Raw genomic sequence first — 115343 nt, forward strand, 5'->3', positions numbered from 1 at the left:
GCAGCAGCTGATTGAAGCAGTAAAAGACGAAAAGCCAGACATCATTGGCCTGTCAGGTCTTTTAGTAAAATCAGCTCAGCAAATGGTTTTAACTGCACAAGATTTAACGCAATCAAGCATTGATGTTCCAATTATGGTAGGAGGCGCTGCCCTTTCCCGTAAATTTACTGACTTTAAAATTGCCCCGGAATATGAAGGTGCCGTCCTCTACGCCAAAGATGCGATGGACGGATTAGCGTTAGCAAATAAGCTGCAGAACAAAGAAGAAGTTATTCAGCTTTTAGCAGATTTAAAAACGCGTCAAGAAAAGAAAGTAACGGTTCGAGAACGCCAGCCTCAAACCGCTCAAGCAGCTACGGCTGTTTTAGAAAGATCCGCCATTTCAACGGATGTTCCTGTTTTTGTACCGGCTGATTTAAAGCGCCACGTTGTCAAACACTACGATTTGGCACAGGTTCTTCCGTATATTAACTGGCAGATGCTTTTAGGCCATCACTTAGGACTAAAAGGAAAAGTGAATAAGCTGCTTGCTGAAAAAGACGAGCGTGCTGTTCAATTAAAAGAAACCGTTGATGACCTTCTCGAACTGGCACTAAAAGAAAACTTAATTAAACCAGCGGTTATTTATCAGTTCTTCCCTGCTCAAGCAGACGGAAATGATTTAATTATTTATGATCCTGCTGATGAAAAAACAGAAATTGAACGCTTTACCTTCCCTCGACAAGCAAAAGGACAGTTCCTGTGCTTATCTGATTTTGCAAAGCCTAAAGAAAAAGAGATGGACTATGTATGTTTCTTCTCTGTAACAGCAGGAACAGGCATTCGCGAACGCGCGGCGAAATTCAAAGAAAACGGCGAGTTTTTAAAGAGTCACGTGTTCCAAGCTCTTGCGCTTGAACTAGCTGAAGGATTAGCAGAACGTGTTCATCAGCAAATTCGTGACCGCTGGGGATTCCCCGATTCGCCTGACTTTACAATGGCGGAGCGTTTTTCAGCCAAATACCAAGGTCAGCGTTTTTCATTCGGATATCCCGCATGTCCAGACCTTGAAGACCAAGCAAAACTGTTTAAATTAATTAAACCTGAAGACATCGGCATTCAGTTAACAGACGGTTTCATGATGGAACCAGAAGCTTCTGTTACAGCCCTTGTTTTTGCACATCCTGAAGCGAAATATTTTAACGTATTGTAAAACATAGCTGCGGTCTTTTAGACCGCGGCTGTTTTTTTACAGTGAACAAACCTAAAAAAAGGCTGCGACAAATGTATTTTTAGCTGAAGAAAGATCCGAACGGTGAATCCAGATTCTTGACTGAGAATCAACTCCATTCGGATTTTTTCATTGTGATCGTGAACTGGATTTCATGTAGCTGTTTCTAGCTGTTTGAAGGGCAAAGCGAACACTCCTGCGGAAAAAATTGATGCAGTTATGTCTTGATCCCTTTGAATTCATCGCCGGTTTGAGCTTTTTTTATGAGTTTCTTGGGAAACACTGATAGAATAAGGAATGTAATAAATTTGTAACGCTCTTATCACAGCAAATTTTTTAGGGAAAGGAATTTTCAAGAGATGATTAAATTATTTGTAAGCGACTTAGATGGCACTCTTTTACACGAAGAAAAATACGTAGAACAGCATAATGCAGACGCACTTAGTGAACTTCAGCGCCAAGGAGTAGAGGTTTGTCTTGCTTCTGGACGAATGGATACGGAAATTTTAAAGATTTCTACTGATATTAATAATACATTTCATCGCATTAGCCAAAACGGAGGATTTGTGTGGACCAAAGAAAATCAAGAACTTCATGGAAAAGTGTTTGAAGATGATTTAGCGGTTCAACTTTATAAAAAAACGATAGATCCTAACCGTATTACGCTTGTCTGTTCAAACGACACGAATTATGTAGAGCAGCGAAATGAAATCATTGAAGCGATTGAAACTCACATGTTTTTCCCTATCGAAGAACAAATTGAAATGACGGATTCATTTGGTCACGCTCTTTCTCCATCTAAAATCACGGTTCTTGGAGATCATGATGAAATGGTAGCTCTGCAAAAAGAAGTGAACGAAGAGTTTGGTGATTATATTGATACATATATTTCTGCCAAGCAGTGTTTGGATATTATGCCTAAACATATCAGCAAAGGAAATGCCATTGAAATTTTATTAAATCATCTTCAGCTAAAACCAGAGGAAATTGCATGTGTGGGGGATTCATTTAACGATGTTCCTATGTTTCAATTAACGCCGAACAGTTTCGCTATGGCTACAGCTCCTGAAGCTGTTCAGCGCCACGCCTCTGCTGTTGTGTCATCTGTTAGTGAAGCAGCGCGTATTGTTTTAGAAAAAAATAAGCAAACCATCTAAAAAAAGCGGTCAACGTTTAAATTGACCGCTTTTATCTATTTAATAAGAAAACGGTAGTTATTTTTTCCGTAAAGAACGAAAAAATTCACCTAAGCTTTTTTGCTTCCCATCTGCATGCTCTCCGTGATTAACCAAGCTGCTGATTCTTTCTCGTCGAACAACAACCATGATAAGAGTGGCAAAAAAGATAATGGAAACGGCAATGACAACCAGTGCAAGAACGGATGCTACAATAGCTTCAGAAGTCGTTAGTGACGATAGCATCTGCCTCGTACACCTCCATTTCGTTTGTGGCGAAAAGGAGCCTAGCAATTAGAAATGCAAATAATCTTTTTTCTCAGCTTGATGCATGTTATTATACACCATTTTCATTTTAGAAGCTGTAGCTTTTAAAGACGTAGACGAATCCACATCTTCGGCTAACATAATGTTTACTAAGTCAACCACAGAACGAGACAACAACTCTACATTATTTTGCAACTCTAATTCGTCATAAGTCGTACGGTCTTGAAGACGAAGTCGAATAATTTCATTTGCTAGCTCCCTAACACGCACTAATTGTTGATGTTCTCCCATAGTATCTCCGCCGCAAGAAACTTATAATCAGCCCTTTTATTGGCTTTTATAAGAGCTAGAAATCCCTGCAGCTTACCCCTCCTTATAAAGATGCCTAGCACACCTTTATGTAAATCGCACTTTCACCTTGTTTACATGTATATTCGCTATAGCTGGTTCTTTTTCCTTTTGAAATTAGCAGCCATCGTCAACGACCTTCTTGGTTTATCGTTCAGATTTCAAATTTTTAAGGATGTGATATACGAAAATTAAAACGCCAATAGCCGTAAGTGTTGCTCCTGCTGCCACTACGGGTGTAAAAGCTTGGTTTTCTAGTACGATCATGAGAAATAAACCAATCATCATGACCGGTAATCCTATATTATGCAACCATACGTGCAGTTTAGCTAATTTACTTTCGCTAAACGCAGGAAACAAATAATAAATAAGTCCCGCTAACGTAAGCGACGTCCATCCTAATAAATTAATGTGCACGTGAACAGGCGTCAAAGCGTAGCTGTGAACAATTGACATATAATACCCCAATATGATGCCAATTCCAAAATAAACGGCTGATATTTTAATTAATTTAATTCCCATCGTTTTCTCCCCCTTATATCCCCTCCGACTTCTGTACTACTTTACGCAGGAAACGCCATTTTAGAAGCGGCTGATTAACCAAAGGACACGAAATACGGAGTATGATATCTAAAAAGAGGATTCTTTACCGCAAACACAAAAAACAGCTGAGCAAAAGTACTCAGCTGTCTATTTTAAGCAATATAATGCAGCACAAAATTCAAGAAAAACAATAGCGCGCTTACATACATAAACATCGATACTTCACGCATTTTACCAAGGAATAATTTAAGCAGTGGATACGCAATGAACCCAAATGCAATTCCATCAGCAATGCTGTACGTAAGAGGAATAAGCGCAATAATTAAAAATGCAGGGAAACCTTCTGTTAAGTCCTGTAAATTGATGTTTTTGATATTTTGAATCATCAATGCTCCAATCACAATGAGAATAGGTGCAATAGCACTATCTGGAACCAGCTTGATAAATGGAATAAACAGAAGTGAACTTAAAAATAAAACTCCTGTAATCAGCGATGTTAAACCCGTTCGCCCTCCAGCTGCAATACCAGATGCTCCTTCTACAGAAGACACCGTTGGACTTGTTCCAAACACCCCGCTTAGCAAAGCTGAGGCGGCTGTTGCTTGAAAGGCCCGCGGAAATTTGCTATCTTGATTCATCATACCTAGCTGACCATGAAGCAAACCAATATTTTCAAAAATCAATACCATTGTTAATGAAAAGACAGCTGCCCAAAACGCAACGTCTCCAATGGCTCCAAAAGACAATGTGCCAAAGCTGCTAAAGAAGTCGTTCACGCTCGCAGCGGACTGTCCATTTTCTGCACTGCTTCTTACACCAAGTAAGAAGGCAAGGACGGATCCAGCAATCATGCTTAACAAAAAGTTACCTTTCACATTTCGGATAAACAGTACGATTGTGATAATTAACGTCAACAGCGTACTGATAACAAACGGATCTGACAAGTCTCCAAGTGCTACAAAAGTGTTTTCGCTTGGAACTACAAGCTTCCCTTTTTGCAAACCGATAAATGTTAAAAATAAGCCAACACCGACTGTTATCGCTTCTTTTAACGAATGCGGAATCGAAGAAACAATTTTGGCAGACAGTCGTGAAAAAGCTAATGCTATAAAAAGAAAGCCGGATATCACTACTGCTAATAACCCTTCTTGCCAAGATAATCCCATTGATTGAACCATCGTATACGTAAACAATGCGTTAATCCCCATACCTGGCACCAGAATGAGCGGCGCATTTGCCCAAAAAGCCATAATAACACAGCCTACAAAAGCCGAAGCCACTGTTGCGAATATTCCTGCTTCAAGCGGAATACCGGCATCAGACAAAATGGTTGAATTAACAGCAATAATATACACGATGGAAAGAAATGAAATGACCCCAGCTAAGCTTTCTTTTCCGACAGTTGTTTGGTGGTCGCTTAAACGAAACAACTTTTCAAATAATGCGTTCAATCTAATTTCCTTCTTTTCATCTATCCCTCGCCCACCCAGTGACCAAAAATGCCACCGAAGTTATTATAGCAAAATCAACAATTGTTGCAAGGAAAACTTGTCTCCTTTAGCTTAAGCATTCATTCCTTATTTAAAACTGTTATCATTTTCTAAACGTAACGTCTTGCATGCATTCTATATATACCTTGTATTGGACATAATAAAAGAGCGCTTTATCAGCGCTCACTATTTTAATAATAATAATATGGTGGGTACGGCGGATAATATGGTGCTGGATAGCCGTAATAACCTGGACCTCCTAATGCACTTCCAAGAACTAATCCTCCAAGAAATGGAGCTCCAAAGCCCCAACCCCAAGGGCGACCAAAGCCATAACCGAACCCCGGACGGCCGAAGCCAAAACCAGGACGACCGAAACCAAAACCTGGGCGACCGAAACCGAATCCTGGACGGCCAAAGCCTCCAAAACCACCAAATGGTCTTCTTATGTCATTAATATCAAATTCTTGCATGATACATGCCTCCTCAAATTATATTTCATTCTCTTTATTACATATGTTATTCACCTACTTCTTGCATAGGCAATCGCCTCTTTTTTTGTGATTTCTTAAAAAATATTCTTTTTCTATCATCTCATTAGGATCAAACAAGCGTACAGACATATTTTTTAAGGCTTTGAAACATACTACATGTAAAATAAGAGAGATGAAACGAGGAATGTCCTTTTAGCATTTTCAGCAGCTGCTGCAATGAGAAATAAACATAATATGAACGCATAAAAAGAACGCTCAACAAAGATGTTGACCGTTCTTCTTATGAAAATACATAGCGATTTTTTATTAATTTATCTGACCCTTTGCTTGACCGTATATGCCCTAAAGCTATATAATCCCCTTTTTATACAATGCGCTTTGAACATAAAATCATAGGAGCGTCTCCCCAAACGCTGCTATGTATGTATATCTGTAATCGCTTACAAACCTTTAATAAAAAACCGATATGATTTTCTATCTATTTACATTAAACAATATTTTAGGCTAAATTTCAACACATTTTTTGTTTTTCTTTGTACTCAGCAAAAAAACAGGTGATATAGCACAATGATTTTCCTTTTTTCCTGTCCCTTTTACTTATATCCATAATCGTTTATAGTTTATAACGAAAGGAAGTGACATAATGTCTGATCAACTAGAAGAATACTTAGAACGAGGAATGTACGGAGCAAAGGAAACAAAAAGAGACGAAAGAAGATATTTCTTAACTGCTCTACGTGAGAATATTGAAATTGCGCTAAAAAAAGGGCAAGTCATGAAAAAGGATGCAGCAAAAATAAAGCCTCTTTTAAAAAAAGTGAAAGACGGTCATTTGTTTTTAAATGGCTCTTTGTCTTATTCATACCTCTCCCCTTATATTCAAGCGGCTAACCAACATAAAGTGCCTTTTACCATCGTTCAGAACTTAGAAGCTGATACCGATATTGGTCTAGTTTTAACGGGTTCTGAAGGCAGTTTGGAACGAGATATCTTTTTAGACTAAAAAAAGAGGTTGACACATAACGAAATGAATCCAATCAACCGCTAGAAGGAACGAGGCAGATAAAACTATATTCACCATCAAAAAAAAACGAACCATTGATCAACATGTGATCAATGGTTCGTTTTTCACTTCGTCTAAAATACTTTTGTTGCAGCCTCTTTTTTATTTAGCAAACACGTGATGATCAATTGTTTTAATTACAGCACGTGAACGAATCCAGTTATCGGTAGCTGTTTTTGGATTATAAAAGTAAATGGAATCGTCTAAACGATCTTTTCTAGTCAATGCTTGCTCTACTGCTTTTTTCGAATCTTCTGAAGCAGGTTTGTTAATTGATCCGTTTTGAACCGGTGAAAAAGCGTATGCTTTTCCGACAACTTGTTTAATAACTCCTGTTACCGTATCTGGAAACTTCGGAGAATCTACACGGTTTAACACCACTGTTGCTACCCCTACTTTTCCTTCATACGATTCGCCTTTTGCTTCGGCTTCTACTAAGCGAGCTAATAAATCTTTTTCGCTTGACGAAATCGAAACTGCAGGTGTTTCCTGGTCTGCAGGTTTGGCTTCTGGTTTTGGTTCTGGCTTAGCCGTATTAGCAGGTGCTGCCGTTGAAGGTTCCGTTGTTTCAGCAGCCAGCACTTTTGTCTTACTCGGAATAGCTAATGTTTCACCAATATAAATCATATCTCCTTGACGATTGTTTAATTTTTTAATATCGTCAATTGTTACACTATATCTTTTACCTAACTTCCAAAGACTATCGCCTTTGACTACTTTATAATTAGTTGCAGCCGTAGCTGTTGCATTAAAACCTATAAATGAAAGAGTAGCTAAACAAGCTACTACCATTGATTTCATATAACTATGTTTCATAGGTAATACCTCCTGAAATTTCGTATGGTATTACTCTATCATAGCTATATGGGGGTTTCACCGAACGATTCAATTACATTTCTTTAAGTTTGATGAACAAAATTACGTTCGGAACACAAATATGACATTGTACCTTATTTTTTGTCATAATCACGGTAATTTTTCTAAAATACAGGTATATTTTCCCGCATTATTTCAGTTTAATCAGAAATTTCTTCATTCGTTTTTCCCTTATAATTCTTATGATAAACATTTAAATTCATCTACTTTTACACAAAAGAGCTGAATGTTGTAATCAACATTCAGCTCTTTTTAATCTTCGATCTCAATTTCTACAACATCATAGAAATCAATCACTAGCTTAGCACCCGTATCATCCATAAACGTAAAAACGTCTTGATCATCTGATAAATGTATCACGTATCCGGTCAACTGCTGTTCACTGTTGTCGTAAACAGTAGTAATTAGAATTTTTTTATGATCTACATATGCTTCTTCTAATAACGAATGGAGGTCATAGTCCCCGTCATCTTCGGGCCGGTTCGTTAACAGCATCCCATAAGTCGTCATTCCATTTTTATCTTTCCATATATGATCTGCAAAATAAAAAGGTGCTGTACTTTTTCGAAACTCATCCATAATATCCCTCCTATAACTAAACACGTTTATTCGCTCTTACTATACGTTACTAAATAAACGCACAAGCACTTGTAACAGTATATTCTCTACTGTACAGGCTCATACATCCATTATATAAGGCATAATCAAATAATGCCATCATTTCGTTTAACTCCTAGGAATTTCTAGATACGTATAGGTAAAATCGCCTCCGCGTCCGGCGATTCCACGAAAATGTTTGAAATCAGGGCGATTTACTAAAAAAGGGCGAAAAGCAAGAAAGTCTTCTTTTTTAACTTTAATTTCGGTTACTTTTCCTTCACTTAACTCATTTAACATATTGATTACTGTTTGTTCATCCATTCAGTTCCACCTCGTTTTTAGCTGTTGAGCCAATTTTGCAGAGACGCAAATTGAGCTTCAGCTTCTTTATATCCTTGGTTATAAAGAGCGTCGAGACGCTCACGATTCTTCTCAATTCGCCCTACTACAAGAGGGGATTGCGGACGAATCACAAAGATATTCCCCTGTCTTTCCTGCTCTTCAATATATGACAATGTTTCATTATACAATTTATAGCGGTTCTCAAGCGCACGAGTCAGCCCATCATAATGACGATATTTGCGCTTCAATAACCAAAGCATATTTGATTTCTTTTTTCGATATCCTTCGTTTCGCGTTAGCACAACAATATTTTTTCTATATCCATCCTGCACTGCTTTTTTGATTGGAATCGGATCACTGATTCCTCCATCTAACAGCTCTTTTCCTTTATATGTAACGACAGGTGCTAAAAATGGAAGGGAACTAGAAGCGCGAACCGCTGTCAAAATATCCCGATCATACTCATCAAAATAAACGGGTTCTCCCGTCACGCAGTCCGTTGCTCCTACTACAAGCTTCTCTGTACGCTCAGCAAATGCCTCAAAGTCAAATGGAAGAAGCTGATTAGGAATTTCATCAAAAACGAAATCCATTCCAAATATCTCTTTTGTTTTAAAATAATTTTTCCACGACAAGTAGCGAGGATCCTCTAAAAAATCTAAATTAGCTTTGCGACTTCTTCCTATTTGTCTAGATAAATAAGAAGTGGCATGACAAGCGCCGGCTGAAACGCCAATTACATACGGAAGGTACAGATTTCTTTCCATAAAGTAATCTAAAACTCCGGTTGTATAAAGGCCTCTCATACCGCCTCCTTCGAGCACGAGTCCAGTATCTTTCAATTTCTACACCTTCTAATTCTTATAATTTATGACAAGATTATACCTCGTTTATTATAACGAAAGATGAACAAAGATGGAACTGTGTTGCTTCTCTCTTTCGTTAAAGCTACCAATTCCTTCTATTCCTCAGCACATTTTACTTGTTTTTTCAATTTTATTTTATATTTTTTCAAAAAACCCTTTACTAATTCCCAGTTTTAAGGCAAAATTGTAAAAAAAGAAAACGCTAACTAGTTTTACTATTTTCAAAATTAAAATTATTGAAAAAATTAATAATGAACTAATTTAAAACAAAGGAGCGATGAATGATGAAAATAGCAGAGGTAGGAAACTTGATAGAATTTAAAAATGGCTTACAGGGCATTGTCGAAAAAGTAAATGAAAACTCCGTGATTGTTGATTTAACTTACATGGCAAACTACCGGGATTTAGACTTAGAACAGCGAACTGTTGTCAACCACAAAAACTACACGATTATTAATCCTGCTATGTAAAGGGAAAAAGCAACCGGAACGCAAAAACGGTTGCTTTTTTAGTGGTTTTGAAAGAACTGATTCTTTTGTTCTTCTGTAATAATTCCCAGCTTATACATGAGATAAATATACTGTTGAACCTTAACATCCTTCGAACTTTTTTTCACTGTACTCCCTCTTTTCTAAAATGTTTCTTCATACAATAATATATGGCTAAGATAAAAAAAGTTTCCTTAAAGAAACAAAACCAGGCCCCATTTTTTCTTGAAAGGGTCTTATTTTCGTGTGACAATAAGAACAAGCTACTACTACCTACTTACTGAAAGGAATTACTAGCATGTTTGATACTGTATTGTTTATCGTTGCACTTATTGTCATTCTTTTTTTCATCGTGCAGTTCGTTTTTAAACGCAAGCAAACTTCAAATAAAAAAACATCCGTTGAACCCATGAATTATGCCGAAGAAGATTCTAACTCCTACACAAGCTGGAGTGAATCTGCTTCTAATCACGATCACGATGGTGATGGTGATGGGAACGCGGATGCTGACGGAAGATAGAAAAAAGCCTCTTCTTATGAAGAGGCTTTTTTTATTTTGATAACACGCGCTTGCCGTTGGTAAACGAATAATAGCATTCACCTGTATAGATGTCTTGGCTTTCATGTACATGAACACCACATTTATCTTCAAGTGCAGCTTTCATCATGGATTTGGCTACGTTATACGCTTTAATTGGACGATATTTTCTCCACTTTCCTACAAGGCAAAATGAACACGACTTTAACGTGTATCCCCCAAGCTTTTCAAATAGGCGAAACTCTTGGCGCTTGCCTAATAATAACGATGGGCGGAAAAAGTGAGTAGAACGGATATACAAGCTTGCGATATCTTCTTCTACTTGCCCCTTTACTTTACTGTAAAAGAATGGCGAACGAAGATCAGCACCAATTGCTGTAATCGTTAAAAAGTTTTTGCAGCGATATTTTTCTGCACATTTAGCCGCTTTTAAAGGAAATTCGTAGTCAACTTTAATGAATTTCGCTTTTGTTTTTGCTTTTTTCATTGTCGTGCCTAAACAGCAATATACATCATCAACTGCAAAGCATTCTTCGTGCTTATCAAGCTCTGAAAAATCAATTTCAAGCTGACGTAGCTTTGTGTGTTCGATTGGTAGCTTTTTTCGAACAAACACTGTCACATGGTTATATAAGCTATTGCTTAATAACATTTTTAAAAGTTCTTGACCAACAAGTCCGCTTGCACCTAATACTAATGCTGATCTCTGTGACATTCTTTCACCTTCTCATCTGTTGTTTTTGCAATGGAAAACAGGTTGCATACACAACCTGTTTGTTCGAATTAACGATTATCAATTGTTTCTGGGTATAAATCATGATTCATCAGGCGATAATTAGCCATTTCTTCATACTTCGTACCAGGACGGCCATAGTTTGTATATGGATCAATTGAAATCCCGCCGCGTGGTGTGAATTTCCCCCATACTTCAATATATCTTGGATTCATCAGTTTAATTAAGTCATTCATAATAATATTCATACAGTCTTCATGGAAATCTCCATGGTTACGGAAGCTGAACAAATAAAGCTTTAACGACTTGCTTTCCACCATTTTTTCATCTGGAATGTAACTAATATAAATGGTTGCGAAATCCGGCTGACCCGTTTTTGGACATAAGCTCGTAAATTCCGGACAGTTAAATTTCACAAAATAATCACGATTTGGATGTTTGTTATCAAATGCTTCTAGAATCTCTGGTGAATATTCAAACAAATAGTTTGTTCCTTGATTTCCAAGGAGTGATACACCTTCTAATTCTTCATCTTTTCGACCGCTCATTTGCATTTCCTCTCTTTCTACGATTGTCATTCTAACAGCGTTTTTTTATTTTGTATATATCTGTTTTTATTTTTCTTTGTAAATTTTTTGCTATGCGCTTACACGCCTCGTTTATTTCCCCAAACAAGGGCGTGAACCTGCGGCAGAACTCTTACATCGTTCATGTTTTTAGCTGCCACTGCCTTGTCGATTAACCACTCATACTTTTTAAGCAATTCTTGTGTTAACGACGCATTATCGATTGTCGTTAAGTCCTCGTTGCCTACTTGAACAAAAAATGGAACCTCAGGATAACGTTCATGAACAGACGCTGCATACTCAAAGTCCTCATCATTAAATACAACGACTTTTATGCTTATGTGCGCCATGCGTTTTTCCTTTATTAATGTCTCTATAATATCGTCTAATACGGAGAAATTTGTTGTCATTAATGAACTTGGAGGCTTAGGAGAAATCGTTAAATCATCGATCTTTAGGAACCAATCCTGATAACGGCTTCCCTGTGTTTCAAGAGCTGCTTTTACCCCATGACTGTGCAAAAGCTCTACAAGTGAACCAATCGCCTTGATAAGCGCAGGGTTTCCTCCAGAAATGGTGACGTGATCAAAGCACTCTCCTCCAATTTCTTTAAGCTCCGTCCAAATTTGTTCTGCTGTTAGCTGACGAATATCGTTTTTAGCTGATCCATCCCATGTAAAAGCTGAATCACACCAGCTGCAGGAATAATCACAGCCTGCGGTACGAACAAACATCGTCTTACGTCCTACAACCATTCCTTCCCCTTGAATCGTTGGGCCGAATATTTCAAGTACTGGAATTGTATTAGCCACGTTTTTTCACCTTCTTTGGGCGGTAAATTACGTAACTTGTCGGCGTTTCCCGCACGAATACTTGTACACAAGAAGGCTTATTTGGTAGTGTGTCTAGATATTCTTGAACCAACTCATAAATTTTACGAGCAACAACTTCAGTTGTAGGAAAATCATTTGGATTTTCTTCGTTAAAAATAGAATGATCGTTCAATAATGTATGATCAAATTGACCAGAAACAATTTTTTTCAATAGCGCAAAGTTTACTAAAAAGCCCGCTTCGTCTAATGTATCTCCGGCAACAGTTAAATTTACAAAATACGTATGTCCATGGACTTGACGGCATTTTCCTGCTTCTGTATGAGGAACAAAATGTGCCGCAGCAAACTGCATATCTTTGTTCAATTCATATTCATAGTCATGAAAGACTTGAGGATACATTTGTTGCAGCATTATTTTTCTCCTCCTTCTTTTGTTTGCAAGTATTGATCTAACCCGCGTTTTCGCAATTGACATGCGGGACATTCGCCGCACCCATCAGCAACAATACCGTTGTAGCACGTTAATGTTTTTTCACGCACATATTCAAGCGCTCCTAGCTCATCCGCTAACGCCCACGTTTCTGCTTTATCAATCCACATAAGCGGCGTATGAATCACAAACTCGAAGTCCATTGATAAATTAAGCGTGACGTTTAACGATTTCACAAATACGTCTCGACAGTCTGGATATCCCGAAAAATCAGTTTCACAAACGCCTGTTACGATATGACGGCCTCCGCTGTTTTTAGCCAGTACGGCAGCAAATGATAAAAATAACAGATTGCGGCCATCCACAAACGTTGTAGGCAACTCTCCTTCTTTTTGCTCAATTTCAATATCATCTCGTGTTAAGGCATTTGGTGCTAATTGATTTAAAAGTGACATATCTAGGACGGTATGCTTCACACCTAAATCAGCTGCGATAGCTTTTGCTACCTCTATCTCTTGACTATGACGCTGACCGTATTGAAAAGTAACCGTTTCTACTTCTTTAAAGTTTTTCAAAGCCCAAAATAGACATGTTGTACTATCTTGACCTCCGCTAAATACAACAATAGCTTTTTCATTTTTCATCATTATTGTTCGTCTCCTTTTTGATTGAAATCAAAAGAAGAAGAAACTTTATTGAACCGTTCGTTCCCTTTGTGACTAATTTTATAACACAAAAAAGAGACTGCTCTTTTCCAGCAATCTCCCTAAAAAGCAACTAAGATACACGTCCTCGCCAGCATACACGTCAAAAAGACGTGTTGATAGAAAAGCACGTGAAAGAAGACACGCTAAAACCGTGTCTTTTGTCATCAACGATGATCTTAGTTTTTTATAGAGGGAGTTTTCGAACCTCTCCCGTACATATACAAACGTGTACGGCGTTTCTTCTTGAATTGTCATCGTATACTATACCACATACGTATAAATAATGCTATGTTTGTTGGCTTCTATCACCTTTAGCTGTCTTATTTCTCTTTCTATAAGAAAGCGCAATAAATAACAACGGAAAACAGACGCTTAGTACAAATAAATAAAACGGCCAGTAATATTTTTCAAAATAATTGAAGTATGCTGTATTTGGAATAATGTAATACGCCACGCCTGTAATGATTAGACCTAAAGGAAAGCTCAAAAAATTGCGCACCCGTAAATTACATAATTGAGCGATACTTAACTGAATAGCATAGAACACAATGACAACTTTAAAAAAGATAGATAACATCCAAATAATAGCTACTAATACTTCAACATGCTGTATCGTTGCACCTAACGAAATCATTTTTCCTAATAAATAAACTGGGTAGCTGTGCATTGATGCAATATTCGCGCCAAGAGCTAATATACAAGCCGCAACTGCAATCGTAATCGTCAAGCCCGATGCCACAGTGCCGATAACAATCATTCTTTTTACCTTTTTGCCACCTTTTATATGAGGCGTAATCATTAGCACAAAAATCAATTCCATAAACGGATTTCCTAAGAAATACGTGGTTCCTAACACTAAATCATCCATGCGGAATTCAAACAAAGGGTAAAGACGATCCAGTTTCATCTGAGGAATATTTAACGAAATTAACAATAAAAAAGGGACGACGATCCACGGTAAAAAGATTTCCGCTGTTCTCGCTATCACTTCAATGCCTAGATACCCTCCGTATATAACCGCTAAAATCACAAGAGCATGGATCCACGTAGGCAGCGTTTCAGGGACAATTTGCGTCGTCATAAATGTACTGATATCTCGAAGGGAAAACGTAGATTGAATGAACATAAAAAAAATGTAAATAAGAGACATACACGCTCCGGCGTAAGGACCTAGCGCTTTTTTAGCTATTTCAATGAACGTTTGCTGAGGGTAACGGTGCATCAGCCATAACAGCACCGCAACAATTAAAAGGGCAAAGCCAATAGCAAGCACACTACATACCCAGGCATTTTGTCTATTCGTTTCTAATAACGTAGCCGGAACTGCCAAAATAGCGCTTCCGATACAAAAAAAATAAATGAGAAAAAGAAGTTGTTTCGGAGTAATAAATTCTTTTATTTGCATCATACACCCCTTCTCTCCTACATGCTTACGTAAATAACAGATGATGAACGGTTTTAGTAAGAGGCTTAATGAGTTCCTCTAAAAAGTACAGAGGCGTAGGTACTTCTTTACGGAGTGTAATGGCTCCCCAAAAGAATAACCCCATACCTATAAGACAAAGATAGACAACGATTTCACGGTAATACTTTTCCTTTCGGAAGTTAATCATAATTTTTTTAGTCAAATAAGCAAGAAGTACGAGTAAGGCGATAAATCCCTCCATTTTCTTTCTCCTTAATGCTTCATTTGCTTCATATATGAGTTATTTAACGTGCCTAAGCGACGGATTTGAACTTTGGCATCTAAATCGACGGTTAAATCTTCTGCGTAAATTCTGTTCCAGTCTCTTTTCATTTTGTACCATCTCTTTACATCTTGTCTGTAAAACGTTTCTCCAAAACCGAAGATATCACTTTTATAATCTTTTTGAGCTTTTTCCACTGCGTCATTCATTTTTTCTTTTACGTCCGCTGCTGTTTTTCGTTCGAGCATATTGATTACAGCTGGGTCCTGTAAGTTTACTTGACACTCTACATCTGCCACGTTTGCTTCACCTTTTAAATCCACGTGAATATGAGGCTTATGGTTTTTCATAGAAGCCGTTACCTTCACGTTCGTTCGAAGCATTTCTACTCCGATGATATCGTGCTGTTTTTCTTTTCCTTCGCATGGAATAACAATTAACGTACTTTTTACATTTCCTGTAATATAGTTATATCCTTTACTTTCGTCTTCATTGAACCAGCCAATCAGCTTATCATTTTGAAAGACACCTAATCCTTTAAAATTGAGCAGGGTGGACAGATTGGTCCGGGAAATGCTCGACATATCTCCTGCCTTTTTCACGTCGCCTTTGACCAATACTCCCGATAACACCGCCTGCTTTCCTTCGCTCGTTAAGTTACTGATCAGTTCATTTAACTTTACGCCTCTAGTGGGTGCCCAAATACGCTGAGAGACGTCTAATGAAGCAAACATATGGTTAGCTGGTATTTTTTCAATTGTTGTTAATACGTTCAGAACGCTCGATGCTTTCGTGTTTTTAGCAACAACAACAAAATAATCGGTACGCACTTCATGATCCCGAGCAAAGAAATCAAGCACTTCAGCAATACCCTCTTCCGCCATGCTTTCGCTAATGACTAGCATTCGTAAATGAGAAAGATAAATTTTCCGCGGGGATTTTGTCGTTATTTTTCTTAACCCTTCCATTACAGACGAAGCCTTAATAGAGAATGTGGTAACAGAAGGCCCGTTTGTAGGGGTTTTGGCCTGAATATCACCAGGGTTAATCAGCTGAACTGTAACAATAATGCCATCTTCTGCTTTATCAATTCCGACAGCAACCGTAATGGCTAGCTCATTCAACTCTCGACTGCTCCAGCAGCCGCTTACCAGCAATGAACAGATACATAACATCAGAAATGCTTTCATAGTAACCGGCCACCTTTGCACAGTTTAGTTTTTTTGCGTCTTTTGACGTGAGATATTCTTCTCGTTAATAAGCTTTGGCCTTGTTTTCATTTTTTTGATAGAACGTCTAATTAGAACATCCTTTTGATCACGCTTCACAAAGGGAGCCATAGGTGTCATATAAGGGACTCCAAATGACCTTAAGCTGCATAAATGTAAAATCATTAAAATTAGCCCGAGGATAATACCGAACAAGCCAAAAGTAGCTGCTAAAACCATTAAAATAAAGCGCAGCATCCTTACTGCAATGGCCATATCATACACCGGTGAAACAAAGTTACTAATAGCGGTGATGGATACAACGATAACCATTGCAGGCGATACTAATCCAGCTTGTACGGCGGCTTCTCCTAAAACGAGTGCTCCCACGATTGAAATAGCTGAACCTACTGCTCGAGGCAATCGGACTCCCGCTTCTCGCAAAATTTCAAACGTGATTTCCATAATAAACGCTTCAATAATAGCTGGAAAAGGCACACCTTCCCTTTGAGCTGCAATACTAATTAACAAAGCAAAAGGAAGCATCTCTTGATGAAAAGTAGTTAAAGCAATATAAGCAGAAGGTGTTAAAAGGGCTAAGAAAAATGCCATGTAGCGCATTAAGCGAATCAATGTACTAATATCTGCGCGCTGGTAATAATCTTCGGCCGCCTGAAAAAATTGAATAAATAGGGCAGGAACCATCAATACAAAAGGTGTACCGTCTACTAAAATGGCTATCCGCCCCTCTAAAAGACCTGCTGCCACGGAGTCTGGACGCTCCGTGTTATGCATAGTAGGAAAAGGTGTATAATCTTCATCTTGAATCAACTCTTCGATATATCCGCTCTCCAAAATACCGTCTATATCAATTTTAGAAAGACGCTCTTTTACCTCTTGAATGACCTGTTCATCCGCAATGCCGTCTATATAAACGAGCGCAATATCCGTTTTTGTAAACTCTCCTATTTGCTGAGATTCAATCCAAAGTTTTGGAGATTTTATTCGGCGCCGAATCAATGCGGTATTCGTTCGCAGTGTTTCTGTAAAACTGTCTCGAGGTCCTCTTACAACGGTCTGAGATTGTGGTTCAGAAACAGCCCTGTCTCTCCACCCTCTTGTACTTGCCACAATACACGTTTGATACCCTTCTAAAAACAGCACGGTATCTCCTGATAAAACATGAAGAAGAGCATCATCCAATGTTTTGGCTTCCATAATTTCACCGGCCGCCAAACTATAGCTTTTAATCAACTCGTACATATTAACGGCACCGTCATCATGAGTTAAATGCTCATCGTGATAATGCATAATGGAGTCCAGCGCATAGTGTTCAACTTCATCTTTATTTACCAATCCGTCGATGTAAGCAACACCTAAAGTGAATTTTTCTTCAATTGAAATTCGAAACTCTCTTGTCACTAAGTCCGTGCTCTGTCCCAATGCTTTTTTCATGTGGAATATATTATCTCCCACTCTCTCCGACAATTTCTGCTCTTCCTCAGTGGAAGAAGCACTAGTTGCCTTAGAGTCCTTCGATTCACCAGCTTTTTCTTTCCGCTGTTTGGATTTATTCGTTAACTCCGACAGTTTTTTAATACGCATTGTTCATCCTCCACTACATTGAACGAAAAGAAACGGAATTTCTTCTTTTTAGTCTCTATAGTTTTTGTATGAAAAGGAAATTTATACTTGAAGCCATTTTAATAATCTTTATTTTTGACATCATTTGTGCATTTCTATAGGATAGTAATGGATAATTCTTCGTTATTATGAAGAATGTTTATACGGAACATTGAAAGGAGTCTATACATGGCACAATCACTTAAAGGCAAAGTAGCTCTTATTACAGGAGCAGGAAAAGGCATTGGTCGTTCAACTGCAATTGAATTAGCAAAAGAAGGCGTAAATATCGGTTTAATTGCTCGTACAGAGGCAGATTTAAAGGCTGTTGCTTCTGAACTGGAAGCATTTGATGTACAAGTTGCTTATGCAACAGCAGACGTTTCTTCTATGGAAGAAGTAAACGCAGCAGTTGAGCATCTACATACAAAATTAGGGGCAACGGATATCTTAATCAACAATGCGGGAATCGGTAAATTCGGAGGCTTTTTAGAGCTAGACCCAGCTGAGTGGAAACAAATCATTGATGTGAATTTAATGGGCGTTTACTACGTAACGCGCGCCGTTCTACCTCAATTAATCGAAAAAAATGGTGGAGACATCATCAATATTTCATCCACTGCTGGTCAAAAAGGCGCTCCCGTTACAAGTGCTTACAGCGCTTCAAAATTTGGCGTGCTTGGCTTAACTGAATCTTTAGCGCTAGAAGTGCGCAAACACAATATTCGTGTAACAGCTCTAACACCAAGTACAGTAGCAACGGAATTAGCATATAAAGAAAACTTAACGGATGGCAATCCTGATAAAGTGATGCAGCCTGAAGACCTAGCAGAAATTATGGTAGCACAATTAAAGCTGCATCCGCGTATTTTTATCAAATCTGCGGGCATGTGGTCTACAAATCCATAAACAAACATAGAAAAAGGAGAGCTTCAGCTCTCCTTTTTTGTGTCTTCTTTTATATGATGGTTAGCTTATTTACGTTTAGGCGTGATTTCTTCTGATAGTTCTTCAAAAGACTTTACTTTTCCATGCGATGGGTTTTGTGATTGCTTTCGTACGTTCCACTGACGCTCTTTTTGACTTTTAGACTGAGTCATTTTGCTTCATCCCCTTTTTATATGCTTACATGTAGTAGGATAAAACAAGCTGCTCTTTTCCATTCATCAAAACTGCTTCCAATTTCTTTACTGCTTAGCTAAATGTATTTTAAACCATTTATCAATTTCCGCGTTGTATTGATCATAATAAGCAGTTAGCGGATGGTCTCCATTTTTGTACAGTACATATTTGTATTCTTTTCCCTGCTCATCTAGCTGTTTCACAAGTTTTTCAGCCTGAGTGTGGTGAACTTTACGATCATGATCGCCCTGTAAAATCAAAAGAGGTGAATTTACTTTATCGCTCCAGTAGACAACAGAACGACTTTTATACCTCTCTGGATACTGCGCCGGATCTCCTACAATTGTCCGCAGCACTTGTTTCATTTCAGGCCCTCTTTGGTCGTAGAATTGAAACATGTCTGTAATACCTGATTGTACGACAACAGCATCAAATTTAACGCCGTTTTTCATCGTTAAATACGTCATCATACCGCCGCGTGAATATCCTAGCGCTACCTTTTGCTGGTGATTTACATAAGGAAGCTGTTCTCCCCATTTAATAAGATTTAATACGTCGTCAATATCTTTACCGCCGTACGTCTCTGTTCCTTCACTTCCGCCATTTCCCCTGTATTGAGTCGCAACAACGACGTAGCCTTTACTTGCCCAGTATGACAAATACTGAAGTGTTTTTGCGCGAATCATGCCATGTTCGCGATTTCCTCCGCGATTATATACTAAAAGCGGATAATGTTTGTCTGCAATGTCTTTAGGCTGTACTAAAAACCCTTTTATCTTTAAATTATCACTAGGATACGTAATGCTATATACATCTACTTTATTTGAATAAGGCGATAATAAATTCAATTTTTCTTTATTTACATCATCACTTTCAGCTCGGTTAAAAACCGCTGTCACACCGAGCACAGCTACAGTGATTAATGCAATGATGCCCCATTTTTTCAACAGAAACCCTCTCCTCAATAAATATCTTTTCTCTTTTATAATGAGTGTTTTCATTTGCCTTTACCCTTCTTAAATGTTTGCTAAAAAGGGCATTCATCCCATCGCCAATACAGCTTATCTATCATACCGCAAAACCCAAATTTCTTCATTAATAAAGAAATAAGAATTCATACAAATACATGAACAGGAAAGACGTATAGTAAATTGTATTATTAAATTATAGATTTGAAAAGTGGAATGATACTTTTTTTGTCGTTTTTTACCTGTCCTTTTTTAAAAAGAAAAAAGCCCAGTTAAGACTGAGCTTTTTTCTTGGCAATACCAATGCCTGTATATGCTAAAATAATTGAAAAAATCGGACATAAAATGCTAAAGAATGTAAATGGAATATAGTCAGCCGCTGGAATATTTAATGCAGTTGAAATAAAAGCTCCGCTGACACCCCACGGAATAATAGCATTAATAACCGTTCCACCGTCTTCAAGCGTTCGTGATAAGTTTTTCGGATCTAAGTTCCACTTTTCATACAGCGGCTTAAACGTTTGCCCAGGCAGAAGAATTGATAAATACTGTTCTCCTGTAATAACGTTCACTCCAATTGAAGATAGAAGCGTAGCAAAAATAACGTCTCCGCTGCGGCGGATTTGTTTTGCTAATCCTTTTAATAAAGCATCAATAATTCCAACCGCTCTCATCAAGCCACCTAGCGACAAGGCAATCATGATAAGAGAAATAGAAAACATCATGGACTGTAATCCGCCTTTGTTTACAATCGCATCGACTACTTTATTTCCTGACTCGATTGCCGGCCCGCTTTGAAGAACCCCTAGCAATTGACTCAGCGTAAATTCATGCTGTGTAATCATTCCTGTAATAATGGCCGTTACAATCCCTAAAACTAACGTTGGCAATACATCGACTCTTCTCATCGAAAAAATAAGAACTAAGAGTGGAGAAAGCAACGTTAACACGTGTAAATTAAACGTATGTTTTAATGCTTCTTGAATTCCTTGAATTTCTCCGTAATTGACGCTTTCATGATTTCCGTTCATTCCGATTACCAATGCAATGATTGCTGTAATAACAATACTTGGAACCGTCGTCCACGTAATATGCTGAATATGTTTAGGGAGCGGCACTTCAACGATACCAGAAGCAAAATTTGTTGTATCAGACAATGGAGACATCTTATCTCCAAACACAGCTCCTGAAACAATCATCCCTGCTGCTAGCCCTGGATGTACACCAATAGCAGTTCCCACGCCAAATAAAGCGACTCCTACCGTACTGACGGTTGTTAATGAACTTCCCGTGAATGTTGAAACTAACACGGTGATAACCAAAGCACTAATTAAAAAGTACTGCGGTGAAATCCAGTGGAAGCCGTAGGATAAAATCGTCGGTATCGTTCCTCCTACCATCCAAATCGCAATGAGCATCCCGATCAGCATTAGAATAAGGATAGGCTTAATGCCAAGTCTAACACCGTCTAAAATGCCTTTCTCCATTTCTGTCCACTTATATTTCAACAAAAAGCCAATCACACTAATAAATGCTACACCAAATATTAGCGGAATATGAGGCGGGAGCTTTAACATAAATAATGAAACAAAAATAATAGCTAATAGCACCAAAACCACCGCTATTGATTGTATAAATGAAATTTCTTTTTTCATGAGGTATTCCCTTTCTATCTTTCTTTTTCACTTAAACGCTTTTATGCTTTTACGCAGTTAAGTGCAAACCTTCTTGAGTATAATTTTTATCCTTCTTGCTGTCAATAACTTATTTTATCCAAGGGCAGGCTCTGCACTCATTTTTCCACTTTTCTTCTTATTAATATTTATTCTCTATCTAAGCAAATCATTGTACAAAATGCTTCTAATGTTTTTATATATATAAAACGGGTACACACAAAACACACGTTTTTTAATGTACTACCTTTTGCACATAAGCGAGGAACTTCCCTCAAAAAATTTTTAAGCAAAAGACTTGAAAGTCAAAAAAGGTCAAAGTATAATGAGATTACGAAAGGTCAAGAAAGGTCAAACACCTGCTGATCTTCGATTAAAATCATTTAGGGAGGCTAATTAAATGATTTGTCAAAACTGTAATAAACGTGAAGCATCTATTCAATTAAATGTACAAACAAATAATCAAAAATCTCAATATCGTTTATGTCATACATGTTATCAAGCACTAATGAAAGAACATAAAATCCCATCAGGCTTTGGAGGTGGCGGCTTTATGAACATCGATGATTTATTCAAGCAAATGGCGCACGAACAAGCTGCACCGGAGCAGCCACAGCAAGGAAACGGCGGCGGAGGCTTTTTAGATCAATTTGGTCGAAACTTAACTCAAATTGCGAAAACGGGATTAATTGACCCTGTTATTGGCCGCGAAGAAGAAGTAGAGCGCGTCATTGAAATTTTAAATAGAAGAAACAAAAACAACCCGGTACTAATTGGAGAACCCGGTGTTGGTAAAACAGCTGTAGTCGAAGGGTTAGCTTTAAAAATTGCGGAAGGAAAAGTTCCTGCAAAGCTGCTAAATAAAGATGTATATCTGTTAGATGTAGCATCACTCGTAGCTAATACGGGCGTGCGAGGTCAATTTGAAGAGCGTATGAAACAGTTAATTTCTGAGCTTCAACAGCGAAAAAACGTGATTTTATTTATCGATGAAATCCACCTTCTTGTAGGAGCAGGTTCAGCGGAAGGTTCAATGGACGCAAGCAATATTTTAAAACCTGCTCTTGCACGAGGTGAACTTCAAGTAGTCGGAGCTACAACTTTAAAAGAGTACCGTTCCATTGAAAAAGATGCGGCTCTTGAACGACGTTTCCAGCCGGTTATGGTTCATGAACCGTCTGTAGAAGAAGCCGTTGAAATTCTAAAAGGAATTCAAAGTAAATATGAAGATTATCACGGCGTTAGCTATACAGATGAAGCGATCCGCGCTTGTGTAAATTTATCACACCGCTACATTCAAGATCGTTTCTTGCCTGATAAAGCAATTGACTTGCTAGATGAAGCAGGTTCAAAAATGAACTTACAGGCAGGCATTACAAATAAAGACGACGCAGCCGCTCGCTTAAAAGAAATTACAAAAGAAAAAGAGCAGGCGCTAAAGGATGAAAAATATGAAGTAGCGGCAAAACTGCGCGATGAAGAAGCTGCTCTTGAAAAACAACTAAACGAAGAACAGCAAAAAATGAATGTGGATATTGCTGACATTCAAGCCATTATTGAAAAGAAAACGGGTATCCCTGTTGGTAAACTTCAAGAAAATGAATCAGCAAAAATGAAGCATTTAGCAGAGCACTTAGCTCAAAAAGTAATCGGACAGCAGGAAGCTGTCGAAAAAGTAGCAAAAGCGATTCGACGTTCTCGCGCTGGATTAAAAGCGAAGCATCGCCCAATTGGTTCATTCTTATTTGTTGGTCCAACAGGTGTCGGTAAAACAGAGTTAACCAAAACATTAGCTGAAGAACTATTCGGCTCAAAAGATGCTATGGTTCGTCTAGATATGAGTGAATACATGGAAAAACACGCGGTGTCTAAATTAATCGGTTCACCTCCTGGCTACGTAGGTCACGAAGAGGCAGGACAATTAACAGAGAAAGTACGCCGTAATCCTTATTCCATCATCTTACTAGATGAAATTGAAAAGGCTCATCCAGACGTTCAGCATATGTTTTTGCAAATTTTAGAAGATGGACGTCTAACGGATAGTCAAGGTCGCACAGTGAGCTTCAAAGACACGGTTATCATTATGACAAGTAACGCTGGTGTAGGTGAAAAGAAAATTACGGTTGGGTTTGACGCAGAAAATGATGCGCTTAAGCAGGCATCCGTTTTAGATTCACTTTCATCTTATTTCAAACCAGAGTTTTTAAATCGATTTGATACAATCATTGAATTTAATCACCTTGAAAAAGATAACTTGATTAAAATCGTTGACCTTATGCTTGCTGAATTAAAAGAAACATTACAAGAACAAAACATCACGCTGAGCGTAGCAGATGAGGTAAAAGAAAAACTGGCTGAACTTGGCTATCACCCTGCATTCGGTGCTAGACCACTCCGCCGAGCAATTCAAGAACAGCTTGAAGATCGAATTACAGATTTACTGTTAGATGATGCGGACGTATCAACAGTGAACGTAACGTTAAATGAAGCGAGCGAAATCACCGTACAAAACTAATAGAAAAAGCGACTCTACTTGAGTCGCTTTTTTTATAGAAATACTTTCGTTTATTTACTTTCATCTGTTTTTTCATCTGTTTTTTCGTCCGCACTATCCGTTGATTCTTCTTGATCATCAGCTGCTTCATCCCCAGATGAGTCATCTGCTTCGTCTTGCTTCATTGTTTCCTGTGAATCATCTGTCGTTGTATCCTCCGATTGAGTATCATCCGACTGTTCGGTTTGCTGTTCTGTTGCATCTTTTTCATCCGTTTGTGAGTTGCATGCTGTGATTAACATAATTGCTAGAAGTGATCCAAATAACTTGACTAATAAACTTTTGTTCATTTTACCGTCTCCTTTCGAATCATCTGAGCCTCTATGTAGTCACCATTCATATGGCTCTACTGGCAGTATAGCCTATCCAATTGGAAAAAAGTTCACTTTTACAAGGTTATCACAAAAGCTTTACATCTCCTTCATTTCGTTCATATTCCCCTCATATTTCCTTAATAGTTTATGACCAGCCACATTCTAGATCTATCTTCCTTGGTCTAAGTGCTCAATTCGGCTATTCACATAGTTGTAACTATGCTAATATGAGTGATATATTACTGTATCGTGCGACTAGCTGACTATGAAGTTATTCTCCTATAAAATTATTCACCATTTAAGAAAGGGATTTTTTATGGAATCACACAACCTCATAAAAAAACGTAATTTTATTCTTTTACTTATTTTTTGGCTGCTGTATTTTGTCCACATTGTGTTATATCACTTTATTGCAGCTGATCCTAATATGATTGTTTTTATAAGCGGAGGAATTTTATTATTGGTAGTGACGGCTATGTACTACTTTCATTTTCATCCTGCTATCATTATGTATTCTTTTTTTATATGCTATTATGCCTATATTGCGTACATAACATCTATTGAACCTGCTGTTATTAATTATTTGTTTTTGTTTCTTGGAATAATTGTTAGCTTTATTTACTATAGCTATATCGCTATTGTAACTTCTACATTAATGTCCATAATAATTGTTTTGTACTTTTATGTAAGCAACACTCTTTTTACATCTGTGACTTTCGTGAAATTAGATATCGTTTATTTCATTTTGTTTACGCTGATCACAATGATTATTTTGTTGTATTGTGCTCATTTCTCTAAAAAATTAATTGCTATTACGACGGTCAAAATGAACAAAACCGAAGATGAACTTTACTCAGCTCAAGAGTATTTACAATCTTTTTTCACATACAATCGCGACGCCATTTCCGTGTTCAGTCTAGACGGCAAAGTGATTAAAGTAAACGATGCTTTTGAGCAAATATACGGATGGAAAGCGGAAGAAATTGTCGGAAAAGCCATCCCATTTATTCCTGCTGGCTTAAAAGGCGACGCTGAAAACCGATTAGAAAGGGTTAAAAAAGGAGAAAAGCTGGTAGCCTTTGAAACCCAAGATAAGCGAAAAGACGGAAAAATAATTGACGTAGAAATTACTGTTTCACCTATTTTTAATCGTGATCAGCAAGTCGTTGCGCTTTTTGGTATTTCACGCGATCTTACAGAAGAAAAGGAAACAGAAAAATTTCTTCGCCAAACCGATAAATTATCTTTAGCCGGCGAAATGGCAGCGGGCATCGCTCATGAAATTCGAAATCCGCTTACTTCCCTGAATGGATTTATTCAGCTTATTCATGAAGACAGCAGCCGCTACCATTCTTATACAACCATCATGCTGAGTGAACTGAATCGTATTAACTCAATCGTTGGAGAATTTTTATTGCTCGCTAAACCTCATGATACGGTTATGAAAAAACATGCATTCTCTACTATTTTAAATGACGTTATTCTTCTGTATGAATCAGAATGTGTATTAAAAAACGTCGTAGTTAAAACGCAGGTGGAAGCTCCGCATACATACATCTGCTGTGATGCCAATCAAATTAAGCAAGTACTCATTAATTTATTAAAAAATGCGCTCGAAGCTATGCCTAGCGGAGGAGAAATCCATTTAAACGTTACTCAGCATACTAAAGGCCTTACTATTTTCATTAAAGATACAGGAGTGGGTATTCCCTCAAATTTGCTTGCGCACATTCAAAAGCCCTTTTTTACCACGAAGCCATCAGGCACCGGTCTTGGACTTGTTGTGATTAAAAACATTCTGTATCAGCATAAAGGAACATTTGAGATTAAAAGCACTGTGGGCGAAGGAACCAGCGTTACCCTTACGATTCCTTTATGGGAACAAGGAATGAACCATTAAAAAAAGAGGCTGGAACAAAAGTATGTTAGTTGAAGGAAGATCCGAACGAGTTTGTTTTTTGAATAAGAATCAAACTCATTCGGATTTTTTTATTATGAGGGTGAGCGTAGGTTTAATCTAGGTGCTTCTAGCTGTTGATTGGAGGGCAAGGCGAAGACTCCTGCGGGAAAAGCGGAATAGGTGAGACCCCGCAGGAGCATAAGCGCCGAGGAGGCTCACCGGCCGCCCGCGGAAAGCGAAGCCTTGCACGGAAATCAACGGCGGTGTAACAAGCGATTCATATTAGATTGTTTATTCGATTTGTTCGTCTTTAGATTCGATTGATTTTGTTATGTCTCAATCTCTTTTTTTATAGCTTTTTATCATCAATACTATTTAAATAGTTTTCAATTTCATCTACTACAGACTGCACGCAGCCCTCTTCGAATGGAGAGATCAAATTCGCTTCCTCTACTAATTCTAAAAATGGCTTACTTCCGCCAAGCTTACACAAATGAACGTAATCTTGCCATGCTTGTTCATGATTTTCCCGATCTTTTTTCCAAAATTGAAATGCACAAATTTGAGCGAGCGTGTAATCAATATAATAAAACGGAGACGTGTAAATATGAAGCTGACGCTGCCAGAAGCCCCCGCTTTCTAGATAGTGATGGCCGTCATAGTTTTTAGAAGGCATATATTTCTTTTCAATTTCTCGCCACGTTTGTTTTCGTTCCGAAGGCGTCATCTCAGGGCGTTCGTATACAGCATGCTGAAATTCATCAACTGCTACCCCGTAAGGCAAGAAAGTTAAGCCTGAGCTTAAATGAGAAAACTGGTATTTATCTTTGTCCTCTTTAAAGAACAACTCCATCCAAGGCCATGTAAAATACTCCATGCTCATCGAATGAATTTCAGCTCCTTCATGCGTAGGCCAGTGATACTCATTGGTTTCCATATCTCGGCTGGAATACACTTGAAAAGCATGCCCTGCTTCATGCGTTAACACATCAATATCGCCTGATGTTCCATTAAAGTTTGAAAAAATAAACGGCGCTTTGTATTCTTCAATAAACGTACAGTAGCCTCCGCCTGCTTTGCCCTTTTTAGCGACTAAATCCATTAAATTATTTTCAAGCATAAAGGAAAAAAATTCGTCCGTTTCTTTAGAAAGCTCCTTATACATAACCCGTCCATTTTCAATAATCCACTTTTCATCACCTTTTGGCACTGCGTTTCCTGTTTCAAACTGAAACGGTTCATCATAATAAGTTAAGCTCTCTACTTGAATTCTTTCCTGCTGACGCTTTTTTAGTTTTTCAGTAAGGGGAACAATATACTCTTTCACTTGTTGGCGAAAAGCGGCAACCATTTCAGCATCGTACCCTATTCTAGACATACGAGCATAGCCCACTTCTACGAAATTTTTATAGCCTAATTTTTCAGCAAGCTTGGTCCGCACTTTTACAAGCTTGTCGTAAATATCATCAAATTCCTCTTCATGATCAGTAAAGAATTGAAACTTCGCTTCTGCTGCTTTTTTTCTCATTTCTCGATCAGGTGACTCCATAAACGGATCGAGCTGAGCTAACGTTCTTTCTTCTCCTTCAAATTCAATTTTAGCTGACGCCACTAGCTTCGTATATTGAGATGATAGCTTATTTTCTTCCTGCAGCTCTTTTACTATTTCAGGAGAGAACGTTTTTAACTGCATTTCAGCAAGAGAAAACAGCTGCTTTCCCCACTTTTCTTCTAGTTCCGGTTTAAAAGGTGAAGAGATTAAGGCTTTGTAAAATTTCTCTACGTATCCTTCTAAAAGCGGCTGTGTTTCATCAAAATAGTCTTGTTCTTCTTTATAAAATTCATTGGCTGTGTCGATAGAATGACGAATATAGCAGATGTTCCCCATTGTACTGTACTGAGAATACGCATCGTTTGCTAGACGAATTGCCTCATTTTGCTGACTGACTGACCCTGCTTCCGTAAAATGTGTAATGGCCTTTTCAAACTGCTTTTCAATTTCATTCATATCAGGTCGCGTATATGTATAATTCTCAAATTTCATCATTTATTCCCCTTCCTCTATTGTCTGTATGTAACCTAATTCGTTTTTATCCAGCTGTATTCCTGTTAATTTCAATTTTTTGTCACTTTTTATTTTTTATGTCGATTGGTCATGAAAGAAGTCATAGAAAAAACTCGTTTGTTCAACAGAAACAAACGAGCTTTCCTTACTTAATTAGTCGATTCCGGCAAAAATTCATCTGCATAGTGCCCTAGTTTCTTAAGCATCGAAATGGCAACTTCCTTTTCTTCGCTAGATAAAACGGATAAAATATCATGAATTCTTTTTTCGTGACTCGGAAACATGCTTTCAATCATTTCCTTGCCTTGCTTGGTGATAGCTGCATAGGTTACGCGACGATCGTTCGGACAAGCAACGCGCTCCAAGAAGCCTTTTTTCTCAAGCTTGTCTACTACATACGTAATACTGCCGCTTGCCAACAGAATTTTTCCGCCAATTTGCTGAAGAGGCTGCTGGCCTTTGTGGTACAATAACTCTAGGACAGCAAATTCGGTTGGATTCATTCCATGCTGTTGAATAAATTTATGCACATGATCATTAATTGAACGATTGGCACGAGATAGTACAATAAATAATTTAAGAGATTGGTCTAACTCTTCTCTAGTTACATCATTCGTCATTTTAATCAGTTCCTTTAATATTATCTTGATATCAAGATAATACTAAAATTTCCCTTCAAAGTCAATCAAAGCAGGCTTATTTCATCGGTTATTCTCTCTGCTTGTACAATTTTTTTGATAAAAAATGTATATAAGTGGATTTATACATATGCTTTTAATACAATAAACATATGAACATTACATAAAAAGGTGAATGATTATGAAACCAACCCATTTATTATTTAATTCCGCGATTGGTTCGCAAAAGCCTGAAACAATCGTTAACCGGCAAAACCCCTGTCCCTTTTGCGACGTAGAATCTCTTACAGGCATCATTGAAAAACAAGGACCTATCATTTGGCTAAAAAATAAGTTTCCCGTTCTGCAAGATGCTTATCAGACGGTTATTATTGAGACCGATGAATGTTCTTCAGAACTATCTATTTATCCAAAAGAACATCTGTATACCTTGCTGAGTTTTGCTACTGAACGATGGATATCAATGATGAACAGCGGAGAATATGCTTCTGTTCTTTTCTTTAAAAACCACGGCCCCATGTCCGGAGGATCATTACGACATCCTCATATGCAAATTATTGGTTTAAATGAGATGGATGTAAATGAAAATGTGAAGCTAGAGCAGTTTGAAGGAGTCACAATTGCCAAAAATGAACACGTCACATTTAATTTATCTGTAAAACCTCGAATGGGCTTTTTTGAATTTAACGTGATAACAGATCAGCTTGACAACGAGCTGCACACGTTTGCAGATTATCTTCAAACGGCTGCTCACTATTTATTAAATCATTTTCATCGTAGCTGCACGAGCTACAACTTGTTTTTTTATAATCTTAAAAACGGCAAAATTGCAGCGAAAATCATTCCTCGCTTTGCCACATCTCCTTTGTATGTAGGATATGGCATTCCTCAAGTTTCCAATAAGCTTGAGCACATTGCTAATCAAGTTCAGGAGCTGTACTTCACCTAAAAAGTTGAACCTCCACTGGTTCAACTTTTTTGTAAGATTATTGCATAAAACTGTTCATTTTTAAAATAGTCATGCTCATAGAAACAAAAAAAACATACACTAAAAGAACGATGTGAATTGAGGATAAAAAGAAGAATACGTAAAAGGAGACGGTTTATGACTGAGGTATTAATTGGAAGCATTCTTTCTGCGCTATCGACTGGAGTAGGCGCTTTGCCTATTCTATTTTTGAATCAAGAACTCACTCATCGCTGGAAAGATATACTTCTTGCGCTCACTGCAGGCATTATGACAGCAGCTTCTACTATGAGCTTAATTCCAGAATCTCTTCAAAGCGGCGGTTTTTTTTCCTTAGCGATTGGCTTACTGCTTGGCGTGGTAACATTAACACTCTTGGAGCAGAATATTCCTCACATTGATCTTGAGCATTCTAAAACCGGCATACAGTTTGATGAAAAAGCACTTTTAATTGTTTCCGCTATTACGTTGCACAACCTTCCTGAAGGACTGTCTGTTGGTGTGAGCTACGCTTCAAATGTTGAAAATACAGGGAACTTAATTGCCCTTGCAATCGGTCTTCAAAATGCACCTGAAGGACTGTTGGTCGCGCTATTTTTAGCTCAGCAAAATATCAGTAAAATAAAAGCATTTTTAATTGCTACCCTTACAGGATCAGTTGAAATTGTAACGTCTTTACTCGGGTTTTATTTAACTAATTTTGTGGAGTCTCTCGTTTCATATGGATTAGCGTTTGCTGCCGGAGCCATGCTTTTTATTATTTATAAAGAGTTAATTCCGGAAAGTCACGGCGATGGAAACGAAAGATTTGCTACTTATTCGTTTATTTTTGGTATTTTGTTTATGATTTTTTTAATTAACATTTTTTAAAGCTGAAGAGAGGCCACGGGCAGCGTAATTGTTTCACTGCCCGATCCCGAATGCTTGTCCTGCATTACAGCTTTGAAAAAGATAAAAAACGGCTAATCAGTGTGGCAAACGATGTCTTTTCTTCCTCTTCTTTTAAACGCTGCTTTTGATAAACGAGTAAGAGCTGATCAAGCTCTTGACTACAGGTAACGGTTTCTTCATTAGTCAGACCTTTTTCTTCTCCGAGCTGCACCATCTTTTGTCTTTTTTGGACGATTTCCACTAATAATCTCTCTGATTTCGTTCTATTTCTCACTCCAAACACAAAATCCTCTCCTATGACAAAGAAATTAGCTTATAACGCATTATTACAAATTCTACTAAATATGTAAATAGAGTCGCAATAATAGACATTTTTTTCGCAAAAAAATTATTTTGTCGGAATTTATAAACGCTTACATTACTATAGGAATACCGTTTATCTTTTTTTTACAAGTTGTTTTTCGACAAAAGATGCTGCTTGTCGAATAAAAAAGAGGTTGAGACATAACGAAATAAATCCAAACGAAAGACGAACAAATGAGATACATGAGCTGGACTGCTTATGACACCGCAATTGATTTCCGTGCAAGGCTTCGCTTTCTGCGGGGTCTCACCTGTTCCGCTTTTCCCACAGGAGTCTTCTCCTTGCCCTCCAATCAATTGCTAGAAGGAACGAAACAAATAAAACGATGTGCACCATCACAAAAAAAGAACCACTCATCAAACAGGTTGATGAACGGTTCTTTTTTTACTTGGGCTCAACTACTTTTGTCCCAGCCTCTTTTTTATTCAGCTTTTTGAGCAGCGATCTGTACAGCATCCCATACCGTAGCAAAAGGAGGGGCATACGAAAGATCTAGCATGGTTATTTCATCTGTTGTGAGGCGGCAAGTAATAGCTGTCGCAAATACATCGATTCGTTTTGCAACTCCTTCTTTCCCAATCATTTGAACCCCCAAAATCTCTTTTGTTTCAGGATGATAAACAAGTTTTATCACAATCTTTTCAGCTCCTGGATAGTAAGAAGCATGACTCGGAGCCCCGGCTGTGATGGTTTTGTATAAAAGAGAATTTTCTCTTGCTTCTCTTTCTGAAATGCCGGTTTTTCCAATTTCATAGTCCATCACTTTGACAATGCTTGTACCTAGAACACCCGGAAATTTTCTATTTTCTCCCCCTAATCGGTAACCAAGAACCCTTCCCTGCTTATTGGCAATGGTTCCAAGAGCAATATGAACATCTTTTTTTAATACGCGGTGATAGCTCGTTGCACAATCTCCCGCTGCGTAGATATGAGGCACGTTGGTTTCCAACTTCTCGTTTACTAAAATAGCTCCATTTTCAAGCATTCTTAGTCCGTTTCTTTCTAAGAATTGCGTATTCGGACGAACTCCTACATTTACAATCACTAAATCCGTTTGGTACGTTTGACGGTTTGTTTGAACGTGAGTGACGGAACCATCTGAATGCAGCAATGCTTCCACTTCTTCTTCGAAATGAAATAAAATATCGTCATCTAGCTGCTTTTGTAGATGCTCTGCCATGTCTTGATCTAAAATAGATAGAATCTGCTTTCCCTGTTCAATGACCCGTACTTCTTTTCCCAAAGCCTTCATTGCTTCAGCTACTTCCATTCCGACATATCCTCCACCAATAATAGTGACTTTTTCTACGGAGTGAGCCTGTAGATATGTATAGATTCTTTCGCTGTCTTCTAATGACTTTAATGTGCATACATTCGGCATGTTATCACTCATAAAATTAGGTTTAACAGCCGTTGTTCCAGTTGCAATGATGAGTTCATCATATGTTATCTCTTTTTCAGCGTGCGTTTTGACATCTTGTGCTACTATGTATTTCTTTGTATGGTTTACTTCTTTAACTTCGTGAAAAAGATGGACGGAGATATTTCGCTCTTCAAACTCTTGTTTCGTACGAGCAATCAAATCGTCTTTTTCTTTTACAACACCTGACAGATAGTAAGGCATGCCACATGCGCTGTAAGAAATATCTCCACCTTTTTCAAACACAAGGATTTCCACTTCTTCTTTTTCTTTCATCCGGCGAAGCTGTGAAGCTGCGCTCATTCCGGCGGCTACTCCTCCTATAATGACGACACGTTTCATCTATACTCCCTCTTTCTACATAAATAATAGATTATACTATTGTTTTTCCTTATTCTTCCCGATTTCAAACGAAAAAAAACGGCTGTTTACACAGCCGTAGATGTTTGTTTCGAGCGGTAATACGTTAAAGCCAAGGCTCCTGCTAATACAGCTCCTTTAATAATATCTTGCATATAATACGGAACATTTAGCATCGTTAATCCATTTAACAGCACACCAATTAAAATAGAGCCAATCAGCGTCCCGAATACATTCGGTTTCCCTGCTCCAAATACGGAAAAGCCAATGTATGTCGCAGCTACGGCATCCATTAAAAATGGTGAGCCTGCGTTCACTTCTCCTACTCCAATACGGGCAGCTAAAACGACTCCTCCAATTCCAGCAAGCAAACCTGAAAACATATAGGCATACATACGATAACGATTAACCGGTACACCCGAAAGTCTTGCTGCTTCTATGTTACCTCCTGTTACGTAGAAAAAACGACCAAACTTTGTATAGGAAAAAATGATATGAACAAGCAGCACAGTCAGCAGCATAATGATCACAGGGACGGGAATACCTAGAAAGTGACCTTGCCCCAGCGCAAGGAAAGAAGGAATGAAAATTCCCGGAGCTCTTTCTCCGCTTGGTAAAGGCATATTGGTATAAATAGCTGAGCCTTTTGTATACGTTAATAAAATCCCCTGTACGATAAACATCATGGAAAGCGTGGCTAAAATATCAGGAATCTTTACTTTCACTACTAAAAAAGCATTCACTAACCCAATGAGAAGCGATGCAATAATCGGAACAATGATCGCAACTGCAATTTCTTGTCTGTGTAAAACGAGCATAGAAGCTGATAAAATAGTGGCTAAACCAGCCGTAGATCCTACAGATAAGTCGAGTCCGTTGACGGTTAACGATATCGTTACACCAAGCGCAATTAAGGTAACAATGGAAATAGAGCGCAGAATATCACTAATGTTTTCTCCTGTTAAAAAGTTAGGTGTGGCAATGGAAAAAATAATCATAATAACAAAAATCATTAAGACTGTCCCATATTTGTAAAAAAAGTCGAAAACGCTTATTTTTCTCTTTGGTTTCGCTACAGGTTCTGTTACATACTCCGCACTCATCCTTTTACTCCTCCTGCTGTATAATAAAATAATTTTTCACTAGTTGCTTCTTCTTTGGATAATTCTTTCACGATTTTCCCGTTGTACATAACATAAATTCGATCCGCTACCCCTAGCAGCTCCTCGAATTCACAGGTTGCATAAACAACGCCTTTTTTCTGTGACACAAGCCCTGTAATTAAGTCGAATATCTCTCGCTTAGAGCCCACATCAACCCCTTTAGTTGGCTCATCGAACAACAGTACGTCAGAATCCGTAACAAGCCATTTTCCGATTGCTACTTTCTGCTGATTTCCACCGCTTAACGTTCCAACTGACTGCTCGATAGAATGAGACTTTACGCCAACTTGCCCAGTCGTTTTCTGCGCTTTTTCTTTGATCTTTCCTCGCTTTAGAAACGAATAATTTGTAAAGCGGGACAGACTTGGCAAAACTAAGTTATCGGCAATCGATTCATGAACAAAAATTCCTTCTTTTCTTCGTTCTTCAGGAACAAGAGAAAGACCTTGTGCAATATAATAATACGGCTGCTTATTCAACTTTAGTTTCTTGCCTTTTAACCGAACGCTGCCGCTGACATATTGCTCTAAACCAAATAGACTTCGGCAAAGCTCCGTTTTCCCTGCTCCTACAAGCCCTGCAATACCGACTACCTCTCCTTCTTTTACATGAAAAGAGATATTCGAAAGGCGCCCTGGAAGGGATAATGCTTCTACATGTAAAAGTTCGTTTCCAACTTCTACTGATTCTTTGACCCACTGTTTTACAGAAGACGTTCCTAACATGAGCGTAATGACGTCTTCAATTGATGTATGTGAAGTTTCTTTTGTAGCTACATAGCGTCCGTCCTTTAAAACCGTTAAGCGGTCGCAAATATCAACCACTTCTTGAAGGCGATGTGAAATATAAATAATGCCTACTCCGCTTTTCTTCAGCTCTCTCATCACAGAAAACAATTGTTTCGTCTCTTCCACACTAAGAGGTGCGGTTGGTTCATCCAAAATTAAATAATCAACATTCTGTACAATTGCACGTGCAATAAGCACCTGCTGTTTTTCTGATAGAGTTAGATCAACAACATTTTTTTTAACGGATAAAGAAGAACCAAGTAAAGAAAGAGCTTCTTCCGCTTTCTTATAAATAGATTTCCAGTTTACAAATGTCTTACTTTTCTTAGAAACCTGCACGTCTAACACAATGTTTTCAGCTACTGATAGCGAAGGAATCAGCGCTACATCGACTTCTTGGTGTACAATGCCGATGCCGTGGCTCTTCGCTTCTTTAGGAGAAGAAATAGAGATTTCTCCTCCGTCTTTGTAGATCTTTCCTTCGTACTCGTCGTAAGCTCCGCACAATATTTTCATCAACGTACTTTTACCGGCACCATTGGCTCCCAATAAAGCATGAATTTCCCCTTTTTGAACAGTAAAATCAACTTTGTTCAGCGCTTGAAAAGAACCAAAGTTTTTTGTAATGTTCTTCATTGAAAGCTCGTTCGTCATGTCTGTCCCTCCACTTCTACTCTTTTTTACCCCATTCTTCTACGTACTGACTAAGCTGGTCCATATTAATCGTTTGATTAGGCAAGTCAGTTTGTTTGACTAAAACCGGATCAAAGGAATAATAACGAGGGATCTCTTGACCGGAAATCTTTTTAAGAAGCAGATCAACCTGCTTTTCTCCTACTGAAGCTGGGTTTACAGCAGCTGACGCTTTCCACGGGCTATTTTTTGCCTGCATCATTTGCAGGTCTTCATCAGATAAGTCCACTCCGTATACCTTAATCTCATCTCGTCCTGCTTCTTTAATCGCTCTTGTGACTCCTTTTGCAAATTCGTCCCAAGGTGCCCAAACGGCTGCAATGTCTCCTTTATTTGGATACTGCTTTAATACAGCCGCCATTTTATTTTGAGTGTCTAGAGAGGTGTTGTCTGTTGCGCTTCCAAACGTGGCAATTTGTTTTACATCTGGATAGCGATTCATCATAATTTTATAAATGCTGTCGCGTTTTTCCATCGGTGCAAAGCCTCCAACAAACGCATATACAATATTTCCTTTTCCGTTAATGTCCTGCATCATTTGCTTTAACCCCTGGAGCGCAAGCATATAATCATCTTGGTCAATCGTTGTAACGCCTTCTACTTTTAATTCTACGTCTGTTGCAATAACGGGAATCCCTTTTGCAATCGCGCGCTTCACGCCAGGTTCAAGGGTTTCAGCCCGACCGTGGTCAATCATAATACCGTCAACATTTTGGTTAATAGCCGTGTCTAAATACGCAGCCATTTTAGATTGATCATTATTAGAATCAGAAACGGATAGCTGTACTCCGGCTTTTTTAGCCGCTTTTGTCACACCTGTTATGTACTGAGCAGCGTGAGTGCCTGATGTAAATTCAGAAATAAGCGCAATTTTTGTATCTTTCGTAATCTGTTTTCCTTCTTGCTGTACAGGCTTAGCAGAAGCCGCTTGCTGCGCTGGAGCTGCCTGTGCTTTCTCGTTTAGACTTGGCTGTTCTTTCGTGCAGGCAGCCAGCGCAAAAACTAGAAGTACGAGCAAAGTAAGTGGCCACAGCATTTTTTTACTCTTTTTCATGGTGTTCCTCCTATTATACTTATTATTCATATGAAAATAGTTAGTTTTATAATAATCCAAAGAATACCCCGCTTTTAGATGTAAAAGCGGGGTGATCATGACCTATGCTTTACAAGTAGTTGTTATGCGTAAATAGGTACCCATCCTTCAGTTGTCACAAAAATTCGCACAGCGACTACTTTACGATCTTCCATTAGTGTAAAGTAATGAAGAATGTTTTCTGGTACTGAAATTAAATCGCCTGGCTCTAATTCAACATCAAAAAATTCGCCGTCTTTTCCTTGAATAACAAAGATTCCATGACCGCTTACGATAAAGCGAACTTCGTCATCTGTATGAATATGCTTGCGCTGAAAGTTTTTTAACAATTCATCAATGTTTGGTGTAGATTCCGATAACGAGATAACATCTTGAGCTTTATAGCCGCGGCGTTCAGAAATATCTTTAATATCCTCATCAAAAGCGTTTAAAATTTCTTTTTTTTCTTCATCAGTTAAATCATATTTTTCACGAAGATTTTCTGGAAGTTTTGTAATATCCCAGTTTTCATAAATAACTTCATTGTTTGCCAGAAAAGCTGATACTTCCTCTTGAGTTTCAATTCTTTTATTATTTACATGTAAGCGAATTTGCGCCATTTTTATTTCCTCCTTTTATAAATGCACCTTTGGCTTAATGCCTTTAAGTGATAGTAATTTCACATGGTAGCTAAATAGAAATTCATAGGCTTCTAGCGCTTTTTTTGTTTCAAACGCATTTTTTCCCCATACCGTAATCCCGTGGTTACGAATTAAAATCGCGCCTTGATCGCCTTTTATATGGTGAGAAAATTCTTCTGCTAGTGTCGGAATATCCGCGTAATTCGGAATAATCGGAACAGTAATTTCCGCATCTTCCTCCCAAATACCCAGTGCCTTAATAATTTCTTGGCCTTTGAATGAAATAAACCCTTCATCTCCGTACAGTTCAGAGATCACGTTGTTGTCGATTGTATGTACATGAAGGCTGCACCCAGCATTCGTTGACTCGTAAATCTTAACGTGCAAAAGCGTTTCAGCAGAAGGCTTTAAATGCGTTTCTTCTGCAGGCTTCCCGTATTGATCAACTAACAAAAAGTCTTCATTTGTGCGTTTTCTTTTATCTTTTCCACTTGCTGATACAAAGAAAGTTGTCGGATTTTGATCCACTTTAATCGCTAAGTTTCCGCTTGTACCGAAGAACCAATCGCGCTCTGCCAACTCATCTTTTATATCTGCAAGCTCGTGTAATCTTTGCTGAGCCATAATACTCATGCTTTCACCTCTTCTGTTAATTCTTGTAAATGGCGAATCACATCATAAAAAGTAGAAAAAGGACGATACGGTAGAGATAGCTCTTCGCATTTTTTAATTAAAAAGTCACGCGCAATGACAGTGTCAGCTAATTTGGCAGCCTGCAAATCTGTAATTGAATCGCCAATAACAACCGTATGATCTCTTTCATCTGCAAGATGGCGAATAATCGTTGGCTTACAGCAGCCGCAGTCATTTGTACACTGTTTATCACATGTATGAGGCCACGTAATGGAAATATGCTCACCGGAAAAATCAGATCCGTTGCAGTAGAGCATTTCCTCTGCAACTCGATTTCCCAAAAGCGGTTTTACAAAAAAGTCAATTCCTCCGCTTACAATATAAAGCGGAATATGATGCTCTTTTGTATAGGCAATAAAATCATCAAATCCATCTCGAATAGCAGACGTCTCTAAAATATAAGAAATAATATCTTCCTTTAATTCCACGGGAAGCAAGGCAAACATTTGCCCTACTCCTTCTTGAATGGAGACGCGCTGTGCTAGCACGTCGTCTTTAATACTTTCCCACTCCGGAGGAGCAAATTGTTTCATAATAGCAATAATGTTATCGCTATTTGTGATTGTTCCATCAAAGTCACAAAAGATTTTTAACGATGTCATGCTTTCACCTCTACTGTTCCCCATAGTTGCAAAGCTTTTTGCAACTCTTTTGATTCTTCCGCTTTTTCGGCTAGTGTTTGATGAGAGAGTACTCCATCTATCGCCGCACGGAATGCTTTTCCTCCTCCGATAGCGCCGTCTGGATGACCGTGAACTCCGCCTCCTGCATTAATAATGCTGTCGATTCCAAAGTCCTTCACAAGCTGCGGTACCATTCCAGGATGAATTCCTGCTGAAGGAACCGGGAAAGTCTGCTTATATTTGTACACAGGACGCGTTAATTCGTAGGCAATGCCTGTCGTATCTTCAAGAGAAAGCGCTACGCTTCCGTATGGTGATGGAAACAGTGAGAAATCCGCTCCGGCTAAGCGCAATAGTTTTCCAAGCAGTAATGAATTTGAAAAACCGTAAAACTCTGATGGCGTAAGCGCTCCGCTAACAGCTGGGTGTGCCATAATCGGCAAGTTAATTTCATCATCTTCTCGAAGTGCCTGCAGTACGTCTAACCCGTAAGCAAATACGTTGAATAAAAGAGCATCGGCTCCTAGCTCAGCTGCTTTTCTCGCTTTTTCTTTTAATTCAAACGTTCGTCCCGTTAAATTAACAGCATACAGCGTGCGGTGTCCCGTTTTTTCGTATACTTCATTCAGTACTTTTTTTCCTTCTGTAACGCGAGCTTCAAAAGGTGTTCGTTCACTATCAAACAAAATCTCGTCGTCTTTAACCAAATCCACTCCGCCAAGCGCTTGCTCACGAAGCTGAGTTGTTAAGTACGTCATATCTCTTCCAATTACGCCTTTAAAAATACTCATCACAAGCGGACGGTCATAAACGCCTAGTTTCTCTCGGATACCTTCTATTCCAAAGCGCGGTCCTGGGAATTCAGCTAATAATTCATCAGGAAAATCCAAGTCTAATAATTTCACTTTTCCATCAAGTGATAGTTTTCCGAAAACCGTAACTAAAATAGCCGGTAAATCTCTTGAAAAGTTGGCAGTAGGATAAGCAATTTTGACAATAGCCTGCTTAACCTCTCCGCCTAAATATCCGTTAACACGTTCGCAGTCTTGAAGCTCAGTTACGGATATGACGCGCCCTTTATGCTTTTGAAGCTGCTGTTGATCTAAAAGCGGCAGATCTGTCCATGAGCCGACGGTTAGTCCTAAAGCGATTCCTTCCGCTTTTTTATGAAAATTTCCTTTATTGTCATGTAGTAAGTAGCTTGCAACGATTTCACTCATTATGCTAAAAACTCCCTTGCTGTTTAATATCGTTAATAAAAAAAACCTCTTCTGTAATTAAGAAGAGGCTTTCGTTGCTCTTCTTATCTCTCAGCTGCTGCTGCAAGAATTAGCACCGTGCTTAACATGCGTTAAGTCGGTTGCCGGGCTTCATCGGGCTAGTCCCTCCACCTACTCTTAATAAGAAAGTTGCTATTTATTTAAATTGAATTCGTAGATTATATACTAAATAAAAAATACCGCTAGGATTTATCGGTTATTAATCTCGTTAACTTCTTACATATTAAGCCAACTCAAAAAGGATTGTCAATGCGTTTTTAAAATAAATTTAATTTTTTTATTCGAGATACAGCTTCTCTCATGCGCTCTTCATCCGTCAGCAGTCCTACGCGCACATAGCCTTCACCATATGTTCCGAAGCCTACTCCAGGTGCCACTACAACGTGGGCTTTTTCAAGAAGTAAATCTGAAAATTGTTCAGAAGTATATCCTTTAGGAACTTTTAGCCATGCAAAAAAGGAACCCGCTGGAGATGTAACGTCCCAACCAATTTCTTGAAGCCCTTGAATAAAGGTATTGCGTCTAGATTCATAGCGCTTAACTAAATCATTCACACATTGTTGAGATTCTAACAGAGCTGCCGCTGCTGCCTCTTGAACCGCCCCAAAGAGGCTGACATACATATGATCTTGAAGAAGATTAATAGCTTCTACTACACTTTCATTTCCTACAGCAAATCCAACTCGCCATCCCGCCATGTTATACGTTTTAGAAAGAGTATAAATTTCAATTCCCGTCTCTTTTGCACCAGGAGTCTGTAAAAAGCTGATTGGCTTTTTACCATCAAATCCAATGGCTCCGTAGGCAAAGTCGTGTACCACACAAATATCGTGCTTGGCAGCAAACGCCACGGTGTCTTCAAAAAATTCTGCTGTTGCCACTGCACCGGTAGGATTATTCGGATAGTTTAAAAACATGAGCTTTGCCTGTTCTTTAGCACGTTCACCTATCTCTTCGTATACGGGCAGAAAATGATTTTCAGCCGTGAGCGGCATCACTTCCATCTTTGCTTTTGCAAGCTCTACTCCAGACCAGTAATCAGGATATCCAGGATCCGGAACCAGCACCGTATCTCCAGGGTTTAATAAGCACTGCGGAATTTCTACAAGTCCACCCTTCCCGCCAAACAAAATAGCTACTTCTTTTTCAGGATCCACATCAACGCCATATTCTCGTTTATAAAAAGTCGCAACGGCCTCTTTTAAAAACTGGTGCCCCCGAAATGGAGAATATTTATGGTGCATAGGATTAGCACTTGCTTTTTGGAGTGTTTCTACAATATGTGAAGGAGTAGGCTGATCAGGATTTCCCTGCCCTAAGTTAATAACGTCGTGCCCTTGGGCCATTACTTTTCCTACCTTGCCTACAAGTGATGCAAAAAATTGTTTTGGTAAACTTTTTAATAGTTCCGATTGCTCAAATTGTTTCATCATCGCACACCTTCTCAAAAAATTCTTGAAATTCTAGTCACAAATAATATATTGTAATACTCAACTTGTAAAGTCATTTTTTTCAACTACTAAAAAAAGGACGGATGATAAAGTGAGTGTAAAAATCACGTGTTTGCAGCTTGATATTGCGTTTGGAAACCCAACTAAAAACCGAAAATATATTCAACAAAAAATGACGGAAGCTCTAAAAGAAAACCCTGACATCCTTGTGCTTCCTGAGCTATGGGATACAGCTTATGATTTGACGCGGCTAGACGAAATTGCCGATGATGAAGGACAGCAGGCCAAGCAATTAATCTCTCAATTTGCTAAAACGAACGAAGTAAATATTGTGGCAGGTTCGATCGCGAAAAAAACAGAGCAAGGCGTCACAAATACGATGTATATTTTTGACCGAAAAGGTCGTGAAGTGTCACAATACAGTAAGCTGCACTTATTTAAATTAATGGATGAGCACCTCTATCTAGAAGCAGGAACAGCAAAAAATCTTTTTACACTTGAACAGTCTTTATGCGCAGGAGTTATTTGTTACGATATTCGTTTTCCAGAATGGATTCGCGTGCATACTAGCAGCGGAGCAGAAGTCTTATTTGTTGTTGCTCAGTGGCCGGCTCCAAGACTTGCCCATTGGAAAGCACTGCTCATTAGCCGCGCAATCGAAAATCAATGCTATGTAATCGCGTGTAATCGTGTAGGCCAAGATCCTAATAACACATTTGCCGGACATTCCTTAGTCATCGATCCGTGGGGAGAAATAATCGCTGAAGCTGGCGATAGCGAAGAACTTTTAAGTGCCGACGTTAACCTGGAACTTGTAAAAGAAATTCGTAAACAAATTCCTGTCTTTACAGATCGCCGCACAGAATTTTATTAATTATGTATTGACAGCCGTTTTTTTGCATGATACGATTTTCACCAGATATCATAAAATATTCAAACAAATCAAAATTGAATAAGTAATCGTACTCTTATCAAGAGTTGGCTGAGGGATTTGGCCCTGTGAAGCCCAGCAACCGACCGTCATTCCATCCTAAGGTGGATCACACCCGTAAAACATGTTTTTACAAAGGCACGGTGCTAATTCCAACAGAAAGTAATTCTTTCTGGCAGATAAGAGGTTTGAACACTACAATCAAGCCTCTTTCCAACGAAAGAGGCTTTTATATTTTCTAAAATTATAAAAGCCTCCATACATTCTTAAACCTATTAACTTAGTAAACAAATCAGTTTAATAAACTATGGAGGGATTCTAATGTCAACAACAAAAACAGAGAAGTATCAGCCTTTAACAGAAATTTCAGCAATCAAACTTGTAAAAAAGCTAGGTCTCTTTGATGCCACAGAAGCACTGACTGCCCGTGAAATCGGTGACGGCAACTTAAATCTCGTCTTTCACATCATAAATGATCAAACGAATAAATCCATTATCGTCAAACAAGCACTTCCCTATGCAAAAGTTGTAGGCGAAAGCTGGCCTCTATCCTTGAACCGTGCCACGATTGAAAGCAATGCGCTCAAGCAATTCGGTGCATTTACCCCTGAACTCGTACCAGCTGTGTATTACCACGATGAAACGCTTGCTGTTACGGTCATGGAAGATCTGTCTCATTTAACGATTTCCCGCGCCGGACTTATTCAAGGAGAAAGTTATCCCCTGCTTTCACAGCATATCGGTTCTTTTCTAGGACATATTGCGTTCAAAACGTCGGATTTTGCCTTAAAGCCTCAGGATAAAAAAGAAGAAGTGGTCAAGTACAGCAATCCGGACTTATGCAATATTACGGAAGATTTAGTTTTTACAGATCCTTTTTTTGATATCGATACAAATGAATTTGAAGAAGCGCTGCGTCCTGATGTAGAAGAATTGTGGAACGATGGAGATGTAAAATTACAAGCAGCAAAATTAAAATATAAATTTTTAACAAATGCCCAAACGCTAATTCACGGTGATTTACATACAGGAAGCATATTTGCTAGCAGTCAAGAAACGAAAGTGATTGATCCAGAGTTTGCTTTTTACGGTCCATTTGGATTCGATTTAGGCCAATTTGTTGCGAATTTATTTTTAAATGCTCTTTCTCGAAAAACAGATCGCGAACCGTTATTTGCACACATTACGAACACATGGAACGTATTTAAAGATACCTTTACTGCGCTTTGGCATTCTGAAAACACTGAACCTTTCGCTAAAGATGAGCGCTTGTTACATGAAATTTTAACGCAAACATGGCAAGATGCTGTTGGATATGCAGGGTGTGAAATCATTCGACGTACGATTGGCTTAGCTCACGTGGCGGACTTAGACGAAATTTCTTCAGAGGAAAGAAAAATTAACGCTAAACGTACTGCATTAAAAATTGGACGCTATTTACTTCTGCACCAACAAGACGTTTCACCAAATGAATTTGAACATTTACTTCGATAACGAATAATGTACACAATGAAAGGATCGGTATCAGCATGACAAATACACTATCACTTCCGCGCTCAGTGGAATGGAATGAATCATATATTACTTTATTAGATCAGCAGCAGCTTCCTGGCAAAGTTGAATATATTAAGCTGCAAACCATTAAGGACGTATGGGATGCTATCACTACCTTGAAAGTACGCGGAGCCCCTGCAATTGGCATTACGGCGGCTTTTGGTCTTGCTCTTTCTGCGCTTAGCTATGACACGGATTCAGTCAAGGAATTTAACAAAAAGCTAGCTCTAGATCAACAGTATTTAGCTAGTTCACGCCCGACTGCCGTCAATTTATTTTGGGCACTGGAGCGCGTAGCGAAAAGCGCTGAATCCGCTTCGTCCGTTAATGAAGCTAAAACAAAAGTTGTTCATGAAGCGATTCAAATTCAAGTAGAAGATGAAGAAACGTGCTACCGAATTGGAGATCATGCCCTTTCTTTATTTAAAAGGAAAGATAAAATCATGACAATATGTAATGCTGGTTCAATTGCTACAGCTTATTATGGAACAGCATTAGCACCTTTTCACTTGTCTAAGCAGCGCGATATTCCGCTTGAAGTATTTGCTTGTGAAACAAGACCCGTTCTTCAAGGTTCTCGCTTAACAGCATGGGAACTTCAGAAGTCGGGAGTAGACGTTACGCTGATTACGGATAATATGGCTGCTCATACCATTAAAACAAAAGGAATTAATGGGATCATTGTAGGTGCTGACCGCATTGCAGCAAATGGCGATACGGCTAACAAAATTGGAACGTATGGACTTGCTCTTTTAGCGAAAGCATTCGGTATTCCATTTTACGTAGCAGCGCCGCAGTCCACATTTGATTTATCTATTCAAGACGGAAGCAGCATCCCTATTGAAGAACGTTCACCTAAAGAAGTAACGCACATTGGAGATACGCAAATTGCTCCAGACGGAATCTCTGTGTACAATCCAGCTTTTGATGTGACGCCAAGCGAACTGATTACGGCCATTATTACAGAGCATGGAGTTATCCATTCCCCGTCTTTTGAATCCATTCAAAAAGTTTTGCTGCAATCTGCTCAATAACAAGAGGCTGGGACAAAAGTATTTTAGCCCCACTGCAAAACGAACCACTAATCAACGTGTTGATTAGTGGTTCGTTTTTTTGTGATGGTAAATATCGTTTTATCTGTTTCGTTCCCTCTAGCAGTTGATTGGAGGGCAAGGTGAAGACTCCTGCAGGAAAAACCGAAGGGGTGAGACCCCGCAGGAGCGCAAGCGACGAGGAGGCTCAGCGGCCGCCCGCGGAAAGCGAAGTCTTGCACGGAAATCAACTGCGGTGTCACAAGCGGTTCAGTTCATGTATACGAGTTGTTCATCTTTAGATGACATTGATTTTGTTATGTCTCAACCTTTTTCATTAAACAGCGCTTTTTGGCTGCATTTGTAACACAATTGTAACAGTACTCTCTGCTTTTTCTACATATATTATAGGGGATTCTTTTTGAATAAGGAGGAGTAAAAATGAGTGCAGAGCAAAAAACGGATAAAAACAAAGCGTTGAATCGTAAGCAGCAATATCAGCTATTCGATTTATCCAAAGATGAAGAACTAAATTCCCTCCCTTCTCCTCAGCAAATTGACGGTGTTTTTGTGCAGGGAGAAGGCTGGAAATTAGACGGTGAATAGTTATTTTAACTCCAGAGCGCCTTTTGCTACATTTCTTTCAAGCATTAATAGTTTTTCTTTTATATGAGTTTGGGAACCTGCATAACCTGTTAAAGCTCCATTTTTACCAATAACACGGTGACAAGGTAAAATAATAGGCAGTGGATTTCGACGATTCGCTTGTCCCACAGCCCTTACGGCTTTAGAGCGATTAACAGACTCCGCTACATCACTATAAGACCACGTTTGTCCATAAGGTATACCTTTAAGCGTTAACCACACTTCTTTTTGAAAGTCTGTTCCTTTTATATCCAAAGGCACATCAAATGTTAGCGTGCGCCCTTCAGCATAATCCTGAAGCTGCCGCTTCGCTTCTTTCACAAGGTGATAATTCTCGTCATGGACAAGTTTTTTAAGCTGCTCGTTGTGATCATCACTATCAAACCAAATATGTTGAACCCCTTTTTCCGAGGCTACAATATAAATTTTCAAATCAGAAAATAAGTTCATTTCTCCATAGTACATACTCGCTTATCCTTTCTAATTAGGCTGGAAGAATAACACGAAAAGCTGTTCCTTCTCCTATTTTGCTTTCCACTTCAATTCGCCCTTTATGTTCTTCGATAATTTTATATGAGACCATCAAACCGAGCCCCGTTCCTTTTTCTTTTGTCGTATAAAATGGCTCTCCTAAGCGCTTGATGCGCTCTTCGGGCATTCCGTCTCCTTGATCTCGAATGGAGACCGTCACGTAGTGCGGCTCTGTAGAATAGACTTCAACAAAAATTCTTCCCCCGTTTGACGTGACTTCAATTGCATTTTTAATTACATTTATTAGTACTTGTTTAATTTGGTTCGGCTCGCAGTATACCATTGGCAGCTGAGGGGACACACTTAGTTCAAACTGAATATTTTCTAAAAGCGCTTGAGCATTTAATAAATCAATCGTTTCTTTAACAACCGCAGCTAGATTTTTCTTTTCGAACTTTACGGCCTGTGGCTTAGCGAGTACTAGAAACTCTGTAATAATAGTTTCGATTCTTTTTAATTCGGATTTAATAATATCAAAATAAAGAGAGTGATCTTCTTGAATGCTGCTTTCTAGCAGCTGAACAAACCCTTTTAAAGCCGTCATCGGGTTGCGGATTTCATGCGCAATCCCAGCTGCTAACTGTCCGACTACTTGAAGCGTATCCGATTTCCGAATCTGCTCCTGCATTTGATTTCGTTCCGTTACGTCTCTTAAAAGCGTCATATATAGACCTGGCAAGATATCTTTTTTCGTAGAGAATTCGATATTTTTAACTTTTTCGTTCCCCGTAACGTACGTAATCTCTCCTTCAGCTTCCCCTTTTTGCTCAATTGTTTCTTTATGCTCAATGACCGCATCTAAATTCGCTGAAGAAATAAAATCCTCCATGGAATGCGCACAAATCTCCTCTTTGCTGAGTTCGAGAATATCACAAAGAGAAGAATTCACATCAATAATATTTCGCTTGCCGTCCCATAAAACTAACCCATCGATCGAACCATTAAAAATCTGTCTGAATTTCTCTTCGTTATTCCGAAGCTCTTGTTCGATTTTTGTACGTTCACTAATGTTTCGAAAAATGGTTAAATGGTCTCCTTCTATAATGCCTTTTTTCCCCGTGAATTCCAACTGTTTGATTTCTCCATTTGGCATGTAAAAAGGAAGCTGATTGCGAATTTCTCCTTCTTTTTGAAATGTTTGCAGCATTTTTAATGCACTAAAGCTTTGCTTATCGATAAACGTATACAAATTACTTCCAATCAATTTGTTCAACGGCAGCTCGAAAGTACGGGACGAAGCAAGATTAGCGTTTAAGATTTCCCCATCGTCTTTCCAAATCAAAATGGCTTCAATCGCATTTTCAAAAATAGCCCTGAAATTTTTTTCGCTTCTCAACAGCTGCTGCTCCATCAGCCGTTTTTCCGTCACGTCTCTCATAATGGACATATAGTATTGACTGTATATATTAGCCGTTGTGGTAAATTCAAAAAAAGTAACGTCTCCATTTTCGAGCTTAATCGGCAGCTCACCGCTTGTCTTTCCTTCTTGATGCAGAGTTCTCCATAATTTTTTCACTTTATAATGATAAGTAGGTTCTACAAGCTCCTCTAACGTTTTGGTTAAAAGCTGTGCTCTTGTATAATTTAATCGCTCGCAAAATGAAGGGTTCGCGTCGATAAGCTGACCAGTTCGATCAAAAATAACAATTCCATCTACCGCTTCATTAAATACATCCATAAACATATGATGACTAATAAACCTTTCATTTTCCATCATCTTGTGCTGCGTAATATCTCGAAATGTACACACAATAATGCCCGACATGTGACTATGTTTGTGTGAAGTAAATTCAACATGTTTCATCATGCCGCTTTGAAGCGTCATCGCGCCTTCATATTTGAAATAGCTTTCTTCTAAAAGCGCTGGATAGTACGCTTCAATCATGTCATACGGAAAATACATGAGAAAATCTTTCATTTGATACGTTAATAGCTCATCCTTTGTTTTTTCAAACAGCCCGCAGGCTGATTCATTGGCATTTATAACTTGAAAATACTCATCAAATACGACAATGGCATCTAATACGTCATTAAAAATAGCTCGTAGCTGCTCTAATTCACCTTGCTGCTTTTGCGCAGCTTCAGATGTTAATTCTCTGTGTGGTGACATGCTCATTGCTCCTTTCTTTTGCACTTCCCATTTCCCCACCTTTTATCTATAGACTTAGTATTCTACAAGATTTGCTTTTTACCTTTTTAAAATTAGTCACGTTTATTCAAAATGCGACATTTCTTCACATTCTCCCGTTATTTAAAAAAGGAGCATGAATAAAAGAGGCTGGGACATAACAAAATGAAACCTATGCTCAACATAACAAAGAAAACGAACCGTGAATCAACATGTTTGATTCACGGTTCGTTTTTCACTTCGGCTAAAATACGTTTTCCCCAGCCTCTATCGATCATTCACTACAATATAAGTGGCTTGAATAGGTCCATGCACGCCAACGACTAGATTCATTTCAATATCAGCTGAATTGCTCGGTCCCGTAATAAAGTTAATGCAAGAAGCAATCGTTTCTCCTCGCTCTACTTTTTCATGAATCATTTCAGCAGCTTGTGTCATGCGAGGGACAATGGAGCTTTGAGGAATGATCGCAATATAAGTGGCCGGCAGCAAACTGACCGATCGTCCTTTTGCAGCGCTGCTGAACAAAACAACTGTGCCGGATTCCGCTAGCGTCAAATCACTGAATGTGATGCCTACATTTGCTTGTTCAGCTAGTTTAATATTCTCATCGCCTTTTGCAGAATTCCATACATGAAGGCTACTGCTTGTTTCCCATTTCTCCATCAGCAGATTCAATCCATATTCGGAAAACCTAGGATCATCCCACGTGCTCACAAGACCATTTCCATAGTTCGCTACGGCTTCCTCAAGGACAGCTGGCAAGTGTTGTGATGATGTTTCTACATAGCGAGTATGAATACGTTCGCAATGGTTTTCAAGCTCTTTCTTTAATTGATCTGGCGAATAGCTGCGGTAGACCTCATGCTGAGGAGCATGCTTCCATTGGGGCTTTACTACGCCGCTTGTTCGCCTGCTTCGCTTAAGATTAGCCGCAATATTGTCTAAAAAACTGTCTCTATTTTGAATGCTTCCGTTCATCATCATCACTCCTTTTATCAAACCAATCTCGTAAGCGCTCTTTTGTAGGCGCCGGAAACTCTCTGCTTTCCGTCCACGCTTTTAATGGACCAGGCCCTTTGGAAATACTGCTTCCTGACATAAAAGGAGTAAGAGCTGCCGGTGCTACTTTAGCGCCCACTGTATATAGAGAAGAAGAAGCTGCTCCCAAGCCAAATGCTTTCATCGCCAGCTTTTCCGAAATAGGTGCTTTTCCTTCTTTCTCGACAATTCGCTGACGGTGCTTGTGTAATAGCTCATGCAGCGGAATTTTGACCGGACAGGCATCCGTACAGGCTGCGCATAGAGTTGAAGCATATGGAAGCTCTTTGTAGTCTTCATAGCCTCCAAGCAAAGGGGATAATACAGCTCCAATCGGACCTGAATAAATAGATCCATATGAATGCCCTCCAATATGGCGATACACGGGACATACATTCACACATGCCGCACAGCGAATACACTGTAAAACAGATTGAAACTCAGTTCCTAAAATCGCAGATCGTCCGTTATCTACAATCACTAGGTGAAATTCTTCCGGTCCGTCTACTTCTCCTGGAAGTCTAGGTCCTGTAAGCGCTGTTACGTAACTTGTAAGCCGCTGACCTACTGCACTTCTAGTTAACAGGCTTACCAACACTTCAAACTCTTCAAACGTTGGCACAATTCGTTCCATTCCCATAACCGTAATTTGCGTTTTAGGAAGGGCAGTTGTTAACCTTGCATTTCCTTCATTGGTTACAAGTGAAATAGACCCAGATTCTGCAATCGCAAAATTACATCCCGTGATACCAATATCAGCTGATAAAAATTCTTTTCGCAGCATTTCCCGGGCGTGAAGAGCTAGTTCTTCAGGTTTTTCCGTTTTTTTATAAGAAAGCTTTTCCTGAAATACATCTCTAATTTGTTCTTTATTTTTATGAAGTGCAGGAGCTACGATATGAGAAGGCGGATCGTGATCATCTACTTGCAGGATATATTCTCCTAAATCCGTTTCAATAACTTCACAGCCCAGTTCTTCTAAAGCAGCGTTCATATGAATTTCTTCTGTAACCATTGACTTGGACTTAACGACTTTCTTTGCCTGCTTTTGCCTCGCTACATTTTTTATGTACTCATTCGCTTCTTCAGCTGTTTGAGCGAAAAAAACGTGGCCTCCGCGTTTAGCTACATTATCCGTGAGCTGCTCTAAATAGTAATCTAAATTTTCAAGCGTATGCTGACGAATTTCTTCGCCAAGCGCTCTCCATTCTTCCCAGTTCCCTAACTCTTCCGCCGCATCTAATCTACGGCTTCTTAAGCGCTCTTGAGCACCTGAAACCGCAAAGCGCATAAACGCATTATTGACTCCGTCATCGACGCGTTTTTTAAACTGATCGTTTCCTATTTTCATAGACATTCGGTATTCTCCTTTCTTTACATTCTGCTATTTAACACTTCAGCGATATGCATCACTTTTACAGGCTGTCCTTTTCGTTCAATTCTTCCTCCAATATTCATAAGACAGCCGCAGTCAGCTCCAATTAAGTACTCCGCGTTTGTTTTAGCTATACAGCCCACTTTTTCATCGACCATTTGTTCAGAGATTTGCCCCATCTTAACCGAAAACGTCCCGCCAAATCCGCAGCAGTTATGACTGTTTTCAAGATTCTCCATTTCAAGACCCTTTACATTGTTTAATAGTGTAAAAGGTTCTTTTTTTACGTTTAGCAAACGCGTCATATGACAGGAAGAATGATAAGTGGCTTTCCCATTTAAGCTGGCTCCCACGTCTTCTACTTTTAAAACGTTTACAATAAAATCCGTTAGCTCATACGTTTTATCAGCAAGCTTCACGGCAGACTCATTCCATGCAGCATCACCTTTAAAAAGATGAGGATACTCTTTAAACATTGTCACACACGAGCCTGATGGAGATACAACGTACTCTGCATGCTCAAACGCTTTTATCATGTTTTTCATTGCTTCTTTTGATTCTTTTACGTAACCGCTGTTATACGCAGGCTGCCCGCAGCATACTTGACTCTTTGGAAAATCCACTTCGCATCCTAATCGTTCTAACAATTCTACCGTCGCTTTTCCTACATTTGTTTGAAACATATCAATCAAACATGTGGCAAATAAAGATACTTTCATCATTTGCTCCCTCCAAGCTGATCATTTTACTTCTTTTAGTTAACAGGTCATCAGATGACTTAATGCTATTATACTCCTATGTTTTTCTAATTTCACTAGTTTTTCAAAAATACATTTCTTTGTTTGATATTTTTCCCACAAAATAATAAGAAATTGAGACACGTGAAACCTACGTTTGCCCTATTATTAAAAAAATCCAAACGAATTTGATTCTCCATCAAGAATCAAAACCGTTCGGATCTTCCTTCAACTAAACTACGTTTGTCTCAGCTTCTTACTTATTTATTTCCAAAAATCATCAAACACTGTGATTGGCAATTGGCGTTTATGCTGCGTTTTTAAGAAGTGACCTTCAATGACGTTACTTGCATGTTCACCTACATCTTTGCCTTCTAAATAATCGTCGATTTGCTCATACGTTACGCCAAGCGCTTCTTCATCTGGAAGCTGTGGACGATCTTCTTCCAAATCAGCCGTTGGTTTTTTCATATATAGATGCTCGGGACAGCCTAATTCTTTTAGCATTTGTTTCCCTTGTCGCTTGTTTAGACGGAAGATAGGCACTAAGTCAGCTCCTCCGTCACCAAATTTTGTATAAAATCCTGTAACAGCTTCAGCGGAGTGATCCGTTCCAAGTACGACTCCACTGTACATGCCTGCTACCGTATATTGCGCAATCATTCGTTCACGTGCTTTTACATTTCCTTTGTTGAAGTCGGAAACTTTATCATCTGCCGCTTCTTCAACAGCAGAAAGCATCGCATCTACTGCTGGTTTTACATTAATAGAAATAGATTTTGTTGGTTGAATAAAAGCAAGTGCATCTTGACAGTCTGCTTCATCTGCCTGCACACCGTATGGAAGACGAACAGCAATAAACTGATAGCGCTCTTCTTCGGCTTCTTCATTCAACTCATTAACCGCTAGCTGCGCCAGCTTTCCAGTTAACGTAGAATCTTGGCCGCCGGAAATACCTAGTACAAACGAACGTAAAAAAGGATATTTGTTCATGTAGGATTTCAGAAAATCAACGCTGCGGCGAATTTCTTCCGCGGGATTAATTTCTTTTTGCACATGCATTTCTTCAATAATTTGCCCTTGTAGCTCTTTCATAAAAAAACTCTCCTCTCATTACTAGCTGACGGAATCTACACAAGTACGGTATCAGATAGTAACTTGCTTCTAGTCTCTTCGATATTTTGCATTTTGTTATCCCAGCAGTTTGTACTTAAGTCTACTGGGTACTCTGTAGGACGAAATACATCTTCGTTCGATTTTGTAATAACTTTGTAGTCATCCCATAGATGCTTTAAGTTTTGTAAGCAGTAGGCTCTCATTTCTTCAATGGTAGGCTGCTCATACACAAGCTTTCCCTGTGCAAAGATTGGCTGGTGAATTTTACGTGCGTTAAAGTTCGTGACAAACTTGCTGACGTGCGTATGAATAGGATGAAACATTTTTAAATGCTGCTCTTCATTCGGCACTTCGTCTTGCATCGTAATATAATCGCCTTCCCATTTGTGATTCACTTGATTTACAATTCGATATACTTCTTTTAGACCAGGAGTTGAAATTTTCTCCGGGTTTTCTGACAGCTTAATCGTATCCACCATGTTTCCATGATCATCTTCAATCGAAACCAGCTTGTACACCGCTCCTAGCGCCGGCTGATCAAAGGACGTCATGAGCTTTGTTCCAACTCCCCATCCATCAATTTTGGCACCTTGCGCTTTCAAATCTAGAATGCTGTACTCATCAAGGTCATTCGAAGCGAAAATTTTCACATCATGATAGCCCGCTTCATCAAGCATTTTTCTTGCCTCTTGAGAAAGATATGGAAGTCTTCCGCTGTCTAATCGAATACCGATAAAATTAATTCGTTCTCCCATTTCTTTTGCTACTTTAATAGCATTTGGAATACCTGATTTTAACGTATTATATGTATCTACTAAAAAGATACAGTTACGGTGTGATTCGGCATATTTTTTAAACGCACTATATTCATCACGATAGACTTGAACAAGCGCGTGGGCGTGAGTGCCGGACACAGGAATTCCAAAAACTTTTCCCGCTCTTACATTACTGGTTGCGTCAAAGCCTCCAATATAAGCAGCTCTTGCCCCGTAAAAAGCAGCATCCAGCTCATGTGCTCTTCTTGAACCAAATTCCATAAGCTGATTTGTACCCGTATGTTCATATAAATTATCTTCTCCCGCGGCTAAGCGAATACGCGATGCTTTTGTGGCAATCAGCGGATGGAAATTTAAAATATTTAAAAGCGGCGTTTCAATAAGCTGCGCTTCTGCTAAAGGAGCGTCAATTTGCAGCATCGGTTCATTAGCAAAAATCATTTCGCCTTCTACGACCGAACGAATATTACCGCTAAATCGAACCTGTTTTAGATAGTCGATAAACTCCGCTTCATAATGTAATTCTTCATATAAATAATCTAAGTCCGTTTCGCTAAATCTGAAATTAGCAATAAAATCAATTACTCTTTCTAGCCCGGCAAACACCGCATAACCGCTTTCAAACGGCATCCGACGAAAGTAAGCTTCAAATACAGAACGACGTTTATGAATCTGGTCTTGAAAATACGTATGCGCCATATTCAGCTCGTATAGATCTGTATGCAAAGCTAGACTATCATCTCTATATTGCTTTTTCATACTTTGTAACCCTCCATTTGACAATCCTAGTTTCTATTATGTAAATCTTTTCACAATAGAGCAAGCATAAATTATCGGAAGGTGCTTGAATTTTAGTTTTTCTGTTGTTTAGAGCGCACTTTTCTGCCTGAAATGGCGTTATTTTTCTTCCGGTATGTATTTCATTAGTACATGTTCAACATTATCAAGGTGACTCATCATAAAATACTGAGCATCTTCTGCATGCTGAGAAAGAATAGCTTCATAAATTTGCTGATGCTCTTTATAAATCCGTTCAGCCGTTTTCTCTTCTGCATAAAGCCAGATGCGTCTTGTCTCTTTCATCGTTTCAATCATCATTTCTGATACGTTATTCATAAGCTTCACTAAAAGAGGGTTTTGTGAGGCTTTGGCAATGGCTAAATGAAAAGCAAAATCTGCTTTCTCTCCCAGTTCTTCATTGCCAAACGCTCCTTTCATTTGTTCCAGACTATTAGACAGCTGTTTAAGGTCCGCATCCGTTCTCTTTTGAGCTGCCGCTCGAACAGCTCCAATTTCCAATACTTTTCTCACTTCAAGCAAATGCTCAATATCGTTTTTATTCATTAATACAGCGCTAGTTACAGGCAAAGACAGCATGTCTGAGTTAAATTCGCGTACAAATGTGCCTTCCCCTTGCTTCATCTCCAGAAGCCCCATCGCTCGCAAAGCGCTAAGAGCTTCACGAATAGCTGAGCGTCCTACCTGAAAGTTTTCCGCCAGCTGCTGCACTGAATCCAAACGGTCTCCAGGCTTCAAGCTGCCTTCTTTTATATTCTCAAGAAGCGTTTCGGCTACTTCTTCGTATATTTTTTTTGGCTTAATTCGCTTATATTCCACGTTTTCCACCTCATTTTTTTCGTTCACCAAGGTTCATATTAACCGAGACTCTTTCTTCTTTTACGTTTCTGTTACATTTTACCGAAATCTTTTCCCCGCCACAACAAAAGTGCAAAGGTATTTATACTTTATTTCTCAAATGTGCTAAAATAGTAAATTGATTTCATATTACGAGTTAAAAGGAGCTTTTTGAATGAACATTGTTGTCAGTACATTGAATGCGAAGTATATTCATACTTCTTTAGCCCTTCGATGTTTAAAAGCCTATGCCGAGCCTGACTATAAAGTGGATATGGCCGAATATACGATTAAAGATCCTGCTATGAACATTGTCACAGATTTATATAAACGCAACCCAGATATTATTGGTTTCAGCTGTTACATTTGGAATATTGAAGAAACGATTAAAGTCGCACAAATGCTTAAAAAGATCAATCCCGAGCTCATCATTATATTCGGTGGACCAGAAGTAACCTATGATGTAACTCACTGGCTAGAGCGTATTCCTGAAGCTGACTTTATCGCTATTGGTGAAGGTGAAGAAACATTTAAGCAGCTGTTAGATGAACTTCACGGCGAGCGTCAGTTTGAAAACGTAAGCGGCGTGGCTTTCCGAAAAGAAGGAAAACCAGTTGTTAACCCACAGCGCAATAAAATTGATCTGCGCGAAATGCCTTCTCCTTTCCGTTTTGAAGAAGACCGCCAAGAACTTTCAAAACGCGTTGTGTATATTGAAACAAGCCGCGGCTGTCCATTTAGCTGTCAGTTCTGTCTCTCTTCTATTGAAGTAGGCGTTCGTTATTTCGACCGAGAAAAAGTAAAGGAAGATATTCGCTATTTGATGGATAACGGAGCGCGCACAATTAAGTTCGTAGACCGCACGTTCAACATCAGCCGCAGCTACGCCATGGAAATGTTCCAATTTTTAATTGATGAACATCGTGAAGGTACCGTATTTCAGTTTGAAATTACTGCCGATATTATGCGCCCAGAAGTTATTCAGTTCTTAAACGATAACGCGCCAAAAGGATTATTCCGCTTTGAAATTGGCGTTCAATCTACCAACGATGCCGTTAATGAACTAGTCAAACGCAAACAAAACTTCAAGAAATTAACGCGCACCGTAACAATGGTAAAAGAAGGTGGAAAGATTGATCAGCATTTGGATTTAATCGCGGGTCTGCCAGACGAAGATTACAACTCATTTAAAAATACGTTTAATGATGTATTTGCACTTCGTCCTGAAGAGCTTCAGCTAGGCTTTTTAAAAATGCTTCGCGGCACTGGCTTACGTTTAAGTGCGCCTCGCTATAATTATCAATACATGGATCAGTCGCCTTATGAAATTTTAAGCAATAACGTCTTGCCATTTTCAGATGTCGTACGCATCAAGCATGTAGAAGATATTTTAGAAAAGTTTTGGAATGACCACCGAATGGATGAAACAATCGAATTTTTAGTAGAACACTGCTATGATACGCCTTTTGATTTCTTCCAAAACTTTGGGACGTATTGGGATGAAATGGGCTGGGTTCGAATTGGTCATCAGCTTGAAGATTTATTCAGACGCCTTAACCAGTATATTCAAACAGAAAGTTTTTCAAATGAAGACGTGATTGAAGGGTTTATGAAAATTGATTATTTACAAAACCAAAAGCATAAACCTCGTAAGCCTTGGTGGGACGATAAAGTAGAAAAACAAGTCCGTTCTCATTACTATCAGCAAATGCTTGCTAATCCTTCTATCATGGGACAGGCTTTTGAAGCTGAACAGCTTGTTGAAAAAGAATTATACAAGCACACTGTTTTAGAGATTCTTCCATTTGATTATATGTATTATAAACAAACGGGACACATCAATGAACAACCATCTGTTCTTCTTGCTTATTATGATCAAAAAGCAAATGATACAAAACTTTATTCAGCACCTGTAGAAGCATTTGGTCTTCCAGTTGTAAGCTAAAACCTCGGATATCCGAGGTTTTTTTTAGCATTCTTTTTTCTTTTCATGCTCTTTATCAGACTTTGTCTTTCCAAGGGATTCATATATTTTAGCTGCGTTCGGATCGCCCATTTCCGTTCCAAACTCTTCTTGGAGTAATTGTTTTTGTTTTGCTTCGGTGCTCGCGATGTGCTTATTATTTTGTTTATGTTTGCTCATCGTTACTTACCTTGCTTTCCTTTTTTAGAATTGCGATTCGCGCCTTTAGCCGGCTCCTCGCCGCCAGCATATTCAGCAGCAAATTCTGCATCTGAAAGGCTCTCTTTTGGTGTATTGTTGTTAGTTAGTGCTGATTTGTATCCTACTTTACGCTTTGCCATCATGTATCCCTCCTATGCTTGGAAGTCCATTGAACTTCCTTTTCTTAGAATGCGCCTTTTGCTAAGCAATATAAGCAGAAAAAGCTGTAAAAAAGCGGTTGAAACATAACAAAATTACTTTACTCTAAATACGAACAACTAGGATAAATGCCTTGAACCGCTTGTGAGACCGCTGTTGATTTCCGTGCAAGGCTTCGCTTTCCGCAGGCGGTCGATAAGCTTCGCCCTCCCATCAACAGCTAGAAGCAGCTACATGAAACCTACGTTCACCATCATAATAAAAAAACCCGAACGAGTTGGATTCTTAATCAAGAAACAAACTCGTTCAGATCTTCCTTCAACTAACATATTTTTGTCCCAGCCTCTTTTATCCAATAATGATACGTTCTTTCGGATAGTGATAATCCGGTCCAGACGTTGGACGGCGAAGCATTAAGATAAATGAAAACATGCCAATTCGGCCAATGAACATTAAAACCATAATAACGCATTTTCCGATATCAGAAAGCCCTCCTGTAATGCCCATTGATAAACCGGTTGTCCCAAAAGCTGAACACACTTCAAAAATAAGCTCAATGAGAGAAAAATGTTCTGTAATACTTAAAATAAGAAGAGAAATCGAGCAAATGATCACGGCTAACATCGACACGGCTACTGATTTGATAATGTCATCTTCATGAATTTCGCGGCGAAAGATTTTAATCGTCTTATTTCCTCTTACGTAATAAAACAGGAAAAGAATATTTAATGCAAACGTCGTTGTACGAATTCCTCCTCCTACTGAGCTCGGTGAAGCACCGATAAACATCATCGCGCTCATCATAATTAACGTAGGAAGTGAAAACTCATTAATATTCATGGTCGCCACTCCTCCGCTCCTTGTAGCAGCGGATTGGAAAAACGCATAAAAGAACGATTCATCCCAAGACTTATCTGCTAAAAACCCTGAATGCTCTAGCACAAGAATTAAAATTGTTCCCCCTGCTAACAGCAGAAAAAACATAATGGTCGTTAGCTTCGTAAATAGAGAAAATTGAAATTTACGCTTATCTTTAAATGTTAAAAAATAGTGCTTAATCTCAATTAACACAGGGAATCCAATCGCTCCAAGCGTAATTAAAATAACAGTTACCACTTGTACAAAATAATCATGGGCATACGGAATAAATGAAGATCCTGTAATATCGAAGCCGGCATTTGTTGTAGCGCTGACAGAAGCAAAGAAACCATGCAGAAACGCATCTGTCCAGCTCGAATAGTAACGGAGAAAATGTAATCCTAAAATAATGGCGCCAACTAGTTCAATAGCAAAAATAATAAATAAAATGTTTCTCATCAAGTCAACTAATCCTGATAAACGGGATTGGTTATGATCTGTCATAATGAGCTGACGTTCCTTCAAACCAATTTTTTTACCTAAAATCATCCAAATGAATGTACTGAGTGTCATCACGCCAATACCACCGATTTGAAAGATAAAAGCGAGCAAAAAATAGCCCGTCGTACTAAATGTATCCGGAGTAGAAACAGGTGTCAGCCCTGTTACACTTACCGCACTAACGGCAATAAATAAGCGATCAATAAATGCTAACTTCACTCCCGGCTTTAAAGCTTCTGGAATACTAAGCAATAGAAATCCAAGCGTAACAGCCACTATGTAAAATGTAACAATAATTTGAGCTGAAGACATCTGCCTTACTCGTCGTTTCCATGGTTGCGGCATAATCTGACATTCCTTTTTTTGTTATAATACTAATAGTTTTCTTCTTTCTTCCCAAAGCATACTCATTGTTACACGAATCACAATATCCATGTAAAAAATCCCATGTTCAAGAAGGTGACTACATTAGTATAAAAGAAGTCACCTCACTTGTCATTAGATATCATAAATCCAAGCAGCCGCATAAAGAACCTTCACTCAATATTGTCTGTTTATACAAAAAAACGAGGTCGAGACATAATTAAATTAATCTAATCTAAAGACAAATAAATGGGATACATGAGCTCGTATGGACACTTGAGACACCGCTGTTGATTTCCGTGCAAGACTTCGCTTTCCGCGGGCGACCGCTGAGCCTCCTCGTCGCTCACGCTCCTGCGGGGTCTCACCTGTTCCGCTTTCCCCGCAGGAGTCTTCGCCTTGCCCTCCAATCGCCAGCTAGAAGCAACCACATACTTGAATCCTGCGTTCACCATAACAAAAAAACGAACCACTGATATCAATGGTTCGTTTTCCACTTCGGCTGAAATACTTTTGTCCCAGCCTCGTCTTTATTTTATTTAGAGCGCTTTTCTAGCCAATCGCCGATTGAAGGATATGTTTCCTTCACTGCTTTTGGACCAAATACAACAGATACGTGACCTGTTTGCAGCAATTTGTACTCTTTATCTTCACTTGAAACAGCGTCCATTAAAGCTGCCACTTGATGCGGCATCGCAATATGATCACGGCTAGCAGCAATGTTTAAAATATTAGCTTTAATATTTTTCAAATCTACTTTTCGGCCGCGAACTTCAAGTTCACCATTGATTAATTTGTTTTGTTGATAGAAGTCGCGAATCCACTGACGATAAGCTTCACCAGCAAATGGGATTCCGTCAGCAACCCACTTTTGCATGAGCTTCCAGCTTTCAACAAAACGCTGATTTTCTGAACGATCCACCAGCGTTACATATGGACCGTAGAAATTCGTGATTGGCTTTAACATCTTGTTTCCAAAGTCAATCATCTCTGGAGGGATGTTTCCGAATGTATCTACTGCTTTATCTAAATTAAAGTAGCGGTCGTCTAGGAATGCTCCGTATAAACCTGTATCCGAGAAATCAAATGGACTTGTCATAAAAATTAAGTTTTTAATCGGCAAGTCTTCATTTAATGCAGCAAAAATAGATGTCATAGTTCCGCCCATGCAGTAACCAAGAACAGACAAATCAGGAGATTTAGAAGTGCGCAGCACCTTTTTCGCCGCTTTTGGAATATAATCCACAATATAATCATCTAGCTTCATATTGCTGTCTTCAAGTCCAGGAGTTCCCCAGTCAAGTAAATACACGTCAAAACCGCGGTTTAATAAGTATTCAACAAGGCTGTTTCCAGGTGTTAAATCCAAAATATACGGTTTATTGATCAGTGCATATACGAGTAAAATTGGTGTTTTGTGAAGGTTATCTTTTACTGGCGTATAGCGATATAATTTCGCTTTGTTCTTTTTCCAAATAACCTCTTTTGGTGTTAATCCAACTTCCGGTTCCGCTTCTGTTGTCATAATTTCATATGCACGCTTAAAACGTCTTGCAGAACTTTTATATTCACTTGGCATTGATTTGATTAGTTTTTCCCACTCTTGCACGTAAGGAATTGCCACGAATATACACACCCTTTCATTTCATTAGTAGTTAGTTAACAAGCACAGCCCCGACAAAAGTCAGGGCCAGCATCTATTACATGTATAAGCCGCCGTTAATGTTTAACTGTTGTCCTGTAATGTACGCGCCGTCTTTTGCTAAGTAAACAACTCCGCGTGCAATTTCTTCAGCGTGGCCTAAGCGACGAGTTGGAATTTTCGCAACAACTTTTGCACGAACTTCTTCCGGCATTGCCATTACCATTTCCGTTTCAATAAATCCTGGGCAAATTGCATTAACTGTTACGCCTGACTTAGCAAGTTCAAGAGCTAATGATTTAGTGAATCCTAGCATACCTGCTTTAGCAGCTGAGTAGTTTGTTTGACCAAATCCGCCCGCTTGACCAATAATTGATGAAATATTGATAACACGACCGCCTTCAGATTCTAAAAGATGCGTTAGCGCAGCTGATGTTGTGTTGTATACGCTATGTAAGTTTACATCAATTACTTTTTTCCAATCTTCTTCACCTAACTTCTTGAATGAACGGTCGCGCGTAATTCCAGCATTGTTTACTAGAATGTCCAATTGACCAAACGCAACTTTTGTTTCTTCAATTAGGTGTTTTGCTTGATCTACATAAGACACGTCAGCTTGAACCGCAATAGCTTCTCCGCCGTTGTCTTTAATTTCTTTTACAATTGCTTCTGCAGATTCTTTACTGCTGTTATAGTTTACTGCTACTTTTACTCCATTAGAAGCAAGCTCACGTGTAATTGCTGCCCCGATACCTTTAGATCCGCCTGTTACGATTGCTACTTTACCTTGTAATGTTGTCATGAAAAATTTCCCCCTTGCTTCTTCAGCGATGATTTTTACTGTAAATACAGCAGTTAATGTTGTTTTAAAATCCCCTATGCCCTACTTGCGAGCCGGCTGCTCAGTTTTTTGAGCGTTTGATGGTTTTGCTTCAGCTTTAGCTTCTGCCTTTGGCTTTTCAGCTAATTTTTCTTGTTTTTCTAACAGCTGAGCCTGAAGCTGCTCACCTTGAGTTTTAATTTGTTGTTGAATCGTTTCTTTTAACTCGTCTTGTGTTTTTTGCTGCCCTTCAAGAAGAGATAAAACTTTGTCGAGTTTTTTGTCTAATGATTTGACATCAGATTTCAGCTTAGTTACATCTTTTTTCAAAGCGGATGCACTTTCTTGCTGTGCTTCTAATTCATCAAAACGATCATCAAATTGCTCTTCTAATAATTCTACTTTTTCTTCCACATTGATGACTAATGACGCAACGTTTGCTACATCTTCTTTTGTGGGTACATTTACTTGGTGCAGATAGCGCCCCGTTACTTCATTTACTGCTTGTTGATATTGAAGGTTCATATTTAGCACATTTCCCATGAGCTGGGAAAATTCTTCACGATTCATATTGTCCCCAATAACTTTACCCCAGTAAGATTCGGTTTTGTCATATACGTCTTTCCATGCTTGAAACGGATCAAATACTTTTTGCTGTTCCAAAACTCCATCTCCTTTCTTGTGTACGTTAAAAGTGATGGCTTTCAATATGGACACTTAATGTGACAAGCGACATATTAGAAGCTCTAAGTAAACGCAACCAATTTTGCGTTTATTTATTGGATAATGTAAATCTTTTCACAATTCACTTACCAACAAATTATAAATGTTATAAAAATTACCTACATGTACTATTATAAATTCGTTTTCCAAAATAAACAATTCTAAATCTTTGTTTATTTTTGAATTTTTTTGACGCTTTTTGTCGAAATTCAAAAAATCGTTCTTTTTTCCTGTATTTGAAAGACCTGTTTTAAAGTGTTGACAATTTTTTCATCTAGGTGTAAATTACACATATAGAAAACAAATTCTCTTTTTTCGAAGGGGTGATTACCTTGGGATCAAGTGAAAAAGATAACACCTCTAATTCAAACAACTTAGAAAAATCGATTAGCGGTGCACCAAAAAACTTGATGGTTCCTTTTCTTCTTTTAAGTTTAAGAGGTTGGAATCTACATGGTTACAAGCTCATTCAGCAACTAATGAGCTTTGGATTCACATCAGTTGATCAAGGAAATGTCTACCGCACGCTGAGACAGCTTGAAAAAGACAACTTGATTACATCGCAATGGGATACGTCAGCTGAAGGACCTGCACGCCGGATTTACTCATTAACAGATGCCGGTGAACAATATTTAAGCATGTGGGCTAATTCACTTGAACAGTATCAAAACATGTTAGATTCATTTTTTCACATGTATACCGACATGTTGTTCCCTTTTAGCTCTTCTTCTTCTAAAAAGTCAAAAGAATCAAAAGAGGAAGAAAACGATTAAAGGGATTCACGCAGTACATCTGCGTTTCCTAATATAATGTTAAATAAATTTCACGGTCAACCAGCGAGCGCGGAATGTTAGGTTTATTACACAACTACGAATTTCTTCTTTAACGTTTTGTTCATTACGATAACTGTTCGCCAGACCAAATTATTCAAGGAGGAATTTGATTATGTCAACAGTAAAGTATGATACAGTAATTGATGCAATGTGGGAACAATGGACAAAGGGGTTACAAAACATTGCAGACGGAAACAAACAAATTGAGCAATGGACGTTAAAAGCACTTGAGCAACAGCAAGAATTTGTAACAAAAGCAGTTGAACAACTTCAAGCAACAGACAAACAGTGGAAAGCTGAATTAGAAGATCTTCAACAAAAAACAGTTGAAAACTTACGTAAAACAGCTGGTAACGCTGTTGCCGATTCTTATGAAGAATGGACAAACCGCACGCATGAAGCATTAAATAAATTACAAGAGCTTTCTCTTAACCAAAGCAAATCAAGCTATTCTTTAGTAAAGCAAGCTCAAGAACAATATCATCAAGTAGTAACACAATTAGTAGAAGAGCAAAAGAAAACGCGTCAAGAGTTCCAACACGTATCTGATGCATACGTAGAGCAAGTAAAATCTCTTCAAAAATCATTTGCTCAGTCTCTGGAGCAATATGCAGTTGTAAAATAATATATAAAAAAGCCCAGCTTCTTTGAAAGCTGGGCTTTTTTATACTTTCTTGCAAACCATTACCAGTATGCAAAATAGTAAACAGCAAATAATACAGGTACAGCAGTGAACTGCTGTACAACTAAAAAAGGAGATGACTAATCATGGCTAGAACAAATAAACTATTAACACCAGGCGTAGAACAATTTTTAGATCAATATAAATACGAAATCGCTCAAGAATTCGGGGTAACTCTAGGTTCTGACACTGCTGCACGCAGCAACGGTTCAGTAGGCGGAGAAATCACAAAACGCTTGGTGCAACAAGCTCAAGCTCACTTAAGCGGCAGCACACAAAAATAAAACATAACTTCATAACATGGCTAAAAAAGGCACCTGCGTGTGCCTTTTTCTTACATAATATAATCTTTCAAATACACGTAGTCCCCCGCTAATATAATAACCATCGCGATGATATATTTGCGGTTTCTTTCAATTGTTTTCCGGCTCACTTTGACGTGCTTTTCAATCAAGCGAATGGGAAGCTGCCGCTTTAAAAACAGCTTATCTCTTAATTCTTTTTCATTGACGATAAAAGATGCAACTTCCACTGCATTTCCCCTTGCATCCTTATGTTTAGGAGACGTGTTAATAATATCTTCAAGAGTTAATTTAAACAGTTCCAGCGTCTGACAAAAATAAGTCATTTCCTCTTGAATATATGAAGTTTCACTTTGCCTTTTATAGTTAGAAAGCGATATATCCCTTTCTACCTTACCTTGCATAAAACCTTCATTTTCAATTCGGCTATAGAGCAGCGTTTGGTTTCGCTTTTCTTTTCGAATATAGTCGATGACTCTTCTTTTAATAATCAGTTCCGCAAATGCAAGAAGGGATCGACCTTTTTGGATTGTGTAATTTTCAATGGCTTCATTAAACGCAATCAGACCAATGCTAAATTCATCGTCAGCTTCACTTATATAACGTTTACATACAGCTGAAACAACTTTAGCAATAAACGGTTTATATTGTTGAATCATTTCGTTATGTAATTGTTTATCCCCTTGCTGAATCGTCAGTACAAGCGTTTCAAGCGATGGAGGCGTTTGAACTTTTGTGAGCATTGGCTTCACCTCTTTTACTATACTCAGTTGCTTTATACCATGTTAATATCCATTCTTTTGATGACGAACAGGGTAAAGAAGCGCTCTGCTCCTTTTAATTCTCTTTATTATAACCCATAATAGCTCAATTTTACCAATTAACATACATTTGAAATATATGTTTATGAACTGAAATAAACTTCATTGAACTGAATTATCCAACGTTGATTCTGTTCTTTACAGAATATGAACGAAAAAGCAAAACATTCGGATATACAGTAATTAAACATCAGTTAGTTCTTTTACCCTTTCCCAAAACAATTTAAACTAGGTATTTTATCTTAATACAAAAAAACGCGCATTAAAAGCGCGTTTTTTTGTATTATTGATTTTCAATTTTCTTTAATGAGTCTTTTTCTTTCTCTGAACGTTCAAGATCAGTTTGTTCTTTGTTTTTAGATAAAAACCAGCCTGAAGCTGCTATACCAAGTAACACAACCCAAAACGTAATTTTCCATACTTTTGATTCAGGGAAGTGTTCATTAATAATACCTAACTCCGGATGAGCAAGAGTGTAAACTGCTAGCTTAACCCCTACCCAGCCTACGATAGCAAAAGCCGCCGTTTCTAGCCCCGGGCGCGTATTTAATAGCTTGACGAACCAAGTTGCAGCAAAACGCATAATGATTAGTCCCATAATTCCTCCGGCAAAGATCACCAAGAATTGTCCGCCATCGAGTCCGCCAATTTTAGGAAGATTGGTTGTTGGCAACGTAACGGCAAGAGCCACAGCAGCCAAAATTGAATCAACCGCAAAAGCAATGTCCGCTACTTCTACTTTCAAGACCGTCATCCAGAAACCTGAGCCCTTTTTTCCGTCCGCTTCTTTTACTTTTTCATGATCACCTTTTTTCACATATCGCTTCACAATATGATTAATGGAAATGAACAATAAGTAAATGGCTCCTATTGCTTGAAGCTGCCATACATCTACCAAAAATGAAATCAAAAACAATGAACCGAATCTAAAAATAAAGGCACCGGCTAATCCGTAAAACAATGCCTTCTTGCGTTTTTCTTCCGGTAAATGTTTGACCATAATGGCCATTACAAGAGCATTATCCGCCGCCAAAATTCCTTCTAATGCAACCAGCACCAGCAATACCCATCCATATTCTAACAAAAGCGATGCATCCATAAAAATCCCCTCTCGTTTCTTTGTATAAGTTGATTTATTCTCATTACCGGAATAAAACACAAAAAGACCTTTGCCAAATATGGCAAAGGTCTTGCTAAGCATAATCATTATGCCAACAAAGCCGATGGATTACTCCATGTAATGACGACTTTGTTTCAGGTTTCCCTGACGCTACTCCCCTTTACTCCGTAAGAAGTAAATGTATTAAGTTGTTTTTATTTTACAAAAGGTCTACTAATAAGTCAATGAAAAGCCCTCTAAACTTTTGTTAAGCTTTTGTTAAGCGTTTTAATACGTTTAAAAACGTTGAAATATGAATAGGCTTTGTTACGTATTCACTAAAACCGACTAAAAAAGCTTGATCGATGTCGCTTTGCATCGCGCTTGCACTCAAGGCGACTCGCGGAATATGCTTCAACTCTTTTTCCAGCTGAAGCTGTGTGCATACCTCAAAGCCATTCATATCAGGCAAATCAATATCAATTAAGATCATATCCGGTGAAATAGACTTGATTAGCCCGATGCCGTTTTCTCCTGTTTTGGCAACTAAGAGCTTAACGTTTTTATATGGAGAAAGAATCGATTGCATAAGCTCAATATTTGTATCGTTATCTTCAATATACACAATTGAGATCGGCATGGAAAAACCTAAAAATGACTCGGCTTCCCCTTCATTGGATACGCGTTTAGGAATAGGTGGGTGTACTAACGGAAAACGAACCCAAAATGTACTGCCTTTTCCTTCTTCACTTCGCACTCCGCACGTTCCATTCATTAAGACAACAAGCTGCTTTACAAGCGCCAGCCCAATCCCTGTTCCGTCTTTTTCTAATCTATTCACACGGTAGAAAGGCTCAAAAATCCGATTTAATTCTGAAGCTGGAATTCCAAAGCCACTATCTTCAATCAATATGGTTACGTGATGCTGAGTGATGTCTGTATAGATAATGATATCGCGATAAGCGGGTGAATATTTAATGGCGTTTGTAAGCAGATTTAATAAGATCTGCTGAAAACGAAGTTCATCTACTTCAACAAAGACTTCTTGGTATGCGTGAAAGCGAGTATAAAATATACTATGCTTATCTTTTGCTAATGGTTTCATAATTTTAAGCGCGTCTTCAATTGCTTCTTTTACCGACACTGATTCAAGATTAATCGCTAAGTGACCTGATTCAATTTTCGATAAATCAAGCGTTTCATTTATTAAATAAAGAAGATGATTACCTGCTTTTAAAATTTTTCGTATACGATTCAATTGTTTTTCTGTTAAATCTTTTTCTCCTTGCTCTTCCAATATCTGTGCATAGCCTAAAATACTGTTTAAAGGCGTTCGAAGTTCATGGCTTACTTTTGATAAAAATTCTGACTTAGCTTGATTTGCTTTTTCGGCTTCTTCTTTGGCTATAATCATTTGCTGATTGGAATGAAGCAGGTCTTGTTCTTGTTCCTGCTGCTTTGTAATATCATAAAATGTGACAACTACGCCTTTATAATATTTGCTTTCTTGCAGAGGTTCAGCATTCACCGAAAGCCACGTCAACTTTTTCTCATTTAAATAAATGCCCATGACTGTATTTCGCACAGGCTCTTTTGTATGAAGACAGCGGACAGATGGAATATCTTCGAGTGCAAAAGCTGTGCCATCAGGATGAATAATTTCCCAGTCTAAACCAAACGGGTTAACCGATAACATTTGGTCATAAGGCACGTTTAGAATCTTAGCAGCGTATGCATTGGCAGCAATTAAGTTACCTTCAAGGTCATGAAACACCACGCCTTCTGACATTGTAGAAAGAACGGATCGATACATGCTTTCACTTTTAGCCAGCTTTTCTCTTGCTTCGTGAAGATCAGTAATATCTACTATAGAACCAATAACTTCTTGTACTTCTCCTTTGTAGATATGAGGTGTTAATTTCGTATAGTAAGCAAAGTCGTTCAAAAGTACTTCATACGACACTTTCTCTCCCGCCCATGCTTTATCATAGTAACTCCTATTATCTCTTGCGTAGGATTCAGGTAAAAATTCCTCAGGTGTTTTTCCGACAACATCTATTTCCTCATATCCCATTTCACGAATCATTTTGCCTTCGCACATCGTATAGACATACCCTTTACTGTTCTTCACAAATTTAAAAATAGTACCATCTTGCTGTGAAAGCGTGCGTTTTAAATCTTTTTGCAAATCCAGAAGCTGCTGTTGAGCCTTTTTTCGATCTGTCACATCTTTGGCGATGACGTAACTGCCTTTAATTTGATCATGAACAATAATAGGCATTTGCGTGACTTCAACGTATACAGGCTGATTATCTTTGCGAATCAGCGTTGCCTCATAATATACAGAGTCTCCCCTCAGGGATTTCCACATATATTCTTCAGCTCTTTCAGCTTCTCTGAACATAGAAGGAAACGGGATTTTCTCCATTTTATTTAACGTGTATCCTGTCAGCTCGATTCCTTTTGGGTTAATCGTTTGAATATTGCCGTATAAATCAACTGCACACACAATATTGGGATTGTAGTTAAAAAGAGATTGATAATACTCTTCTTTTAATTGACTTTCCCTCACTTCTTCCTGACGCTTAAAAGCTGCAACGAGCAGGAAGACAATGAGTAGCGTAATCGTGATACTTGCAATAATATTGGAAAACGGCGCTTGATAAGGCAGCCACTGGCCCCACCTTCTAGCAACTGAATGTGCAATATGCAGCTTCATTCCATACATACTGATGAAATGCATAGCTGAAATACCAATACCCAGTAAAATAGAGCTAACAAGTTTAAGAAACGGATTAGCTTTCACGCTTTTCGAACGAAAAAACAAGTGCATTGCATAAAATGCAACGACCAGAGCGATGATGATAGAAAGCAAAACAGATAGCACAGCATAATGAATGCGTGCTTCCGTTTCGATTGCTGCCATGGCAATATAATGTGTACCGAGAATACTGCTTCCTAAAATGAGCCCTGACCATACCGACGTGCGCCATTTCCAGAATGTCCAAAACGCAACTAATGATCCGCTAATCGCTATTATTAAAGCAAGGACAGAAAGTACAACATCAAAATGAAAGCTAACAGGAACATAATAAGCAAGCATCGCAATATAGTGCATCGCCCCCACTCCAAGCCCCATTGAAGTTGCTGACAATGTGAGCCACAAATAATTGTTCCGCTGTTTTTTCATCATTTTGCTCACAATATCAAGTGCTGTATAAGAGGCAAGAATCCCTACAATGACAGCAAGAAATACGGTAAATTCATTATAGTGACCAGTAATTGAAATCATTTTCTTTCCTTTCACTTTAACGTTACTTCTTCTATCTAACTCTCCTTATAAGAACTATATTACGATCATTTATTCCGAAAGCAGACACATGAAATAGACGAAACTTACATAAGCTTCGTCCTCTCATCAGCATAACTATTTTAGAAGAAGCAGCATCTCTTAATTTGTCATTAACTGATGCAGCTGTTTTTGAACGTCTTGGATTTTTAATTTTGAGATATGAGCATATTCATCAATTTCTAAGAAATAAACAAGATATGTTTCGTTTTTTGGTGTGATGTGCGAAACTTTCTGCAAATTTACGATATAAGACCGATGTGTTTGACTGAATACAGAAGGGTTCAAATACATATAGATATCACTAATATTTTCATATGTCTCATAGACACGTGATTGAGTATAGATTAAGCATTTTTTTCCGGACTTTTCAATAAAAATAATTTGATCAATTGGAATGTAATAAGTAGATCCGTTAAATTTTACAGGCAGTCTTTTTAATTGCTCACCTGGCTTTTTTGACTGATTTTTATCAATTCCAATGGAGTTTTTTGCCCGCTCTAGCGCCATATAAAGTCTGGTTTTTTCAATTGGTTTTACAATGTAATCCAGTGCCGACAACTCGAATGCCTTCACAGCAAATTCATCATAACCGGTGATAAAAATGAAGTTTAAATTCGGCTTAATGCGCAGGCACTTTTTTATGGCATCTACACCGTTAATCGTAGGCATATTAATGTCTACGAGCAAAAGGTCTGGACTCTTAGCCATCACTTCCTGTACAAGCTGCTCTCCGTCTTTGCAGATGCCAATCACTTCAAATTCCGGAAGCTGTTCTATAAAATAATCTAAAATTTCAACCGAATCTTCGTTATCATCGGCAATAATTAAGTTGATTTTGTTCATCCTGACTCCCCCTAGGATACAATGTTAAAGTATAGTACGAACTATTGCCCATTCTGTTTTATGCATGTCTACACATCTTTATAGTGTTTTTATGTTGAGATGAATGATCTACACGGACGCTAATCGTTCTAATCGTTAATGGAACGCACAACGATTGTTCATGGGGAATATTGCAATAATTGTAGGTTTTCTAGAAGAAGAAATAAAACCGTTTATCTATTATCATTTATTTTCCTAACAATGATTTAATACCCTTTTTATAATCTGTAAATCAGCATGCCACAATCTTTATTTAATATTTTTAATAAAGGCGACACGCTATTTTCAATCATTTTGTCTTCTCTTACTATTAAAACATGTTCTACGTTCTTCCACCCATACTTTTATTCATTTTTTTACTTTTTATTCAAGGTAATTACTTACATACAACCCTTAATAACCCTGTATTTTTAATTTCACTTGAAGAAATTTATGTATTTTTTATTCATTTTATTATAAAAATTCTAGCATATAACGTTATGAACTTACATATGTATTCCGAACTAGTTCCTTTTAGAACTATGATTATTATACCATTTCATAGTATAAATCACATATATTTAAAGGTGAAGACTTTCCATTCCTTTAAGAGTTCAAAGCTATTTATTTGTAAAATAAATCAATTCATTCCTCTCTAAAGGCTAATACATCTAATTATCCATCTATTATCTGTAAAAAAACAGGCCTAAAGTTATACTTCGGCCTGTTTTACATTCATTTCTTATTTTGCATTTTTTACAATTTGCTGTGCCTGTTTCGATACAAAGAAGCGACCTTTTTTATCCTGTACCACCACGCTGTCCATCCGCATCTCTTTTCCATTTACAATCGCAATATTTTTATTTACCGGAAAACGTACCGTTCGCTTATTGTTTGTAACAACGAGCACAGGGTTGTTTTTATCTTTTGAGTCCACCGCTACATTTGAGCCTTTAAAAGCTTTATTTGCTTCAATAAATAATTCATTTGTTAACTCGTTTAAGTTAATATTCATTGACTTAGCCATATGTTTGGCAATATCCGTATTATCAAAGTGCCCCGTTGGTCGATTGACGCCGTATGAATACAGAAATACATCCTCACCCGTATGACCGCCCGTTGTGAATCCAAGGTTTGCTCGGTTGGCTAATAGCTTTGATAGTGTAGCACTCATTTCTTTTTTATCTCTTGCTTTAGTCAGCTGCGCTTTTTCCTCTGAAGTTAGGTTTGATAAACCATACAAAGCAGCTACTTCTTCTTTATTTGATAAATCTTCTTTTAAGTTAGACGTAGCACCTTCTAACGTCATTTTTGCTTTTTTTAATGGATCAATATAAGCAGAAACAGGTGTGGTATCATATCCTTTTGTTGTATTTGCATTACCGATTGAAAGACCGCTGTTTCCGTGATCAGCAATCGCAATAACCATCGTATTTCCATCTTTTTTAGCGAACTCTACTGCCTTGCCCACTGCTTCATCAAACGCTAATACATCGCTAATCATGCCTACTGGATCATTCGCATGAGCTGCCCAATCCGTTTTGCTTCCTTCAACAAATAAGAAGAAACCGTCTTTATCTTTGGAGAGTGTTGTTATTGCTTTATTTGTCATCTGGGACAGCTTTGGCTGTTCTGCTTTTGTCTGCGGTCGATCCATATCATACGCTAAGTCTCGGTCAGCGAAGCTCCCCCAGATTTTTTTGGCGCGTGACTGCTCTAATTCCTTTTTATTTTCTACAAAGTCATATCCTCTTTTGTTCAATACATTGACTAAGTTTTCACCGTCTTTTCGGCTTTTTTCTTCTTTTCCTGGCAGAAGAGATTGCTTACCTCCTCCAAGTACTACATCGATGTTTTGATACACTTGCTGCTCCGCTAGCGTTTGAAAATCATCACGGCTGTAGTTGTGGGCTGAAAAACCAGCTGGTGTGGCGTGCTGGATTTCAGAAGTGGCCACAATTCCTGTCGCGCGCCCCGAAAGCTTTGCTCCTTCTAGAACGTTTGCTACGGGACGAAACTGATCTTCTTTTTCTACGGGTTTAACCCCAGGTGTATTCACTACTGAAGGGAGCACACCTACATAACCAGAATTTGATTTATTTCCTGTTGCTAAAGCAGTAGCTGCCGGAGCGGAATCTGTAATAGCAGATTCTGCCGAATACGCACGTACTCCCCCGGCCATCAGCTGATCCATATGTAACGGTTTTCCTTTGTACCATCTTGCAAGTGTAGTAGCATTTGAGCTCGTCCCGTCCATTACCATCATAATGACATTTTGAGGTTTCTTAGCTGACTTATGCTCCACTTTTGCTTCCGTTTGAATAAGAGAGTTTCCTAAACCAAACGAGGCCAATGCTACCGCTCCTGCCAGTGTAATACCTGCTAATTTTTTCTTCATATAAATGTACCCGCTCCTTTATGTAATTATCTTTGACATTTCTAAAGTTATCATTTAAACGTAAACCCACTGTTTATCCATTGTAAAAGAGTGTAAAGTTTGTCTTTATATTCTTCCTTTCTTCTTGAGAAAAAATAGTCGAATAAAAAGGAAGTACATGAACAAACTACCAGTAATAGAAAGTCATGCGAGGGGCACGGTTATGTTTAAACATTTATTTAAAAAAAAGAATGCAGACGATCAGCCCAAAAAAACATTGGATGAACTGATTAAACAATTTAAAAAATCAAGTGATTTCACAACATTAGCTATTGGTTCGCAGCATCGAAAATACATCATTACTTATTTTAAGCAGCTCGTAAACATGCAAAGCGTTGAAGATAAAATACTTGAACCCTTTCAAAAACTAGACTTCACGTTAAGCAGTGTATATGAAGTTGAAAACGTTCTGCCGATTGAAGATATTTCCGTTACAAAAGATACAAAAGAAATTTTGGAAAAGATGCTGCGCGGCTATGTGATGTTTCAATTGCATAAAGACGATAAGCTAGTAGCGCTTATTAAAGTTCAAAGCTTTGATACGGGGTTTCGAAAAGAAAATGAAACGGAAAATGAGTTCAGCGTTGTTGGTCCTAAAATTGGTTTTGTAGAGGATTTAGATGTCAATCTCTATTTAATGAGAAAAACGGTCATTTCCGAAAACCTTATTTTTAAAGAACTCACCGTAGGAAATAAATCGAAAACGCGCGTCGTTCTTGTTTATTTAGAAGGCGTAACGAACCCTCAGCACGTGGACACTATGACGCAGCGCCTGGAAGATATAGATTTCGACGTCATTTTTGATAGTACAATGCTTGATCAATTAATTTCCGATAATTCTTCTACGGCGTTTCCGCTTTTTTTAACAACAGAGCGGATTGATCGAGTCTTGTTTAGTCTGTTAAACGGGCAAGCTGCCTTCTTTTCGAGCGGTTCACCCTACGCGGTTACGGGACCGTCAACGCTGCTTGATTTTTTTATTTCACCCGAAGATTACTATTTACCGTGGGTTCTAGGGTCATTTTTCCGAGTTATTCGTATTTTAGGCGTCTTTTTCTCTATTTTTGCTACACCTCTTTATGTAGCCATTGTTACGTATCATTATGAGATGCTTCCAAAAGATTTGCTCGGACCTATTATCTTTTCAAGGACCAACGTTCCTTTTCCACCGGTCATTGAAGTACTTTTTTTAGAAATCACCATTGAACTGCTTCGAGAGGCCGGAGCCAGACTTCCAACAAAAGTAGGTCAAACACTGGGAATCGTAGGCGGGATTGTTATTGGGCAAGCAACCGTAGAAGCTGCACTAACAAGCAATATTTTGCTTATTATTGTTTCACTGACAGCTTTAGCTTCTTTTACAACGCCTATTTTTAAAATGTCTAATACCATCCGGTTATTACGTTTTCCGTTTATTTTGTTTGCCACTGCGTTTGGCTTAGTCGGCATCACCTTTGGTTTTTGTTTTTTACTGGTTCATTTGCTTCGTTTAAAATCTTTGGGCATGCCTTATCTTGTTCCGCTTTTTCCGTTTCGCCCAACGGAGTATAGGGATACCTTTCTGCGATTGCCCTATAGTCATACAGCAAAGCGTCCAAGCTACTTGCGTCCTTTAGAACGCTTTCGCTATAACCCTAATAAAGCGAATAAGACTAAACGAAAAAGTAATTTAGATAATGAGTAAAGCGGGGAAACGTCATGAAGAGAATACTTATTTTATGCACTTGCCTTACTTTCTTAACGAGCTGTGCAGACCGTGAAACAATTGACGAAATTCAAGTAGTTAACTCCATAGGATATGATTATATTCCTCAAAGCAATAAAGTCAGAGGAACCATTTTATACCCTATCTATAAGTACGGGCCAACGGAAGAACCTAGTATTATTGCGGCTACTGCTAATTCTTCATTTGATATTCCACTCCGCTTAAACAATAAATCATCTCTTCCAGTTGCTTTTGGGCAGCTACGGAGCATCGTCATGGGAAAAGAATTTGCAACACACGGCGTGGATGAATTAGTAAATACAATTGCTAGAAATCCAGACCTTGGACGTAATATTAAATTAAGCATTGCAGATGGCAACGCACATGAATTATTGAGCTCCGTTACAAAAAAGAAAATTAAAGACTATCAGTTTATTTCTAATTTGATTGAACAAAATATCCGAACAGAAAACTTGCCTAACACCAATTTACAAATTTTTTTATTCAGTTTTTTTAGCGACGACCGCGACCCTTATCTTCCTGTTTTATCCCAAGAAAAGGATGCTATTAAATTAAAGGGGCTGGCGCTTTTTAAAGAACAAAAAGTCGTTACAACCATCGGAATGAAAGAAACATTTTTATTTAAGCTGCTAACGAGTGGAACAAAGCACGGCCGCTACTCAGTAAAAATTAAAGAAAGTGACCGTAAAGGCGAAATTATACTGCAAAACTTGCGCACCAAAACAAAGTATGAAATTAAAGGAAATCATCAGCATCCAAGTATTGTTGCGCACTTAACTGTTGACGGCCTTGTAAAAGAATTTCCTGGATGGATAGATTTAACAGACCCGACTCGTATTAAAATGGTTGAAAAAACGCTTCAAAAAGATATTGAAAAAGACGGGGATGCCTTTATTAAGAAGCTTCAGCGGCACAAAATTGACCCCATTTGTTTTACAGATTATGTTCGAAGTAAAACGCGAGGGTTTAACAGTGGAAAATTCAAAGCGCAATATCCGGATATGAATATTGAAGTAAAAGCTCGCGTTCATCTTATTCAAACCGGTATTAGCAACTAGGAGGAAGAAAAGATGCACAATACAATTAAAGAAGAAAATCAAGTTTCCCCTTCTTTTCTTTTTTTCTTAGTTCACTCTACTCAGATTGGCGTTGGAATACTAGGGTTTCAGCGTTACATTATTAAAGGAGCTGGATATGAAGCGTGGATATCTATCTTCCTTGCTGCGATCAGCGTCTGTATTTTATTAGCGATGATTTTTAATATCTTAACTCGTGAAAACAGCGATATTGTTGATATTCACCGGTTATATTTCGGTAAATACCTTGGAGGAGCTTTAACTCTTGCGGCATCGGCTTATTATTTTATTTTTGCGTTAACCATTTACCGAACGTACGTAGAAATTTTACAAATATGGATGTTTCCACAGCTGGAAACATGGATTGTATCCCTTGTTTACTTACCTATTATTTACTATACAGTTTCCGGTGGGTTTCGTGTGATTACTGGAATTGCTTTTTTTGGGGTTATGCTTCCCTTACCGCTCGCACTTGCATTGATTTACCCGCTGAAATACGGGCACCTTAATAATTTATTTCCTTTATTTGACCACACGATATGGGAATTTTTAATTTCAACTAAAATGATGACTTTTGAGAATTTGGGATTTGAATCCGTTCTTTTTTTCTATCCTTTTATAAAAAATGGCGCTACTAGTCAGAAGTGGGGGCAACTTGGCATTTTGTTCAGCACTTTTTTATATTTTTGCACAGCATTAGTGTCATTTGCTTACTTTAGTCAAGGACAGTTAGCTCATACCATATGGCCAACTTTAACGATGGCCAAAATTATTGAAATTCCATTTTTACAGCGTTTTGAATATATTTTAATTGCTCTGTGGCTCTTAGTTGTTCTGCCTACTATTGCTGTTAGCTTGTGGTGTACAATTCGCGGATTTAGTAAAACATTTAATAAACCGCCTACTATTTTTCTCATATTAGCCTTAATTGCACTCCTTGGCTTTTCTATTTTCTTTGATGACCGAGAAACGATTGATCAACTTAATACACGACTATCTATGACCGGCTTTTACTTTATTTATGGCTATATTCCTTTCCTTTTTCTATATAGCTTCATTCGAGCCAAAATAAAACAAAAGAAAAAACAAAAAGAAGAGCGTGAGCCAACTTTAAGTTGAATCACGCTCTTTTTTCATATTATTTTATTTGTTAAATAAAACAGCGTATTCCCCGTATCCTTCTTTTTCTAAATCTTCTTTCGGAACAAAGCGAAGAGCTGCTGAGTTGATGCAGTAACGCAAGCCGCCTGCATCTTGCGGACCATCATCAAATAAATGACCTAAATGAGAGTTAGCCGTTTTGCTTCGTACTTCTGTACGAACCATATTATGACTAACGTCCATGTTTTCTTTTACTTCATTTTTATTAATCGCTTTTGTGAAAGACGGCCATCCGCATCCGGCATCATATTTATCCGTTGAACTAAACAACGGCTCTCCTGATACGATATCTACATAAATACCATCTTCTGTATGATCCCAAAATTCATTGCGAAACGGGGGTTCCGTTGCGTCATTTTGAGTAACTTCATATTGAATAGGCGTTAATGTCGTTTTTAGCTGCTCGTCGCGGCCAAAGTCTTTCCAGTTTTCTTTAATAAAACGATCACGTCCAGATCCTCGTCGATACATAGCATAGCGGAATTTATTTTTCTTATAATAACCTTGATGGTATTCTTCCGCTTCGTAAAACGGTTTTGCCGGTAGAATTTGTGTAGCAATCGGCTCAGAAAAACGACCGCTTGCTTCTAATTGCTGCTTCGATTCTTCGGCTAGTTCCTTTTGGTGTTCGTTGTGGTAAAAGATAGCTGTTCGATACGAGTCGCCTCGATCCGCAAATTGTCCGCCTGCATCCGTTGGATCAATTTGAGGCCAGTATAGTTCTAAGAGCTTTTCATATGGAAAAACTTCTGGGTCAAATGTAATTTGGACCGCTTCATAGTGACCCGTTGTTTCTGAGCATACTTCTTTGTACGTCGGGTTCTCTTTGTGACCGCCTGTATAGCCAGATACAACTTTTATAATGCCTGGCTGTTCATCAAAGGGCTTCACCATACACCAAAAACAGCCTCCAGCAAAAGTTGCTACTTCATATTGTTCTGTCAAAAAGATGACCTCCTTCATGTATTCTTTCTATTATTATACGCTGATTTGATGTTCTCACCAACTAACTTGCTTCTTGTACTCTTTCCGTTTTAAGACAAAAAAATAATCAGTGAAGCTTATCTTCACTGATTATCCTTCCGCATTTAAAGCGCTTTATTTTTGATTACCTTTAATTTTGTGAAACAGTTTATTCATCGTTTCAATTTCTTTATCTGTAAAGTGCTCAAACCGCTCAAGGAAATACGCTCGTTTTTTTTCTTGAATCACATTAAAAATATCTTGCCCTTCTTTGGTCAGTTCAATATCAATAATACGTCGATCATTTTCAGACCGTTTGCGTGCAATGTAGCCTTTTGACAAAAGCAAGTCGGTTACCGCCGTAATGTGGCTTGCTGACACTTGAAGATACTTAGATAAATCAGTTGATCGCTGCCTGCCGGAATCAACCAGCATACGAAGCACCATAAATTCATTTGTTGATAGCTCTGAATTGTATACTTCATTAATTTCTTGGCGAAGCTGTCTGAACACAAAGCGAAACAGCGTCTCCATTTCTTGAACGAGCTCTTCTCTTTTTTTCACTTGTCACTCTCCTTAACGCTATCGCATGATAACGAATATGTATTTACGAAAGTATTTCACTTTCTTAACTTAATTAGTTTTATCAAATTACTAAGCGTTTCGTCAACTATTATTGAGATTTTTTTCCACAATCCTGTACGAATTGATGTATTTTTCATAAAATTCCATAAAAAAAGCGATTTACCGTTATGGTAAATCGCTGCTAGTAGCTAAAAATACCGGTTAAAAAGCTTCTCCATCTTGGAACAGGCTTTTTACCTTTTAAGCTGTCTTCACTTTTCAACTGACTTTCAAGTTCCGCTACTCGATTTTCTAATTTCGTAATAACTTTATTTAATCGATCGATTTCCGAACGATGCTCTAAAATTTGAAAAGTCACTACTTCTCCCGCTTTTTCTTCTGTACGCTTTTCATTTTCAATTAGCCTTAAAAAAAGCTGATCAAGCTGCTTTTGCATGTCTTGTGCACGTTCATCAGATATAACGACTTCCTCTTTTTCCACTACTTTTTCTACCACTTTGACGACGGCTTGACGACTGCGGTTTTTTTGAAAGTTTCTAAGTGTTTCAACATTTTCTTCCGTAAACTCACAGTGTCCCGATTCATTTCTCTCTAGCTGGATATCCGCCATTTTGACCCACTTTAATACCGTACTTGGATGTATTCCCAGCGCTTTTGCCACATCTACCGTTTTCATCGTCATGTTCCATCCCTCCATTTTTTTCATTTATTAGCCATTTCGAGAGAAATTTTTAAATCCCTTCATACATGACAAAACTAGTATGAATTCGTCAAAGAAAGTGGACGTTCAACAAATGAAGAAAATGATGTCATTATTGCTTAGAAAAACTCGTACAATCCTTCTGCAAAATAACAAAATTCGTGCTGTGAAATCTGCTTGCCATATCCCTTAAAAAAAGACGCGCGCTCTTTACCTGTAAAAATTCCGTCTTCAAAGCGAACAGCAAGAGCCATATCATAACGAGCGTCTCCTAAAGTTCCTCCGCTCCAGTCAATAACAGCTGTTATCTGACCGTCGTGTACAAGTACATTATCAATCGTGTAGTCTCCGTGAATAAGTACCTCTTGTTTGCATATCATGTTTTGCTTCTGCAGTTGTTTTAGTAGCCGTTGATTCCCGTCTACCTCATAGTGGGTTAAATTGTACTCTGCCTCTTGCAGCATTCGGTGGATCCACGGCTGCTTACTCACTAATCGTTCTGGACACTCAGCATTGTGAATACGAGCAAGAAGACGCCCCATTTCATAGACAACGTGCTCACGCTTTTTTTCATTATCTTCCTTCTCTAAATACTCTCTTACCGTCTTTCCTTCAAAAAATTCTAGCAGCAGCCAGCTCTCCTCTGCTGTTTGAACAAACTTGTAAGCGCTCGGGCTTTGAAAGTCCGCCAGTGCCTGTATATTTTTTAATACATAATATTCCTTATATAACCATTTTCTGTACTTTTCCCTTTTTGCCCGTTTTAAAACATATCTCCCTCTAGCCGTATGAAGGATACCAACATCTGAGGTACACCCTTGCCTTGGAAACGTCACTTTTTCGATTTGCTTTACATACTTTTTTATCGAATGAGGAATTTCTTCTATTATAATAGGATGCAACTGTCTCACTCCCCTTTCTTTCTACATTCTCTTTTTGTTGCTCTTTCCCTACAAAAAAGTTGAGACATAACGAAATCACTTCAATTTAATACAAACAAATGGGTTGAATGAGCTATTATGAAGCGCTTGTGATACCGCTGTTGATTTCCGTGCAAGACTTCGCTTTCCGCGGGCGGCCGGTGAGTCTCCGTCTTTCCCTCCAATCAACAGCTAGAAGCAACTAACTGCATACCTGAAACCTACGTTCACCATTCTAATAAAAAAATCCGAACGATTACTCGTTCGGACCTTCCTTCAACTAAACTACTTTTGCCCAGTCTCTTACCCTTTACCAAGCACCCAGCGGCTTTTGGTAAACATCGTATAACCAATCGTAAATAAAACAACTGTACAAACCGACAAGCTTCCTATTGTATAGACTAGACTCTGCATGTCATAGACACCGTAGAGAAGCTGTTTCATAAGTGCAAATACGTTATAAATAGGAATTAAAAATCCGCTTGGTTGCAGTTCGTGTACGGATTTTCCCATCAGTAAAAAGTATGGAAGTATCGCTACCATCATAATTTGAGATGTATAGCTCTGCGCTTCTTTAACCGAATTTGCTAAAAGGCTAAGGATACATAATACTATGGCTCCTAGCAGCGCTAGCAGGGTAAGGGTGACTAAAAACGAGAAGATAAAGGTTGTAACATGACCCTTAAGCTGCAGTGCATCATTTAATATAGTTGTTAAATAACGTACAGAGAAAACAAATGCCAATGTAGACAAAAGGCCGCTTACGATACCGAATGTAGAGATCGTAAGCCATTTTCCAACCAGTAATTGCGTTCGTTTGACAGGAGCCATCAATAGAGCTTCCATCGTCTTCCGTTCTTTTTCACCTGCAAAAATATCATTGGCAGAAGGAAGAATGCCACCTAAAACGCCCATAATGATAATCATTGGCGCAAACATCGCAATCATTGTTAAAGAGCCGTCATCTTCTTTAGACACTCCTTTTTCAACCACATTAAACGGAGCTATCGTTTGACTATTCACATTTAGTTGGTCTAAGCGTTCGCTAACTATAGCTTCTCGATGTTTATTCAGTATATTTTGTATATACTCTGCGGTAGCACCTGAGTTCATGCTCGCTGAATCCGTATAAACAGTAACTTCTGGCGATTTCATCTTACGCACTTCTGAAGAAAAATCGTCTGGTAGCTTTAACGCCGCTAACGCTTTCCCTTGTTCTACAGCACTGAGTGGATTTCTGCTTTCAATTACTTTAATATTGTCATCGTTTTTTAACCAGTTGATCACACTGGCATCAGAATCTTTTGTAACAGCTACAGACATGGAATCTGTTTGATCACTGGCCATCATTTTGTCTGCAAAAAAGATAATCCCTACATTTAACAGAATCGGAATCAACACGCTAAAGATAATCGTTTTGCGATCTCTCAAACAATCAATCAACTCTTTTTTATAAATATGCCAAATCATATTAAGCCCCCCTCACGATACGCGACATAAAGATGTAGTTTAAGTCTGTACTTTCCTCTTCTTTATACAGCTGTTCGTTTGTTCCTTGATAAATCATTTTTCCTTTATGAATCATAATGATAGATTGACACAGCATCTCCACTTCTTCCATAATGTGACTGGAAAAAACAATCGTTTTTCCTTCTCTTTGCAGACTTTTAATAAGCTCACGAAACATGTTTGCTGATGTAATGTCTAATCCTGTAGTCGGTTCATCAAATAGGATAACGTCTGGGTTATGAAGAATAGTGCGTGCAATGGCTACTTTTTGACGCATTCCTTTTGAAAAGCCTCCGACGCGGCGATCCAAGTAGTCTTTCATTCCAAAACGTTTGGCCAGTTCCTCAATCCTTATCTTTGTTTCATGTTTGCTCATTCCATAAAACTTAGCAAAATAAGCTAAGTTTTCACGCGCAGTCAAACGGTCGTATAAACCTGTTTCACCGCCAAAAAGCACGCCGATTTTTTGCTTTATTTTATCGGGCTGTTTATGAATGTTAATTCCGTGAATGAACATATGGCCTTCCGATGGTTCAAGTACAGTCGACAGCATACGTAAAAGAGTTGTTTTCCCCGCTCCATTTTCCCCTAATAGTCCTACAATTTCTCCTTGTGCGATGGTTACATGAATATCTTGAACAGCTGCAATTGTTTGCTTTTTCTCTTTAAAATATTTCGTCACACCTTTGATTTCAATCATATCCGCTCTCCCCTTTTACTGTGATTGACTCTATCTTAGCTTATTTTTTATACAGCATCTTCCATCTTGTCATAAAGAGGGTTTTTTATGTCGCGAAACGTCCTTTCCATCTTGTAAATCATGGTAAAATAGTGTGGTAATATCCAATAGAATAAAACAAAGAGGGTTTTTATTTATGAAGGTAGGATTAGTGGATGATCATTCATATGATTTAGAAAAATTGAGGATTTCTTTAGAAAGAGAAGATGATATAGACATACTTTTTTCGACTAGCAGCGCGGAGGAAGCTTATAACGAAATTAAAAAAAATGAAATTGATTTATTAATTACAGATATTGAAATGCCAAAGCTATCAGGTTATGAGCTTGCAGACTTCATCAATGCTTACGCACTTGATATTCAAGTCATCTTTGTCACTGGGCACAGCGGCTTTGCCGTTCATGCATTTGAACTCAACGTTTTAGACTACATTATGAAGCCTTATTCTAAAGAGCGTCTGTTAAAAGGCATTCAGCGTTTTCATCAAAAAAAACAATCAGCTGATACAAGAGATAAGCTGATTTTAAAACAAAAAACCGAAATGCAAGTGCTGAACAAACAAGATATTATATTTGCAGAGCGAACGGGTCGCTCTACCACCATCATAACGACAAATGGAGAGTTTAGTACCTATCAATCATTAAACGAAATTGAAAAAGAATTAACAGCGAGTCATTTTCTAAGGTCGCATCGAGCTTTTATTATCAACATTTCCTATATTCAAAATTTCTCCCTGTATACTAAGCACTCCTACTCCGTGATGTTTCAAAGCACCGAAAAAACAGCTTTAATCACGAAAACAAATTTAGACATCTTGCAAAAAGAGTACTTTTAAAGGAGGCACTATTTAAAATGAAACTATTTTACACACTAGTTTTACTAACTGTTTTCGTGCTCCTCTTTTTTAAAGAACTGCCTGTTAGTTTACATCTCCTACTTAGTTCTTTTATAATTGGTTCATTTTTTATATGGAGAAAGAAATATCAAACGGCTCCTTCACTAACGATAAAAAAAGCAATCGTGCTGACGTCTTTTTTCCTGCTTTTATTTAGCCTATCTTCACCTCTTAGTATTGGCCTAACCGTTATCGCAATGATTGGTTACATGACCGACATGTTTTCGTCTTATCAACAATACATATTCGTAACCAACCGGGAAAGCAGTGCTTCACGTGAAATTCAAAAAAACAATGAGCTTTTTCAAGCGTTAAGAGCTGAAAGACATGATTTTATTAAACATGTCAGCGCCGTATCCTATCTTCTAGAAACAAACCAAAGACAGCAGGCACAAGAGTATATTCAAGATTACGTTGAAGCTTTGAATGATACCCATTCATATATTCAAGGTGAACATTCGCACGTTGCTTCTGTTGTACATCAAAGCAAGAATCAAGCACATACGTGGGGAATACATATGAATGTTCAATTAGATTCACCGTTATCACAGCTGCCTTTAAAGCACCTTGACCAAATGAATCTCATCATGAATTTACTGCATAATGCTTTAGAAGCCGCTCATTCTTCTGAGAAAAAAGAGATAACCGTTTCGAGTATGATTCGAAGTGGCATTTACATTTTAGAAATCAGCAATTCTACCGCTCCTTTATCACGAGAACGTCAAGATCACTTGTTTACTTCTTTTCATGTTACAGAAAAGAAAGAACGCCACGAAGGCCTTGGTACGTGGATCATTTCTGAACTTGTTTCCAACTACCACGGACGCTTGGAGTATACGTATCACGATTTAACTCTTTCCATTAAAATAAAATTTCCGATAGTCGTTTCCTCAAAACAAGCAACATAGCCGCTATAGCCCAAGCGGCTTTTTTTCGTATGAGCCTCTTCTATACGTACACACTATAAAAAGCACCGAAAAAAAGAAATATTTCACACTTGTTTTAGCTCTTTTATCGTCACTTTTTTAGTTTTTGATTTTTTATATGCAAATCTATTGCATTTCAAGTAAAAAACGAATATTATATATCATGTTGCTTTTAATGTTCGTTATTTTTGGAGGTTACTTATGTTTAAGTTAAAAGAATATAACACGGATGCTAAAACGGAGATTTTAGCTGGTATTACAACGTTTTTAACCATGATTTATATCGTCATTGTGAACCCAGTTATTTTGTCCAGCGCCGGCGTTCCTTTTGATCAAGTATTTACAGCTACTATTATTTCAGCAGTCGTAGCTACGCTATGGATGGCTCTTGCAGCTAACTATCCAATCGCTATTGCTCCCGGTATGGGAATGAACGCATACTTTGCTGCTTTAGTTGTTGGTTCAAATGGAAGTATCGACTATGCTACTGCTTTTTCAGCTGTATTCGTAGCGGGTATTATCTTTATCATCCTATCGTTAACATCGTTTCGTGAAAAATTAATTGAAGCTATTCCAAACAATTTAAAGCACGCGATCAGTGCTGGTATCGGTTTATTTATTGCTTTTATCGGGCTTCGTTCAGCTGGTATTATCGTTGCAAATAAATCAAATTTAATTGGACTTGGTGATTTGCAGTCTGAGAAAGTAGTTTTAACACTGATTGGACTTGCGATTACAATCATTTTATATACGCTAAATGTAAACGGCGCTTTATTCTTCGGTATGATTATTACCGGATTAATTGCTTTCTTTAGAGGACAGCTTTCATTTGATAAAGGTTTGTTTGCTTCTCCTCACCTTCCAGATGGCTTAATGATTTCAAATCCTTTTGCTGCTTTTGGAGATGTTATTCATCATGATTTGTACACAGTTGTTTTTTCTTTCTTACTTGTGACGATTTTTGATACAACAGGTACAATGGTAGGCGTAGCTCAACAGGCCGGTCTTATGAAAGGTAATAAGATGCCTCGCGTGCGTCAAGCATTGCTTGCTGACTCATTTGGTACAACGATTGGCGCTTTATTTGGTACAAGCCCAACAACCGCTTACGTTGAATCTTCATCTGGTGTAGCAGCAGGCGGACGTACAGGTCTAACAGGCGTGACGGTAGCCATTCTATTTATCGTGGCAGCATTCTTTAGCCCGGTTGTAAGCTCGGTTTCTGGCGTAGCAGCTATTACTTCACCTGCATTAATTATTGTCGGAAGCTTGATGATGGGTGCTGTAGCTAAAATTAATTGGAATGACTTTGATGAAGCGTTCCCTGCCTTTTTAGTTGTTCTAGCAATGCCTCTTACATCAAGTATTGCAACAGGAATTGCGCTTGGCTTCATTTCTTATCCGTTAATGAAGCTGGTAAAAGGAAAAGGCAAACAAGTTCATCCGCTTGTGTATGTCTTTGCTGTTTTATTTCTCTATCAGCTCATCTTTTTACCTCATTAAAAAAGCTTGGAGATTTCTCTCCAAGCTTTTTTTATTGAAAGTGATTGTTATTTTCTTTTGTTTGATAAAGATAATTTTCTACATAGATTTGTTCTGCATCAGAAGCATTCTTTATCCCTTCTTCTGGATCTAACTCGATACTTCTCTTTTTAGCTATATAATCCACTAGCGCCCCAAATCCTAAAAGACTGCCTATGATCCCAGCAAATACAAGCCATATTGGCAATTGCTTCACGTCCCTTTTCTTTTAATTGTATCAGCTTCAGCGCAACAGGTAAATATTAACATGTTTTCTTCACTTATAAATAAAGCGTTTTTTACCAAATATACGTAAAAAACGTATTTGTATTTGGTATACTAAACTCACGGCATGTTCTACAGAGAAAGGGGCTTAATTGCATATGAACAAACAGCTTGGAACGTTAATGTTTGTTATTTTTATGGTATTTGTCGGCTTTGGAGTGATCATCCCCATCGTACCTGAAGTTATTCGTGCCACGGGTGCAAGCACGGTCAATTTAGGGATACTAATGGCTAGCTATTCGATCGCATCTTTTATCACCGCACCTTTTTGGGGGAAGCTTTCCGATATAAAAGGCCGCCGTCCCATCTTACTTTGGGGCTTACTTGGCTTTAGCGCAAGCTTTTTTCTTTTTTCGGTGGCAGAAAACTCTCTGACTCTGATGTATACGTCACGCATCATCGGAGGTTTGTTTGCAGGAGCTGTTATTCCTTGTGCTTTTGCATACGCTTCTGATAGTACAGATGAAGAAAACCGCACGAAAGCAATGGGACTGTTAGGGATGTCAATTGGCTTAGGCTTTATTTTTGGACCGGCATTAGGCGGTGTCCTTTCGTCTTTCGGCTTGTTTATTCCCTTCGTTATCTCTGGTATCTTGTCACTGATTATGACAGCGTTCTCATTCTTTACGTTAAAAGAATCGTTACGAAAAGAACCTGCTGCCAAAATACAGACATCCAGATGGCATGACTTCACGTCAGATTTTCAAGGAGCTATGAAGTATTTATATGTTCTTTCATTTTTAGCTACTTTTACGCTCGCTGGTTTAGAAGCTACTTTTCAATTTTTTCAAATAGCGAAAATCAATGCTACTCCCACGACAATCGGATGGATGTTTATGGCGAGCGGTTTAACTCAAGCCCTGATTCAAGGCGGTGTACTGCAGCGATTTAAAAAAGGAAATGAAAAAAAACTGATGGCTATTGGCTTATTGGTTTCAGCAATAGGATTTACGTCTATTTTGTTATCTTCTAGTGCCGTTAATGCTACCTTATTTCTGTGCATATTTACAGCAGGAAATGCCCTTATTCGTCCTTGTGTCCTCTCATTAATTACGATGAGAACCAAAGTAGGATATGGCTCTGCTTCAGGGTTAACTGCCTCAATGGATAGCTTAGGGCGTATTTTTGGCCCTCTGCTTGGTGCATTTGCCTTTAAACTCAATATGACGCTACCTTTTATTATCGGAGCAGTTGTCACTTTAGCTGCTTTACTGCTGATTCAGCGTCATACAGCTCTAGATTATTCTGAGCAAACACTATCATCATAGATGCTGAGACAAAAGTATTTTAGCTGAAGGAAAATCCGAACGATGATTCGAGATTCTTGATGGAGAATCCAATGCGTTCGGATTTTTTTATTGCTATGGTAAACGTAAGTTTCATGTATGTAGGTACTTCTAGCTGGTGATTGGAGGGCAAGGCGAAGACTCCTGCGGAAAGCGAAGCCTTGTAGGGAAAGCAACAGCCGATTCCTACTAGCTCATGTAGCCAATTTGTTAGTCTTTGGATTAATTTAGCTATGGCTCAATCTCTTTTCATCGTTACTAACACAAGATTATCCGCAGCTGCAGTGTGTTTTATAATTGAAAACCGATGAGCTTCGTATAGCTTAATCGCAGGTGTATTTTTTTCGGCTGTGGAAACCATACACTCACATTCTGAATATTTTTGAAGTACATATGTTAAAAGACGGCTTCCAATTCCTTTTCGAAAGTACTGAGGACGCACAACGAGGCGGCAAATCGTTAATCGCTCATTTTCTTTTTCAAACGACAGCACTCCTGCTAGCTTACCTTCAATCATTTCTCCGATAAACACTTCCTTGCTTTTCATAATATCTTCTTTGCTTTCTGTAAGCTGAGGAATATCCAAAAAACCAATGAGCCTTGCTTCTTCTTGATAAGCTTCTACTTGCACAGCTACTATTTGAAGAGCGATATCCACTCTTTGATGTTCGAGGATTTGAAGCATGAAAACCACTCCATTTCTTTCACAAATTTAGACAAATTCCATGTTTTCACTATATCCAAACGCCTTCCTTGTACATATTGTATTATGTACCGAATTAGCCAGGAGGTGTTTATATGCATATCACTGCTGAAAGAATTAGAGAAGCAACAGAAGCGATTGCTTCTACTGAGCTTGAAACATTTATGTACCAAGAGCCAACTGCCCGTCGCGGTCGTTCTACTCGCCGTTCTACTCGCCGTTCTACTCGCCGCACTACTCGTCGTTCTACTCGCCGCACTACTCGTCGTTCTACTCGCCGCACTACTCGTCGTTCTACTCGTCACACTACTCGTCGTTCTACTCGTCGCACTACTCGTCGTTCTACTCGTCGTTCTACTCGCCGTTCTAGCCGTCGCCGCTGTCGCTGCGGTTCACCTTGCTGCTCATATCCATGGTTTAATAAATCATTTGGCTGCTGCTTTAAAGGGCATGGCTGTCGCCGCTAACTAAATCTATAGCAAGTCGTGTTTAAAACATACGCGGCTTGCTTTTTTATAGATTTTTATTTTACATAATCATTCGTTTTACTCTTCTTAAAAAAGAAAACGACGTATAATAGTAGGAAAGAATCTCTCTTAAAAGGAGGCCTATCCATGCACTTATCGTTTGATCATCTTGTGCATTTTTCACCTGATCCTATTAAAGCTCAGAAAGAACTAAACGGATACGGAATAAATGTTATTAAAGGCGGTATCCATGAAAAATGGGGCACTTTTAACACGTTGGCTTATTTTCACCTCAGCTATATTGAATGGCTTGGGCTTAAAGATATCGCATTAGCTCAAACAGTTACAGATAATGATCTTATTCAGCAGCTTGTTAACGAACATACGCCGTTTGGTCATTTTGGGCGATTTGCCCTTCGTACAGATGATATGGATTTGCTCATAACCGAGCTGAAAGACAAGGGCTACACTGTAAAAGGCCCTGTAGCGGGGTCTCGTCAAACTAATGATGGAGAAAGACTTCAATGGCAAATGTGTTTTATTGAAGGTGACCATGATGCCCTCCCTTTTCCTTTCTTTATTGAGTGGGGTGAACCAGAAGAAAAACGCAAGCCAAAGCTAGCTGCTCTTTCTTCCCATCAAGCCGGTCAGCTGCAGCTAAAAAACATTTACTGTGCTGTACATAACCTTGAAGAATCCATCAGCAAATGGACAAAACTGCTGGACGTTCAGGCTGGCGAAAGCTACAAAGACTCTTTACTTGATGCACGTTGTCAAAAACTATATGTCAATGAAGGAAACCTTATTTTTTGCAGCGGAACACAAGGTGTTGTCCATGATACATTAAAAAAAGTTGGGGAGCGTCCATTTTTGGTTGAATTGGATCACGCTCTAACACCGCAACAAATTACCGTACAAGGAGCTTCTTTTAAATTCAACAAATAAACATCCGCGGGCGGATGTTTATTTCTGTGCTTCTTTTATAGCTTGATAAATGAAGTGAGGCAAAATCTCAAAGGAATACTGAACGTCTAATCTTTCGGTCCATTGATGCGCATCTCTTCCCAGCGGTCCAATGTTCAGCACCGGCATCTTGAGCTCCTCTAGCTCTTCTAGCGGGATATGATATCCTTTATTCCATAGAGGCATATTGGCTACTAACGTGTTAAATGTATGAAGCGGGTGCTGCAGGCTGGCATAGCTTAAATCCGAAATTCCACCAAAATAACTTTGTTCAACTAGCTCCACTTGGAATTGCTCTTTGGCAGTTGCCTGTACGTTTGACAAAATCTTTTGTACAAAGAGATCATCATGTGAACAAACGGCCGGGTAAAAAGGCGGCGTAAAAAATAAGACTATCATCGGAGCTGCTTCTTTACATAAACCAGCTAAAGAGTTTACTAATTTAATGGTTTTATTTCTGTCATCATCTTCTTGTGCCAAAAGTGCCGCTTCCATTTCTTGCACATATTTTTCACCGTGCTGTTTGACTGCATGAGTATAAAGTTCTTCATACGTCCATACGTTCACGTCAAGGGATGAACCCTCCATTCCCGCAGCGTACTGCCGAGCAGCTTTATTATAATGTTTTTTTACATTCAAAGCCGCTTGGTCAGCCGATTTCAACAGCAGATCTGTTACTTCTTTAAGAGAGCGGTTTAACATAAATAAATTAAATAATACAACGGCAGAGTGCGGAACTTGAACGGAATACTCTTCTTTTAAATCTTTTTGTATCAGCACCGTAGGAGGTGGACTCGTTTCATCTCTTACTTTTTCGCAAAAATCAACGTTTAGTTCTATTTCTTTTGTTAAATAAGAAGCTAGCAAATTAGCATTTAAACCAGCTAGCGGTTCCCCTACATGAGTTTCTTTTCCATAACACAAAAAGCTTGGCATGATCTTGCCAATCGATCCTGAGTACACATAGTTCGTTTGATCACCAGGATAGCGGCTGAATACTGGTTCTGCATTTAGCATGAGAGAAAAATCCAGCTGATGTTTGCACGCAAGTTCTAAAAGAACAGGCACTGCTTTTCTCATTCCGAGCGAATTTACTTCTTCATCCGGTACCGACAGAAGCAGGATGTTTCCGTCAAACTCTCCGTTGCATGCTCGTTCAATCATACTGATATGCAGAGCAATACCAGCTTTCATGTCCATCGTTCCTCGGCCAAAAAGCCAGTCTCCGTTTATCATATCTTTTTGTACGTGCGCCGGAACTTGTTCCATATCATTATAAAAAGTACTCGTTAACGTATCAGCGTGAAAAGCATCCTTTTTCCACTGTCCATAATCTTGTACATCCACTACATCGTAATGACTGACTAATACAACTGTTTTATTCGTATTTTTCCCTTCAACAAAAGCTGTGACAATCGATCGCCCGTCTCCTGTTGAATGAAGCTCAACTTGCTCGTTTTTTTGAAAGTAAGGCAGCTTCAATAAATACGACGCTATCGATTCAGCCATTTCCACTTCTGCCATCGTTCCTGTCACGCTAGGTATAGAAACCAATTCGCTTACAAGCTTCTTTAACTGTTCTTTTGTTTGATACAAAGATGTTTTGTTCGACATACCCTTCATCTCTTTCCTTTTTCTAAATTTTCCATCAAACAAAACGATTCGTCAATCCCTTTGACAGAGACCCTTTCATTCTATCCCTATGTATCATAGTATGCGCTTCCTTGACGCACATGATAAAAAAAGAGTGCGCGGCTAGGGCTAGCACCGCACACTCTTTTTTTTACTTTTCGTCATCTTCTAAAAAGTCTAGGATACGATCAATAAGCTGTTCGCTTCCTGCATCGTTTCCATGTTCAAGAGACATTTCCATTTCAATGCTCCTTTCATAAAATATTCTTGTTTTATAACATACCACAATTCATTTCGAATGTAACCTTTAATTTGTGTAAAAATTTCGACAATTTATGATTAATTTTAAAACCTAGTGAGTAATGATTATACCCACCAGATTCTTCAATTGTCAAAAAACATGCTTTCTATTTAAAAACACTTTAAAAATAGAGGCGCGAGCAGACTTCTATAAAAGACAGCCTACTCGCTCAAGCTTGGAACAGCATGATGAATAAATTTCTAGTTCATTTGCTTTTTGTACATCTTTAATATCTATGCCTACAGCATATGTACGAACATGGTTTTCGACCACAATTTCATAAAATGTTTCTAATTCACGATAAGCTACTTGATAATGCTTTCCTAATAATTTTACGGCTTCCTTTAATGCTTTCTCTCCTGTATGTGCTGCAACTGCTGTATGACTCATAAAACCCTCTCCTTTTAGAAAAATAAAAAAAACTCATTTTGCTTAGATGCAAAATGAGTTTTTCACCCGTTTTATCACCCAAAGCACATGCTTTGCTGGTAGGAGCACCTTACATTCGTAGGTTGCTGTGGAGTCAAAGAGCCAGATCTCTCGTCCACTCGTGATAACTTTTTTAATTTAAAATTTATTTTATCAAACAATTCCATCCGCGTAAATAGAAAAATAAAAATATTTTAATTTTTTTGGTAATGGAATGAATTCAAAAAGTCAAAGCTTAGATTAGCAAAATAAGAAGCTGCTACAAGTAATGCCTCTTCATTTAATGAAAAAGAAGGATGGTGCCATTCATATTCTCCAGCCGTACCCATCCATACAAAAAATCCTGGTACACGCTGCTGATATACGGCAAAATCTTCTCCTCCAGGCGATTGTTCAGCTTCTACCACTTGATAACTAAGATTCTCTGCAGCGTTAATAACCAATTTTTCCAGCGTATCATCATTGTTTACTACAGGAAGATACGGATACCATTTAACGTCTACTGAAGCGCCGAAAGCTGCTCCAATCCCTTCAGCAGTTCGTTTCATAAGAGCCGGTATTTTTTCTCTCGCTTCTTCTTGAAAGGTACGGACCGTTCCTTCAAGCGTTACTTTGTCAGGAATGACGTTCCACGAGCTCCCTCCGTGGATTTGAGTTATGCTGACAACAACATTTTGAAATGGGCTGAGATTACGGCTGACAATGGTTTGTAAACTAGTAACAATTTGACCAGCAGCAGCAATCGGATCTACTGTTTTTTCTGGAATACCTGCGTGACCGCCTACTCCTTTGACGTCAATTTCAAAACGATCAACACTTGCCATTAAAGGTCCCGATTTGACACCAATGGTTCCTACAGGAAGATTCGGTTTGTTATGCATTCCAAATATCGCTTCTACTCCTTCGAGCACACCTTTTTCAACGAGCATTTTTGCCCCAGAAGCCGTTTCTTCGGCCGGTTGAAAGATAAATCGAACCGTACCGCAAAGCTCCTGCTGACGCTCTTTGAGAAGAATGGCTGCTCCGATTATAGAAGCCGTATGAAAATCATGTCCGCATGCGTGCATAACACCGTTCACTTCAGAAGCAAATGGCAGATTGGTTTTTTCTTCAATTGGCAGCGCATCAATATCAGCTCGAATAGCGATAGTAGGTCCCGGCTTTCCTCCCACAATTTCCGCTACTGCTCCCACGTCTAAATGGAATGCATCCGCTATAGAAATATCGTAGTGCTTTAACCACTTTTTAATACGTTTAGTTGTTTCATATTCTTTCATTGAAAGCTCTGGAAACCGGTGCAGCTCACGGCGTATGTCTATTAGCGTATTTAGTAGTAATTGATCTGTCATATTTATCACTCTTTCACATTTCTTAATTTAGACCACTTCTCTATCTTTTACGACAAAGAGTGTACCTCATTGAATTTTTTATAAAGAAATACGGTCGTATAGCCTTGTGCAAGGTGCTTTTCTTTAGCTTGAACATATCCTTTTCGTTCATACATCTCAACTAACCAAGGATGTTCTTTTGCTGTTCCTAAAGACACACCTGGCGATTTAAACGTATTCTTTATTACCTCTTCCTCTACTAGATGAAGCAGCTTAGATCCAACGCCTTTCCTGGCAAACGACGGGGCCACTGCAAACCACCAAAAATGCGGAACAGCAAACGGACCTGGATGTTCTCCCCAAGGCATTCGTATAGATACAGTAGCAGCGATTCTTTTATCTTCTTCATATACATAGCAAAGGTTTTGAGAAATATTTTTCTTAACGAGGGCAAGATCAGCAGTAGCTGCTAAGAAAGGAATGCCTAGCTCTCGAATAGGCTTATATGCTTGTAGAGTTAAGTTCAATAAGTTATCCGCGTCGTCATTTGTTGCCAAACGGAATTCATTTTTCATCTCTTTGTCTCCTTATATAGTACTTAAATATTTCATTTAACTTATAAGTTTACTAAGAATTAAAAAAGGCAGACTGCCGCCTTGCGTACTCACTATACAACTGCTTTGATAACGTGTCAATTCTATTTATCGTTTTCTATAAAAGATATAAATAAAACAAATACACGCAGAAAGCTGCGCGTATTACGTACATATCAAGATAGACTTCAGGACTCACTTACCGTAGCTTTTAAATTAGCGGCCAACATCACAAGTTCTTCTATAGATGCTAACTCCTCTTGTGAAGCCGCAGCTACTTCTTCAGCGTAAGCAGCTGCTTGTTTAGCAACCTCCGAAAGGGTCATGACGGACTCCATTACTTTGAACGAATACCCATCAATCTCTCCTGTTGCCTTTGTCATTTTGTTCATTTGTTCTTGAGCGGCAAAGACATCTTCCATAATTGTGGAAAACTGTTGCGTTACATCTTCGACAGTGGAAATACCAAGCGTGACTTCTTCCGTATTCACTTCCATGTTTCGATAAGCCCGCTTTGCCTGCACTTCAATTTCTTTTAACAAATGACTGATTTGTATAGCGGACGTTTTAGATTCTTCCGCTAGCTTACGTACTTCCCCTGCCACTACAGCAAAACCTTTTCCATGTTCTCCAGCCCTTGCAGCTTCAATAGCAGCATTAAGTGCAAGAAGATTTGTTTGTTCAGCAATTCTTGTAATCGTATTAATAATGCGGCCAATCTCTGCGGAACGATCTTCGAGTCCCTTTACTTCACTGGTCGATATCTTAACGGTTTCATAGATTTTATTCATTTGATTCGTCACACCTTTCACCGCAACATTTCCGGTAGAAGCATGTTCAGAGGCTCTGTTCATCGATTGTTGTACCTTTGAAGAATGATCAGTGATTTTCTGAAGCAGCTTGGCCATATCCACCATAGCTTGCTCGGTTTCAACCACACTTAGCAACTGCTTATCAGAACCCGCAGCAATTTCTTGAATAGACATCGTAACTTCTGTCACAGCTGTTTTTGTTTCCTCCATGCTTGCAAGCAATTGCTCTGAGGAATGACTGACCGTGCTCTTTGTTTTACTTATTTTCTGACGCAGCATTCTCATGTGAGTCATCATTTCATTAAATGAAGATATAAGTGTACTAATCTCATTTTTCCCTTTCAAAGGAACAACATCTACAGATAAATCGCCGTTTGAAATCCCTTTCATTGTTTTTGACAAATTTTCAACCGCAATTATGTAGCGACGTATGATAAAATAGAACACGGTAGTTGTAAAAGAAACAAACAGAAATGTAATCACTAGCGTAATCGAAGCTGCTTGCTCTTGTTTCACAATAAGATAATAATTGGTTACTTCAATTACAGTAGATGTTATGGCCATCATGGCTGCAATCATACATAGCATTTTCATGCGTAAACTTTGAAAAGCTTTTTTCATTTTTTCATCCCCTATACAATCTAAAGACATAGAATGTCTAATCTATATTAGTAGTATCGGCATATTTTTATATTTTTTTGTAAAAACTAAAGAAGAATTGAAACAATTATTATTGGCGCTTTCCCACTAAATATTGGAATACATATCATTCTGCAAGGCGCTGCAACAGCAGTTGATAACTGTCTGATTATTCTTTCATTTGACCAAACTCTACCTTTGCTTATAAAATGAAGATTTGTAGAAAGGAGTACGAAAAATTTTATGTATACGTATCAAACAGGCAATCAAACAATTGACTACAAAATTGAAGTCGTTCCAAATAGAACCGATATCACGGTGCAAATTTGTGACAAAGAAGGGGTAAAAGTTATTATCCCAAGAGGTCTTAATGAAAACAATGTGCGTTCAATCATCGCACGCAAAGCAACATGGATTTTAAAACAACTAAACGGTTCACAACCAGCTGAGGAAAAGCCAGCTGCTCCAAAGAAAGAAGCAGTAAAAAAAGAAACAGCTAAAAAAGAGGCTCCTAAAGCAGCAGCTTCTGCAGCTAAAACTGGTTCTTTTGAAGAAGGAGACAAATTCCCTTACCTAGGGCGTCAATACCGCTTAAACATCGTTCGTGGAGATGTAGCAAAGGCTGAAATGACATTCCGTGCAAAATTCATTGCTACAGTACCTGAAAGCTGGAACGAGCAGCAAACAAATGAAGGTATTGGACAACTATTAACAGAATGGTACCAAGGCCGCGCAGGTGAAAAATTCCAAGAAGCTTTGAAATCTGTTAAAAAAGCAGCTGACAATGCTCCTGAATCTGTTAAGTGGGACGAGTTAGGTGAAGAATACGCTACGACTCAAGATAATACAATCGTATTAAACTGGCGTTTGCTAACAGCTCCTCTTGCAACAATTGAATATGTCATTGCTTCTCAATTTACAAATGCAGATGAGTTATTCGAAGATGCAGCTGAACGCAAACAGTGGTTAAGCGATAACACCCTAAACGCATTTTAAGTTTATACATAAAAAAAGCACGCGGCGAACGCGTGCTTTTTTTATTTTAAGAGTCTCACTGCTCAAAAATTAGTTAACCTGATAGCTTCATTCAATTGCATCTTATAAACAAATATATAATATACATGTTTAAAGGTTTATTAATCTAATTTTAAAAGCAGTAAGTAAGACTAAACTGATTCTATAAAAAACTGCTTTTTATCCTTTTAGTACTCTAAACGCTTCTCTTACTTTTCGTGCAAAATCTAACGGTGGTTCTACGGATTCAAAGTGCATATACATTGCTCTCGGTTCTTCAAATAGCCAATGGTTGTGAACGGCCGTAACCTTAATATCTCTTTTTCTAAGCTCCGTTAATAATGGATTTACTTCTTCTTGCAAAAGCACGGTTTCACCTAGATTTAGCGCTCTTCCTTTGCTATCTAAATCTTCAAAAGTGAAAAATTGAGGGGTAACTAATGGAGAGCGTGTTGGACGCCCTAAAATTTTAAAACGAATCGTACGAAACTTTTGTACCAAACAAACGTCATTTTCATCTAAACTGCCTTGTCCACCTAGAATTCTCGCAAACTCCTGACATAGACTCTTTTTATTTTCCCAACTCATTATGCTGACTTCCTCTCTTATAATAACTTGTCCTTTCTTAATAAATATATGTGAAAGTTATTAAATAGAAACGGCAAACGCACAAGAAAACTACCCATTTGATAAATCCTTATTAGCAAAAGTCATATTTATTTTTCTTTGTTCATATCAATAGCATGTATTTTTGAATTTAACTAAAAAGAGAAATTCAGATGCCCATTTAAATAATTTACTTAAACAGTTTTTTAAAAATTGAATTTATAGGAGGAAGTAAAATGAAAAAAATAGGCAAAGATGATTTTATTTCAGGGTTTGTTCCTCATCATAATCATGGCTCAGTGGACTACACTTCTGTTGCGTCAGGACATGTCCATCAGTGTCTCGATGTAACGTCTCCTCCAATTCAAAGCGAGGATGGAAGCCACATTCACTATACAGAGGGCTACGTTGTGTTTGAAGACGGACATACACATCATTACAAAGCCTACTCTGGTCCAGCTATTCCAATTGGCAACGGTATGCATGTTCACTATTATGACTTTTATACCAGCGAAGACAACCAGCATCGGCATCATGTCAAAGGTGTAGACCACCCTGCTCCGGGTGATAGATAATGAAATAATTTAATGCCATTAAGCCAAAGCCTCAGCTTGAGTTCATATAACCGCTTTAATAAAAGTGAGGCTGGGACAAAAGGGTCTTAGCCCAAGTAAAAAACGAGTCATTGATCAACATGTTTGATGAGTGGTTCGTTTTTTTGTTACTTGAATAAAGCTTCATCTGTTTCGTTCCTTCTAGCAGTCGATTGAAGGGCAAGGCGAAGACTCCTGCGGGAAAAGCGGGACAGATGAGACCCCGCAGGAGCACAAGCGACGAGGAGGCTCATCGGCCGCCCGCGGAAAGCGAAGCCTTGCACGGAAATCAACTCCGGTGTCATAAGGGATTCAGTTCATGTATCTCATTTGTTCATCTTTAGGTTGAACTCATTTGGTTATGTCACAGCTTCTTTGTACATATATGATTTAAATGAAAGTCTCTCCCCCTGCTTAAGCAAAAAAGGATAAGCGAGCTCTTTATTCCAAAAATTCGACATACCAGGTCTTTGGACATGTCAAAGTTTCTACATCAATCGATATATTGTGTTTTAAAAGAAAGATATATATAATCAAGAAAATGTTTGATTTTGTTTAAATGTGGATACGTATACCTATAAGCAAGATAGCAAACACTTAAGATGAGTGGTTACGCTATAAAAGTTGTAATGACCATGTAAAGAAAGGAAGTGCAGCTTATGAAAGGACAGAGCTTTTTTATTTTAGGACTTATATTTGCTCTTATCATTGCTGTTTTAGCTGTAATTAACAACGATCCTGTACAATTTAACTATGTATTTGGTTCACAAAAATGGCCTCTTATTTTAATCATCTTAACAACGGCTGTGTTTGGAGGAGTTGTTGCTGCTTCATTGAGCTTTGTAAAAATTGTTCAACTAAGAGGACAAGTGAAACAGAAAAACAAGCGAATTGCTGAACTGGAAGAAGAAATCAAGCAGCATAAGCCTGTTGAGCCTGTTGTGGAAGAAGAACCAAATCAACCAGCTACTCGAACTGAGCGCGCTCAGTTATAATAAAGAAAAGCCGTTATTTTCTAGAATAACGGCTTTTTTCATTTTTTGTTCCGCCAAGCATATTTTCGGGATACACGCATAAACAGATAGATATGGAAAACTTTAGTTCTGAATGGTACAATCAACACTGTTATATCTCTATGAAAAACCTAAATTGATAGTCTTACCGTTAAGAAGGTGTTCATCCATTATGATCAATAACAAAATAAAGCGTGAAATTCTTACATACACAAGCGTCATCCTCGGCACCGTTTTGCTTTCTGTTGTCGTTCAGCACTATTGGTTTCAGCCCTACACTGTAAAAGGTGATTCTATGAAGCCTATTTTGCACGAAGGCAATCGAATTATTATTAACAAACACAGCAAGCTGGAGCGCTTTGACATTGTTGTTTTGCAAGCTCCCTATAGCAGTGATTTTCTAGTAAAGCGGATTGTGGGCTTACCTGGAGAAACGGTCGAATACAAAGATGATGTTCTGTATATAAATAACAAGGTCAAAAAAGAGCCGCATCTCCATAAATATTTATCCAAAGTGCCCGCTTACGAGCGATTTACTGAAAACTTTTCCACGTACGAACTGTCTCCAGACGGCACGATACCGGATGGATACGTATTAGTGCTAGGTGACAACAGACGCATAAGCCGGGACGGAAGACATTTTGGCCTCACCCCCATTTCTTCAATCATGGGAGAAGTCAACATGAAATATTGGCCTTTAAACGAAATGACTTTTATGCATTAACACATAAAAAGAGGTTGAGGCGTAACGAAATGAATCCAACCTAAAGACGAACAAATGGGATACATGAGCTGAACCGCTTGTGACACCCCAGTCGATTTCCGTGCAAGACTTCGCTTTCCGCGGGAGTCTTCGCCTTGCCCTCAAATCAACTGCTAGAAAGAACGAAACAAATGAAACATACGTTCACCATAACAAAAAAAACGAACCACTAATCAGACATGTTGATTAGTGGTTCGTTTTTCATTTCAGCTAAAATACTTTTGTTCCAACCTCTTTTTATTTTGGATTTTCTTTGTTTTCTACATGCTGTTCTTCTGCAAATTCTGTGTCATACGCTAGTTTTCGCTTAAAAGCCGGACGCGTTCTCGCTGTATGTTTTGTTTCAATATGGTTGAATAGGTAGCGGTGAACAAAAACTTCAGCAAATGTAATAATAGCTGCAGAAATAATGCTTCCCCACGCAATTTGAACGTAGCTGTCTAATAACAATGTGCCAAAAATCCATACGCTCATATATGTTAGAACAAATTCAACAATAACGGCATCGCGATTGCCCACTCGAGGCAGTACAATTCGATCCACTACTAGATATGTCAAAACTGTTGTTAGCAAGCTAAAGGAAATAATGTCTCCGATGGTTGCATCAAAAAACAAATCAAGGCCTATACCAAACGCAATAAGTGCCGCTGCAAATTTAATGAGCAATAATGTTGCATGATTCATATTTGAACCCTCCTTTTTCTATATTAATTTGAACAAAAATAGGGAAATTAATACCTTTTTTGCCAAGAAGGGTATAATATAAGCAAAGCCAGTACGTTTGAGACAGCTCTAGCGTACAACAATGATTTGGGAGATGTTGTAATGATTGTACTAGAAAATAGCGAAATGAAAGTCAGCATTGAAGAAAAAGGAGCGGAAGTTGTAGAAGTATTTCATAAAGAAAAAGGCCTGCAGTTTATGTGGAGCGGTGACCCCGCTTATTGGGGACGAGTATCGCCCGTCTTGTTTCCAATCGTAGGCCGATTAAAAAATGATCAGTATACCGTTGATCAGCGCGAATACTCTTTGCCTCAGCATGGCTTTTTACGTGATTCTACTTTCACCGTGATTGAGCAAACAAACGAAACAGCACGACTGAAATTTGCCACAAACGGCCGGTTTAAAGACGTATATCCATTTGAATGTTCAGTTGAAATTAGCTACCGTCTGGAAAACAATCGATTAACGTTTCAGTGGAAAGTAGTAAATGAAGATAAAGAGGATATGTATTTTTCAATTGGAGCCCACCCTGCTTTTCGTATTCCGCTACGTGAAAACGAGCAGATTTCTGATTACTTTTTAGAAATAGAGCCTTCTGAAACTACGCCGAAGGAATTTGTATTAAAAGACGCTCTTATTCATGAAAAAGGGGCTGCAGAAAATTTACACCAGCTGCCGCTAAGCGCAGATTTATTTGCAAATGATGCGTTAATTTTTAGCCATATTGACGGAATTACAATTAAATCGCCGGTTAATGAAAATCAAATTAACGTTCAGTTTAATGATTTCCCGTATGTCGGTATTTGGTCAAAGTATGATGCAGAAAATCATACAATCGCTCCTTTTCTTTGCATCGAACCTTGGTTTGGAATTGCAGATACGCATGACCATAACGGAAATTTCAAAGAAAAATTAGGCATCAACCGTTTATCAAAAGACGGTGTATTTCAAACAGAATTCTCTGTTTCCTTTAGCTAATGCAACAGAGAACATAACAAAATCAATCCAACCTTGAGACGAACAAATGGGATCAATGATCTGGACTGCGTTCACCATAACAATGAAAAGCTCCGAACGATTACTCGTTCGGAGCTTTCTTCAGCTAAACTACTTTTGTCTCTGCGTCTTTTTATATTAATTATTTACAACATCGCTATTTTTTAGCGCATGTACTTGCTCTATTAGCTTCTGAACGTATTCTTCGCTGAGTACACCTGTTGCTCCTCGAATAATTTCAGTCGAATAGTGATCCGGAGGTGCGACTTCTTTTTCTTTATTTAACACAAAAAAAGTAAGAACATGATCCACCATCTTACCTTCATGCTCGACAGAAATAATAGCAGGACGATAGCCGTTATTATCTACCCCTTCTCTGCCATACAAATACGTAATTGCTTCGGGCGGCACGCGGTACAGTTTGCCTTCAACAACTCCGCCTTCTTCAACCATGTCTGCACGTCCTCCGTCATGAATAACGTGGTTATATCGAAGCGTATAGCCTTTAAAAACAGCTCTGCCAAGACAGTCTTGGAAATGCTGGTCAACGCCGTGCTTAATAAAACGATCGTTATCCATACATGAACCGTAAGCAAAATACAGCATGCCTTCTAATAAATCTTCTTTCCATACGCGCCAGTTTCCGCCTGGGATAAATTCTTGCAGCAGGGAACGGTCTCTTGCTACATACACAACGGCTTCAAATTCACCTTGGTCCGTTTCAACCGTTTGCACAACTTTATCATATTCATTGTCTTTATGACCTTCGTGAATGTACCCTTCTAATTCATCAAGCGCCTTCCACATAAGCTGATCGGTCACTTCATATACTTCTCCGTACGTAATATGTTCACTGTCAATATCGAGCATAGGATAGCCGTGCTTAGTGTCATATAATTTCCCTTTCGTTTTTGCCTGTTTGGCAATTGAGCGCGCATGATGCAGCAATCCGTGATTACCTTCTCCTTCAAGAAGCGTTCCGTATACAAATAAATAATTGCACATACTCCTTATTCCCCCTCTTTCTCTTCATAAAGCTCTAGCGGTAACCCGTCCGGATCAGCAAAAAATGTGAATTTTTTTCCCGTTAGTTCATCTACCCTAATAGGTTCCACATCAATCCCTTGCTGCTCTAGTTCACGCTTGGAATCCTCTACGCTTTCAACCGCAAAAGCTAAATGGCGTAAGCCGCACGCTTCAGGTCTTGAAGGACGCTGTGGCGGATTTGGAAACGAGAACAACTCAATTTGATAGCCAGGAGCTACTTCTAAATCTAGCTTATATGAATCTCTTTCTTTTCTATATGTTTCTTCTATAATCTTGCATCCTAACACATTTACATAAAAAGCTTTTGAACGTTCATAATTACTTCCTATAATGGCTACGTGGTGCATTCGTTTTAAATTCATTTCATTCTCCCATAAAAACCCTTTTCTAATCATCCTACACAAAATGCCGGCAAACATCAAATAATTACGTTATCACCTTTGACTAGAGTGATAAAAGTCACGGACATAGTGTCTCATAACAAGTAATATAACAACGAGGTGAATAACATGATTTCGTTAACATTTAAATCTAGAATTGACAGAACTCAAAATTTAGATTCGTTAAAAGAAGAAGCTGCTATTATGCACCGTATTGCTGATCAGCTATCTCCAATGAGCTCTGAGTTCATAGAATATACTGAACGTATTCAATATGTGTATGAACGCATGCACATTATCGTACGTCATCCTACTAAAAAACTCGCTTAATATAAGCGAGTTTTTTTTATAAAATCTTTGTCAAACTACCTTATTTTGAGATATACTGAATGCTAATAAAAAAATGAAACTTTTTGATCTTACGCGCGTATACTTAATTACGATAGGATAAAAGATAAATAGTTGCGTAGATAAAAACCATCACGTGATGGTTGACATAGTTAAAGGAGGTGGTATTCTGATGGGGTTGCGACATACAAAATTGGCGAACTTGCAGAGATGGCACATGTAACGAAGCGCACGGTTGACTATTATACTAACATTGGGTTGTTAAAAGCAGAACGCTCTGCTTCTAACTATCGCTTTTATAACGAAGCAGCGCTGAAACGTCTTTACTTAATTGAAAAATTAAAAAGCGAAGGCCGTTCTCTTGAAGAGATTTCTTCTCTCTTTTCTGTAGAGCAATCCGAGAATAGCCACTCCAAAGACGAATTAGCATCCAAATTTTACGTACTAAACGACAGTTTAAAAGAAGTTGCACCGCTTATGGAAAAGCTTAACGAAGAAGATCGAAAAGTAATGATGAATCGGCTTTCACCAGAAAGCGTCACTCTTTTGCACTCTTTACTGCTGCTGCTGTCGTAAATTTATTATTTACAGGAGGTGTTTACTTACTTTATAGCACTATAAAGTAAGTATATTCATTGATAACCATTAACTTAATTATTTTTGCGATTTTAATTGTACTCACTGCTTTTTTCGTTGCTTCAGAGTTTGCAATTGTGAAGCTTCGTAGTTCACGGGTAGATCAACTTGTTGCTGAAGGCAAAAAAGGAGCGAATGCGGTTAAAACCGTAACGACACACTTAGATGAGTATTTATCTGCGTGTCAGCTTGGTATTACGATTACTGCTTTAGGACTCGGTTGGTTAGGAGAACCGACTGTTGCGAAGATTTTGGAACCTCTGTTTGAAGAACTGGGTGTTGCTGCATCTTTAACACATATTCTTTCATTCATTATCGCATTTGCGCTTGTAACGTTTGTTCACGTAGTCGTTGGTGAATTAGCGCCAAAAACATTTGCGATTCAAAAAGCTGAAACAGTTACATTATTGTTTGCTCGTCCGTTAATTTTATTCTATAAAATCATGTTCCCTTTCATTTGGTTACTAAATGGTTCTGCCCGTTTGTTAACTGGCATGTTTGGATTAAAGCCAGCTTCAGAGCATGAACTTGCGCACAGTGAAGAAGAGCTGCGCATTATTTTATCAGAAAGTTTTAAAGGCGGGGAAATTAACCAGTCTGAATATAAGTACGTGAACAACATTTTTGAATTCGATAACCGTGTTGCTCGCGAAATCATGGTACCAAGAACAGAAATTTCAGCTGTTTCTGAAGACGACAGCATTGAAGATTTCTTAAAGCTTGCTGTAGAAGACCGCTACACCCGTTACCCTGTTACCGTTGACGGAGATAAAGATAACATTATCGGCTTAGTCAACGTCAAAGAGATTCTAAACGATGTCGTAATTAACGATGCGTTAAAAAAGCAAAGTGTGAAGCTTTATATGAATCCTATTATTCAAGTAATTGAAACCGTAGCGATTCAAGACCTACTGCGCTCGATGCAGAAGAAACGGACGCATATGGCCGTGTTGATTGACGAGTACGGCGGTACGGCTGGTATCGTTACCGTTGAAGATATTTTAGAAGAAATCGTTGGAGAAATTCGAGATGAGTTTGATACAGATGAAAAGCCGCTTGTTCAAAAAATCAGCGATCAGCACTTTGTCTTTAACTCAAAAGTACTGCTTGAAGAAGTCAACGAAGTGCTTCATATCGAAATTGAAAACGATGATATCGATACAATCGGCGGCTGGATGCTGATGCAAAATATCGATATTCAAGAAGGCGAATCGTTCAAACTTTTTGGATACGAGTTTATTGCAAAAGAAATGGACGGTCACCAAATGAAAGAAGTGGAAGTACGTGCCCTTCCTGAGGAAGAACGCGTGCAGCCTGAAAGCCATTCACCAGAACAAGAAGTTACACAAGCATAATAGAAAGAGCCGCTTCTTCACGAAGCGGCTCTTTTTTTATGATTGTTTACTCTTAATCATGCAGCAGCTTATACACAACGTTCTCTTCTGCGTCTTCCCCAGTCTTTTCCTTCGCTTGGTCCATTGTGCCGACAAACTCCAGCTTTCCTTCCTTTAAGACGGCAAACCGATCACACACGCCTAAAATTTCATTCAAATCATGGGTAATATAGATAATCGTCTTTCCTTTTGCCGCCAGCTGTTTAATATAACGAATGATCTCAAGCTTGGACTGCAAATCAATTCCGACTGTCGGCTCGTCCATTAACAAAACGGACGGTTCATGAATAAGTGAAACGGCTATATTCAGCTTTCGCTTCATGCCTCCTGATAAATTTTTCACTTTATCCTTCCATCTTCCTTCGAGCTGTACAGCTGAGCAAAGAGACTGAAGCTGTTCATTCGACAAAGAGCGTGAAGTCATTTTGCTCCACATTTTCATGTTTTCTTTTACGCTAAGCTCTTCCCACAGCGCTATGTCTTGTGGAACGTAGCCAATGACTTCTCGTATCGCTTTTTGATTTTTCTTAAGCGATAAGCCTCCAATCGTGACATTCCCGCTTGAAGGAGCCGTAATGGTAGACAAAATAGACAGAAGCGTTGACTTACCAGCGCCGTTTGGTCCTAAAAGACCAATGACTTCTCCACTTTCTACGGTCAGCGTAACATTTGCTAACGATTGTTTTTTTCCGTATGTTTTGCTAACATTGTTAATTTCAATCATTTAATGCTCCTCACATTCCACACTATTTTAAACGTGCACAAACATATGCATCCAATGGAAACAGCTATCTCTTTCCAAATGAACGTAAGCGGCAGTGTATGCTGATACAGAAGCAGATGCTGCGGAAGCCACTGACTTATTCTTTCAATCGTTGCAGAAAGCTCTCCTACCGGGAAAAAGCTCCCTCCTATTATGCTGAGTCCTGTGACTGTGACGACGCTGATCATATAATAAGAGCCAACTCGCTGACTTTCACTTGCAAGCCACGTGCTAAAAGCAACGCATGTGATCACATAGATACACATATACAGCAGCACACCGTAAGACTCTGCTCCATACAGCCATTTAAATAGAGCAAAACTGATGAGAGCTTGAAGCACGTATAGCACAGCATAAGCGGCGCTGACGCTTCGAATATAACCATAAAGTCCTTTTTGCATCGTCTTCATTCGTTTAAAAAGATGACTCCGCTCTTTAATCATCCAATCTGATGTAATGCAGCAAAGTAAAAGCGTAAAAAATCCCCATAGCGGCACGTATCCGGTCATTTGAACGCTCCCTTGCTTCTTATGCTTCTTCGTTCCTTGCGCCTCGTAATCAATTGTCATCAGCGGCTTTGGTTTCCATTGGTTATCGGTATAGTGATACGCTTCTTTCCATAAATCCGGTCCTGCATGAATGTGATAGACTTTATATAAAAAACGCACTTCATTTGCGGCTTTAACATTTGTCGTTAACCGTGTCACTTCACTGGCCACGACTTCTCGAACCGCTTCTGTCGCAACAGAAGAAGGCAGCGTAAGCAAATCAATGACTCCTTGATAATTCCCCGCTTCTACTTCTTGCTGAAATCCGTTAGGAAACACAAAAATGCTGTCAATTTTATTTTTTGCCAGCTGCTTTCTCGCTTGTTCTTCATTCATAGAAAGAAACTGAATTTCTGTTGTTTTCTGTAGTCGATCCAGCACTTGTTTAGACATGTTGCTGTGGTCTTGATCGACAAGAGCAACGGGTATTTTTGAATCACTTTGTACTTTTGCTAAAAATGAGCTGCTGATGACCGTTCCTATTAAAGGTAAAAAGAAGATCATGACAATAAGCATAGGACGCTTCAGCAGCTGCTTTATTTTTTCACTCATCATTTTCTCCACCGCCTTTGCAAAATCATCACGTAGCCAACAGCAAGAACAAAACTTCCTGCTGCCGTAATGAGAATAGGCTTAAGGTAAAGAAAAGCTTCGTTTGTGTTATATCCATCAAATTCATAAAATAACAGCTCCAAGACGCGGGTGTTGAGTGACCATTTCTGAAAACCAATCGCCCAGTCTGGTAAATAGACGACCGGCACAACATGTCCGCTTAAAATCGCACTCAGCAAAATAAACAGCATGCCGGTTAGTTGATAAGCTTTTTGTGATAAAAAAAGAACCCGAAGAAGTAAAAACAAACATAAAAAAGCAAACAAACTTCCGCTTATCCCTAGAAAAAGCTCTCCGTACGTACCGGTTACAGGCAGTTTCAGTCCTTTAATGAGGCTTCCAAACAAAACGACAGATACCGGTAGCAAAAGAACAAACAGAGCCATCAGCTGCGCTAAATAAATGCGAAGAAACGATACACCTCTTGTTTTCATTCGATCCAGCACGGGAGAAGTCTGCGTTTCACTAGCAAGCAGCCATCCGCCGTAGCTCCAAATCATAAGCAGCAAAGCAGCAAAAGACAGGACATAATATTGCTTCATATCCTGCTGAAAGAAACTCGTTTCTACTTGTTCATCAAATAAACTTCCTCTATCTAATACATGAAGCCCAAACGTTACTAAGCTCTTCTTAAATTCTGCGCGTCTCTTTTCATCGGAAACATTTTCTCTTTCTAAAAAGGCATCAACCGTATTAATACCGCTTTGAGCGGCTGACGTGTAGTCGGCTGCACTTTCCATCACGTAGCGAAACAGCTGTGACTGAAGCGGCTTATTGCTGTTTCCAATAACGTGTAAAGGCTGATTTTTCCCATGAGCAATATCGTGACTAAAACCTTTTGGCAGCGTTACAATGGCTGCCACTTTATTTTCTCGCAGCAGCTGTTTAGTTTTCTCTTCATTCGTATAAAGCGGCTTCATGATCTTGCGAAGCTTACCTTCAGTCAGCTGTTCGATGACGTACTTCGTCTGTGCAGTATCATCTTTATCCACAATGGCCACGGGAAACCGATTGACTTTCTCCTCACCTTGCATGGTCTGACTAATAATGATCCCTGCTCCAAGTAAAAACAGAGCAGGGATCATTATTAGCAGTATGAGAGATTTTATATTTTTCAATAGAGCTTTACATGTAAAAAGAGTCAAAGAGAAATATATCTTCATCTGCTTTGCACCTTTTAGTAACCAGCGGTTCCCATATTCATCATGAGACCTTGAACATTTTTAGCGAAGTTTTCTTGAATCGACAGCATATCTTCAGGCGTTACATCTTTTACGTTTGTCGCATTAGATGCGTCAAGCTCTGGAATAGAGGCTGATTTTTTTAATTGAGAAGCAGAGTCAATTTTTAACGTAACGTTTGCAGGATCTGCTTTTGGTCCTATTTTTGTACGAATATCAAACGAATAATCTGCTTTTCCTTTTGAAGCACTTATTGCTTGATTCTGCTTTACTTCTCCGTTTATTACTAGATCTTCTTGATCACCTAAGTCTAAAGAGAAAGTACGGTCAGCCGTCTGTTTTGCATCGGTTTTACCGTTGATTACTGAATTCATTTTAAACGTCATATTCGTGTCTTCATCTTTTGAATCTTTTGTTAACAAATGAATAGACATGTTTTCTTTTCTCTTTTCACTTTCCGTTGTTACGTCATTTTTCATATCAAACGTAAATGCATCATCGGTAGTGCTATCGGTTAGGACTGCTTTGAACTGCTTAGCCGTTTTGTTATCTTCATACGGAATATTTTTAGTTACGACGTTAATCTTTCCTTTATCGTTAGAAGCATTTTTTACGCCCATGTTCATATCGCGAGCTACAACAACATCATCTTGAACGTACACGGTTGATTTAACACCGCCAGGGTAAGTCGTATCTTTTGCTTCTTTTTGGAAGTCTTGAAGACTTTCTTTTACTGATTTTTTCAATTCTTTTGGATCTGCCATATCTTTTAATTCTGGATTCGTTGCTGCCGAAGATTTAAACAGCTTAGACACGTGGTTTGCATAGATAGTATGAAGCTTGTCATCTTTTGCTACCTTCGCAATAAGCTTATCCATAAATTGTTTTGTTTCTTTGTCAGACATGTTAAGCGTCACGCTTGTTAACTGAAGCGTTTTGCCATTTGTTTTATAATCTACATTTTTTTCTTTTGTAAAATAATCGCTGTCTAGCTGATCATAAATGAACGTTCCGTACTCTTTTGCAATGTAGGTTTTTTCTTTTTCCGTTAACTTTAAGTCTTCTAAACTCACGTTGCTCGTGTTAATATCAAGCGTTTCAGGACCTGAATAAGAAGGATCGAACTTACGCGCTACCTGTCCATATTCGTCTAAGTTTAAATAGAAATATTCATTTGCTAGAATCGGGGCTTTAAAGCCTATTCTTTCTTTCGTTTGAAAACCTTCTAGGTCAAGCGCTTTTGAACCGCCGATATTAAGAGCCAGTGAACCGTATGCTTCACTTTTTTTCGGATCTTGTTCCGCTTTAATTTTAATTTCAGCTTTACTGATAAGATCTTGAATCATTTTAAAGCTTGGATCATACGAAAGTGAATCCATGTTAAAGCCGCCTTTGACAGTAGCATTTGTGGTAGAAGGCTGCTTCATCGCTTTTTCCTGATAAGCCATCGTTTCACTGTACTTCGTTTCTAATTCATCTGCTGCTTTTTGATACGTATTTACTTCAGAAATTAAGTATAATTGCTTAGGAGATTTTTTAAATACCGTAGCAAATGTAATTACTCCTCCAATAATCACAATTAAAGCTGCCAAAATGATAATCCATTTAGCCGGCGCTTTTTTGGGAGCGGGCGCTGTTTCTAGCGAAGCCGCTGTTTCGTCTGTTGTTCTGTTTTGATCTTTCTCACTCATCTACACCAGAACCTCCTATGTATTTTGTTAGTCACTTTGTACATGATAAGGAATGGTTTCCATAAATTCTACTACTTCGACAAAATAAGACAATAATTAGTCCGATAAACCGATGTCTTTCGGTGCAATATCGTGTGCAAAGTACTCTACTTAAGTACCCAATATATTGAAAATAAAACCAATTATTCAAAACTATCTCAATAACTATTAAAATAGGTAAATGACTTATCTTCTTATATTTTTACAATATATTCCTATAATTAAGCATTTACACCTAAGAATTACAAAGCACAGTTTTTCTATAGCTGATCTCTTTTTTCTATAATCACATACAGGTGATATGTATGTACGTCTTTATGAAAACATGATAAAAACATCAGCGTTTTGTTCCGTTTTGAAAGGGAAATAATAATGGTAAGAAAGCTTTTTTCTTGCCCGTGACATAAAAATCGAATAAAGTATTCCTAAATACATTTCACACAATTTAATTTGAGAATAGAAAAAGGAGGATATCACTATGAATATACGCGTCACTCCTTCTGCAAAAGAAGCGTTGCAGAAAGTAGAACAAAATCAAATTATTCAGCTTTCTTTTGATCGGGGGAGCTGCGATATTGTTAATACAATTTATGAAATGAAGATCATCTCAAAGCGCAGCCTTCAACCTTATGAAAAAGTTGTAACGGTTGAAGAACTAGAATTTATTGTTGATGATGACATGGAAGAAGTGTACGACAATGAGCTGGTGATCGATCATGCAGCAGGTGCTTTTGTCTTCAAAAATCATAACCAAATTTTTAATAACCGCGTAGGATTGCGTTATATCAATTCATAAAAAAAGCAGGGAGCTCCCTGCTTTTTTTCTTGCATATGTTAGGTTAATCGTTTTTATCGATTGACCTTCAACCGCTCTTGGATAAATAACAAAACGTTCACAAGGCTATTTTCTTCATAGACATTCACCTGCTGACGCTTAAATTCTCCTTGTTCATGGTAGTAAACAATATCTCCCGTCCCTTTGTCTTCATTCATATGTAAATGAAAACTGAGCGGCGTTGCCAAAATAGATCCGTCTTCATCTCGCTGAAGAATTTGACAAAGCGTTTGATTCCCTTGTTTTTCAGATAAAAAGTCATAGCCAAATTGGTGTGCTAACTTCTCCACTTGTGCAACAATAAGAGCTGTAATCGGTTGATTGTCTTTCATAAGCAGTATTTCTCCTTACTTCATCTCATTAGGGTTTTATTATTAGTATACTATACCTTAAACTTCTGGAGCTAACGACTTAACCTGTACAAATCATGACCACATGTCCATCTGGATCTTTTATCGTAAAAAACGAAAAATCATCAAAAAAAGTAATCGGAGAATCAATCGTATAGTCCAGCTCTTTAACAAATTCATACGCTTCTTTAATATCTTCCGTATGGAAATTAAAAATTGGATGGAGACTAGCCACTATTTGTTTTTCTGTTCCTTCTGGGCCAGCATCCAGCGTTAACCCTGTTTCTCCATCAATTTTGAGATTATAAACAGGGTTCTTCACCTGGCTCATCTTGTATTCTTGACTCAATAGCTCGCTATACCATTTTACTGAAGACTTTAAATTGGATACGTGAATAAATACCGTATTCATTTTGTTGAAAACAGGACTCGGCATTTTTAATCCTCCTTTTTGTTTTTCTGTTCATTCTATACCATTATCCACGTATCACTTTATACCTGCTACTTCCTTAACTTTTGCTCATATATACAGAAAAGCTTGCGAATACTATTCACAAGCTTTTTCTTCATAAAAAATATGTATGCTGTACAACTACAATCACAACCGCAATTAAAATCGAAGGCAGTAAATTAGCAACTTTAATTTTAATAATTTCTAATAAATTAATTCCAATTGCTAAAATTAACACGCCGCCTACTCCTGTGACTTCGGCAATGATACTATTCATTAAATCTTGCGGCACAACCGCATTAATTTGCGTAGCAAATAACGCAATGATACCTTCGTACAGAAATACGGGCACCGCTGAGAAAATGACGCCTATTCCAAGCGTAGTCGTTAATAACAATGAGATAAACCCATCCATCACCGCTTTCGTAAACAATACGCTGTGATCGCCTCGTATTCCGCTGTCTAATGCCCCTACAATCGCCATCGCTCCAATAACAAAAATTAGCGTTCCTGTCACAAAGCCCTGTGACATACTAAATGTTTGCTTGTCATTTTGCTGTGATTGAAATTTTCGTTCAATCATATTGCCTAAAAGGTTTAGCTTTTCATCTAAATCAATGAACTCACCAATAACCGCTCCAATGGCTAAACTCAAAATTACAATTAAAAACTGATGACTTTTAAAACCCATTTGCAGACCGAGCGTGATAACGGATAAACCCATCACTTGCATCACCGTCACGCTTACTTTTTCAGGAATGCGGTGAGCAAGCTTGCCCATTAATGTTCCTACAACAATTGCTAATCCATTGACTAATGCTCCTATAATAAACATGCTGTCACCTTTACTTTGAATAATGCCGTTTCTTTTTTCACTTGTTCTACTCCCTCTCTGCTCCGCACTAGCTGTATCAAACACCCTAAATTTTAACACAAAATTCTTTCAATTATGAAGAAAAGAAAAAAGAGATTGAAACGTAACTAGATTACCCCATATAAAAACGAACAAATAGGATACATGAGCTGATTGCTTGCAACAACGCTGTTGATTTCCGTGCAAGGCTTCGCTTTCCGCGGGCGGCCGGTAAGCCTCCTCGTCGCTTATGCTCCTGCGGGGTCTCACCTGTTCCGCTTTTCCCGCAGGAGTCTTCGCCTTGCCCTCCAATCAACAGCCAGAAGCAACTAAATAGATTAAATCTACGTTCACCATCACAATAAAAAGATCCGAACTATGAATCGTTCGGATCTTCTTTTAACTAGAACAGGTTTGTTCCAGACTTTTTATTAAAATGTAATAACGTCTTTTGTACCTTGCTTTTGGTAGCCTGTTTTTAACAGCTTCACTTCTTTATCCGCTGGCAAGTTGGTAAATACAACCGGTGTCACAATCGACGGTGCATGCTTTTTAACATACTCTAAATCCACCTGTAAAAGAGGTGTTCCTTGTTGAACGCTGTCACCTTCTTGAACAAGCGCTTGAAATCCTTCTCCTTTTAAATTCACAGTATCTAACCCAACGTGAATCAGGATTTCAATTCCTTCTACTGTTTTTAAGCCAATCGCATGTTTTGTTGGGAACACGGTCATGACTTCACCGTTAATCGGTGATACGAGCGTTCCTTCAATCGGTTCAATCGCAAAGCCGTCACCCATCATCTTTTGTGAAAACACTTGATCTTCCACTTCACTAAGCGGCTTTACAACGCCTTCAAACGGTAACACAAACTCTGTGTGTGCATCTGCTTGAACAGCCTGTTGTTCAACAGGTGCAGCGGTTGACGCTGTGCCGTATTTAACTAATTGATTCATTGCGTCTGCAACAAACTCTACTTCTGTTCCGACAATGACTTGAACATTTGTTTTGCTGAGCTTCATGATTCCTCTCGCTCCGTGACGCTTTAAGGCAGATTCGTTAATGTTGCCGGCATCAGCTACTTGTAAGCGAAGACGAGTCGCACAGTTATCAATTACGGTTAAGTTTTCTTTTCCGCCTAAATCTTCAATAAAATAAGACGCCATATCCACATATTTATCGCCTGTTGCTACAACCGTTTCGTTTGGTGTGTCTACTTCTTCATCATCTTCACGTCCCGGTGTTTTTAAATTTAATGCTTTGATCAGCGTGTAGAAAATGACAAAGTAAATGACCGCATATACAATTCCAATTCCCGCTAACAGCAGCGGTTTTTGTGAAATTCCGTAGTTTAAGAAGAAATCAATGGCCCCTGCTGAAAATCCAAATCCAGCGTGAATGCCAAGAGCAACGGCTAAAGCCATCGAAATTCCCGTTAAAACGGCATGAATAACGTATAATAGCGGTGCTACGAACATAAATAGAAATTCAATTGGTTCCGTAATTCCTGTTAAAAAAGAAGTAACCGCAAGTCCGATTAACATACCGCTGACTTGTTTGCGTTTTTCTTTTTTAGCTGCTGCAATCATCGCAAGCGCAGCTGCCGGTAAACCAAACATCATAACCGGGAAGAATCCAGACATGAACGTTCCTGCCGTTGGATCTCCTTTAAAGAAGCGATTCAAATCTCCCGTTACGCCGTGATAGTCTCCGAATACAAACCATACTAAGCTGTTTAACACGTGATGCAGTCCAATTGGAATCAACAGACGGTTTAAAAATCCGTATATACCTGCACCAAGCGCTCCTGCTCCTGTAATCCACGTTCCTAAGTTGTTAATTTGATCTTGAATCGGCGGCCAAATAACCCCGAAAATTCCTGCAAGCGCAAGCATAACGACTGAAGTAATAATCGGTACAAACCGCTTTCCTGCAAAGAAGCCGAGCCACTCTGGCAGCTTAATCGCTGAGAAACGATTGTATAGTAAACCAGCCGTTACACCTGAGACAATCCCGCCGAGTACACCCATATTAATATCTTTATCAATAGCTACAGTTCCTTTTGTTAGAACAAAATAACCGACGACTCCGGCAAGTGCTGCTGCGCCGCTTCCATCTTTTGAAAGTCCTACAGCAATTCCGAGTGCAAACAGTAGTGCTAAATTCGCAAAAATCGCATCTCCGGCTTGAGCCATAAATGGAATATCTAATAAGTCCTTTTGACCCAAACGAAGAAGCAATGCCGCAGCAGGTAATACTGCGATTGGCAGCATAAGCGATTTACCAATACGTTGTAAAAAATTCAGCATGTTTCTATCCCCTTTGTATAACGTATTTAACCCGATGTTACGAGCAAGGATTTTCGTAACAATATTTATCGGATGACAAGTTACCGCATTCATCCCTGTCCTATGATTACATAATCAGCTGAAATGACGGCGGTTTTACTGCATGGACTCATACTAGCACATAAAATATATAGTTGTCTATACCAATTTTCTTTTTAAAAACCTCTCTATATCAATGTTAAAAGCCCTTACAAAACTTTCTGGTTCACAAAAAGAATCAACTGGTCTAGACAACTATTCCAAAAAGCGTTACACTTAAATCAATACAACGAGCAAAGGAGTGTATGTATGGATACACATTCATCCATCATTATTTATAATGTAACCGTTTATAGTGAAAATCAGACATTAAAAAACGGGTATATTAAACTAACGAACAAGAAAATTACTGAAATCGGAGAGATCCATCAATACGTACGGCAGCCGAAAGACCATGTAATTGAACTTTCTCCTTCCTATAAAGTGATTCCTGGTGCCATTGACGTGCATATTCATGGCGTTAACAATGCGGACGCTATGGACGGTACGGCAGAAGCATTAAAAACAATGGCGCGCACGCTTCCAAAAGAAGGTACAACAAGCTTTTTAGCAACTACTATGACGCAGTCGAATGAAGCGGTTGAAAAAGCACTTCGCAACGCAGGCGCTTATATCGAAGAGCAAACAGATGCGGATGCTGAAGTAGTTGGTATTCACTTAGAAGGTCCGTTTATTTCACCGAAACGTGCGGGCGCGCAGCCTCCTACTCACATTCAAGATCCGAATGTGGGACTATTTCAAGAGTGGCAAAAAGCAGCCGGAGGACATATTAAACTTGTTACGTTAGCTCCGGAGCAGCCAAACGGCTTAGCGCTTACTTCTTATTTAAAAGAAACAAACGTTGTCGCTTCTATTGGCCATTCTGACAGCACATATGATCAAGTTGATGAAGCCATCGAAGCAGGAGCTTCTCATATTACGCATTTATATAACGGCATGCGCGGTCTTCACCATAGAGAGCCCGGCGTATTAGGCGCCGCTTATTTGAGAGATGAATTATTTGTAGAGCTGATTACAGACGGCATCCACTGCCGACCTGAAATGGTCAAGCTTGCGTACGATCAAATTACAAGTGAACGCATGATTCTTATCACGGATTCTCTTCGTGCCAAATGG

The 115343-nt window shown here is 38.6% G+C and carries 120 protein-coding genes and 5 riboswitches (2 of these 125 cut by a window edge); of the genes, 39 read left to right on the forward strand and 81 right to left on the reverse strand.

Going from position 1 to position 115343, the window contains the following annotated elements:
* Positions 1-1192: the end of a methionine synthase gene (metH, locus tag WKH56_RS11690; protein ID WP_028414139.1), read on the forward strand. 2252 nt of this gene lie to the left of the window's left edge; 1192 of the gene's 3444 nt are visible here — the last part of the coding sequence; its start codon lies off the left edge, out of view; the stop codon is at positions 1190-1192.
* 377 nt (positions 1193-1569) lie between these two features.
* Positions 1570-2367, forward strand: coding sequence for a Cof-type HAD-IIB family hydrolase (locus WKH56_RS11695; protein ID WP_063247564.1), 798 nt, complete (start codon positions 1570-1572; stop codon positions 2365-2367).
* Positions 2368-2424: 57 nt separating this feature from the next.
* On the opposite strand, the gene WKH56_RS11700 is transcribed toward WKH56_RS11695, so the two are convergent.
* From WKH56_RS11700 to WKH56_RS11720, 5 genes are all read right to left on the reverse strand, one after another.
* Entirely contained in the window at positions 2425-2631 is a 207-nt protein-coding gene (locus tag WKH56_RS11700) for a hypothetical protein (protein WP_013055999.1), read from the reverse strand.
* Positions 2632-2679: 48 nt separating this feature from the next.
* Positions 2680-2943: a hypothetical protein gene (locus WKH56_RS11705; protein ID WP_013055998.1), complete on the reverse strand. Its 264-nt coding sequence runs from the start codon at positions 2941-2943 to the stop codon at positions 2680-2682.
* 204 nt (positions 2944-3147) lie between these two features.
* The gene (locus WKH56_RS11710; RefSeq protein WP_063247565.1) at positions 3148-3522 is read right to left on the reverse strand and encodes a cytochrome-c oxidase; all 375 of its coding nucleotides are present in this window, start codon (positions 3520-3522) and stop codon (positions 3148-3150) included.
* 173 nt (positions 3523-3695) lie between these two features.
* Positions 3696-4994: an NCS2 family permease gene (locus WKH56_RS11715; RefSeq protein ID WP_063247566.1), complete on the reverse strand. Its 1299-nt coding sequence runs from the start codon at positions 4992-4994 to the stop codon at positions 3696-3698.
* Positions 4995-5224: 230 nt separating this feature from the next.
* Entirely contained in the window at positions 5225-5506 is a 282-nt protein-coding gene (locus WKH56_RS11720) for a hypothetical protein (protein WP_033578387.1), read from the reverse strand.
* 664 nt (positions 5507-6170) lie between these two features.
* Between WKH56_RS11720 and WKH56_RS11725 the strand changes: the two genes are divergently transcribed.
* The gene (locus WKH56_RS11725; RefSeq protein WP_014461047.1) at positions 6171-6530 is read left to right on the forward strand and encodes a YueI family protein; all 360 of its coding nucleotides are present in this window, start codon (positions 6171-6173) and stop codon (positions 6528-6530) included.
* A 162-nt stretch (positions 6531-6692) separates the two neighbouring features.
* On the opposite strand, the gene WKH56_RS11730 is transcribed toward WKH56_RS11725, so the two are convergent.
* The 4 genes from WKH56_RS11730 to WKH56_RS11745 form a co-directional block, all read right to left on the reverse strand.
* Positions 6693-7406 (reverse strand): cell wall hydrolase, encoded by a 714-nt coding sequence (locus WKH56_RS11730; RefSeq protein WP_098112871.1) that lies wholly within the window; start codon positions 7404-7406, stop codon positions 6693-6695.
* A 312-nt stretch (positions 7407-7718) separates the two neighbouring features.
* Positions 7719-8045: a hypothetical protein gene (locus WKH56_RS11735; protein ID WP_013082248.1), complete on the reverse strand. Its 327-nt coding sequence runs from the start codon at positions 8043-8045 to the stop codon at positions 7719-7721.
* A 147-nt stretch (positions 8046-8192) separates the two neighbouring features.
* Positions 8193-8387: a hypothetical protein gene (locus WKH56_RS11740; protein WP_033578384.1), complete on the reverse strand. Its 195-nt coding sequence runs from the start codon at positions 8385-8387 to the stop codon at positions 8193-8195.
* 17 nt (positions 8388-8404) lie between these two features.
* Positions 8405-9250 (reverse strand): patatin-like phospholipase family protein, encoded by an 846-nt coding sequence (locus tag WKH56_RS11745; protein WP_028414145.1) that lies wholly within the window; start codon positions 9248-9250, stop codon positions 8405-8407.
* A gap of 308 nt (positions 9251-9558) precedes the next feature.
* On the opposite strand from WKH56_RS11745, the gene WKH56_RS11750 reads away from it, so the two are divergent.
* Both WKH56_RS11750 and WKH56_RS11755 read left to right on the forward strand, forming a co-directional pair.
* Positions 9559-9744: a YkvS family protein gene (locus WKH56_RS11750; protein WP_048020030.1), complete on the forward strand. Its 186-nt coding sequence runs from the start codon at positions 9559-9561 to the stop codon at positions 9742-9744.
* A 316-nt stretch (positions 9745-10060) separates the two neighbouring features.
* Positions 10061-10282, forward strand: a complete 222-nt coding sequence (locus WKH56_RS11755) for a hypothetical protein (protein WP_047751404.1) — start codon at positions 10061-10063, stop codon at positions 10280-10282.
* Between the two features lie 31 nt (positions 10283-10313).
* On the opposite strand, the gene WKH56_RS11760 is transcribed toward WKH56_RS11755, so the two are convergent.
* From WKH56_RS11760 to WKH56_RS11800, 9 genes are all read right to left on the reverse strand, one after another.
* The gene (locus tag WKH56_RS11760; RefSeq protein ID WP_028414147.1) at positions 10314-11015 is read right to left on the reverse strand and encodes an NAD(P)H-binding protein; all 702 of its coding nucleotides are present in this window, start codon (positions 11013-11015) and stop codon (positions 10314-10316) included.
* Positions 11016-11083: 68 nt separating this feature from the next.
* Positions 11084-11581 carry a preQ(1) synthase gene (gene queF / locus WKH56_RS11765; RefSeq protein ID WP_013055985.1) on the reverse strand — a complete coding sequence of 166 codons (498 nt, stop codon included), beginning with the start codon at positions 11579-11581 and terminating at the stop codon, positions 11084-11086.
* 98 nt (positions 11582-11679) lie between these two features.
* Positions 11680-12411 carry a 7-carboxy-7-deazaguanine synthase QueE gene (gene queE / locus WKH56_RS11770; RefSeq protein WP_048020031.1) on the reverse strand — a complete coding sequence of 244 codons (732 nt, stop codon included), beginning with the start codon at positions 12409-12411 and terminating at the stop codon, positions 11680-11682.
* Positions 12404-12844 carry a 6-carboxytetrahydropterin synthase QueD gene (gene queD / locus WKH56_RS11775; RefSeq protein ID WP_243495630.1) on the reverse strand — a complete coding sequence of 147 codons (441 nt, stop codon included), beginning with the start codon at positions 12842-12844 and terminating at the stop codon, positions 12404-12406. The genes queE and queD overlap by 8 nt, the downstream gene beginning before the upstream one ends.
* Positions 12844-13509, reverse strand: coding sequence for a 7-cyano-7-deazaguanine synthase QueC (queC, locus tag WKH56_RS11780; RefSeq protein WP_028414148.1), 666 nt, complete (start codon positions 13507-13509; stop codon positions 12844-12846). The genes queD and queC overlap by 1 nt, the downstream gene beginning before the upstream one ends.
* Before the next feature lie 230 nt (positions 13510-13739).
* A riboswitch (PreQ1 riboswitch) is annotated at positions 13740-13783 on the reverse strand.
* Between the two features lie 72 nt (positions 13784-13855).
* Positions 13856-14977, reverse strand: coding sequence for a GerAB/ArcD/ProY family transporter (locus WKH56_RS11785; protein ID WP_048020032.1), 1122 nt, complete (start codon positions 14975-14977; stop codon positions 13856-13858).
* A 22-nt stretch (positions 14978-14999) separates the two neighbouring features.
* Positions 15000-15236 carry a hypothetical protein gene (locus tag WKH56_RS11790; RefSeq protein WP_033578382.1) on the reverse strand — a complete coding sequence of 79 codons (237 nt, stop codon included), beginning with the start codon at positions 15234-15236 and terminating at the stop codon, positions 15000-15002.
* An 11-nt stretch (positions 15237-15247) separates the two neighbouring features.
* Entirely contained in the window at positions 15248-16447 is a 1200-nt protein-coding gene (locus tag WKH56_RS11795) for a Ger(x)C family spore germination protein (protein WP_063247571.1), read from the reverse strand.
* 24 nt (positions 16448-16471) lie between these two features.
* Positions 16472-18070: a spore germination protein gene (locus tag WKH56_RS11800; RefSeq protein ID WP_243495629.1), complete on the reverse strand. Its 1599-nt coding sequence runs from the start codon at positions 18068-18070 to the stop codon at positions 16472-16474.
* Positions 18071-18277: 207 nt separating this feature from the next.
* On the opposite strand from WKH56_RS11800, the gene WKH56_RS11805 reads away from it, so the two are divergent.
* Positions 18278-18997: a 3-ketoacyl-ACP reductase gene (locus tag WKH56_RS11805; protein ID WP_028414153.1), complete on the forward strand. Its 720-nt coding sequence runs from the start codon at positions 18278-18280 to the stop codon at positions 18995-18997.
* A gap of 65 nt (positions 18998-19062) precedes the next feature.
* Here WKH56_RS11805 and WKH56_RS11810 read toward each other — a convergent pair whose 3' ends face one another.
* The 3 genes from WKH56_RS11810 to nhaC all read right to left on the reverse strand — a co-directional run bounded on the left by WKH56_RS11810 (position 19063) and on the right by nhaC (position 21833).
* Positions 19063-19188, reverse strand: coding sequence for a DUF6254 family protein (locus WKH56_RS11810; RefSeq protein WP_013082238.1), 126 nt, complete (start codon positions 19186-19188; stop codon positions 19063-19065).
* Positions 19189-19275: 87 nt separating this feature from the next.
* A complete protein-coding gene (locus WKH56_RS11815) occupies positions 19276-20157 on the reverse strand; it encodes an alpha/beta hydrolase family protein (RefSeq protein WP_014461062.1) in 882 nt (293 codons plus the stop codon).
* A 293-nt stretch (positions 20158-20450) separates the two neighbouring features.
* A complete protein-coding gene (nhaC, locus tag WKH56_RS11820; RefSeq protein ID WP_033578380.1) occupies positions 20451-21833 on the reverse strand; it encodes a Na+/H+ antiporter NhaC in 1383 nt (460 codons plus the stop codon).
* A gap of 418 nt (positions 21834-22251) precedes the next feature.
* Here nhaC and WKH56_RS11825 point away from each other — a divergent pair, with 418 nt between their 5' ends.
* A complete protein-coding gene (locus WKH56_RS11825) occupies positions 22252-24366 on the forward strand; it encodes an ATP-dependent Clp protease ATP-binding subunit (protein WP_034268219.1) in 2115 nt (704 codons plus the stop codon).
* Between the two features lie 50 nt (positions 24367-24416).
* Here the strand turns inward: WKH56_RS11825 and WKH56_RS11830 are convergent, their stop codons facing one another.
* The gene (locus tag WKH56_RS11830; RefSeq protein ID WP_033578378.1) at positions 24417-24695 is read right to left on the reverse strand and encodes a hypothetical protein; all 279 of its coding nucleotides are present in this window, start codon (positions 24693-24695) and stop codon (positions 24417-24419) included.
* Between the two features lie 340 nt (positions 24696-25035).
* Between WKH56_RS11830 and WKH56_RS11835 the strand changes: the two genes are divergently transcribed.
* Both WKH56_RS11835 and WKH56_RS11840 read left to right on the forward strand, forming a co-directional pair.
* Positions 25036-26619, forward strand: coding sequence for a PAS domain S-box protein (locus tag WKH56_RS11835; protein ID WP_063247573.1), 1584 nt, complete (start codon positions 25036-25038; stop codon positions 26617-26619).
* A 134-nt stretch (positions 26620-26753) separates the two neighbouring features.
* Positions 26754-26888, forward strand: coding sequence for a hypothetical protein (locus WKH56_RS11840; RefSeq protein ID WP_014461068.1), 135 nt, complete (start codon positions 26754-26756; stop codon positions 26886-26888).
* Between the two features lie 80 nt (positions 26889-26968).
* Here the strand turns inward: WKH56_RS11840 and WKH56_RS11845 are convergent, their stop codons facing one another.
* Both WKH56_RS11845 and WKH56_RS11850 read right to left on the reverse strand, forming a co-directional pair.
* The gene (locus tag WKH56_RS11845; protein WP_243495628.1) at positions 26969-28663 is read right to left on the reverse strand and encodes a M3 family oligoendopeptidase; all 1695 of its coding nucleotides are present in this window, start codon (positions 28661-28663) and stop codon (positions 26969-26971) included.
* Between the two features lie 170 nt (positions 28664-28833).
* On the reverse strand, positions 28834-29304 hold the full coding sequence (locus WKH56_RS11850; RefSeq protein WP_013082231.1) for a MarR family winged helix-turn-helix transcriptional regulator: 471 nt from the start codon (positions 29302-29304) through the stop codon (positions 28834-28836).
* A gap of 199 nt (positions 29305-29503) precedes the next feature.
* Between WKH56_RS11850 and WKH56_RS11855 the strand changes: the two genes are divergently transcribed.
* Together WKH56_RS11855 and WKH56_RS11860 are read left to right on the forward strand one after the other, a co-directional pair.
* A complete protein-coding gene (locus WKH56_RS11855) occupies positions 29504-30271 on the forward strand; it encodes a DUF4931 domain-containing protein (protein WP_063247575.1) in 768 nt (255 codons plus the stop codon).
* A gap of 156 nt (positions 30272-30427) precedes the next feature.
* Complete coding sequence (locus WKH56_RS11860) at positions 30428-31159, forward strand: ZIP family metal transporter (protein ID WP_028414161.1); 732 nt, start codon at positions 30428-30430, stop codon at positions 31157-31159.
* A gap of 64 nt (positions 31160-31223) precedes the next feature.
* Here the strand turns inward: WKH56_RS11860 and WKH56_RS11865 are convergent, their stop codons facing one another.
* From WKH56_RS11865 to WKH56_RS11915, 11 genes are all read right to left on the reverse strand, one after another.
* On the reverse strand, positions 31224-31463 hold the full coding sequence (locus WKH56_RS11865; protein ID WP_013082228.1) for an aspartyl-phosphate phosphatase Spo0E family protein: 240 nt from the start codon (positions 31461-31463) through the stop codon (positions 31224-31226).
* A 164-nt stretch (positions 31464-31627) separates the two neighbouring features.
* Entirely contained in the window at positions 31628-31840 is a 213-nt protein-coding gene (locus tag WKH56_RS11870; RefSeq protein ID WP_342835647.1) for a hypothetical protein, read from the reverse strand.
* 125 nt (positions 31841-31965) lie between these two features.
* Complete coding sequence (locus WKH56_RS11875) at positions 31966-33306, reverse strand: CoA-disulfide reductase (RefSeq protein WP_048020355.1); 1341 nt, start codon at positions 33304-33306, stop codon at positions 31966-31968.
* Positions 33307-33392: 86 nt separating this feature from the next.
* Positions 33393-34427 (reverse strand): ABC transporter permease, encoded by a 1035-nt coding sequence (locus tag WKH56_RS11880; protein WP_063247576.1) that lies wholly within the window; start codon positions 34425-34427, stop codon positions 33393-33395.
* The gene (locus tag WKH56_RS11885; RefSeq protein WP_063247577.1) at positions 34424-35929 is read right to left on the reverse strand and encodes a sugar ABC transporter ATP-binding protein; all 1506 of its coding nucleotides are present in this window, start codon (positions 35927-35929) and stop codon (positions 34424-34426) included. The genes WKH56_RS11880 and WKH56_RS11885 overlap by 4 nt, the downstream gene beginning before the upstream one ends.
* Before the next feature lie 16 nt (positions 35930-35945).
* The gene (locus WKH56_RS11890) at positions 35946-37022 is read right to left on the reverse strand and encodes a sugar ABC transporter substrate-binding protein (protein ID WP_063247578.1); all 1077 of its coding nucleotides are present in this window, start codon (positions 37020-37022) and stop codon (positions 35946-35948) included.
* A 122-nt stretch (positions 37023-37144) separates the two neighbouring features.
* On the reverse strand, positions 37145-37660 hold the full coding sequence (locus WKH56_RS11895) for a 1,2-dihydroxy-3-keto-5-methylthiopentene dioxygenase (RefSeq protein WP_048020348.1): 516 nt from the start codon (positions 37658-37660) through the stop codon (positions 37145-37147).
* Positions 37661-37675: 15 nt separating this feature from the next.
* Positions 37676-38314, reverse strand: a complete 639-nt coding sequence (locus WKH56_RS11900; RefSeq protein WP_028414166.1) for a methylthioribulose 1-phosphate dehydratase — start codon at positions 38312-38314, stop codon at positions 37676-37678.
* Positions 38311-38976, reverse strand: a complete 666-nt coding sequence (locus WKH56_RS11905; protein WP_195695049.1) for a 2-hydroxy-3-keto-5-methylthiopentenyl-1-phosphate phosphatase — start codon at positions 38974-38976, stop codon at positions 38311-38313. The genes WKH56_RS11900 and WKH56_RS11905 overlap by 4 nt, the downstream gene beginning before the upstream one ends.
* Positions 38973-40217, reverse strand: coding sequence for a 2,3-diketo-5-methylthiopentyl-1-phosphate enolase (gene mtnW / locus WKH56_RS11910; RefSeq protein WP_243495627.1), 1245 nt, complete (start codon positions 40215-40217; stop codon positions 38973-38975). The genes WKH56_RS11905 and mtnW overlap by 4 nt, the downstream gene beginning before the upstream one ends.
* Before the next feature lie 80 nt (positions 40218-40297).
* Positions 40298-40404: riboswitch (SAM riboswitch) on the reverse strand.
* Between the two features lie 130 nt (positions 40405-40534).
* Positions 40535-41707 carry a pyridoxal phosphate-dependent aminotransferase gene (locus WKH56_RS11915; RefSeq protein ID WP_028414169.1) on the reverse strand — a complete coding sequence of 391 codons (1173 nt, stop codon included), beginning with the start codon at positions 41705-41707 and terminating at the stop codon, positions 40535-40537.
* A gap of 112 nt (positions 41708-41819) precedes the next feature.
* Here WKH56_RS11915 and WKH56_RS11920 point away from each other — a divergent pair, with 112 nt between their 5' ends.
* The 5 genes from WKH56_RS11920 to WKH56_RS11940 all read left to right on the forward strand — a co-directional run bounded on the left by WKH56_RS11920 (position 41820) and on the right by WKH56_RS11940 (position 45850).
* The gene (locus tag WKH56_RS11920) at positions 41820-42602 is read left to right on the forward strand and encodes a carbon-nitrogen family hydrolase (protein WP_028414170.1); all 783 of its coding nucleotides are present in this window, start codon (positions 41820-41822) and stop codon (positions 42600-42602) included.
* Positions 42603-42693: 91 nt separating this feature from the next.
* Positions 42694-42845: riboswitch (SAM riboswitch) on the forward strand.
* 135 nt (positions 42846-42980) lie between these two features.
* Positions 42981-44153 (forward strand): S-methyl-5-thioribose kinase, encoded by a 1173-nt coding sequence (gene mtnK / locus WKH56_RS11925; RefSeq protein ID WP_028414171.1) that lies wholly within the window; start codon positions 42981-42983, stop codon positions 44151-44153.
* Positions 44154-44188: 35 nt separating this feature from the next.
* Positions 44189-45247 carry an S-methyl-5-thioribose-1-phosphate isomerase gene (gene mtnA / locus WKH56_RS11930; protein ID WP_063247580.1) on the forward strand — a complete coding sequence of 353 codons (1059 nt, stop codon included), beginning with the start codon at positions 44189-44191 and terminating at the stop codon, positions 45245-45247.
* A 124-nt stretch (positions 45248-45371) separates the two neighbouring features.
* Entirely contained in the window at positions 45372-45611 is a 240-nt protein-coding gene (locus WKH56_RS11935) for a hypothetical protein (RefSeq protein WP_080968643.1), read from the forward strand.
* Between the two features lie 74 nt (positions 45612-45685).
* Positions 45686-45850: a hypothetical protein gene (locus WKH56_RS11940; RefSeq protein WP_014461081.1), complete on the forward strand. Its 165-nt coding sequence runs from the start codon at positions 45686-45688 to the stop codon at positions 45848-45850.
* Here WKH56_RS11940 and WKH56_RS11945 read toward each other — a convergent pair whose 3' ends face one another.
* The 8 genes from WKH56_RS11945 to WKH56_RS11980 form a co-directional block, all read right to left on the reverse strand.
* On the reverse strand, positions 45851-46354 hold the full coding sequence (locus tag WKH56_RS11945; protein ID WP_028414173.1) for a methylated-DNA--[protein]-cysteine S-methyltransferase: 504 nt from the start codon (positions 46352-46354) through the stop codon (positions 45851-45853).
* Positions 46355-46373: 19 nt separating this feature from the next.
* Complete coding sequence (locus WKH56_RS11950) at positions 46374-48554, reverse strand: PAS domain S-box protein (protein WP_034264009.1); 2181 nt, start codon at positions 48552-48554, stop codon at positions 46374-46376.
* 261 nt (positions 48555-48815) lie between these two features.
* On the reverse strand, positions 48816-49529 hold the full coding sequence (locus tag WKH56_RS11955) for a LutC/YkgG family protein (RefSeq protein WP_028414175.1): 714 nt from the start codon (positions 49527-49529) through the stop codon (positions 48816-48818).
* The gene (locus WKH56_RS11960; protein ID WP_028414176.1) at positions 49507-50946 is read right to left on the reverse strand and encodes a LutB/LldF family L-lactate oxidation iron-sulfur protein; all 1440 of its coding nucleotides are present in this window, start codon (positions 50944-50946) and stop codon (positions 49507-49509) included. The genes WKH56_RS11955 and WKH56_RS11960 overlap by 23 nt, the downstream gene beginning before the upstream one ends.
* Before the next feature lie 17 nt (positions 50947-50963).
* Positions 50964-51683 (reverse strand): (Fe-S)-binding protein, encoded by a 720-nt coding sequence (locus WKH56_RS11965; protein ID WP_168761363.1) that lies wholly within the window; start codon positions 51681-51683, stop codon positions 50964-50966.
* A gap of 282 nt (positions 51684-51965) precedes the next feature.
* Positions 51966-52796: an ammonia-dependent NAD(+) synthetase gene (gene nadE, locus WKH56_RS11970; protein ID WP_243495625.1), complete on the reverse strand. Its 831-nt coding sequence runs from the start codon at positions 52794-52796 to the stop codon at positions 51966-51968.
* 35 nt (positions 52797-52831) lie between these two features.
* Complete coding sequence (locus tag WKH56_RS11975; RefSeq protein WP_033578365.1) at positions 52832-54352, reverse strand: nicotinate phosphoribosyltransferase; 1521 nt, start codon at positions 54350-54352, stop codon at positions 52832-52834.
* Positions 54353-54490: 138 nt separating this feature from the next.
* Positions 54491-55210, reverse strand: a complete 720-nt coding sequence (locus tag WKH56_RS11980; RefSeq protein ID WP_048020324.1) for a FadR/GntR family transcriptional regulator — start codon at positions 55208-55210, stop codon at positions 54491-54493.
* A 193-nt stretch (positions 55211-55403) separates the two neighbouring features.
* Here WKH56_RS11980 and WKH56_RS11985 point away from each other — a divergent pair, with 193 nt between their 5' ends.
* Entirely contained in the window at positions 55404-57173 is a 1770-nt protein-coding gene (locus WKH56_RS11985; protein WP_048020322.1) for a B12-binding domain-containing radical SAM protein, read from the forward strand.
* A gap of 24 nt (positions 57174-57197) precedes the next feature.
* On the opposite strand, the gene WKH56_RS11990 is transcribed toward WKH56_RS11985, so the two are convergent.
* The 6 genes from WKH56_RS11990 to phaR all read right to left on the reverse strand — a co-directional run bounded on the left by WKH56_RS11990 (position 57198) and on the right by phaR (position 62398).
* Positions 57198-57371: a thiamine pyrophosphate-dependent enzyme gene (locus WKH56_RS11990; RefSeq protein WP_014461091.1), complete on the reverse strand. Its 174-nt coding sequence runs from the start codon at positions 57369-57371 to the stop codon at positions 57198-57200.
* A gap of 2 nt (positions 57372-57373) precedes the next feature.
* Entirely contained in the window at positions 57374-57532 is a 159-nt protein-coding gene (locus WKH56_RS11995; RefSeq protein WP_025749458.1) for a hypothetical protein, read from the reverse strand.
* Positions 57533-57899: 367 nt separating this feature from the next.
* Complete coding sequence (locus WKH56_RS12000) at positions 57900-59255, reverse strand: TrkH family potassium uptake protein (protein WP_048020320.1); 1356 nt, start codon at positions 59253-59255, stop codon at positions 57900-57902.
* Positions 59256-59808: 553 nt separating this feature from the next.
* A complete protein-coding gene (locus WKH56_RS12005; RefSeq protein WP_013055939.1) occupies positions 59809-60897 on the reverse strand; it encodes a class III poly(R)-hydroxyalkanoic acid synthase subunit PhaC in 1089 nt (362 codons plus the stop codon).
* A 76-nt stretch (positions 60898-60973) separates the two neighbouring features.
* Positions 60974-61717: an acetoacetyl-CoA reductase gene (gene phbB / locus WKH56_RS12010; RefSeq protein ID WP_168760451.1), complete on the reverse strand. Its 744-nt coding sequence runs from the start codon at positions 61715-61717 to the stop codon at positions 60974-60976.
* Between the two features lie 81 nt (positions 61718-61798).
* Positions 61799-62398, reverse strand: coding sequence for a polyhydroxyalkanoic acid synthase subunit PhaR (gene phaR, locus WKH56_RS12015; protein WP_028414183.1), 600 nt, complete (start codon positions 62396-62398; stop codon positions 61799-61801).
* A gap of 392 nt (positions 62399-62790) precedes the next feature.
* On the opposite strand from phaR, the gene phaQ reads away from it, so the two are divergent.
* The 3 genes from phaQ (at position 62791) to WKH56_RS12030 (ending at position 64257) form a co-directional block, all read left to right on the forward strand.
* On the forward strand, positions 62791-63231 hold the full coding sequence (gene phaQ, locus WKH56_RS12020) for a poly-beta-hydroxybutyrate-responsive repressor (protein ID WP_013055935.1): 441 nt from the start codon (positions 62791-62793) through the stop codon (positions 63229-63231).
* A gap of 172 nt (positions 63232-63403) precedes the next feature.
* Complete coding sequence (gene phaP, locus WKH56_RS12025) at positions 63404-63916, forward strand: polyhydroxyalkanoic acid inclusion protein PhaP (protein WP_014461097.1); 513 nt, start codon at positions 63404-63406, stop codon at positions 63914-63916.
* Between the two features lie 143 nt (positions 63917-64059).
* Positions 64060-64257 carry an alpha/beta-type small acid-soluble spore protein gene (locus WKH56_RS12030; RefSeq protein ID WP_013055933.1) on the forward strand — a complete coding sequence of 66 codons (198 nt, stop codon included), beginning with the start codon at positions 64060-64062 and terminating at the stop codon, positions 64255-64257.
* Between the two features lie 50 nt (positions 64258-64307).
* Here the strand turns inward: WKH56_RS12030 and sigI are convergent, their stop codons facing one another.
* The 5 genes from sigI to WKH56_RS12055 all read right to left on the reverse strand — a co-directional run bounded on the left by sigI (position 64308) and on the right by WKH56_RS12055 (position 72806).
* Positions 64308-65018 carry an RNA polymerase sigma factor SigI gene (gene sigI, locus WKH56_RS12035; RefSeq protein WP_048020318.1) on the reverse strand — a complete coding sequence of 237 codons (711 nt, stop codon included), beginning with the start codon at positions 65016-65018 and terminating at the stop codon, positions 64308-64310.
* A 361-nt stretch (positions 65019-65379) separates the two neighbouring features.
* Complete coding sequence (locus WKH56_RS12040) at positions 65380-66195, reverse strand: TerC family protein (protein ID WP_048020317.1); 816 nt, start codon at positions 66193-66195, stop codon at positions 65380-65382.
* A gap of 96 nt (positions 66196-66291) precedes the next feature.
* Positions 66292-66387, reverse strand: a riboswitch (yybP-ykoY riboswitch).
* A 76-nt stretch (positions 66388-66463) separates the two neighbouring features.
* Entirely contained in the window at positions 66464-69502 is a 3039-nt protein-coding gene (locus WKH56_RS12045; protein ID WP_048020315.1) for a PAS domain S-box protein, read from the reverse strand.
* A gap of 144 nt (positions 69503-69646) precedes the next feature.
* Entirely contained in the window at positions 69647-70390 is a 744-nt protein-coding gene (locus WKH56_RS12050; protein ID WP_028414187.1) for a LytR/AlgR family response regulator transcription factor, read from the reverse strand.
* Positions 70391-71150: 760 nt separating this feature from the next.
* Positions 71151-72806 (reverse strand): alkaline phosphatase, encoded by a 1656-nt coding sequence (locus WKH56_RS12055; RefSeq protein WP_048020311.1) that lies wholly within the window; start codon positions 72804-72806, stop codon positions 71151-71153.
* 202 nt (positions 72807-73008) lie between these two features.
* On the opposite strand from WKH56_RS12055, the gene WKH56_RS12060 reads away from it, so the two are divergent.
* Genes WKH56_RS12060 through WKH56_RS12070 form a run of 3 tightly spaced genes read left to right on the forward strand, consistent with a single transcriptional unit; the run spans position 73009 to position 76766 of the window.
* On the forward strand, positions 73009-74529 hold the full coding sequence (locus WKH56_RS12060; RefSeq protein WP_221832901.1) for a spore germination protein: 1521 nt from the start codon (positions 73009-73011) through the stop codon (positions 74527-74529).
* Positions 74530-74543: 14 nt separating this feature from the next.
* On the forward strand, positions 74544-75629 hold the full coding sequence (locus WKH56_RS12065) for a Ger(x)C family spore germination protein (RefSeq protein WP_221832899.1): 1086 nt from the start codon (positions 74544-74546) through the stop codon (positions 75627-75629).
* A gap of 12 nt (positions 75630-75641) precedes the next feature.
* Positions 75642-76766, forward strand: a complete 1125-nt coding sequence (locus WKH56_RS12070) for a GerAB/ArcD/ProY family transporter (protein WP_221832897.1) — start codon at positions 75642-75644, stop codon at positions 76764-76766.
* A gap of 24 nt (positions 76767-76790) precedes the next feature.
* On the opposite strand, the gene msrA is transcribed toward WKH56_RS12070, so the two are convergent.
* From msrA to WKH56_RS12105, 7 genes are all read right to left on the reverse strand, one after another.
* The gene (msrA, locus tag WKH56_RS12075) at positions 76791-77753 is read right to left on the reverse strand and encodes a peptide-methionine (S)-S-oxide reductase MsrA (RefSeq protein ID WP_221832888.1); all 963 of its coding nucleotides are present in this window, start codon (positions 77751-77753) and stop codon (positions 76791-76793) included.
* 153 nt (positions 77754-77906) lie between these two features.
* Positions 77907-78335: a MarR family winged helix-turn-helix transcriptional regulator gene (locus WKH56_RS12080; protein ID WP_221832886.1), complete on the reverse strand. Its 429-nt coding sequence runs from the start codon at positions 78333-78335 to the stop codon at positions 77907-77909.
* 202 nt (positions 78336-78537) lie between these two features.
* Positions 78538-79038, reverse strand: a complete 501-nt coding sequence (locus WKH56_RS12085; RefSeq protein WP_243495624.1) for a MerR family transcriptional regulator — start codon at positions 79036-79038, stop codon at positions 78538-78540.
* Between the two features lie 137 nt (positions 79039-79175).
* Positions 79176-79958, reverse strand: coding sequence for a phosphotransferase family protein (locus tag WKH56_RS12090; RefSeq protein WP_342835648.1), 783 nt, complete (start codon positions 79956-79958; stop codon positions 79176-79178).
* Positions 79959-80033: 75 nt separating this feature from the next.
* Positions 80034-80165 (reverse strand): hypothetical protein, encoded by a 132-nt coding sequence (locus WKH56_RS12095; RefSeq protein ID WP_257041238.1) that lies wholly within the window; start codon positions 80163-80165, stop codon positions 80034-80036.
* 114 nt (positions 80166-80279) lie between these two features.
* Entirely contained in the window at positions 80280-81446 is a 1167-nt protein-coding gene (locus WKH56_RS12100; RefSeq protein ID WP_048020303.1) for an ABC transporter permease, read from the reverse strand.
* Position 81447: 1 nt separating this feature from the next.
* Positions 81448-82185, reverse strand: coding sequence for an ABC transporter ATP-binding protein (locus tag WKH56_RS12105; RefSeq protein WP_047751424.1), 738 nt, complete (start codon positions 82183-82185; stop codon positions 81448-81450).
* Positions 82186-82360: 175 nt separating this feature from the next.
* On the opposite strand from WKH56_RS12105, the gene WKH56_RS12110 reads away from it, so the two are divergent.
* The 3 genes from WKH56_RS12110 to WKH56_RS12120 all read left to right on the forward strand — a co-directional run bounded on the left by WKH56_RS12110 (position 82361) and on the right by WKH56_RS12120 (position 85548).
* A complete protein-coding gene (locus WKH56_RS12110; protein WP_048020299.1) occupies positions 82361-83059 on the forward strand; it encodes a LytR/AlgR family response regulator transcription factor in 699 nt (232 codons plus the stop codon).
* A 17-nt stretch (positions 83060-83076) separates the two neighbouring features.
* Positions 83077-84027, forward strand: coding sequence for a sensor histidine kinase (locus WKH56_RS12115; protein WP_048020296.1), 951 nt, complete (start codon positions 83077-83079; stop codon positions 84025-84027).
* Positions 84028-84246: 219 nt separating this feature from the next.
* On the forward strand, positions 84247-85548 hold the full coding sequence (locus WKH56_RS12120) for an NCS2 family permease (RefSeq protein ID WP_013055916.1): 1302 nt from the start codon (positions 84247-84249) through the stop codon (positions 85546-85548).
* Positions 85549-85579: 31 nt separating this feature from the next.
* Here WKH56_RS12120 and WKH56_RS12125 read toward each other — a convergent pair whose 3' ends face one another.
* On the reverse strand, positions 85580-85774 hold the full coding sequence (locus tag WKH56_RS12125) for a hypothetical protein (RefSeq protein WP_063247651.1): 195 nt from the start codon (positions 85772-85774) through the stop codon (positions 85580-85582).
* Positions 85775-85949: 175 nt separating this feature from the next.
* Here WKH56_RS12125 and WKH56_RS12130 point away from each other — a divergent pair, with 175 nt between their 5' ends.
* The gene (locus tag WKH56_RS12130) at positions 85950-87119 is read left to right on the forward strand and encodes an MFS transporter (protein WP_063247586.1); all 1170 of its coding nucleotides are present in this window, start codon (positions 85950-85952) and stop codon (positions 87117-87119) included.
* A gap of 256 nt (positions 87120-87375) precedes the next feature.
* Here the strand turns inward: WKH56_RS12130 and WKH56_RS12135 are convergent, their stop codons facing one another.
* Positions 87376-87822: a GNAT family N-acetyltransferase gene (locus tag WKH56_RS12135; protein WP_063247587.1), complete on the reverse strand. Its 447-nt coding sequence runs from the start codon at positions 87820-87822 to the stop codon at positions 87376-87378.
* 113 nt (positions 87823-87935) lie between these two features.
* Between WKH56_RS12135 and WKH56_RS12140 the strand changes: the two genes are divergently transcribed.
* Positions 87936-88307, forward strand: a complete 372-nt coding sequence (locus WKH56_RS12140; protein ID WP_310884261.1) for a CotG/ExsB N-terminal domain-containing protein — start codon at positions 87936-87938, stop codon at positions 88305-88307.
* A 147-nt stretch (positions 88308-88454) separates the two neighbouring features.
* The gene (locus WKH56_RS12145) at positions 88455-89252 is read left to right on the forward strand and encodes a VOC family protein (RefSeq protein WP_063247589.1); all 798 of its coding nucleotides are present in this window, start codon (positions 88455-88457) and stop codon (positions 89250-89252) included.
* 18 nt (positions 89253-89270) lie between these two features.
* Here the strand turns inward: WKH56_RS12145 and WKH56_RS12150 are convergent, their stop codons facing one another.
* The 5 genes from WKH56_RS12150 to WKH56_RS12170 form a co-directional block, all read right to left on the reverse strand.
* On the reverse strand, positions 89271-90884 hold the full coding sequence (locus WKH56_RS12150; RefSeq protein ID WP_063247590.1) for a M20/M25/M40 family metallo-hydrolase: 1614 nt from the start codon (positions 90882-90884) through the stop codon (positions 89271-89273).
* A gap of 466 nt (positions 90885-91350) precedes the next feature.
* Positions 91351-91593 carry a hypothetical protein gene (locus tag WKH56_RS12155; RefSeq protein ID WP_028414204.1) on the reverse strand — a complete coding sequence of 81 codons (243 nt, stop codon included), beginning with the start codon at positions 91591-91593 and terminating at the stop codon, positions 91351-91353.
* A 68-nt stretch (positions 91594-91661) separates the two neighbouring features.
* Positions 91662-91763: riboswitch (SAM riboswitch) on the reverse strand.
* A 63-nt stretch (positions 91764-91826) separates the two neighbouring features.
* The gene (locus tag WKH56_RS12160; RefSeq protein WP_028414205.1) at positions 91827-92981 is read right to left on the reverse strand and encodes an amidohydrolase; all 1155 of its coding nucleotides are present in this window, start codon (positions 92979-92981) and stop codon (positions 91827-91829) included.
* Between the two features lie 47 nt (positions 92982-93028).
* The gene (locus WKH56_RS12165) at positions 93029-93535 is read right to left on the reverse strand and encodes a GNAT family N-acetyltransferase (protein WP_063247592.1); all 507 of its coding nucleotides are present in this window, start codon (positions 93533-93535) and stop codon (positions 93029-93031) included.
* A 206-nt stretch (positions 93536-93741) separates the two neighbouring features.
* The gene (locus WKH56_RS12170) at positions 93742-94986 is read right to left on the reverse strand and encodes a methyl-accepting chemotaxis protein (RefSeq protein ID WP_310884260.1); all 1245 of its coding nucleotides are present in this window, start codon (positions 94984-94986) and stop codon (positions 93742-93744) included.
* A 261-nt stretch (positions 94987-95247) separates the two neighbouring features.
* Here WKH56_RS12170 and WKH56_RS12175 point away from each other — a divergent pair, with 261 nt between their 5' ends.
* Positions 95248-96000, forward strand: a complete 753-nt coding sequence (locus tag WKH56_RS12175) for a M48 family metallopeptidase (RefSeq protein ID WP_028414208.1) — start codon at positions 95248-95250, stop codon at positions 95998-96000.
* A 198-nt stretch (positions 96001-96198) separates the two neighbouring features.
* Here the strand turns inward: WKH56_RS12175 and WKH56_RS12180 are convergent, their stop codons facing one another.
* Positions 96199-96606 (reverse strand): DUF1259 domain-containing protein, encoded by a 408-nt coding sequence (locus WKH56_RS12180; protein ID WP_063247594.1) that lies wholly within the window; start codon positions 96604-96606, stop codon positions 96199-96201.
* 254 nt (positions 96607-96860) lie between these two features.
* On the opposite strand from WKH56_RS12180, the gene WKH56_RS12185 reads away from it, so the two are divergent.
* The 3 genes from WKH56_RS12185 (at position 96861) to lepB (ending at position 98954) form a co-directional block, all read left to right on the forward strand.
* Positions 96861-97199, forward strand: a complete 339-nt coding sequence (locus WKH56_RS12185) for a YmaF family protein (protein ID WP_013055902.1) — start codon at positions 96861-96863, stop codon at positions 97197-97199.
* Positions 97200-97876: 677 nt separating this feature from the next.
* Positions 97877-98212, forward strand: a complete 336-nt coding sequence (locus tag WKH56_RS12190; protein ID WP_014461129.1) for a LapA family protein — start codon at positions 97877-97879, stop codon at positions 98210-98212.
* Between the two features lie 190 nt (positions 98213-98402).
* Positions 98403-98954 carry a signal peptidase I gene (lepB, locus tag WKH56_RS12195; protein ID WP_063247595.1) on the forward strand — a complete coding sequence of 184 codons (552 nt, stop codon included), beginning with the start codon at positions 98403-98405 and terminating at the stop codon, positions 98952-98954.
* A gap of 276 nt (positions 98955-99230) precedes the next feature.
* On the opposite strand, the gene WKH56_RS12200 is transcribed toward lepB, so the two are convergent.
* The gene (locus WKH56_RS12200) at positions 99231-99677 is read right to left on the reverse strand and encodes a YndM family protein (RefSeq protein ID WP_063247596.1); all 447 of its coding nucleotides are present in this window, start codon (positions 99675-99677) and stop codon (positions 99231-99233) included.
* A 141-nt stretch (positions 99678-99818) separates the two neighbouring features.
* On the opposite strand from WKH56_RS12200, the gene WKH56_RS12205 reads away from it, so the two are divergent.
* Positions 99819-100694, forward strand: a complete 876-nt coding sequence (locus tag WKH56_RS12205) for an aldose 1-epimerase family protein (RefSeq protein ID WP_063247597.1) — start codon at positions 99819-99821, stop codon at positions 100692-100694.
* 156 nt (positions 100695-100850) lie between these two features.
* Here the strand turns inward: WKH56_RS12205 and WKH56_RS12210 are convergent, their stop codons facing one another.
* The gene (locus tag WKH56_RS12210; protein ID WP_063247598.1) at positions 100851-101717 is read right to left on the reverse strand and encodes a gamma-glutamylcyclotransferase family protein; all 867 of its coding nucleotides are present in this window, start codon (positions 101715-101717) and stop codon (positions 100851-100853) included.
* A gap of 5 nt (positions 101718-101722) precedes the next feature.
* Complete coding sequence (gene gloA2, locus WKH56_RS12215) at positions 101723-102121, reverse strand: SMU1112c/YaeR family gloxylase I-like metalloprotein (RefSeq protein ID WP_014461134.1); 399 nt, start codon at positions 102119-102121, stop codon at positions 101723-101725.
* Between the two features lie 147 nt (positions 102122-102268).
* On the opposite strand from gloA2, the gene WKH56_RS12220 reads away from it, so the two are divergent.
* From WKH56_RS12220 to WKH56_RS12230, 3 genes are all read left to right on the forward strand, one after another.
* A complete protein-coding gene (locus WKH56_RS12220) occupies positions 102269-102469 on the forward strand; it encodes a hypothetical protein (protein WP_028414212.1) in 201 nt (66 codons plus the stop codon).
* Positions 102470-102697: 228 nt separating this feature from the next.
* Positions 102698-103063 (forward strand): MerR family transcriptional regulator, encoded by a 366-nt coding sequence (locus tag WKH56_RS12225; RefSeq protein ID WP_372497427.1) that lies wholly within the window; start codon positions 102698-102700, stop codon positions 103061-103063.
* Between the two features lie 59 nt (positions 103064-103122).
* Positions 103123-104478: a hemolysin family protein gene (locus WKH56_RS12230; protein WP_033578338.1), complete on the forward strand. Its 1356-nt coding sequence runs from the start codon at positions 103123-103125 to the stop codon at positions 104476-104478.
* Between the two features lie 52 nt (positions 104479-104530).
* Here the strand turns inward: WKH56_RS12230 and WKH56_RS12235 are convergent, their stop codons facing one another.
* The 4 genes from WKH56_RS12235 to WKH56_RS12250 are packed head-to-tail and all read right to left on the reverse strand — an operon-like array spanning position 104531 to position 109312.
* Entirely contained in the window at positions 104531-105241 is a 711-nt protein-coding gene (locus WKH56_RS12235; RefSeq protein ID WP_182029583.1) for an ABC transporter ATP-binding protein, read from the reverse strand.
* Positions 105238-106380: an ABC transporter permease gene (locus WKH56_RS12240; protein WP_255899860.1), complete on the reverse strand. Its 1143-nt coding sequence runs from the start codon at positions 106378-106380 to the stop codon at positions 105238-105240. Before WKH56_RS12240 ends, WKH56_RS12235 begins: the two co-directional genes overlap by 4 nt.
* Positions 106380-107558: an ABC transporter permease gene (locus WKH56_RS12245; RefSeq protein WP_342835649.1), complete on the reverse strand. Its 1179-nt coding sequence runs from the start codon at positions 107556-107558 to the stop codon at positions 106380-106382. Before WKH56_RS12245 ends, WKH56_RS12240 begins: the two co-directional genes overlap by 1 nt.
* A gap of 59 nt (positions 107559-107617) precedes the next feature.
* Complete coding sequence (locus tag WKH56_RS12250) at positions 107618-109312, reverse strand: DUF6583 family protein (protein ID WP_310884259.1); 1695 nt, start codon at positions 109310-109312, stop codon at positions 107618-107620.
* 517 nt (positions 109313-109829) lie between these two features.
* On the opposite strand from WKH56_RS12250, the gene WKH56_RS12255 reads away from it, so the two are divergent.
* The gene (locus WKH56_RS12255; RefSeq protein WP_342835650.1) at positions 109830-110147 is read left to right on the forward strand and encodes an iron-sulfur cluster biosynthesis family protein; all 318 of its coding nucleotides are present in this window, start codon (positions 109830-109832) and stop codon (positions 110145-110147) included.
* Between the two features lie 53 nt (positions 110148-110200).
* On the opposite strand, the gene WKH56_RS12260 is transcribed toward WKH56_RS12255, so the two are convergent.
* The 5 genes from WKH56_RS12260 to nagE all read right to left on the reverse strand — a co-directional run bounded on the left by WKH56_RS12260 (position 110201) and on the right by nagE (position 114149).
* A complete protein-coding gene (locus WKH56_RS12260) occupies positions 110201-110518 on the reverse strand; it encodes a hypothetical protein (protein ID WP_255899850.1) in 318 nt (105 codons plus the stop codon).
* Positions 110519-110597: 79 nt separating this feature from the next.
* Positions 110598-110972: a VOC family protein gene (locus WKH56_RS12265; RefSeq protein ID WP_221832828.1), complete on the reverse strand. Its 375-nt coding sequence runs from the start codon at positions 110970-110972 to the stop codon at positions 110598-110600.
* A 130-nt stretch (positions 110973-111102) separates the two neighbouring features.
* Positions 111103-111822 carry a DUF554 domain-containing protein gene (locus WKH56_RS12270; protein ID WP_033579488.1) on the reverse strand — a complete coding sequence of 240 codons (720 nt, stop codon included), beginning with the start codon at positions 111820-111822 and terminating at the stop codon, positions 111103-111105.
* 151 nt (positions 111823-111973) lie between these two features.
* The gene (locus WKH56_RS12275; protein WP_080754389.1) at positions 111974-112156 is read right to left on the reverse strand and encodes a hypothetical protein; all 183 of its coding nucleotides are present in this window, start codon (positions 112154-112156) and stop codon (positions 111974-111976) included.
* A gap of 115 nt (positions 112157-112271) precedes the next feature.
* Positions 112272-114149, reverse strand: a complete 1878-nt coding sequence (gene nagE, locus WKH56_RS12280) for an N-acetylglucosamine-specific PTS transporter subunit IIBC (RefSeq protein ID WP_048020240.1) — start codon at positions 114147-114149, stop codon at positions 112272-112274.
* Positions 114150-114476: 327 nt separating this feature from the next.
* On the opposite strand from nagE, the gene nagA reads away from it, so the two are divergent.
* Positions 114477-115343, forward strand: the 5' portion of a protein-coding gene (gene nagA / locus WKH56_RS12285; protein WP_310884258.1) for an N-acetylglucosamine-6-phosphate deacetylase. It continues 318 nt past the right edge of the window; the window shows 867 of its 1185 coding nt (coding positions 1-867); the start codon lies at positions 114477-114479; its stop codon lies off the right edge, out of view.

It is taken from the genome of Priestia sp. SB1 (assembly GCF_038898415.1).

Excerpts from the sequence above, each read along its gene's own strand:
- WKH56_RS12030 (WP_013055933.1), top strand. The coding sequence starts at position 64,060 with ATGGCTAGAACAAATAAACTATTAACACCAGGCGTAGAACAATTTTTA.
- WKH56_RS11940 (WP_014461081.1), top strand. The coding sequence starts at position 45,686 with ATGAGTGCAGAGCAAAAAACGGATAAAAACAAAGCGTTGAATCGTAAG.
- WKH56_RS11825 (WP_034268219.1), top strand. The coding sequence starts at position 22,252 with ATGATTTGTCAAAACTGTAATAAACGTGAAGCATCTATTCAATTAAAT.
- WKH56_RS12255 (WP_342835650.1), top strand. The coding sequence starts at position 109,830 with ATGAATATACGCGTCACTCCTTCTGCAAAAGAAGCGTTGCAGAAAGTA.
- WKH56_RS11795 (WP_063247571.1), bottom strand. The coding sequence starts at position 16,447 with ATGAAAGCATTTCTGATGTTATGTATCTGTTCATTGCTGGTAAGCGGC.
- WKH56_RS12145 (WP_063247589.1), top strand. The coding sequence starts at position 88,455 with ATGCACTTATCGTTTGATCATCTTGTGCATTTTTCACCTGATCCTATT.
- WKH56_RS11740 (WP_033578384.1), bottom strand. The coding sequence starts at position 8,387 with ATGGATGAACAAACAGTAATCAATATGTTAAATGAGTTAAGTGAAGGA.
- WKH56_RS12260 (WP_255899850.1), bottom strand. The coding sequence starts at position 110,518 with ATGAAAGACAATCAACCGATTACAGCTCTTATTGTTGCACAAGTGGAG.
- WKH56_RS12060 (WP_221832901.1), top strand. The coding sequence starts at position 73,009 with ATGTTTAAACATTTATTTAAAAAAAAGAATGCAGACGATCAGCCCAAA.
- phbB (WP_168760451.1), bottom strand. The coding sequence starts at position 61,717 with ATGACAACATTACAAGGTAAAGTAGCAATCGTAACAGGCGGATCTAAA.
- WKH56_RS11810 (WP_013082238.1), bottom strand. The coding sequence starts at position 19,188 with ATGACTCAGTCTAAAAGTCAAAAAGAGCGTCAGTGGAACGTACGAAAG.
- WKH56_RS11790 (WP_033578382.1), bottom strand. The coding sequence starts at position 15,236 with ATGGAGGGATTTATCGCCTTACTCGTACTTCTTGCTTATTTGACTAAA.
- WKH56_RS12175 (WP_028414208.1), top strand. The coding sequence starts at position 95,248 with ATGTATACGTATCAAACAGGCAATCAAACAATTGACTACAAAATTGAA.
- WKH56_RS11800 (WP_243495629.1), bottom strand. The coding sequence starts at position 18,070 with ATGCGTATTAAAAAACTGTCGGAGTTAACGAATAAATCCAAACAGCGG.
- WKH56_RS12190 (WP_014461129.1), top strand. The coding sequence starts at position 97,877 with ATGAAAGGACAGAGCTTTTTTATTTTAGGACTTATATTTGCTCTTATC.
- WKH56_RS11875 (WP_048020355.1), bottom strand. The coding sequence starts at position 33,306 with ATGAAACGTGTCGTCATTATAGGAGGAGTAGCCGCCGGAATGAGCGCA.
- WKH56_RS12155 (WP_028414204.1), bottom strand. The coding sequence starts at position 91,593 with ATGAGTCATACAGCAGTTGCAGCACATACAGGAGAGAAAGCATTAAAG.
- WKH56_RS12235 (WP_182029583.1), bottom strand. The coding sequence starts at position 105,241 with ATGATTGAAATTAACAATGTTAGCAAAACATACGGAAAAAAACAATCG.
- WKH56_RS11695 (WP_063247564.1), top strand. The coding sequence starts at position 1,570 with ATGATTAAATTATTTGTAAGCGACTTAGATGGCACTCTTTTACACGAA.
- WKH56_RS12000 (WP_048020320.1), bottom strand. The coding sequence starts at position 59,255 with ATGCCGCAACCATGGAAACGACGAGTAAGGCAGATGTCTTCAGCTCAA.
- WKH56_RS11955 (WP_028414175.1), bottom strand. The coding sequence starts at position 49,529 with ATGAACGGAAGCATTCAAAATAGAGACAGTTTTTTAGACAATATTGCG.
- WKH56_RS12085 (WP_243495624.1), bottom strand. The coding sequence starts at position 79,038 with ATGACGATGAAAACGGTAGATGTGGCAAAAGCGCTGGGAATACATCCA.
- WKH56_RS12250 (WP_310884259.1), bottom strand. The coding sequence starts at position 109,312 with ATGAGTGAGAAAGATCAAAACAGAACAACAGACGAAACAGCGGCTTCG.
- WKH56_RS12105 (WP_047751424.1), bottom strand. The coding sequence starts at position 82,185 with ATGATTGAAATCAAAGGTGTGACGAAATATTTTAAAGAGAAAAAGCAA.
- lepB (WP_063247595.1), top strand. The coding sequence starts at position 98,403 with ATGATCAATAACAAAATAAAGCGTGAAATTCTTACATACACAAGCGTC.
- mtnK (WP_028414171.1), top strand. The coding sequence starts at position 42,981 with ATGTCAACAACAAAAACAGAGAAGTATCAGCCTTTAACAGAAATTTCA.
- WKH56_RS12200 (WP_063247596.1), bottom strand. The coding sequence starts at position 99,677 with ATGAATCATGCAACATTATTGCTCATTAAATTTGCAGCGGCACTTATT.
- WKH56_RS12205 (WP_063247597.1), top strand. The coding sequence starts at position 99,819 with ATGATTGTACTAGAAAATAGCGAAATGAAAGTCAGCATTGAAGAAAAA.
- WKH56_RS11945 (WP_028414173.1), bottom strand. The coding sequence starts at position 46,354 with ATGTACTATGGAGAAATGAACTTATTTTCTGATTTGAAAATTTATATT.
- WKH56_RS11785 (WP_048020032.1), bottom strand. The coding sequence starts at position 14,977 with ATGATGCAAATAAAAGAATTTATTACTCCGAAACAACTTCTTTTTCTC.
- WKH56_RS11805 (WP_028414153.1), top strand. The coding sequence starts at position 18,278 with ATGGCACAATCACTTAAAGGCAAAGTAGCTCTTATTACAGGAGCAGGA.
- WKH56_RS11995 (WP_025749458.1), bottom strand. The coding sequence starts at position 57,532 with ATGGCAAAGCGTAAAGTAGGATACAAATCAGCACTAACTAACAACAAT.
- WKH56_RS12170 (WP_310884260.1), bottom strand. The coding sequence starts at position 94,986 with ATGAAAAAAGCTTTTCAAAGTTTACGCATGAAAATGCTATGTATGATT.
- WKH56_RS12140 (WP_310884261.1), top strand. The coding sequence starts at position 87,936 with ATGCATATCACTGCTGAAAGAATTAGAGAAGCAACAGAAGCGATTGCT.
- WKH56_RS11860 (WP_028414161.1), top strand. The coding sequence starts at position 30,428 with ATGACTGAGGTATTAATTGGAAGCATTCTTTCTGCGCTATCGACTGGA.
- WKH56_RS11975 (WP_033578365.1), bottom strand. The coding sequence starts at position 54,352 with ATGAAAAAGCAATATAGAGATGATAGTCTAGCTTTGCATACAGATCTA.
- WKH56_RS12270 (WP_033579488.1), bottom strand. The coding sequence starts at position 111,822 with ATGTTTATTATAGGAGCATTAGTCAATGGATTAGCAATTGTTGTAGGA.
- WKH56_RS12100 (WP_048020303.1), bottom strand. The coding sequence starts at position 81,446 with ATGATTTGGCATATTTATAAAAAAGAGTTGATTGATTGTTTGAGAGAT.
- WKH56_RS11985 (WP_048020322.1), top strand. The coding sequence starts at position 55,404 with ATGAACATTGTTGTCAGTACATTGAATGCGAAGTATATTCATACTTCT.
- queC (WP_028414148.1), bottom strand. The coding sequence starts at position 13,509 with ATGATGAAAAATGAAAAAGCTATTGTTGTATTTAGCGGAGGTCAAGAT.
- WKH56_RS12070 (WP_221832897.1), top strand. The coding sequence starts at position 75,642 with ATGCACAATACAATTAAAGAAGAAAATCAAGTTTCCCCTTCTTTTCTT.
- WKH56_RS11845 (WP_243495628.1), bottom strand. The coding sequence starts at position 28,663 with ATGAAATTTGAGAATTATACATATACGCGACCTGATATGAATGAAATT.
- sigI (WP_048020318.1), bottom strand. The coding sequence starts at position 65,018 with ATGCTCACAAAAGTTCAAACGCCTCCATCGCTTGAAACGCTTGTACTG.
- WKH56_RS12120 (WP_013055916.1), top strand. The coding sequence starts at position 84,247 with ATGTTTAAGTTAAAAGAATATAACACGGATGCTAAAACGGAGATTTTA.
- WKH56_RS11710 (WP_063247565.1), bottom strand. The coding sequence starts at position 3,522 with ATGGGAATTAAATTAATTAAAATATCAGCCGTTTATTTTGGAATTGGC.
- WKH56_RS12265 (WP_221832828.1), bottom strand. The coding sequence starts at position 110,972 with ATGCCGAGTCCTGTTTTCAACAAAATGAATACGGTATTTATTCACGTA.
- WKH56_RS11730 (WP_098112871.1), bottom strand. The coding sequence starts at position 7,406 with ATGAAACATAGTTATATGAAATCAATGGTAGTAGCTTGTTTAGCTACT.
- WKH56_RS12160 (WP_028414205.1), bottom strand. The coding sequence starts at position 92,981 with ATGACAGATCAATTACTACTAAATACGCTAATAGACATACGCCGTGAG.
- WKH56_RS12135 (WP_063247587.1), bottom strand. The coding sequence starts at position 87,822 with ATGCTTCAAATCCTCGAACATCAAAGAGTGGATATCGCTCTTCAAATA.
- WKH56_RS12180 (WP_063247594.1), bottom strand. The coding sequence starts at position 96,606 with ATGAGTTGGGAAAATAAAAAGAGTCTATGTCAGGAGTTTGCGAGAATT.
- WKH56_RS12185 (WP_013055902.1), top strand. The coding sequence starts at position 96,861 with ATGAAAAAAATAGGCAAAGATGATTTTATTTCAGGGTTTGTTCCTCAT.
- nagE (WP_048020240.1), bottom strand. The coding sequence starts at position 114,149 with ATGCTGAATTTTTTACAACGTATTGGTAAATCGCTTATGCTGCCAATC.
- WKH56_RS12040 (WP_048020317.1), bottom strand. The coding sequence starts at position 66,195 with ATGGATGCATCGCTTTTGTTAGAATATGGATGGGTATTGCTGGTGCTG.
- queD (WP_243495630.1), bottom strand. The coding sequence starts at position 12,844 with ATGCTGCAACAAATGTATCCTCAAGTCTTTCATGACTATGAATATGAA.
- WKH56_RS11900 (WP_028414166.1), bottom strand. The coding sequence starts at position 38,314 with ATGAGTATTATGGCTCAGCAAAGATTACACGAGCTTGCAGATATAAAA.
- WKH56_RS11725 (WP_014461047.1), top strand. The coding sequence starts at position 6,171 with ATGTCTGATCAACTAGAAGAATACTTAGAACGAGGAATGTACGGAGCA.
- phaP (WP_014461097.1), top strand. The coding sequence starts at position 63,404 with ATGTCAACAGTAAAGTATGATACAGTAATTGATGCAATGTGGGAACAA.
- WKH56_RS11990 (WP_014461091.1), bottom strand. The coding sequence starts at position 57,371 with ATGAGCAAACATAAACAAAATAATAAGCACATCGCGAGCACCGAAGCA.
- WKH56_RS11750 (WP_048020030.1), top strand. The coding sequence starts at position 9,559 with ATGAAAATAGCAGAGGTAGGAAACTTGATAGAATTTAAAAATGGCTTA.
- WKH56_RS12150 (WP_063247590.1), bottom strand. The coding sequence starts at position 90,884 with ATGTCGAACAAAACATCTTTGTATCAAACAAAAGAACAGTTAAAGAAG.
- mtnA (WP_063247580.1), top strand. The coding sequence starts at position 44,189 with ATGACAAATACACTATCACTTCCGCGCTCAGTGGAATGGAATGAATCA.
- WKH56_RS12115 (WP_048020296.1), top strand. The coding sequence starts at position 83,077 with ATGAAACTATTTTACACACTAGTTTTACTAACTGTTTTCGTGCTCCTC.
- WKH56_RS12165 (WP_063247592.1), bottom strand. The coding sequence starts at position 93,535 with ATGAAAAATGAATTCCGTTTGGCAACAAATGACGACGCGGATAACTTA.
- WKH56_RS11760 (WP_028414147.1), bottom strand. The coding sequence starts at position 11,015 with ATGTCACAGAGATCAGCATTAGTATTAGGTGCAAGCGGACTTGTTGGT.
- WKH56_RS11830 (WP_033578378.1), bottom strand. The coding sequence starts at position 24,695 with ATGAACAAAAGTTTATTAGTCAAGTTATTTGGATCACTTCTAGCAATT.
- WKH56_RS11905 (WP_195695049.1), bottom strand. The coding sequence starts at position 38,976 with ATGACATCGTTAAAAATCTTTTGTGACTTTGATGGAACAATCACAAAT.
- mtnW (WP_243495627.1), bottom strand. The coding sequence starts at position 40,217 with ATGAGTGAAATCGTTGCAAGCTACTTACTACATGACAATAAAGGAAAT.
- WKH56_RS12130 (WP_063247586.1), top strand. The coding sequence starts at position 85,950 with ATGAACAAACAGCTTGGAACGTTAATGTTTGTTATTTTTATGGTATTT.
- gloA2 (WP_014461134.1), bottom strand. The coding sequence starts at position 102,121 with ATGAATTTAAAACGAATGCACCACGTAGCCATTATAGGAAGTAATTAT.
- WKH56_RS11895 (WP_048020348.1), bottom strand. The coding sequence starts at position 37,660 with ATGGCGCAAATTCGCTTACATGTAAATAATAAAAGAATTGAAACTCAA.
- WKH56_RS11850 (WP_013082231.1), bottom strand. The coding sequence starts at position 29,304 with ATGACGAATGATGTAACTAGAGAAGAGTTAGACCAATCTCTTAAATTA.
- WKH56_RS11915 (WP_028414169.1), bottom strand. The coding sequence starts at position 41,707 with ATGAAACAATTTGAGCAATCGGAACTATTAAAAAGTTTACCAAAACAA.
- nhaC (WP_033578380.1), bottom strand. The coding sequence starts at position 21,833 with ATGAAAAAAGAAATTTCATTTATACAATCAATAGCGGTGGTTTTGGTG.
- WKH56_RS12065 (WP_221832899.1), top strand. The coding sequence starts at position 74,544 with ATGAAGAGAATACTTATTTTATGCACTTGCCTTACTTTCTTAACGAGC.
- WKH56_RS11890 (WP_063247578.1), bottom strand. The coding sequence starts at position 37,022 with ATGAAAAAGAGTAAAAAAATGCTGTGGCCACTTACTTTGCTCGTACTT.
- queF (WP_013055985.1), bottom strand. The coding sequence starts at position 11,581 with ATGAGCGGTCGAAAAGATGAAGAATTAGAAGGTGTATCACTCCTTGGA.
- WKH56_RS11735 (WP_013082248.1), bottom strand. The coding sequence starts at position 8,045 with ATGGATGAGTTTCGAAAAAGTACAGCACCTTTTTATTTTGCAGATCAT.
- WKH56_RS11960 (WP_028414176.1), bottom strand. The coding sequence starts at position 50,946 with ATGTCTATGAAAATAGGAAACGATCAGTTTAAAAAACGCGTCGATGAC.
- WKH56_RS12110 (WP_048020299.1), top strand. The coding sequence starts at position 82,361 with ATGAAGGTAGGATTAGTGGATGATCATTCATATGATTTAGAAAAATTG.
- WKH56_RS11965 (WP_168761363.1), bottom strand. The coding sequence starts at position 51,683 with ATGAAAGTATCTTTATTTGCCACATGTTTGATTGATATGTTTCAAACA.
- WKH56_RS11855 (WP_063247575.1), top strand. The coding sequence starts at position 29,504 with ATGAAACCAACCCATTTATTATTTAATTCCGCGATTGGTTCGCAAAAG.
- WKH56_RS11880 (WP_063247576.1), bottom strand. The coding sequence starts at position 34,427 with ATGAGTGCGGAGTATGTAACAGAACCTGTAGCGAAACCAAAGAGAAAA.
- WKH56_RS12220 (WP_028414212.1), top strand. The coding sequence starts at position 102,269 with ATGATTTCGTTAACATTTAAATCTAGAATTGACAGAACTCAAAATTTA.
- WKH56_RS12055 (WP_048020311.1), bottom strand. The coding sequence starts at position 72,806 with ATGAAGAAAAAATTAGCAGGTATTACACTGGCAGGAGCGGTAGCATTG.
- WKH56_RS11835 (WP_063247573.1), top strand. The coding sequence starts at position 25,036 with ATGGAATCACACAACCTCATAAAAAAACGTAATTTTATTCTTTTACTT.
- WKH56_RS11885 (WP_063247577.1), bottom strand. The coding sequence starts at position 35,929 with ATGACGAACGAGCTTTCAATGAAGAACATTACAAAAAACTTTGGTTCT.
- WKH56_RS12225 (WP_372497427.1), top strand. The coding sequence starts at position 102,698 with ATGGCACATGTAACGAAGCGCACGGTTGACTATTATACTAACATTGGG.
- WKH56_RS12050 (WP_028414187.1), bottom strand. The coding sequence starts at position 70,390 with ATGAACAAAATCAACTTAATTATTGCCGATGATAACGAAGATTCGGTT.
- WKH56_RS12210 (WP_063247598.1), bottom strand. The coding sequence starts at position 101,717 with ATGTGCAATTATTTATTTGTATACGGAACGCTTCTTGAAGGAGAAGGT.
- WKH56_RS11705 (WP_013055998.1), bottom strand. The coding sequence starts at position 2,943 with ATGGGAGAACATCAACAATTAGTGCGTGTTAGGGAGCTAGCAAATGAA.
- nadE (WP_243495625.1), bottom strand. The coding sequence starts at position 52,796 with ATGAAAGAGCTACAAGGGCAAATTATTGAAGAAATGCATGTGCAAAAA.
- WKH56_RS11755 (WP_047751404.1), top strand. The coding sequence starts at position 10,061 with ATGTTTGATACTGTATTGTTTATCGTTGCACTTATTGTCATTCTTTTT.
- WKH56_RS11720 (WP_033578387.1), bottom strand. The coding sequence starts at position 5,506 with ATGCAAGAATTTGATATTAATGACATAAGAAGACCATTTGGTGGTTTT.
- WKH56_RS11700 (WP_013055999.1), bottom strand. The coding sequence starts at position 2,631 with ATGCTATCGTCACTAACGACTTCTGAAGCTATTGTAGCATCCGTTCTT.
- WKH56_RS12240 (WP_255899860.1), bottom strand. The coding sequence starts at position 106,380 with ATGAGTGAAAAAATAAAGCAGCTGCTGAAGCGTCCTATGCTTATTGTC.